Origin of the sequence: Empedobacter brevis, assembly GCF_965118635.1 — a bacterium.
Taxonomy (GTDB): Bacteria; Bacteroidota; Bacteroidia; order Flavobacteriales; family Weeksellaceae; genus Empedobacter; species Empedobacter brevis_A.
This window is the reverse complement of record NZ_CBCPHV010000004.1, coordinates 1-115,343: the sequence shown is the minus strand read 5'-3', so window position 1 is coordinate 115,343 and position 115,343 is coordinate 1. Positions and strand designations below refer to the sequence as shown.

Sequence of the window (115,343 nt, the reverse complement as noted above, 5' to 3'; positions counted from 1 at the left end):
GCCATTGCGGCTGTCATTGCTGCAGTATGAGTATTAAAACCTAAGTCTAATTTGAAAAAAGGAACTGCCCAAGTCATCGCAAAAATGGTTGTCGGTATAAATAATAATCCTGAAACAATTCCGGTTAACCAAGAATTTGGATTGAGAAAAACAATTTTAAACGGCTGAATAAAAGAAGTTTGCTTACTTTTCTGTATCTCTTCTTTTGATGATTTTGGAGTAATCAATAACATTGCTACTGCTGGGATTATACATAAAACACCAGCCATTATCCAGAATGTTTTATATCCAAAACCATTTTCTAATAAAGGTGCAACTACAAATTGCCCTGCTGCTCCACCAAGCATTCCTATACATTGAGAAAAACCAATGGCTGTTGCTAAAGATTTTGATGAAAATCCCTTTGTTGCTAAATATACACAGCCCGGAAAAGCAAATGCACTTCCTGCTCCTTGTAGTAACCTTCCTGTTGTTCCTACAAATTGAGAAGAAATAATGAATAAAATGCATCCTATTCCTAGAATAAAACATCCTGCAAACATTGAGTATTTAGCTCCAAATTTATCCAAACATATTCCTGCTATTAACGCGAAAATTGAATATGAATAGTAATATGTTCCAATAAGTGAGACTAAATTTTCTGTTGTAATGTTATAATTCAGAGCTAAGTCTGTAATCATTAAAGAAGGTGCAGAACGGGTTGCGTAATCAATAAAATAAAAGATTAAACCTAATATCCATGCAATAATGAAAAATTTTTTACTTGATTCTGAGACGGATGATGATTGGCTCATTATAAATCTTTTAAATGTTTGTAGTTAGATTTAATTGTATCCATTACCTCATCCATTTTACCTCCTAACATTAATTTTGCCATAGATTTTGTCATTCCAATCATTTGTTCAAAATCTACTTTTGGAGGCATAGCTAAAGCATTAGGATTCGTAAAAACATTTAATAAATATGGTCCATTATGTGCAAAAGCTCTTCCAATTGCATCTGGTAAATCATCCGGATTTTTAACTGATTCACTTTCTATTCCCATTGCTTTACCAATTAATGTAAAATCAGGATTTTCCATATCTGTTTCATTATCTGGTAAACCAGAAACTTCCATTTCTAATTTTACCATTCCTAAGGTTCTATTATTAAAAACAATCAGTTTAATTGGTAAGTTATATTGTTTGATTGTTGCTAAATCTCCCAACAACATCGAAATTCCACCATCACCACACATAGCAATAACTTGTCTGTCTGGATATGCCATTTGTGCACCAATAGCTTGAGGCATTGCATTTGCCATAGAACCATGATTGAAAGAGCCTAACATTTTACGCTCTCCTGTTCCTGTTATGTATCGAGCTCCCCAAACACAACACATTCCAGTATCAACAGTAAAAACAGCATCTCTAGTTGCAAGTTCATCTAACAAATAAGCGACATATTCTGGTTGAATAGAATTTTCTTTGCCTTTTTCATGAACAAATGTCATTTTGCTCTCAAGAACTTTCTGATACATTTCTAATTGGCTGTCAAGAAAATCTCGATTTTTCTTAGGCTCTAATAGTTCTAATAATTCATTAATTGTTTCTTTTGCATTTCCAACTAATCCCAAATCAATTTTGGCTCTTCGCCCAAGTTTAGCACCATCTGTATCAATTTGAATAATTTTTTTATCTGTTGGAATAAAATCTTTATAAGGAAAATCAGTTCCAATTAAAATAATTAAATCTGCTTTATGCATTGCATGATAAGCAGAAGGTTGACCAAGTAAGCCTGTCATTCCAACTTCATTTGGATTATTTGGTTGTATGCTCATTTTTCCTTTGAAAGAATATCCAACAGGCGCATTCAGATGACGAGAAAGTTTTACAACTTCTTGGTTCGCATTTGATGCTCCAATTCCACAAAATAAAGTAATATTATCTGCTTCATTGATAATTGATGCAGCTTCTTTTAACTCAGCTTTATTTGGTGTAATAATCGGTTCATTGAAATAGAAATCTGAAGTATAATGACTTTCAACAGCCTTCATTTCTGCTATATCTCCTGGAAGACCAATAACAGCAACATCTTTCTTAGAAATTGCATGTTGTATTGCAGTTTGCACCATTCTGGCAACTTGTTCTGGTCGAGTAATAATTTGATTGAAGCAACTACAATCCTCAAAAAGTTTTATGGTATTTGTTTCTTGAAAATAATCAGTACCAAATTCTATTGTTGGAATAGTAGAAGCTATTACAACTAATGGAGTTCTAGATTTGTGTGCTTCATATACTCCGTTTATTAAATGAACATGGCCAGGACCAGAACTACCTGCGCAGCATCCTATTCCTTCTAATTCTGATTCTGCAGTTGCAGCATATGCACCAACTTCTTCATGACGAACATGAACCCAATCGATGTCATCTGATTGCTTAACAGCTATATTGAAAAAATTTAAACTATCTCCAGTTACAGCATATACACGTTTAATACTTGCTTTTTCTAATAATTCTACTATTTGATGTGCTACATTTTTTCCCATAATAAGGTATTTTTTGATTGTTGAAACAAGTTATGAAATTACAAGGGCAAGACAATCTAAACAAGTGTTAAATATTTGGTTAATAGAAGTTAATAAATCAAAAAAAAGCCTGTTGAAAACAGGCTTAAAATTAACACATGAGGACAAAATTTACTCTACTAAATCTTATACTCTTTGTATTTAACAATATCTATGCCAAAAACAGATTTGACATAAAAAATAATTATTTATTTTACAGCTTTTATTTTACCATTCATTGTCGCAAAATGTCCAGGGAAAGAACATAAGAAATCATAAGTCCCTTCTTCTAATGTAAATTTGATTTGATCATTTTCTTTACCACCTAACAATTTTGTGTGTGCAATAATTTCTGATTGTAATTCTGTCGGAATATAATCTGTTGCTTTTGCAGAAGCAGCTTTGTTTGCAAAATCAGCTGCATCAGAACCTGGTTTTAATAAAATGAAATTGTGTCCCATTGCTTCTTTCGACATTTCACCAGTATTCATTAAAATTAAAGTAACTTCTTCTCCAGCTTTTACTGTAAATTCAGTTTTATCATAACGCATATCATCACTTGCTTTCAATACAATATGATTGTTTGTTGCAGGTGTTACTGTAGAAGTTTCAGAATCTTCTTGTGTTGCAGTGCTATAATCAATTTCTGTTTGAGTAGATTCCTCTTTTTTAGAACCGCCACAGCTCATCATCAAGATTGCTGCAAAACTCATCAAAGTTATTTTTTTTATCATTCTAATTTTAGTTTGATATAAAAATAATGAAATTCAGTTACTTAAAAAAGTTTACTCATTATAAATAGAAGTGATTTTAAACAGATAAATAACTAAGGAATATCTAAGTATTTGTGAGTTTGTAAAGAATAACGCCATTTCGGATTTTCTTTTACATATTCCACAATTAATGGAAGATTTTTTTCTCGTTTGCTCCATTCAGTTTGTAAGAAAAGAGTACAATCCTTTCCAACTCGAGCAGCTTGTTCTTCAGCAAACTGAAAATCGTGATTGTTAAATACAATACATTTCAATTCGTTTGCAGCTTCGCAAACTTCATCTAATGGAAGCATTAATTTTTTTGGAGAAAGGCAAACCCAATCTATTTCTCCACTTAAAGGATAAGCTCCTGAAGTTTCGATATGAATTCGAGCTCCTTTTTCGTGTAATTTCTTTGTCAAATAAGTTAAATCCCACATCAAAGGTTCTCCTCCTGTTATAATAATAGTTTTAGCTTGAGAAGTTGCTAAATCAACTAATTCATCAACATTAGTTAAGGGATGCTTTTCAGCATCCCAACTATCTTTTACATCGCACCAATGACAACCAACATCACAACCTCCTAATCGAATGAAATAAGAAGCCACACCTGTATACATTCCTTCACCTTGAATTGTGTAGAAATGTTCCATTACAGGTAATAATTTCCCTTCTTGTATCAATTGTTGTTCTTCTGTAGTTGTTGATGCAATCTGTATCATAATTTTATTTTTTGTTGTTGTAAGCCAACAATGTGTTTTTTAATAACATCGCACGTGTCATTGGTCCTACTCCTCCAGGAACAGGTGTTATCCACGATGCTTTTTCTTTTACGTTATCAAAATCTACATCACCAGCTAATCTAAATCCTCGAGGGCTGTTTTCGTCGTCAACGCGTGTAATTCCTACGTCAATAATAACCGCTCCATCTTTTACCATATCAGCTTTCAAGAAGCCAGGAACACCTAAAGCAGTGATCACAATATCAGCTTCTTTTGTAAATTGTTCTAAATTTTGAGTTTTTGAGTGTGTTAAAGTAACTGTGCTATTTCCAGGATTTCCATTTTTACTCATCAAAATACTCATTGGGCGACCAACGATACGAGAACGACCAATTATAACCGTATTTTTACCAACTGTATCGATGTTATAACGTTCCAACATTTCCATAATTCCGTAAGGTGTTGCTGGTAAAAATGTTTCCATTTCTAAAGCCATTTTCCCGAAATTCATCGGATGAAAACCATCTACATCTTTTTTAGGATCAATTGCATTGATTACAGCTTCTTGATCGATGTGTTTTGGTAAAGGTAACTGAACGATAAATCCATCCAATGTATCATCATTGTTCCATTTTTCGATTTCAGCAATTAAATCTTCTTGAGAAATAGTATCAGGTAAGCGTAATTCTGATGATTCAAAACCTACAAAATGACAATCTTTAATTTTATTGTCAACATAGGTTTGTGAAGCACCATTACTTCCTACTAAAATTGCACCCAAATGTGGTACACGAACTCCTTGGTCCTTGTAATTCTGTACCAGCTCCTTGATCTCTTGTTTGATCTCTTTTGCCAGTTTAATACCGTCTAAAATTTGCATTGTTTTGTTGTGTTTGTGCAAAGATAAGGACAAATTGGAAAATAAATCATCAATTAAGATTCATGATTTAAAAATGATGAAATTGTTTGTTTCTATTCTTGTCCAAATCGATTCAAATAATTTTCATGACCAGCTTCGGGAAATGTTTTAAGAATTTTAATCAAAAGTATAAAAAAAGCTAACACAATAATCAACTTATTGGTTAGCTTTCTGAATATTTTAAATGTAGTTTTTTATAACAAATTAGCCATTTTTTCTTCTACAATTTTTCGTTCTTTCGCAATCAAATTATCTTCTTCTGTAGGAAATTGAAAAATTCCAGAATTGATATTTTCTATACGTTTCAAGACTTCGTAAGAAGCTTTCGCTTTTTCAATATCTTCTCGATTTAGATAAATACGAATTGCTTTCATGAATGTCAAAATATTTTTCTTTTTCAATTCATCTGCTAACAAAAACTGATCGCGTTCTTGATCGGCTTCCAATAAAGTTGATAAATTATTATCATCTATTTTGTAATACGATTTTAGCATTTCTCCAAAATAATAAAGAAATTCAGTATCATCTTTATTATCAATAAATTCAAGATTTAAAAGTTTACTTAGAATTTTAGCCAATTCTTCTATGTATTTTGTGATAAAATCTTTTCTAATCATCTTAATCTAATTTCTTTGATAATTTTTCGATTGTTTTTGATGCACTTTTTCCTTCATATAAAATCTTATGAACAGCATCGATAATTGGAGCTTTTAGCTGAAATTCTTCATTTATAATAGAAACTCCTTTTGTTGCATAATAACCTTCTGCAACCATATTCATTTCTAAAATAGCCGATTTTACAGTATAGCCTTTTCCAATCATATTCCCGAACATACGATTTCGTGAGAAAAATGAATATCCTGTAACAAGCAAATCGCCTAAATAAGCAGAATCATTAATTCTACGTTTCATCGGATTTACGGTTTTTAAAACATGATTCATTTCTCGAATAGCATTACTCATTAAAACAGCTTGAAAATTATCTCCATAACCCAAACCGTGAGCAATTCCTGCTGCAATAGCGTAAATGTTTTTTAAAACTGCACCAAATTCAGTTCCGTAAATATCGTTTGAAAGTTTTGTTTTGATAAAATTACATGCTAAACAATCTGCAACAATTTGAGCAATGTTTTGGTCTTGTGCAGCAATTGTTAAATAAGAAAGACGTTCCAAGGCAACTTCTTCTGCGTGACAAGGTCCACTTACAATTCCTAATTGTTCTTCTTTTACATTAAATTTATCGAATAAATATTGTCCGACTAATTGATAATGATCTGGAATAATTCCTTTGATTGATGTAACAATAAATTTATCTGTTAATGGAACAGTTAATTTGCTCAAACAGTCGGCAACGTAAATAGAAGGCACCACCAAGAAAATAATATCAGAATTGGATACAACTTCATTTATATCAGTTGAAATATTAAGTTTTTCTGATTTAAATTCAACATCAGTTAAATAATTTGGATTGTGTTTATTGCGTTCCAAATATCCTTTTACGTATTCATCTTTTACCCACCAGTTGAAAGTTTCAAGATTTTTATTCAGCATTTTTGCAATCGCAGTTGCCCAGCTTCCGTTCCCTATTAATCCAACTTTACGATTAGATAACTCTATCATAATATATGTATTGAATAACAAAGTTAACTAATTTGTAGCTTAGGTATTTTGAATTTTAGGAAAAGAAACTCAATTTTGTAAAAATTTTAACGACTTTGTATAAAAAGCTTTTTAGTGAGACCATTATCTATGGTATTGGCTCTATTTTGCCGAGAGTGATTATTTTAGCATTGAATTTTTTTATTATCAAGCAAGTTGATAATTCAGATTTTGCAATGTTTTCTCAATTATATTCTGCGGTTTCTTTTCTGAATATTATTTTAACATTCGGTTTCGAAACAGCCTTTTTCCGTTATGCAACCGAAGAAGGAATGTATCAAAAAGTGTTGAATACAGCTTTTTGGTTTATGGTAATGAGTTCAACCACAATGCTTGTTTTGGTTTTTCTTTTTTTACAGCCATTGGCAGATTTTGCAAATTACAGCAACAATCCTGAATATTTGATGTGGTTTGCTTGGATTGCTTTTTTTGATGCAATTTGTGTAATTCCATTTGCAGTTCTAAGATTTAAAGAACGCCCGATTTTATATTCTGGAATTAAAGTTATTCAAAATGTTTTTCAAGCTGTTTTAACAATTTACTTGTTGTATTATGTTTCTAAAGATTTTATGCTAGATCTAGGTTTCGATAATACAATTTCATATCCATTTATTGCAAATTTATTGGCAAGTATTTTAGGGTTTATATTATTAATAGGTGTTTTACGTCATATTCAATTCAAATTTGACCGACCACTTTTCAAGCAAATGTTCTTGTACGGTTATCCTATTATGATTGCTGGTTTAGGTTATATTTTGAATGAAAATTTTGATAAATTAGTTCAACGTCAATTAATAGATCCTGCAGCAGCTGGTTCTTATGGAGCTTGTTATAAATTGGCAACCTTAATGACGCTTTTCGTAACAGCGTATCGCATGGGAATTGAACCATTTTTCTTTAAAGTTGCTAAAAAAGGTGATGCAAAACAAACTTATGCTAATATTTTATTCTTTTTTAGTATCATTTGTAACATTGTTATTCTTGCAATTTTAGCCAATATCGAATGGATTAAGAAAATATTTGTTCCAAATTCTACTTATTGGAATGCTTTGGATATTGTACCAATTATTTTAATTGCGAATTTGTTTTTCGGAATTTATTATAATCTTTCAACATGGTACAAAGTAACTGATAGAACAAGCATAGGAACAGTAATTTCGTTAATAGGAGGCGCAATTACGGTTATTTTGAATGTGTTTTTATTACCAAAATATGGCTTTATGGTTTCTGCATGGACAACTTTATTGGCTTATGGTGTAATGATGGTGATTTCGTACATTTGGGGACAGAAAGTTTATCCGATCCCATATAAGGTCAATAAAATTTTACTTTACATGGGAATTGCAATCGCTTTGGCTTGGACAAATTACTTTGTTCTTGGTTCTAATTTGATTATTGGTAATCTAATTCTAATCATTTACATTGCGTTTATTGCATTTGCAGAAAAAAATACGCTCAAAAAACTAAGAAAATAAAGATGAAAGTAAAAGTTATCAACATTTCGAAACATCCTTTACCAGAATATAAAACAGCTTTATCAGCTGGGATGGATTTAACAGCAAACATTGATCAACCAATCGAATTAAAACCTTTAGAAAGAAGATTAATTCCAACAGGTTTAAGTATCGAATTGCCTGCAGGTTATGAAGCACAAGTTCGTCCTCGTAGTGGAATGGCATTAAAACATGGTTTAACTTGTTTAAATTCTCCTGGAACAATTGATGCAGATTATCGTGGAGAAATCGGAGTTATTCTAGCAAATGTTTCAAATGAATCTGTTACGATTAATGATGGTGAACGTATTGCTCAATTAGTCGTTGCAAAGCATGAAACTGTAGAGTGGGAAGAAGCTAAAGATTTAAATGAAACCGAGCGCGGAGCTGGAGGTTTCGGAAGCACAGGAAAACAATAAAATATTTCTTAATTTTTTAAAATTAGAAATCTAATCAATCATAATCTAACCAAGATTTTTTTATAAAATGAAAATTATTATCCCAATGGCTGGACGTGGTTCACGTTTACGCCCTCATACCTTAACAACACCAAAACCTTTAATTCCAATTGCAGGAAAACCAATTGTACATCGTTTGGTAGAAGATATTGCAAAAGTTTGTTCAGAAAAAATAGATGAAATAGCTTTTGTAATTGGTGATTTCGGAGCAGAAGTTGAAGCTGATTTAATTGCAATTGCAGAGAAATTAGGAGCAAAAGGAACAATTTCTCACCAATTAGAACCACTTGGAACTGCACATTCTATTTGGATGGCAAAAGAAGCTTTGGATGGACCAACAGTTGTTGCATATGCAGATACATTGTTTCGTGCAGATTTCAAATTAGATATGGAATCAGATGGCGTTGTTTGGGTAAAACAAGTCGAAAATCCTTCAGCTTTTGGAGTGGTGAAATTAGATGATCAAAACGTGATTACAGATTTCGTTGAAAAACCAAAAGATTTTGTTTCAGATTTAGCCATTATCGGAATTTACTTTTTCCGAGATGGACAAAAGCTATATAAAGAAATTGAATATTTATTAGAAAATGATATTCAAAAAGGAGGTGAATATCAATTAACAGATGCATTAGAAAATATGCGTGCTGCAGGAGATAAATTCACACTTGGAAAAGTTGACGAATGGATGGATTGTGGTAATAAAGCCGTTACTGTTGATACCAATACACGCGTTTTGAATTTAGATAAAGAAGATTTCAAAACAATTCCATCTTCTTCAAAAATCGATAATTCATTAATCATTGAACCATGTTTTATTGGTGAAAATGTTGTGATTAAAAATTCGAAAATAGGACCTTTTGTTTCATTAGGAAATGGAACGGTTGTTGAAAACTCTAATATCGATAACAGTTTGATTCAAGAAAATTCAAGAATTTGTAATGCAAACCTTACAGATACAATGATAGGAAACAATGCCAAATATTTTGGTGTTTCGAGAAGTATCAGTTTAGGTGATTATTCAGAATTGGATTTTAAATCTCACGAAGCATAAAAAATATGATCAAGAAATTAACGTATATCTTTTGTTTAGGAATTATTACAACAGCTTGTAATACTCAAAAAGTAGCAAAAGTAGATAAAGATAATACAGAAGTTGTTTCGGCTTCTTCAAAAATTATTCAGCAAACATTATCTAAAAAATCATCTTTTAAAGATTTGACGATTAAAGCAAAAGTCAGTGCAAATTTAGAAGAGATTTCTGGTGATGCGAATGCAACAATTGCTGTGAAAAATGGACAAAAGATATGGGTTAATGCAACAAAATTTGGTTTTACAGGAGCGCGAGCTTTAATCACTCCAGATGGTTTTGCAGCTTTCGAAAAATTAGGCGGAACATATTACGAAGGCGACTTTTCCATTGCAAATAAATTATTAAAAGTAGATTTTATCGATTATCAAAAATTACAAAATTTGATATTAGGAAAAGTTTTCGTTGATCTAAATCCGACTGATTATACAGCAAGTTTTGCCAACAATCAATACACAATTACATACAATAAAAATCAAGCAATTGCAGCTTCACCTAAAGAAGGCGAATATATACAAACATACATTTTCGATAATGGTTTTCGATTGAAAGAAGCTCATTTAAAAGATCCAAAACGAAAAATGGAAGTTGACTTGGTTTACAACAATTGGGTAAAAGCTGGAGCAGAGGAATTTCCAAAAAATGTTAAAATTATTATAAAAGAGAAAAAAACGCGTCAAATAGATTTGGAATATAATAGTTTTACGTTTCAGGAAATGAACACACCGTTCTCAATTCCAGATGGGTATAAGAAAAAAGAAATAAAATAATGAAGTTTGTTTTATCAACTGTACTTTTAACGTTGTCATTATCAGTATTTGCACAGGTTCCATACAATAAAGCGAACTTACAAAAACAAAATGCTCAACTTAAAAAAGAGATTATAAACTTAAATAAACAACTCGAGGTTAATAAACAAAATTCGAAGTTAAATGTTGATTATGTACAGAATTTATCAAAAAAAATTCAAGTACAAACAAAATTAGTAAACAACTTATCGAAAGAAAAACGTTTTATCGAGGATGAAATTTATTTAACTCAATTAGAGATTAATAAACTTTCTCGCGAGTTGGTTGAACTGAAAAAAGACTACAAACAGGTTCTCGTTCGTGCATACAAGAACAAATCTGTTGAAAATAAATTACTATTTGTGCTTTCTTCTAAAAGTTTGGGAGAAGCATATCGTCGTATAAAATATTTAGAAAAATATTCAGCTTTCCAATTAGGACAAGCAAATGAAATTATTGGGAAACAAACTGATATTCAGACGAAAAAAGCACAAAAAGAAAAAGCAAAAGACGAAAAAGCAAAAGTACTTTCTCAACAAACTTTGTTTAGTCAAAATCTTGAAAAAGAACGTTTAACAAAAGAAAAAGCGGTCGAAGAATTTCGTAAAAATGAAGGAGTTATTGCTGCTGAAATCAATGCGAAAGAAGCGCAACAACGCCAAATTGATGCACAAATTAAAGCAATTATTGAAGAAGAAATTCGTCAAGCGAAGATTCGTGCAGAAAAAGATTTAAAAGACTGGAACGAAGCAAAACGAGGTAACTCTATTGCATCTTATAATGAATATTTGCGTGATAATCCAAAAGGTGATTATGCAAAATCTGCTCGTACAGCAATTTTAAGAATTGAGAATGATGCCAAAGCATGGAATATCGCACGTTCTGCGCATACAAAACAAGCGTATCAATCTTATCTTAATCATCATCCAGCAGGAAGTTTCGTTTCTACAGCAAAAACCGAGATTGCTAAATTTGAACAATTAGAACGTGAAGCAGAGGCAGAACGTCAACGTATTATTGCTCAACGTAAAGCAGAAGAGGAAGCTCGTCTAAAAGCACAAAAAGAAGAAGATGCGCGTAAAATCGCTGCCGCAAAAGCAGAAGCAGAGCGTAAAGCAAAAATAGAAGCCGAACAAAAAGTTGTAACAAAAGTTCCAGAAAAAGAACGTGTAGTGAAAGTAGATGCTGTGAAACCTTCGCAAACTTTTGCTGAGCGCCCAGATTCTGAAGGAATTTCTGGTGAGTTTTCATCAAACAAAGGTCGTTTACCTTGGCCAGTGGACAAAGGAACAGTTGTGAGTAGATTTGGTTCTAATTCGCATCCAGTTTTATCTAACATTACAACACAAAATAGTGGTGTTGATATTTCGACATATCGTGGTGCACATGCACGTGCTGTATACGAAGGAACTGTACAAGCTGTTATGAGCGTATCTGGAAATGGTAAATCGGTATTAGTAAGACATGGTTCATATTATTCCGTTTATACAAATTTATCAAGTGTAAGTGTTTCAAAAGATGATGTTGTAAAACGTGGTCAATCTTTAGGAATAATTTATACAACTGGAGATGGTGAAACAGTAATGAATTTCCAAATTTGGAGTGGAACATCAAAACAAAATCCTGCTTCTTGGGTAGCAGGAATGTAATAAATAAATTATATATTTGCATTAAAATCAATTCAGTATGGGATTAGGAGGTAAAGAATGGATCGTAATCGTACTTGTTGTGTTATTATTATTCGGAGGAAAGAAAATTCCTGAATTAATGAGAGGATTAGGTTCGGGATTAAACGAATTTAAAAAAGCAACTAAAGACGATAATAAATCAGAAGCAACAGATACTACTTCTGAGAAGAAAGAAAATTAAAATAAATTTTTTAATTAAATAATAAAGCATTGTAGTTGCATATACAATTACAATGCTTTTATTTTATAAACAAAAACAAAACATGAAATTCACAGATAAAGCTTGGTCTATTTTTAATCAAAGTATCAATGATTATCATAAATATGATGATGTAAATCGTCAAATAGAAAATCCATATAGCGAAGAAGATTTAATCGCTCACTTATTATACAAAAAAAATTGGATTGATACAGTTCAATGGCATTTAGAGGATATTATCCGCGATCCACAAATTGATCCAGTTGAAGCATTAAGTTTAAAACGTTGGATTGATAAATCAAACCAAGAACGTACTGATATGGTAGAATATGTGGATAGTTGGTTTTTACAACAATATGCGAATGTTGAAGTAAAAGAAGATGCAACATATAATACAGAATCTCCTGCTTGGGCTGTAGATCGTTTCTCTATTTTATCGCTAAAAGTTTATCACATGAAACAAGAGGTAGAGCGTCAAGATGCAACACCAGAACATAAAGCAGCTTGTCGAGTGAAGTTGGATATTTTGAATCAACAACATCAAGATTTATCAATTGCGATTGAAGAATTGTTAGCAGATTTTGAAGCTGGTAAAAAATATATGAAAGTCTACAAACAAATGAAAATGTATAATGACGAGGATTTAAATCCTGTTCTTTATGCAAATAAAAAATAGATTACTCAATAATCATTCAATATCAAAAACTCATCTTTTCAGATGAGTTTTTTTATGAAGGAAATTTAGAATTTCGAGTTGAAATATTTTATAATAGGAAACTTATTAGTAGAGTTAAAAAATAATGTATTTTTATAACTACTGTAAAATTTAACATATGAAGAAAAATTATTTCAAACCTTTAATTTTAGGGTTAGGTTTATTTTCATTTTCGGTTTTTGGACAACATGAAAAACCTAAATATGATTATCAAGAAGCTTTCAAACCTTTTTTTTATCAAAATAATGCAACAGAAACTCGTTCTGCGAGTGGAAAACCTGGTCATAATTATTGGCAAAATCGCGCTGATTATAATCTAAATGTAAGTCTTAACGAAGAGAAAAACGAGATATCAGGCACTTCTGAAATTACATATACTAACAATAGTTTTGATGACTTAGATTTTTTATGGTTACAATTGGATCAAAACTTATTCAATAAAGAATCTCGTGGAAGTTTTTTATTACCAATATCAGGAAGTCGTTATGGTGACTCTACATCAGATTTTGAAGGAGGTTATAAAATTAAATCTGTACAAATTGATGGAAAAGATGCTAAGTATACAGTTTCAGATACTCGTATGCAGATAGATTTGATTAATCATTTAAAAGCTCGTGGAGGAAAAACAAAAATAAAAATTGAATATTCCTTTATTTCTCCAAATTATGGAGCAGATAGAATGGGAATAGAACCCACAAAAAATGGAAAAATTTATACAATAGCTCAATGGTTTCCTCGCATGGCAGTATATGATGACATTATGGGATGGAATACTTTACCATATTTAGGCCCTGGAGAATTTTATTTAGAGTATGGTGATATCACTGCAAATATTACAGTTCCATCAACACATTATGTTGTCGGTTCAGGTGAATTATTGAACGAAAATGAAGTCTACTCGAAAGAAGAAGTGAACCGTTGGAACAAGGCAAAAACGAGTGAAAAAACGGTTATTATTCGTTCTGCTGATGAGGTAAACAAAGCGACAAAAGTTGCAAAAGGAACAAAAACATGGAAGCTTAAAATTCAAAACGCACGTGATTTTGCTTGGGCATCTTCTTCAGCATTTATAATAGACGCTGCTAAAATTAACCTTACTAGTGGTAAAAAATCTCTTGCAATTTCCGCTTATCCAGTTGAAAGCGATGGAAAAGATGCATGGGCTAGGTCTACAGAATATACAAAAGCTTCTATTGAGCATTACTCAAAACAATGGTTAGAGTATCCTTATCCTGCCGCCACAAATGTAGCTGGTAATGAAGGCGGAATGGAATATCCTGGTATTGTTTTCTGCCATATGAATACAAAAGGAGAAAGTCTTTGGGGCGTAACAGATCATGAATTTGGACATATTTGGTTTCCAATGATTGTTGGTTCTAATGAACGTGTTCATGGTTGGATGGACGAAGGATTCAATACATTTATCAATAGCATTTCAACAAAAAATTTCAACAACGGAGAATATTACAAAAAACAATCGTTGCAAAAGATGGGTAATTTTTTCTTTAGTGAAAATTTAGAACCAGTGACGACACAACCAGACAATATGCGTGAAAGAAATATTGGAACATTACTATATTATAAACCAGGAGCAGGATTGAAAATATTACGAGAAACAATTCTTGGCGAAGAAAAGTTTGATAAAGCATTACGTCAATATATAAAGTATTGGGCTTATAAACATCCAACACCAGAAGATTTTTTCCGTACGATGGAAAATGTTTCGGGAGAAGAATTATCGTGGTTTTGGAGGGGCTGGTTCCTAAATAAATGGACGATTGACCAAGGAATTAACAGCGCAAAATATGTCGACGGTGATTATAAAAAAGGATTGATTTTAAAAGTTGAAAATTTTGGTCAATTACCAATGTCAACAACTGTTCAAGTAAATTTTAAAGATGGAACTTCTCAAGAAGTTAAATTACCAATTGAAGTTTGGAAACGTAATACAGAATGGACATTTAAAATTCCATCTACAAAAGAAGTCTCAACAATAAAGCTTGATCCAAATGGAACTTTACCCGATATAGATATTAAAAATAATACGTTCAATATGGCTGACGAAAAGCAAATTGAAAAGATTGACCCAAAAGAATTTGAAGGTACATTCACTAATAAACAAATCAATTCTGATTTTGTTTTAAAAGTAGAAAAAGATAAGTTAAATTTATTTTTTAATAATTTAAATTTTGATTTGGATTTCCTTGGTGAAGGAAAATTTATAAATGAAGAAGCAGGAATCGAACTAATTTTTTCTAAAGATAAGAAGACATTTACAATCGAAGAATCAAACCAAAAATTTGAATTTACGAAGAAATAAATTATAAAAAATCCGCTCATTGAGCGGATTTTTTATTGTGTTAAAATATGAAAAGCTTCTTCCAAATTTTTATATTGTCCTTTAAATTCTTCGATTGATTGATCTGCTATTATTTTCCCTTTATTCAAAAGAATTACACGCGAACAAAGCGCTTCTACTTCTTGCATAATATGCGTAGAAAGAATCACCGTTTTCTCTTTTCCTATTTCGCGAATAACTTCTCTAATTTCAATAATTTGATTCGGATCTAAACCATTTGTTGGCTCATCTAAAATCAAAATTTCTGGACTAGAAATAATTGCTTGTGCCAATCCAACACGCTGTTTATATCCTTTTGATAATTGATGAATTTTCTTATGTTTTTCTGGCGATAAACCAACTTTTTCAATTACTTCCTCAATTTTAGATTTCGATACATTTCTAATATTTGTTACAAATTCTAAATATTCTTTCACATACATATCCATATACAATGGATTGTTTTCTTGCAAAAAACCAATCAATTTTTTCGATTCAATTGGTTGAGAAGCTACATTGAAACCATTCACAGAAATTTCTCCAGAATCTGCATTAATTGCATTAGTAATGCTTTTCATCAAAGTCGATTTTCCTGCTCCATTTGGCCCAAGTAAACCTACAACTTCACCATTATTTATTGAAAAAGAAACTCTGTCCAAAGCCACTTGATCACCGTATTTTTTTACTAAATCTGTAATGATTATTCCCATTTGATGAAAAATTTTCGATAAAATTAGCAAAAAAGATTTGGAAAACTGAAAATTTATCTTTTAGATTTGTAGAACAATTAGAAAAACGAAATGGCAACATTCAATTATTTTAACGCATTCTTTTTTTACTTTTTTGGGTATTATCCAGGAGAGCAGGGACTGCGTTGTCAAAATTGATTGTTAACATTCATAATAAGATAATATAAAGTCCCGCAATTTGTGGGACTTTTTTTGTGGATAAAAATGAAAGAAAGAGTTGCAATACAAGGTTACATTGGTTCATATCATCACGAAGCAGCCAATAATTATTTAGGAAATGACATCGAAATTGTAGAATGCGACACATTCAAAAGTTTAGCAAAATTGCTTGCAAAAGGAAAAGTTGATAAAGCAATTATGGCAATAGAAAATACAATTGCTGGAGCTATTTTACCAAATTATGCGTTGTTAACGAAATACAATTTGAAAGTTGTTGGAGAAATTTATGTTTCCATTCAACATCAATTAATGGTGAAAAAAGGACAAACCTTAGATGACATAAAAGAAGTTCGCTCGCACCAAATGGCCTTATTGCAATGCGATAAATTTCTTGAAAAATATCCTAATTGGCGAATTGTAAATGATATTGATACAGCATTAACAGCCAAAGATATCGTAGATCAAGATTTGGATAATGTTGCAGCAATTGCGTCTAGAAAAGCGGCAGAAGTTTATGGATTAGATATTCTCGCTTCAAACATTCAGACTTTTCAGGACAATTTTACTCGTTTTTTTGTATTACAACGCGAACATAATGATTACGAAGATTTCAATAAAGTTTCTATGCGTTTTTCTGTTCCACACAAATCTGGTGCTTTGGTTGATGTTTTGAATCAAATTGCAGAATGCGGAATTAATATGGATAAAATACAATCTGTTCCGATTATTGAAAAACCTTGGGAATATTCTTTTCACATCGATATTACATTCGAGCAGAAAGAACAATATTATGAATTACTTGGGAAAATTGCACGAAAATTAACTGATTTAGAAATATTAGGCGAATATAAACTGGGAAAAAAATGATAGTAGAAGCCCAACGATTACAAAGCGTTCAAGAATACTATTTCTCTAAAAAATTACAAGAAATAGCAAATATGAAAACGGATATTCCAATTATTTCATTAGGAATTGGAAGTCCAGATTTACAACCTCATCACGAAGTTATTGAGGAATTAATCAAAAACTCGCAAAGCGGAATCAATGGCTATCAAAGTTATCGTGGAATTCCAGAAATGCGCGATGCAATGGCAACTTTTTACAAAAATAAGTTTGATGTAAATGTAAATCTTTCAACCGAAATTTTACCTTTAATGGGTTCTAAAGAAGGAATTATGCACATTTCGATGGCTTTTTTAAATGAAGGAGACAAAGTTTTAATTCCAAATCCTGGTTATCCAACTTATTCATCAGTAACAGAATTAGTTCAAGCAGAACCTTTATTCTATGATTTAAAAGATGAAAACAATTGGCTTCCAGATTTTGAACAATTAGAAAAATTAGCCGAACAAAAACCGAAAATTATGTGGCTAAATTATCCACATATGCCAACAGGAGCAAAAGCTCCGAAAGAAGTTCTTAGAAAATTAGTGAAATTTGCAACTCGCCATAATATTTTGATTGTTAATGACAATCCATATAGTTTTATTTTGAATGATAATCCAACAAGTATATTAGCAATAGAAGGAGCAAAAGAAGTTTGTGTAGAACTGAATTCTTTGAGCAAAACATTTAATATAGCAGGTTGGAGAGTAGGAATGGTAATTGGAAAAGAACGTTTTATCAATTCAATTCTAAAAGTCAAATCAAATATGGATTCAGGAATGAATTTTGCGATACAAAAAGCCGCAACAAAAGCCCTTTTAGTTGACGAATCTTGGTACAATAAATTAACAAAAGTATACGAAGAACGTAGAAAAATAATTTGGGAAATAGCCGATTTGCTAAATGTAAAATATAATCCAAATGCAGCAGGAATGTTTATTTGGGCTAAACTTCCAGAAGGAAAAGATGATAAAGAATTTATTGATGATATTTTATACAACAAAAAAGTATTTATCACACCTGGAAGTATTTTTGGAAGTAATGGTGAAGGATTTATTCGTTTTTCACTTTGCGCACCAATCGAGAAGTTAATTGAAGTAAAGGAAAGATTATCAGCATGAAAACAATTTCAGTAATCGGTTTAGGATTAATCGGAGGTTCTTTTGCTTTAGCCTTAAAAAAAGTTGGTGTAGCCGAAAAAATAATTGGTGTTGATCAAAATACTGAACATTGTACAGAAGCTCTTGAATTAGGAATTGTAGATGAAATCGCTCCTTTGAATGAAGCACTTTCTCAATCAGATTTAGTTGTGATTTCGGTTCCAATTAATGCCATTCAAAAAATTTTACCAGAGATTTTAGATCAAATTAATGAAAAGACAATTGTTATGGATATGGGATCAACAAAAGGAGGCATTTGTAAAAAGGTTCTGAATCATCCCAAAAGAAAACAATTTGTTGCAACGCACCCAATTGCGGGAACTGAAAATTCTGGTCCGAAAGCAGCTTTTCCAGAATTATTCTTGAACAAAGTTGCCATTTTATGCGATGTAGAAGAAAGCGAAAAAGAAGCTGTAAAAAAAGTAAGAAAAATATATCAATCACTTTGGATGAATGTAAAAACCATGACTTCTGAAGCACACGATGCTCATATTGCTTACGTTTCTCACCTTTCACATATTACATCGTTTGCTTTGGGACAAACTGTTTTAGAAGAAGAAAAAAACGAAGATGCAATTTTTGATATGGCTGGTTCTGGTTTCGAATCTACCGTTCGTTTAGCAAAAAGTTCACCTGATATGTGGACACCAATTTTGATTCAAAATCAAGAAAATTTACTCAATGCAATTGATGCTTATCAAACTCAAATTTCTAAAATCAGAAAAATGATTGAAGAAAAAGATGTCGAAAATATTCATCAATACTTAAAAAACACAAACGACATACGTCGAATATTAAATAAATAAGAAATAATTACTATAAAGGAAAAATATTAAACCTTAAATTTGTAAACATTATGGAAAATAATAACTGGATTAAAGAATACGATAAACCAATGATCATCGCTGGACCATGTAGTGCAGAAAGTGAAAAACAAATGATGACAATTGCCGAAGATTTGGACAAAGATTATGTACAAGTATTTCGCGCAGGAATTTGGAAACCTCGTACAAAACCAAACTGTTTTGAAGGAGTTGGTGCAATTGGATTAAACTGGTTGAAAAAAGTAAAAGACGAGTTCGGAATGAAAATTGCCACTGAAATTGCAAATGCAAATCATGCAAAATTAGCATTAGAATATGATGTTGATGTGCTATGGATTGGAGCTCGTTCTACAGTAAACCCTTTTACAGTACAAGAAATCGCAGAAGCTCTTCGCGATACAGATAAAACTGTTTTGGTTAAAAACCCTGTAAATCCAGATTTAGATTTATGGATTGGTGCTCTGGAACGTTTAGAAGGTCAAGGAATCAAAAATTTAGGTGCTATTCACCGTGGTTTCTCAACTTACAAGAAAACAAAATACCGTAATAATCCACAATGGCAAATCGCTTTAGATTTCAAAAATAAATTACCAAATATTCCAATTATTTGTGATCCTTCACATATTTGTGGGAACAGAACAGGTTTATTTGATGTTGCACAACAAGCATTCAACTTCGAGTACAATGGTTTAATGATTGAAACGCACAACAATCCTGATGAAGCTTGGTCTGATGCTTCTCAACAAATAACACCAGCTCGTTTATTGGAAATTTTGAAAGATTTAGAAATTCGTCAATCAGATGATCCAGATTCAATTTACAAAACGGGAATCGAAAATTTACGTCATCAAATTGATGAATTAGATAATTCTATCTTAGATACAATTGCACAACGTATGAAAGTTGCTAATTCTATCGGAGAATTGAAAAAAGAACATAATGTAGCAGTTTTTCAACCAGATCGTTGGAAACAAATAAAAGATAATTCTGTAAAAGCAGGACTTTCTTTAGGATTATCTGAAGATTTTGTTGACAAATTATTGCAAGCAATTCACCAAGAATCTGTTGCACAACAAAACCAAATTATGGTAAAAAAAGAAGAAAAAATTTAAAAAATATTGAAAGGAATTGTCATAAAATCTACTGGTAGTTGGTACCATCTTCTTACGGAAGATGGCACTATTTATCAGGCAAGAATCAGAGGGAAATTTAGAATAGCTAATATCAAACACACCAATCCAATCGCTGTTGGAGATGAGGTAGATTTTGAGATTGACAAAGATGATATTGCCGTTATTACAAACATACATGATCGCAAAAATTACATCATCCGAAAATCTGTTAATCTATCCAAGAAAACGCATATTATTGCATCTAACATTGATGTTGCTTTTCTGGTTGTAACGCTATCGAATCCCAAAACTTCATTTGGTTTTATTGACCGTTTTTTAATAACTGCCGAAGCCTATCATATTCCTGTTATTATTCTATTCAACAAAATGGATTCGTATACAGAAAGTGAAATGGCTGAGTTAGATATTTATAAATCAATTTACAATTCTATTGGCTACGAAAGTATTGATATATCTGCAGAAACAGGCTTGAATTTAGATTTGGTAAAAGATAAAATGAAAGATAAAGTAAGTTTAGTTTCAGGGCATTCTGGAGTTGGAAAATCTACTTTATTGAATAAATTAAATCCTGATCTTAACTTAAAAACACACGAAGTTTCTGATTTTAATAGCAAAGGACAACATACAACAACTTTTGCTCAGATGTACAAATGGCCATTTGGAGGTTTCATTATCGATACTCCAGGAATTAAAGAATTTGGTTTAGTACATATCGATAAGTCTGAACTACAAGGGTATTTTCCTGAAATTTTAGACTTAAAACACAATTGTAAATTCGATAATTGCATTCATGTCAACGAGCCAAAATGTGCTGTGCGAGATGCAGTAGAAAATGGAGAAATAGCAATTTCTCGATACGAGAATTATCTCACATTTTTAGAAGAAGATATTTATACAGAAAAATAATAAAAAAGCCATTTCTTAAGAAATGGCTTTTTTATTTTCTCAAATTACGGTTTCACGTAAAAATAATCAAATTCCTCATTCTATCTTTGTTAAAACTAAACAAATGAGCAACTTATCTGTACAAATTGCATTGGATTTTGTGGAATGTACAAAAGAACAAAAGGAAAAATTTTTAGAATATCTAAAAAGTTTGAATTGGAAAACTTCTAATCCAAATAAATTGTGGGTTGCCGAATTTAAGAAGACTAATAGTCAAGAAGATAAATTAAAAAAAGTTGAACAAGAAATAATTAATGCTAGAGAAATTTCTAAGCTTTATGAAATAGATTATATGATAATTACAGATGATGAAATTTATTTTAATCAGCTAAATTAAATGTATAGCAATTACTTACCTAACTTAAATTGCAACAAGCGTTACAAAACATTATAATGATGGATTGTAACGTTTTTTATTTGTTAACTTTTTCTTAAATTTAAATCGATTTTAGACTACTAAAACCTATAATTATGCGAGTGATTTTACAACGTGTTCAACACGCTTCTGTAATGATGGGCGGAAATATAACAGGAAAAATTAAAAATGGAATTTTATCCTTAGTTGGTTTTGAACCCGATGATACCAAAGAAGATTTTGAATGGATTTCAAAAAAAATAATTCAACTCCGAATTTTTAATGATGAAAATGGCGTTATGAATTTAGATATTCAACAAACAGAAGGAGATATTTTAGTTGTTTCACAATTCACATTGCATGCTTCGACAAAAAAAGGAAATCGTCCTTCTTATATAAAAGCCTCAAAACCAGATTTAGCAAAAGAACAATATCAATCTTTTTTAAATATTTTAGAAACAAATTTTAAACCTGTACAAAAAGGAATCTTTGGTGCAGATATGAAAGTCGAATTATTGAATGATGGACCAGTTACAATTATCATTGATTCGAAAAATAAAGAATAACCTAATTAATCCTAAATGAAACAAATTCTACTTTTTACATTTTTTATAATCTATTCACATTCTTTTGCTCAAAATTATGCAGTAGATCAAATTCCAACTGATCTTATAAAAGATGCATACGCTGTTGTTCGGAAAAATGACGAAAAAATTGAATTATTAAAAATTGATGAACTAAAATATATCGAAGATGTTGTTGTAACTGTTTTAAGCAAAGCTGGAGACGATTATGTCGGAGCACAAGCGAATTATGATCCCAATACAAAAATTGACTTATTCGAAGCAACTTTATATGATGCGAATGGAAAGGAAATTAGAAAATTCAAAACCAAAGATTTTAGTGATCAAAGCTATGTTACTGGCGGACAAATGTACACAGATGACAGAGTAAAATATTTAAATTACACACCAACAAGTTATCCTTATACAATACATTATAAAATTGTTACAACCAACAAAAACACACTTTGGATTCCTCGTTGGTCGCCTATACGAGCAGCAAATTTATCAATCGAAAAATCATCGTATCAGTTTGTCAACAAAACATCTTCCATCATCCGATTAAAAGAAGATAATTTTAAGGATTATAACATTTCAAAAACAGGTGATAATAATAATTTGAGTTATTCATTAAGCAACATTTCAGCATTTAATGAAGAAGATCAAATGGTTGGAAGCCAAAAGATATTTCCTCGAGCAATTTTAGCATCAAATGAAATTAATATTGATGGTGTTAAAGGGAACTTTGACAATTGGAACGATTACGGAAAATGGACTTTTGATAATTTAATTCGTACAAAATTAGATTTTAATCCTGCTCAAAAATTAGTATTTCAAAACATGGTAAAAGATGCAAAATCAGACGAAGAAAAAGTTCAGATTTTGTACAAACATTTGCAAAATAAAGTTAGATATATTGGTGTACAATTGGGAATTGGAGGACTTTCTCCTTTTCCAAATTCTTATGTAGAAACGAAAAGTTACGGCGATTGTAAAGCGCTTTCCAATTATATGATTGGAATGTTAGATGCTGTAAATATCAAATCGTATCATACCATATTATTTGCCGGAAATCCTATAGATATTGATGAACAAATGATGTATCAACAAGGAAATCACATGATTGTTTATGTTCCGCTAAATGGAAAAGATATTTGGCTGGAAGCAACAAGCCAAACAGCTCCTTATAATTATTTAGGTGATTTTGCAGGAAATAGAAAAGTATTAATTATTGATGAAAAAGGTGGAAAAATTATTCCTTCTCAACAATTTAAAACAGAAGATAATCAGTTAATCATCAATGGAAATGCAACACTTTTAGCAAACGGAACATTCAATTTTAATTTTACAGAAACTTCAAAAGGATTGATTTATGAGAACTTTGCAAAATTTAATCAATTAAGCGAAAAAGATCTTGATCTTCGTCTCAAAAATCGTTTTTCATCCTTACAAGGAATATCATTCAAAAAGAAAGAATTTAATAACGATTGGAAAAATGCAATTTTCACTTCAAATTTTGATTTTTCAGCTCCAAACTATGCTAAAATTCAAGGAAATAATATCATTCTAAATATTATTCCTATTAATAGAGAAGAAACTTCTGTCAAAAAAATGAAAGATAGAAAGTTTGATTTCAATATCGAAACAGGATATGTAGATGAAGTTTTTTATACTTTAATTCTTCCTTCTGGATTTCAATTACCACAAAAATTTGATCCAATTACCATAAAATCTATTTTTGGAGAATATCTGTTAGAGATTAATCCTAAGGAAAATAATTCATTCGAAATAAAACGTATTTACAAACAATTTCCAGGAACTTTTTCGAAAGAAAAATACAATGAATATGTAGAATTTCGAAGACAAATCGCAGGCTATGATAACACAAAACTACTTTTAGAAAAACTATAACACACTACTATGAAAACACTATTTACAATTGTTGCTACTATTGCAACCGTTTCAAGTTTTGCGCAAGATGTGAAATTTGGAAAAATATCAAAACAAGATTTTGAGAAAACGAAAAGTACAATTCAAGCTGATGCTCCTGCCGAAGTTTTATATGCTGATGGAAATTATAAAGTTAGTTTTAATACGAATCAAGGAGGAGTTGAACAAACAAAGAAAGTATTTTATAGAATTATTGTTTTTGATAAAGATAAAACACCAGATGATGTTTTGAAAGTTGAAATTCCTTTACGCAAAAATTCAGGATCTGATCAAGAGAAATTACTTTCATTAAAAGCAGTTACATATAACCTAGAAAATGGAAAAATTGTTGAACAAAAAGTAGAGAAAAAAGATATTTTCTTAGATAAAGTTCATCGCTTTATGGATAAACAAACGTTTACATTTCCAAATGTAAAAAATGGTTCAATCTTAGAATATACATACGAAGTTATTTCTCCATTTTATGGAAATACAGATATATGGTATTTTCAACAATCGATTCCTGTAGTTGCGAGTAATTTTACAATGCAAAATCAAGAATATTTTAATTATCAACAAGATTTACGAGGTGGATTTGCTCCTAAAATCTCTAAAAACTCTAAAGAAGACAATTATACAATTCACAATAGAAGAGAAAGTGATATCTACGGAAGGACAACTCAAAATTCTAGTATTGATAATGCTAAATTAAAAATCAACACACAAACTTATTCATTAGCAAATTTGCCTTCTTATTCTCGCGAAGCTTATGTGCTTAATCCTAGAAATATGTTAGCAAGTATTCAGTTTGAGTTAGCATCATTTCATGCTCCAGGAAGAGCTTCAGAAAATTTTTCTACAACTTGGGAACGGATTGGTAAAGATTTGATGGATCATGAAGAATTTGGTCGACAATTAAACGGAAATAATTTTTTAGACGAAACCGTAAATGCAACAATAACAGGCAAAGCAACAAATATTGAGAAAGCGAAAGCTATTTTCGATTATGTAAAAAATAATATGACTTGGAATGATTATTTAGGTCAATATACAGATAAAGGAATTCGAAAAGCTTTTAACGAAAAATCTGGAAATTCTGCTGATATAAACCTTATGTTAACAGCAATGTTACGCAAAGCAGGATTTGATGCAAACCCAATTGTTCTGAGCACATTACAAAATGGTTTAATCAATTATGCTTTTCCTTCTCGTAGCAAATTAAATTATGTAATTGTTGGAGCTACAATTGATAATGATTTTTACTTAATGGATGCAACTGATAAAAATTCTCAAATTAATTTATTACCAATTCGAGCAATCAATGATCGTGGATTTATGGTAAATGATAAAGGAATAAAAGAAATTCAGTTACGCAATTCTGTTATGACTAACGAAAAAGTAACTATTACAGCAGATTTAAAAGCAGATGGAAGTTTGAAAGGTTTATTTTCTGATGTTCGTGACAATTATTTTTACATGTTCGATAAAAATGAAATTGCGAATGATCCAAAAGCTTTTGAAAAGGAATTTGTAGAAGATTATAATTTTGAAATTTCTGAATTCAAAACACAAGATAACAAAGAAAATATGATTCGTCATCAATTCAAGTTCGATGATGTAAAAGTAGATGTTGCTGGAAATAAAATATTATTTAATCCATTTTTGTTTATTGCAAATACAAAACATAATCTGAATTTGGATCAACGTAATTATAATATCGAATTTGGTGCGCCAACTACCAATACAAATACAGTAAAAATTAAAATTCCAGAAGGCTACAAGGTTGAAACTTTACCAACAGAAAAACAATTCACAATGCAAGACCAAACAGGTGGATATGCTTATAAAGTAATCGAAAAAGATGGTTATATTGTCGCACAAGCTCAAAAAGTAATTCCATATAGTATTTTACCTGCTCAATATTATAAACCTTTGAAAGAGTTTTTAACAAATATCATTCAAGCAGAAAGTCAGCAAGTAATTTTAGTAAAACAATAAAAAAATATTCTAATATCGAATAAAGCCAACACCAATCTCGTGTTGGCTTTTTATTTTTGTACCTTTATATTCTTAAAAATTATTAGATAAAATGAGTCTTAAACAAGCACAATTAGACGTTGATAATTGGATCAAAGAACACGGCGTTCGTTATTTTAACGAATTAACAAATATGGCACAACTAACAGAAGAAGTTGGAGAAGTTGCACGTATAATTGCTCGTCGTTATGGAGAACAATCTGAAAAAGAATCAGATAAAAACAAAGATTTAGGAGAAGAATTAGCCGATGTTATTTTTGTAGCACTTTGCTTAGCAAACCAAACTGGTGTTGATTTGGAATCTGCTTTCTATAAAAAATTAGATTATAAAACAAAACGCGATCACGATCGTCATCAAAACAATGATAAATTAAAATAAACATGATTGAAATTTCAGCACTACAATCTCCAATAAACAATCAATTAGCCATAACAGGATCTAAAAGCGAAAGCAATCGCTTGTTGTTATTAAATCAATTATTTGAGAATGTTTTGACATTAGAAAATGTTTCAAATTCAGAAGATTCTCAATTAATGCAAAAAGCATTAGCAAACAAAACCGATTTAGTCGATATACATCATGCCGGAACTGCAATGCGATTTTTGACAGCTTATTTTTCTATTCAAGACGGAAAAAAGGTTACATTAACAGGTTCTGATAGAATGAAACAGCGTCCGATAAAAATTTTGGTTGATGCGTTGAATGAATTGGGTGCAGAAATTTCTTATCAAGAAAATGAAGGTTATCCACCTTTAAATATTGTCGGAAAGAAATTAACGAAAGATTCAATTACGATTTCGTCTAATATAAGTTCGCAATATATTACCGCTTTATGTTTGATTGGAACAAAATTAGAAAATGGTTTAACAATCAATTTAGACGGAAAAATCATTTCTGTTCCTTATATTCAAATGACAATTCAATTGCTGAATAAAGTTGGAATTGAAGCTAAGTTTGAAGGAAATACAATCAAAATTCCTTTTACAGAAAATATCAAAACTCAAACTTTACAAGTAGAATCAGATTGGAGTTCTGCTTCGTATTATTATAGTTTAATTGCTTTGTCTAAGAATTCTGAAATTAAAATTTCCACTTATTTCCAAGATTCTTTACAAGGAGATTCGGCTTTGCAACATATTTATGCAGAAAACTTTGGTGTAATTTCAAGTTTTGAAAATGGTATTTTATCATTGAAAAATGATGAAAATTTCACGCCAAAATCTATGATCGAATTAAATTTAATTAATACGCCAGACATTGCTCAAACAATCGCCGCTACTTGTGTTGGGCTAAAAGCGAAATGTAATTTAACAGGTTTAGAAACGCTTAAAATTAAAGAAACTGATCGCTTGGTTGCGCTTAAAAATGAATTGGAAAAATTCGGAGCAATTATAACCATTACAAACTATTCTTTAGCAATTGAAGGTTATAATAGTTTTGAAGAAACACCAACTTTAACAACTTATAATGACCATAGAATGGCAATGTGTATGGCTCCTTTGGCTCAAATTTATACCATTAGAATTGAGAATGAAATGGTTGTTGAAAAATCATATCCAACATTTTGGGAAGATTGGAAACAATTAGGTTTTCAGATTAAATCTATATAAAATAGAACAAAAAAATCCGCTCATTGAGCGGATTTTTTTGTTTTATAAATGATTCTTTATTCAAAATTCTGCATGTTTACCAAATTAGCATAAACACCTTTTTTCTCGATAAGCGAATGATGATTTCCTTCTTCAATAATTTTACCTGCTTCCATCACAACAATTTTATCAGCATTCTGAATCGTCGATAAACGATGCGCAATAACCAAAGAAGTTCTATTTTGCATCATATTATTTAAGGCAACTTGTACCAATTTTTCTGATTTTGTATCCAATGCCGAAGTCGCTTCGTCCAATACCATAATTGGTGGATTTTTGTAAACTGCACGCGCAATACTCAATCGTTGTTTTTGTCCTCCAGAAAGTTTACTTCCGCCTTCTCCTACCGATTCTTGATACTTATCTGGCATTTTTATAATAAATTCTTCAGCATTTGCAATTTGTGCAGCATGTTCTACTTTCTGCAAGTTTGGAGATTTATCTCCTAAAGATATATTATTAAAAATAGTATCATTAAACAAAATTGAATCTTGCGTTACCAAACCAAATAATAAACGATAATCATGTAATTTTATATGTTTAATATCAATTCCATCAATTAAAATTTGACCAGATTTTACATCCCAAAAACGAGTAACTAAATTAGCCAAAGTCGATTTCCCAGAACCAGATTGTCCAACTAAAGCAACCGTTTCTCCTTTGTTTATCGTTAAATTAAAATCCTTAATCACATCATGTTTTCCGTAAGCAAAAGTTACATTTCTGAATTCAATTTTATTTTCAAAAGCCTCAATTCCTTTTGCATCTGGAATATCTTTTATCGAAACATCTGCATCCAAAACCTCAAAAATTCTTTTTGCAGAAACTTCTCCTTTTTGTACATCTGATAAAGCTTTAGAAAAACGTTTGATCGGGTCTAATAAAGTATAAAAAGTTGCAATATAAAAGATAAATTGCGATCCTGTTAATCCATTTCCTTCCAATGATAATTTTCCTCCAAAAAATACGATTAATCCAATTGTAACTGCTCCTAAGAATTCACTTGTTGGAGAAGCCAAAGCTCGTTTTTTCATTACTTTTTGAAGATATTTTCGGTAACGATTAATTGATTCATCAAAACGTCCTTTTACTTGATCTTCAGCATTAAAAATTTTGATAATCTTAAGCGATGATAACGTTTCATCTACATAAGTAATAATATTAGATAATTCGTCTTGCGCATGAGCAGCAGCTTTTTTCAGGCTTTTTCCAATCAACGAAATAATTGTTCCCATAATTGGAAAAACTAAAATTGCGAAAATCGTTAATTGATAACTTACAGTAAATAATACGACAACAAAAACGATAATCATAATTGGTGAACGAACGATTTCAACAATTGAATTTAAAATATTCGATTCTACTTCATTTACATCACTCGAAATACGATTTATCATATCTCCTTTTCGTTTTTCTGTGAAATAAGCCACTGGCAAATCGATAATTTTATTGTGTATATCTACTCGCAAATCGCGTGTAACACCAGAACGCAAGTCAACCAGACAAGTTTCGGAAAGAAAACTGAAAATGTTTCGAAATAAAAACGCAACAATAAATATCAAACAAGAAATTGCTAATACATAAACTGGACCTTCCACTTGAGAAAGTTCATTCATGTAATAAGCAGAATAATCTGAAAAAAAATGTTTCAAATCGCCCAAGTTTCCTGAGTAAATAGGTTTTTCAATAACTTCATTTGTTTCTTCTCCAAACAAAACACTCAAAATTGGCATCATAAAAGCCAATGCAATAACATTGAAAAGTGCGTAAAGTAAATTGAAAATAATCGCTGTAATAAACGATTTTCTATATGGTTTTGCGTATGAAAACGCTCTTTTAGTTAAACTCATTGATTTATTTTAGAAATAATCAAAACATCGTTTTGAAGCTACAAATTTAAGCAAAAAAAATAATGACTATTCTGTTAGAAATAGTCATTATAGAGTAAATTTTGTGGGTTTGATTACTCAGAGTAACCTTTTTTTCGTTTTTTATTTAACTCGTTGCCAAGTTTGTGTTCTTCCTACAAGAGAAATCCCGATAAAACCTCTTACGTCTAATTTATCATTTCCGTTAAGAGACATTTTTGCTTTGTATTCTTTTCCGCTGTTAGGATCTAGGATTTTACCTCCATTCCATTCTTTTCCGTTTTTCTTCATTCCAGAAAGAACTTGCATTCCTAATATTGGTTTATTTTTTAATGCTCCTGAACAATCTGTACATTTTGCATCTTCTTTTCCTTTCGTTAGAATTTTGGTTACTTTACCATAAAGCTTTCCATCTTTCTCGAAAATTTCTACGTAAGACTTCGGTTGTTTTGTCTCATCATCAATTGTTTTCCAAGTTCCAATCGGTGATTGAGCATACATTAAAGATGTCAACATAAAGAATAATCCGAATAAAATTGATTTTTTCATATTTTTATCCTTTAAAATTTATTTCACTAAAATAACTCTTTTTTAGTGTAAATAAAACACTAAGGTTTATTTTTTGTGAAAATAATTACTTTTTAAACAAAAAATAGATTTATTCCATTGATTATCAAATGTTTATTTTTTAAATTAATTTTAAATAAATTGTTTTAACCTTTATTCATAAAAGTCAAATGTAATCTTATATTATTCTTGAATGAAGGTTAAAAAGAAGTTAATTTTCATCATTTATTGCATTTTTTCCTACAATTTCTTCTTTAAGATAAAAAAAACATATAAATTTATCTACTATTTAGATAGAGTTTATAGAATAATAAAAAAAATGAATCAACTAACAAGATATAGTTTACCTTTTAGAAAACAAGAATTAGAACAATTGATAGAGAATATCATTTATGATGAGATTTTTCAACAACCAAATTCTTCATATAAGAGAGAGGAACTACTGAATCAATTCAATTCTATCTTATTAAAAATATTACCTGAAGATAAATCGAATCAAATTAGTCTTCACTTTTTTGATCAATTTTCAAAACTTAGACAAGAATTAGAAGAATTGATTTTTGTATTCTATGCAAATGATCCAGCTTCTAAATCAGAAATTGAAATTATTTTAGCATATCCCGGATTTTTTGCAATCGCAATCTATCGTTTGGCAAATATCCTTTATAAATTAAAAACACCTATTCTACCCCGCTTTTTTACTGAATATGCACATTCCAAAACTGGTATTGATATTCATCCCGGAGCTTCGATTGGCAAAAATTTTTATATCGATCATGGAACTGGAATTGTCATTGGAGAAACAACATGTATTGGCGATAATGTAAAAATCTATCAAGGTGTAACATTAGGTGCGTTTTATGTTTCGAAGAATTTAGCAGATAAAAAACGTCATCCAACGATAGAAGATAATGTTACAATCTATGCTGGAGCAACAATTTTAGGAGGATCTACAATTATTGGAAAAAACTCTGTAATCGGTGGAAATGTTTGGATTACAGAAAGTATTGAAGAAAATTCTATCGTTTATCAAGAACAACAACCACAGATAAAAAAGCAAAAAAAAGAACAACATATTAATTATATCATCTAAAACCTTAGATCAATGATTTACAATAACGTATTAGAAACCATAGGAAATACACCAATTATTAAACTAACAAAACTATTTCCTCATCATAATGTTTACATTAAAATAGAAAAACAAAATCCCGGCGGATCAATCAAAGATAGAATCGCTTTAGCAATGATAGAAGATGCAGAAAAAGCTGGAATTCTAAAACCTGGAGGCACGATTATAGAACCAACTTCTGGAAACACTGGAATTGGATTGTCTTTAGTAGCTGCTGTAAAAGGATACAAAATCATCATTACAATGCCAGAATCTATGTCAATCGAAAGACGTAAAATAATGGAAGCTTATGGTGCTGAATTTGTTTTGACTCCGAAGGAATTAGGAATGAAAGGTGCAATCGAAAAAGCAAAAGAATTAGCCGAAACAATAGAAGGAGCTTGGGTTCCTCAACAATTTGAAAATAATTCGAATCCAACTGTACATTATAATACCACAGCAAAAGAAATTCTTGCAGATTTCCCTGAAGGAGTAGATTATTTAATTACAGGAGTTGGAACTGGAGGGCATCTTTCTGGAATTGGAAAAGCATTGAAAGAAGTTAATCCATCAACAAAAGTAATTGCTGTAGAACCAATAGATTCTCCCGTTATATCTGGAGGAAATCCTGGTCCGCATGCAATTCAAGGAATTGGAGCTGGATTCATTCCAACCAATTTAGATACATCAATTGTAGATTCTTCAATCCAAATTACGAAAGATGAAGCCTTTGATTTTGCAAAAAAAATAGCCCACGAAGAAGGACTATTTGTAGGAATTTCAACTGGAGCTTCTCTTGCAGCAATTGAAAAACAATTAAATAACATAGATAAAGAAGCAAAAATATTGACACTCAACTACGATACTGGCGAACGCTATTTATCTGTAGAAGGGTTATTCTAATTTATTATTAAATTTTTAAACAAAAAGAGATATTGTCAAAATGTCTCTTTTTTTTATTTAATTGAGTCAAAAAGTCAGCTTTTAAAGTTTTAATTCTAGTTTGGACTTTTTTTTGATGAATATAGAAAAACAAAACCAATATAAAAAAACTAAAAGACAATGGATTTTAATCAATTTACAATAAAAGGTCGCGAAGCGATTCAATCAGCGCAACAAATTGCTGTTGAGCATAAAAACCAAGCAATAGAACCAGCTCATATTTTAGGAGGAATGATTGATGTTGATGAAAACGTTTTATCATTAATCTTAGAAAAGCAGGGTGTAAAAATGGATATGTTGAAACCTGAATTAGATTTAGAAATCAATAAATATCCAAGAATAGAAGGTCAACAAGGAAATCATCTTTCCAATTCATCTAACCAAATTTTGCAAACAGCACAAGAAATTGCAAAAGAGATGAATGATGATTTCATCACCTTAGAACATTTATTATTAGGAATAATCAAGAATGTATCGCCAGTAAGTCAGTTATTAAAAAATAGAGGTGTAACATTCGACAATACAAAAAAATTAGTAACAGAATTGAGAAACGGAGAAAGAGTAACTTCTGAAAATGCAGAAGGAACATATAATTCATTAAATAAATATGCTAAAAACTTAACAGATTTAGCAAAAGAAGGAAAATTAGATCCTGTAATTGGACGTGACGAAGAAATTCGTCGTGTTTTACAAATCTTATCACGTCGTACAAAAAATAACCCAATCTTAATTGGTGAGCCAGGTGTTGGTAAAACTGCAATAGCAGAAGGATTAGCACATCGTATCATCAGTGGAGATGTTCCTGAAAATCTTTTGGATAAACAAATCTTTTCATTGGATATGGGAGCGTTAGTTGCTGGAGCAAAATACAAAGGTGAATTCGAAGAACGTTTGAAAGCAGTTGTAAAAGAAGTAACAGCTTCTAATGGAGAAATTATTTTATTCATCGATGAGATTCATACACTTGTTGGTGCTGGCGGTGGCGGAGAAGGCGCTATGGATGCAGCAAATATCCTAAAACCAGCTTTAGCTCGTGGAGAATTACGTTCAATTGGTGCAACAACTTTAAATGAATATCAAAAATATTTTGAAAAAGACAAAGCATTAGAACGTCGTTTTCAGAAAGTAATGGTAGAAGAACCAGACGAAGAATCTGCAATTTCTATCTTACGTGGGATCAAAGATAAATATGAACAACATCATAAAATAGGAATTAAAGACGAAGCGATTATTGCAGCTGTAAAATTATCAACACGTTATATCACAGATCGTTTTTTACCAGATAAAGCCATCGATTTGATGGATGAAGCTGCTTCTAAATTGAGAATGGAGATGAACTCTAAACCAGAAGAGTTAGATAAATTAGATCGTAAAATCATTCAATTAGAAATCGAAATTGAAGCAATTAAACGTGAAGATGACGAGAAAAAATTGAATCTTCTAAAAGAAGAATTATCTAATCTTCAAGATGAAAGAAATCAATTGAATTCGAAATGGGAAGCAGAAAGAAATCGTGCTGATGAAGTTCAAGATTTTAGAAAAAATATCGAAAATATTAAATTCGAAATTGAACGAGCTAAACGTGATTATGATTATGCAAAAGCCTCAAAATTAGAATTTGAAGATTTAGTTATTGCAAAAAATAATTTAGAAGAAGCAGAACAAAAACTTGAAGAAAATAAACAAAATAAATTAGTAAAAGAATTTGTTGATGCTGATGATATTGCAGAAGTTGTATCAAAATGGACTGGAGTTCCAGCTCAGAAAATGATGCAATCTGATCGTGAAAAATTATTGAATTTAGAAAACGAATTACACAAACGTGTATTAGGTCAAGAAGAAGCTATTACAGCTGTTTCTGATGCTATTCGTCGTTCACGAGCTGGTCTTAGCGATGAAGGAAAACCAATCGGATCTTTCTTATTCTTAGGATCAACTGGTGTTGGTAAAACAGAATTAGCAAAAGCATTAGCCGAATTCTTATTCGATGATGAAAATGCAATGACGCGTATCGATATGTCTGAATATCAAGAGCGCCATGCCGTTTCTCGTTTGGTTGGGGCACCTCCGGGTTACGTTGGTTACGATGAAGGTGGACAATTAACAGAAGCTGTTCGTCGTCGTCCTTATTCAGTTATTTTATTGGACGAAATTGAGAAAGCGCATCCAGATGTTTTCAATATTTTGTTACAAGTTTTAGATGATGGTCGTTTAACAGATAACAAAGGTCGTGTGGTAAACTTCAAAAATACAATTATCATCATGACATCGAATTTTGGTTCGCATACAATTTTAGAGAAATTCTCGAATATTGATGAAGGTAATGTAGCAGAAGTTTATAATGAAACAAAAGATGTGGTTTTTGAAGAATTGAAACAAAACTTTAGACCAGAATTTTTGAATCGTATTGATGAAATTATCTTGTTCCGCCCATTAAGCGAAAATCAAATTTCTGGAATTGTAAATATCTATTTAAACGGAGTAGCGAAAAAATTAGCTCAACGCGATATCACATTAGATATTACACCAGAAGCAATTGATTATTTGGCTCGAAAAGGTTACGATCCTCAATTTGGAGCACGACCATTGAAAAGAGTTATTCAACAAGATGTTTTAAATGAACTTTCTAAAGAGATTTTGAAAGGAACAATAAATGATAATGATGCTGTTTTAATCGATTATTTCGAAGAAAAACCAGGAGATAATAAATTAGTTTTTAGAACTAATCAGTAAATAGATTACGAATTTTTATTCATGTGTGAAAAATCCGCTCAAAGAGCGGATTTTTTTATTTTGACTTTTAACTAAAAGATATTTTTAATCTTTTTTATGTATAAAATCATCATTTTTAGATTACTATTTAAAATAAATTTGCCTAAATTTTAATAAATATGTTTAAGAATTTATTTTCCATTGCTTTTGCAATTATCGGAATATTTATACATGCACAAGTAGGTATAGGAACAGATAAGCCAAATACTTCATCTATTTTAGATGTTAAATCTTCTACAGCTGGAATTCTTATACCAAGAATAGCTTTAACAAATACAACCACTTTTCAACTTAATGGATCAAAAACAATTGCTGAACAATTTTTAGCAAATTCCATGTTAGTTTACAATACATCTAACCAAAATGATTTAACTGAAGGATATTATTATTGGAAACAAATTAATAATACGACTAATGGAAAGTGGGTTAAATTAACTAATAGCCAAGACAATGTTGTTTCAGCTAGAAATGGGTTAAAAATTGATTCTAATCAAAATGTTGTATTAGGTGGAATATTAACAAATCCCACTTCAATAGAAACAACTGCAACAGAAACACTTGCAATAAAAGGTTTGCAAACAGGAAATAATATAACAGACAAAATCGTTACAACAGATGCAAATGGAGTATTAAAAGCTGTAAACTCCACACTACCAAAAATATTCTACATGCCATCGATAACCTTAGATGTTTCCGCTTTAGGAACAGGAAAAAAAGTTGATTTATATACAGCGTACTTAAATCAATTCGGAACACCAAAAGTAAAAAGCCAAAATGCTCCTTCTTCAATACCAACTTATACAAAAGATCAACTATACTATTATGTAACCTATTTTGATACTAATGTATTTTCAGTCACATCAATTGATGAAAATGGTATAATGACTTATGATGTTAAAGGATCAGCAACAAGCTCATCTTACATGAATATTGTATTTGTTGTTAAATAAATTTACCAATGAAGAAATATTTTATCATTTACTTTTTCTTTTTATTAGGAAATATCCTTTTTGGACAATTTATTATAAAAGAAAGTTTCAAATCAAATAAAGTTTCAAGTAATATTATTCTTGGAGGCGTAGCCACATTAACTGCAGGAAAATCAGATCCTGATGGAGATGGCTGGTTAAGACTAACTCCGGATTCTATGAGTCAAAAAGGTTATGCTTTCATAAATGAAGACTTTCCTTCTGCTTTAGGTATAATAGCTGAGTTTGAGTTTAAAGCATGGCGTTCATCTCAAAACACTTCTTATACTGGAGGCGATGGATTTTCAGTCTTCTTATTTGATGGTTCTATATCGCCTACTAATTTTCGGCTTGGAGGATATGGTGGTTCGCTAGGATATACAAGAAATACAGCAACTACTCCTCCAGTTCCAAATGGTTTATACGGAGGTTATATTGGAATTGGGTTTGATTCATTCGGAAATTTCGGGAATGCTAAAGAAGGTAAAAATGGTTTAATTTCAAAATCAAGTGATCCAATTCCCAAAGATCCAAATGTAGGTGATGGGACAATTCCAAATACAATTGTATTAAGAGGAGCAACAAACGAGGAAACAGCTACTTCATCTAATCTTATTCTAGATTATGCAAAACTTGGAGATAGGAGCGTTAATGCAGCTACAATGCGGCTAATTGGTGAACTGGATTATGATGTATTAACACCTACTCGTCCAACAGATAATCAATTTTTTAGAAAAGTAAAAATTGTAATTCTTCCTATTACAAAACCAAATAATTCTATGAGCTATCAAATTAAAATTTACATGTCTAATACCTTAAATTCTGATTATAGTTCAATACCTTTAATTGATTATACAACTACACAACCTATTCCTTCAAAGTTAAAAATTGGTTTTGCAGCTTCTACAGGAGGTGGATATAATAATCATGAAATTCGAAATTTACAAATCACATCAATAGGAAATCTAAGTGTTTTTAATTCTGTAGATACACCTTTAGTTTGTAATGAAAAACAAATACAAGATGTTATTTTCAGAGTTGATGTCAACAACATTAATGGCGCTAAGTTAAATTCTATTCAAGTTGATAGTAATTTTTTAGATAAAATAGGAGGTTCTTTAATCGATACAAACTTTTTTTCAATTACAGACATTACTTATTCAAATAACATTACCAATCCTCAAATTCAAAATCATGGTAATCATTTTAATGGAACTATAGGTTTACCTGCTGATAGCTCTGGAAGTATTTATATAAAAGGAACTATTAAAAAACCAAATACTCAAGTTGTAAATACTGTTAATGTTTCATCTAATGAAATTTTAGATCCAGATGAAAGTAATAATACATCGACAGATATTGTAAAAAGATATCAATGCGAAATTGTTACAAATCCAATGTTATACATTAAAACTAAATAAAATTAAAAAGGCTATTTTACAAAAAGTAAAATAGCCTTTTTTTTATTTCTTCTTTTTATAAAGCGGAACCGTACTACAAGCTTCACCAAACATCAACGAACTTACAATTGGTTGTAAACGCTCAATCAACTGAATGTAGGCTGATTCTGGAACAGGTTTATGTGAACAACCTTTTACGATTATTTTACCATCAATATATTCATCATAAGGCAAATGATCTACAATTTCGGTATACAAAATCGTATCCAAATCTTGTAAACTTCCATGTACAATTCGTTTAGCAATCGGAGACAAATACGTCGCAACCAATAAATATGCCCAAGAAGGAACAATTGCATCTGCTGTACAAGTTAAAGCAATGTATTTATCTTGATATTGAGACCAATCATGATTTTTAAGATTCTCTCTAAAATCCTTTTCTTTAAGAATCAATTCTTCGTATAGCCAATCCTTTAAATCAAAAACAACACGATCTCCATCTGGATAAAAATCCTGTAAATCTATTGTTACTAAGCCACTTTTGGCAACTTTATTTATAATTTCGTCTGACATTTTTCTTTGTTTCAAAAAGTAAATTTACGCAATAAAAAACATTGAAATCTACTCCACTTATAGATTTCTCCTATCTTTGTAAGAAGAAAAATTATTTCCATTGAAATACTATATCATTGCAGGTGAAGCTTCGGGCGATTTGCACGCATCGAACTTAATGAAAGAATTAAAATTAAAAGATCCTCAAGCAGAATTCAGATTTTGGGGAGGAGATTTGATGCAAGCACAAGGAGGAACTTTGGTCAAACATTACAGAGATTTGGCATTTATGGGTTTTGCCGAAGTTGTAATGAATTTAAGAACTATTTTAGGAAATATTTCTGTTGCTAAAAAAGATATCGAAGCTTATCAACCAGATGCTGTTATTTTGGTTGATTATCCTGGATTTAATTTAAGAATTGCCGAATTCGTAAAAAGTCTTGGGATTAAGGTTTATTATTATATTTCACCACAAATTTGGGCTTGGAAAACTGGTCGAGTTCACAAAATCAAAAAAGTAGTTGATAAAATGTTTGTCATTCTTCCGTTCGAAGAAGAATTTTATAAACGTTACGATTACAAAGTAGAATTTGTCGGAAATCCTTTGTTAGATTCTTTGAATAATCTTCCACCAATTGATGAACAACAATTTAGAAAAGAGCATAATCTAGACGAAAGACCTATTATTGCAATACTTCCAGGAAGTAGAACACAAGAAATAAAAGTAAAATTACCTTTGATGCTTTCTGTTGAAAAAGATTTTCCAGCTTATCAATTTGTTGTTGCTGGAGCTCCATCTCAACCAATCGAAAATTATAAAAAAATTGGAGGAAACAACCTAAAAATTGTTGAGAACAAAACTTATGATTTATTGCGTATTTCGCATGCTGCTCTAGTTACATCTGGAACTGCAACTTTGGAAACTGCTTTGTTGAAAGTTCCTGAAGTTGTTTGCTATAAAGGAAATGCTATTTCTTATGAAATTGGAAAACGTGTTGTAAAAAATATTCGCTTTATTTCATTAGTTAATCTAATTATGGACGAAGAAGTTGTAAAAGAATTAATTCAATACGATTTAACTTACGAAAATATTAAGCATGAATTAGATTTAATTTTAAATTCTCCAAAACGTGAAAAGATCATGAAAAGTTATGATGAATTATATCAGAAACTTGGCGGAATCGGTGCTTCGGAAAGAACAGCAACTCTTATTGTTGAAGATTTAAAAAAATAAATTAAAAAAAGAGAAAAGTTACACGCAACCTTTTTGGTTTTTGTCATCTTATAAATATATATCATTCAGATCTGATTTTTATATTTCAGATTGTAAGGATGTAAAAGTTTACAACCTTTTCTAACAATTTAATCCTCTTGATTTCAAGAGGATTTTTTATTTTTACACTGATAAAATTAAATTCTTACGCAACCTTTCTTAAAATCTATATCTTACTTTTATAACAATTAAAAACTTACACAATGAAATTAATGAAAAGATTAAGCATGTTTGCTTTGGTAGGAATTTTAGGTTTATCAACATTTAGTTGTTTAAACAATGATGATTCAGCTTTTACAAATTATGGTTTATTACCTACTACTTCAATCTATGTTCACGAGGATTCTATTCAGCCAGTAGGAAAAATTACAAATATTCATGTAACTTATGGAAAAACAAATTCTTGTCAACAATTTATTCAATTTAGTTCTTTAGGAGAAGATACACAATTTAAACATCATATTGGTGTTTATGCGAGTTTAACAAATGATAATTCTTGTAAACAAGAAATTTCTTTTGAAACAAAAACGTTAAAATTCGCACCTAAAACTGCAGGAAAATATACCTTAAAATTTTGGACAAGTTATCAACCGAATACTAATGAACCAATTTATGATTCTATCGTTCTAAATATTAAAGATAAATAATACCAAATAAATTTGAATAACGACTCTCTTGAATATTTAATCAAGCAATGTCAAGAACAAAACAGAAAAGCTCAAGAAGAAATCTACATTGAGTTTTCTTCTGTTTTATTCTCGATCTGTCTTCGCTATGCTGAAAGCTACGAAGATGCACAAGATATTTTTCAAGAGGGCTTTATTCACATCTTTAATAAAATTAATCAATTCAAATTTGAAGGTTCTTTCGAAGGTTGGATGAAACGAATAATGGTAAATCTGAATTTAGAGAAACTAAAAAAGAAGAGAAACTTACCGTTCGAAAACGTCGAAAATATAATTATCACACAAGAAGATGATGACGAAATTGAAGAAAATTTTGATTATCAACAATTATTAAAAGCCATTCATAAACTTTCACCACAATACAGGCAAGTTTTTAACCTCTACGTTTTTGAAGAATATTCACATCAAGAAATTGCAACAATGTTGAACATTTCTGTAGGAACTTCAAAATCAAACTTATCAAGAGCACGAAATTTATTAAAAGAAAGACTTAATCAATTAAAAACTGTCACAGTAAATGAACAAATTTGATCAACATATTAAAGATAAACTCTCGCAACCACATCTTCCTCCAACGGATTCTTGGAAAAACATTCAAGAAAAATTAGATGAAAAAGAGAAAAAGAAAAGAATCATTCCTTTATTCTATTGGCTTACATCAACTGCGGCTTGTTTAGTGGCTGGAATATCTATTTATTATTTTAATCAAAAAGATTCAGTTAATGTTAATCATTTTCAAAAAAATGAAATCGTAAAAAAGAAATCAACAGCCAATGAATCAATCAAAAAAGAATGGAATAAAATCGAAAAAACAAATGAAGAATCTTCTGATAAAAAGATGGATTATTCTTTAGAAAATTCAATTCAAGTTAATCCAAAAACAGCAGAAAATTCAAGTTCATATTTTGAAAAAACAAATGAAGAATCAACTTTATTTTCAAACATTATTATTAACAAAAAAGAAGAATTAACTGAAATAAATTCAAATCAAAAAGAAAATTTTAATCAAAATAATCATTCCTTCAACCAAAAAAATGAGGGAACTAATAAAAAATTAAATTCTAATTTATTAGAAGAAAAACCTTTAGAATTAGTAATCGAAGAAGAAAAAAAGGAAAACAATAAATCTGAAAAAGTTGAAGTCAAACAAAAATCTCCAATTTTAGTTGTTTCTTCCTATATAAATCCGACTAAAATGTTGAATTCTAAATCGATTTTGGCAGATGAATTCAATGATCTTAATGTCAAAAATAATTTAACTGTTGCTTATGGAGCAAAGGTTTCTGTGCGTGTAAATGATAAGATAAATCTTCGTTCTGGTATTTCAAAAGTCGAGTTAGAACAAAATACAACAAACATTAACACAGGCATTAATACTGGTTATTATGCGCTACCCGCGAGCACTCCAAAAACATCTAGTAACATTACATATTATAGCAATATAAGAGTTCTTTCTAGTGAAACAAATCACAATGCAATGCTTACAATTTTCGATTCTCAGGCAAACAAAATGGAACAAAAAGTACATTATATTGAAATTCCGGTAGAAGTCGAGTATAAATTAGCAAGTTTTGATAAATTTAATCTTCTCGCAACTGCTGGAGGAAGTTACTATATGGTAACTAAAAACGCAATTACATTAACAGATGTTAACACTCGAAATCAGTATACGCTGGGTAAAGCGAATAATTTAAATAATATGAGTTATAGTGCGAATGCGGGTGTTAAATTGGAATATAATTTATCGAATAAATCCAGCCTTAATCTTGAGCCAAACTATAGATACATGCTAAACCCATTAAAAAATGTTGAGGCTAAAAATCCTTCTTTATTAGGTTTAAACTTAGGTTTTTCAATTAAGTTTTAACAAAAAAAAGACGAAGTTATTCTTCGCCTTTGTTATTGTTTAATTTGATTGCTATTGTATTGTTATCCGCACTCATTTCAACTTTAGCTTCTTCAAAAGTTGGTTCGCGCAAAATAGGATCCAAGTTTTTAGAAAAACCATAAGGCTCCTTTCGAACACCTAAAAAACTTTTGTCAAGCTTTTTATTGTTGTTCATATCCAAATAAACTTTCACGGCATAGAAAGTAGGTTCTATATCTTTAAAAACCGTTTCATATTTATCTATATCTGCAATAGGAACATACAATTTTTTGAATGCATTTTGCCCTTTTGTATAGTTTTCTACATTTCTATAAAATTCAATAGCTAAATTCCCTTTCATTTTCTTAAGGTTTGTTATTGATAATTTTACATCAATCTGAGCCATTGCCATTTGTGTAAAAAACAACAAACTTAATATAAGAATTTTCTTCATCTTTAATTTTTTTTTAATTAATTCGTTTACAAATAATTAAAACCAACTATTTGTGAATAAAATTATAAATTATTAGGATGAAAAAGTATCTTTTTTTGACCCTAACAATATGTTTCTCAATTGGAATAATTTTATCCGAATTATTAATTTCTGCTACAAATTTACGAATTATATTTTTTTTACTAATTATTCTACTTTTTATCTCTTTGTTAAAAAATAATAATCGTCAAAATATCATTACTTTTCTAGCGATTTCTACAATTTTAGGCTATTATATTCATCAAAATTATAATCAAAAAACAAAAAATGATATAGAATCTGTTTCAAAGATGCATTTAGTAAAAGTTCTGTATATTTCTAATTCTTCCGAAAAATACACCAATTATGTTGTAAAAGATATTGAAACCAATGAACAGATTTTGCTTCACATAAAACCTCAACAACAAACTTTGTATCCGAATGACGAAATCATAATTTTCGGAGAAAAAAGAGAAATTCAAAAAGCATTAAATCCATATCAATTTGATTATAAACGTTACTTAAGTAGAAAAAATATTTATTCTCAAATATTTACAAATGAAATTATTTCATTTCGAAAAGAAGGAAATGGATTTCGGAATTGGGTTGCAAAATCAAAAGTAAAAATTAGAGAAAAACTAACAGAACAAGGTTATTCGCTAGAAAGTAGAGCAATTATTTCTTCGATGCTTTTGGGCGATAGAACTGAGCTTTCGCAAGAACTAAATCAAAGTTATGTAGCAACAGGAGTTGTGCATATTTTGTCAATTTCGGGTTTACATGTTATGATGATTTACATGATATTGCAATTTGTTTTACAACCTTTATTAAAACTAAAACATGGAACAAAAATTAGAATAATTATTAGTTTAATTTCGATTTGGATTTTTGCATTTTATGTCGAATTACAACCGCCAGTTTTTCGTTCAGCATTGATGATTTCGATTTATTATATCAGCGAATTACTCAATCGACCAAAAAATATTTTCCACACACTTTCACTCTCAGCTTTTATTATTTTGGTATTTCAACCGAATTATTTGTTTGATGTTGGTTTTCAGTTAAGTTTTTCGGCTGTGTTTTTCATTGTTTGGTTGAATCCTATTTTCGATTATTATTGGAAAGTAAAGAATAGCTTTTTAAAGAAAATAAAAGTTATGATTGCAACAAGTTTATCTGCACAAATAGGAACTTTACCAGTTTCTGTTTTGTATTTTAATCAATTTTCGGGTTTATTTTTATTTGGAAATTTAGTTTTAATTCCAGCTTCTTTCTTCATGATTTGTGGCGGAATCATTAGTATTTTTCTGATTATTTTTGATCTTAATATTCCAATCTACACTTGGCTTTTCAATCATTTTATTTATTATTCGAATCAATATATTTATTGGTTGGCAAGTTTTAAGTTTATTGCAAAAGATGTTTACATCAGCTTATTTACTGCAATATTGATTGGGATTATTTTATACTTTTTGAAACCTTTATTTCTCAAAAAATCTAAACTTGCATTATTTGTTTGTATCCTTTGTTTGTTTCTGATTCAAATAGATCGATTTTATCAAGTTTATCAACTCAACAATTCGAATGAATTAATTGTTTTCAATCAATATAAAAATAGTATTATTGGAATTCGAAATCAGCGAAATTTAACCATTCTAAGCGAAAATCCTTTAGATGAAAAAACATATAATTTCACGATTAAACCTTATAAAATTCATGAACGAATAAAAGATGTTTATTTTCATTCTTATGATTCTAACTTTAAGCATCAACATTTTATCAAACATCAAAATTCAATCGAAACAAAAACATTTCAACTTTTGTTGAATGAAGAAAAACACTCTTCTTTTCTTCCTACTTATGTCTTAATTCATCAATCGAACATTTATCCTTTTGAAAATAATAGCAAATTAAAAAGGGTAATTGCTGATGCTAGCAACTACCCTTCTATTCTTACAGAACTCGAAGAAAAATCGGATTCTATTTTATGGAAAACCTCTCAACAAGGTTATTTCTCAATTAAATTTTGATATCATTTATAAAATCAAGAGAATTACGGTATCCCAAAACAATTTTGTTGATTTCTCCTTTACCATCCATCAAAACAGTAGCAGGATAACTCAATTGTCCGTTTGTAAAGGCGTAAGCCAAGTAATTCGCTTTAGCAGGCGCAATGTATGTGTATTGTATACCCATAAATTTTACCATATCCTTTGTCTCAGCATCAAATTTTATCGCAATGTAATTTTTGTTTATATAATCTGCGACTTGATTATCTGTAAAAGTTTCTTTATCTAAACGCTTACAGAATCCACACCAAGTTGTATAAAAATTAATTAATACAGGTTTTTCTGGATGTGCTTTTATTTCTTTTGTTGCTTCATCTAATGACAACCATTTAATTTCTTGACCGAAAAGAAATGATGATAAAATTAGGGCAGCGATTGCTAAGCTTGATTTCATAATTTTCAATCTTTATTATTTAACTCCATGCATCAATTTCTTCATTATTGGATTTAATGCAATAACAATTAAACCAGCTACAATTGGTACAATTGTAAAGATTAAGAAGAAAGTTGACAATGAATATTCTTTTGTAATATTTTCGATTTGACCTCCTAAAATGGCTGCCAATTTATTTCCAATTGCAATAGCAAGGTACCACATTCCGAACATAAATGCAATCATACGCGCTGGAACTAATTTCGAAACATACGAAAGTCCAACTGGTGATAAGCAAAGTTCTCCTAATGTATGGAACAAGTAAGCTAAAACTAACCAAATGATAGAAACACGAACACCTTCCGAGATTCCATAAGAACCGAAAGCTAAGAATCCGAATCCGATTGCCATAATGATTAATCCTAAACCATATTTTACAGAAGCAGATGGATTGTACTTAGAATCCCAAACACGAGAAACTAAAGAAGCTAATGCAATGATAAAGAAAGAGTTTAATGTAGAGAACCACGAAACTGTGATTTCTACTTGAGAATCTTTTATCTCTGCAACTTTAGCAGGTACAATTTCAGATGGTTTGTTTTGATTTTTATATTCTTCATCCAATTTCACTAAATTCTCAGAAGAAACTAATACAAATTTATCTCCTTCTTTGTGAATATTGATGTCAGATCCTTTTGATAAAGCATCTTGAGAAGCTAAGTTTATTGTTTCTGTTACAATTTTATCTGTAGAGTTTGCAACATAAGAAGCTGTAACTGGTGTTTTAACAAAAACAGGTTGACCTTCGTCATTCATGATTTGTTTACCAGCATCATCTAATTTAGCAGTTTCAATCGCTTGATAAGAAACATCATAAGAATGAGAAGTCCAGTTATAATTCAACATCCAGATTGCAGAAGCCCAAATTCCTAAGAAAGTAATGGCTAAAACAATATTAGATGCAGCGGCTTTTTTGAATGTTTGTTTTGCTAATAAAATCAATACATAAGAGATGAACAACAATGGAACAACTGTTAATAATGTATTGAAAACATTAAATGCCATTGCAGCACCTCCAACCAAGTTACGTTCTGTATTATCACGTGCAAAAATTACTAACGATGTAGCTCCTTGCTCGAAAGACATCCAAAAGAAGATTACGAAGAATGCAAAGATAATTACGGCAATCATACGATCACGAACCACTTTTGTGTAATTAGCCAAACGACGAATTACAACAAAGAAGAACAAGAATAATGCAACTAAAATAACAACATTTTGTCCTGATAAACCAGCAATAGAAAAATTAAATAAGTTAATTCCACCAATTGCATTTAACGGATCATTGAATGCATATCCTAATCCTAAAAGTGTCATAATAACGATTAAGATTTGATCTAGAACTGTAAAAGGATTTGGTTTTTCTCCTGGTTCATATTTTGGTGTATCATCATCTGCAGTAATTTGATTTCCTGTCTTTGATGGTACTTCTCCAATATGTCCAAATAATGGTTTTGCTAACCAGAATTGTAATGTTCCTAATAACATGAAGATACCAGCTAATCCGAATCCCCAATGCCATCCTACTTTTTCAGCTAAGAATCCACATAACATCATTCCGAAGAATGCACCAGCGTTAACTCCCATATAGAAAATTGTATAAGCACCATCCTTTTTCTCAGGGAAGTCTTTATACATTTCTGATAAAATAGATGTCATATTAGGTTTGAAGAATCCTGTTCCTATAACCAAGCACGCTAAACCTAAATATAAGAAAATAGGTGTATCAAAAGCCATAAAAGCATGACCAAGCGTCATAATAATTGCACCAATTACAACTGCCCAGCGATAGCCTATATATTTGTCAGCAATAATACCTCCAAAGATTGGTGTAATGTAGAGTAGCATTGCGTATGTTCCATATAAAGCTGTTGCTTTTTCTATAGACCATTCCCAACCTGGATTTAAACCAATAACTGCAGCTGTTAAAAACTGAATTAATAAAACGCGCATTCCGTAAAACGAGAATCGCTCCCACATTTCCGTAAAGAAAAGCACGAACAATCCTGACGGATGCCCTAATACTTTTGAATCAAAGAAATTTTCCGATTTTGAACTCATGTTTGTTTGTTAAATTATATATCTTAAAAAGTTATTTTACCTCTTGCATTAATTTACGTATCAATGGAGAAATTAGGATTAAAATTACACCTGCTATAACAGCATATAAAGCGATTTCTTTATAACCTTCTGCATAAGCAAAAAGACGATCTAAGTTTGTTCCATTTTCGTTTGTAGATTTTGACATTCCTGCACCTATTATTCCTGCAACATATTGTCCGTATGCAGATGCTAAAAACCACATTCCCATCATCATTCCTTGTAAATTATGAGTTGATAATTTTGTCATAATTGATAATCCAATTGGTGACAAACATAATTCTCCGAAAGTAATAACTAACAATGCCAATGTAAAGAAATTTAATGAAGTGATTCCTTCTGCATTCGCAAAGAATTTTGTTGCAAATAAAACGTAATATCCTAATCCTAAAAGAATAAATCCTAATCCAAACTTAACAACTGTGTTAGGCTCTATTTTTCTCTTTGCTAACCAGATCCATAATAAACCTAATAATGGTGCAATTAATATAATAAAGAATGCTCCTCCTGAATTATTAACTCCATTTGGATCTAAGTTTAAACCTAATAAATTAGAATCAAGGTTTTTTGCGGCATAAATACTTAACGATCCTCCTGCTTGTTCGTAAATTCCCCAGAATAAGATAGAAAAAATAATAAATATAAGTGCTGCATATAATTTTTTACGCTCTTGTGCAGTTACTTTTGTCATTTCGTAAAATAAATATAACAAAGTAAGTGGACCTACAGTGTACATAAAATAGTCAGTATAATCTGTATTTTTTACCATTGCCATAATTAATGGAATTGATAAAATTGTACATACATAAACAGCTATTTCTTTCCATAAAGGAATTCTTTCTGTTTCTCCAGATGGTAATATTTTACGAGGTTGTAAACCAATTGGTCCTAAATGTCTTTTCGTAAAAAAGAAATTAATCAAACTGATTAACATTACAAATGCGGCCAAACCAAAGGCTACATTCCAACGATGTGCAACATCTATAAAATCTGTAAATAAATGTCCTTTACCAACTGCGATACAAATGTATCCACCAAGAAAAGCACCTAAATTAATCCCTGCATAAAAAAGAGAGAAACCTGCATCTGTTCTTTCGTCCCCTTTTTTGTACAATTCTCCAACCATTGTAGAAATATTTGGTTTGAAAAAACCTGTTCCTACAACTGTAAAAGACATTCCTAAGAAAAATAATGAATGTGGATCTGTTGCTAATAAGATACTTCCTAAAATCATTAATGATCCTCCCCAAAATAAAGATTTCCTAAATCCTAAAATCTTGTCAGCAAATAAACCTCCTACAAATGTAAAGGCATAAACAAATGCTTGTATAGCAGCATATTGCAAATTTGACTGGGCTTCTTCAAAATTCAATTGATCAATCATGAAGAATACTAACATTCCTCGCATTCCGTAGAAGCAAAATCTCTCCCACATTTCAGAAAAGAAAAGGCTCCATATTTGTTTTGGATATTTGCCTTTAAAATTCTGAATCTCCTCTAAAGTTAATTCTTTACTCATACTTTCTTTAACTAAGTGCTAATATATCTTTTTGATTTTCTTAGCAATCAACGAAAATAAAAAAAACCTCTGACAATGCAGAGGTTTTTTTTATTTAATATAAGGTTTTTATCAATTTCTAATATGAATTATTTCATTTATTGGCGTATTCTAATAAATCAAGCTTTTTTCTTACAAATTCTTCTTTATAAAGTTTGTCATTTTACGATAAAGCTGAATACGTGTATTCCCACCATATATTCCGTGATCTTTATCTGTATAAATAGCCATATCAAAATCTTTGTTTGCTTGTACCAAAGCTTCAGACAATTCGTATGTATTTTGTGGATGTACATTATCATCAGCAGAACCCGAAATTAATAAGAAATTACCTTTCAATTCATTTGCATAATTAATTGGTGAATTATCATCATAACCTGCTGCATTTTCTTCTGGAGTTCGCATAAAACGTTCTGTATAAACAGAATCATAATAACGCCAATTGGTTACTGGAGCAACTGCTATTGCAGCTTTGAAAACATCATTTCCTTTGAATAAAACATTCGAAGCCATGAAACCTCCGTAAGACCAACCCCAAATTCCGATACGAGATTTATCAACATAAGGTAATTTTCCAATCTCTTTGGCTGCAGCAATTTGATCTTCTACTTCATATTTACCCAATTGCAAATAAGTTTGTTTCTTAAAGGCTTCTCCCTTATATCCTGTTCCACGTCCATCAACACAAAAAACAATATAACCTTCTTGCGCCAACATCATGTGCCAATAATCATTCGAATTAAAATAAGCATTGTTCACATTCTGAGAACCAGGACCAGAATATTGATACATCAAAACAGGATATTTTTTAGTTGGATCAAAATCTTTTGGTTTTATAACATATGCATTCAACTCGTTTCCTTCGGCTGTTTTCAATACAAATAATTCTTTGGTTCCGATATTATCTGTATTCAATTTATTTTTCAAAGAAGCGTTTTCTACAATCACACCCAAATCTTTACCAGATTTAGATTCTACTAAACTGATTGTTTTTGGCGTTGTGATAGATGAAAAAGTATTGATGAAGTAAGTAAAATTCTTGCTGAACGCTGCCGAATTTGTACCATTATTTTTTGTCAACATGGTCGTCTTTTTACCATCTAAACTTACAGATGAAATTTGTCTTTCTGTCGAAATACGTTTTCCATTGTTCGAATTAGATTGATAATAAAGCGTTTTATTTACAGGATTATAACCATAATAATTCGTAATCTCCCAATCTCCTTTCGTTACTTGATTTATTAACTTTCCGTTGTCTGCATAATGGTAAATATGATTATTTCCATCGCGTTCAGAAGTCCATAGAAACGAATTATCTGCTAAAAATTCTAATGTCAAATTATCTGTTTCAATCCAAGCTTTGTTTGTTTCTGTAAACAACTTACTCACTTTTTTTGAATTGATATCGTAAAAAGATACATCGACATTATTCTGATGACGATTAGATGTAACAACTGCTAATAAATTTGCTTTGTTTGAGAACTTAATTTTTGTGATGTAATAATTCTGAACTCCACTTAAATCAACATTTGTTGTCGAATTATTTTTCGTGTCAAAAACATGTAAGGTTACAATAGAATTGTCTTGACCTGCTTTTGGATATTTGTATCTTAATTCTTTTGGATAAAGATTATTATGATAAATCGGAATATTAATCTCTTTCACTTTCGATTCGTCAAAACGAACATAAGCCAAAGAAGTTCCGTCTGCATTCCAATCAAAGTTTCTTACAAAACCAAACTCTTCTTCGTAAACCCAATCGTTAATCCCGTTGATGATATTATTCTTTTTACCATCAGTTGTAACTTGCGTTACTTTATTCGATTTTAAATCTTGAATATATAAATTGTTTTCATAAGCAAAAGCTACTTTAGAAGCATCTGGAGAAAACAAAGGTTCTTGAATTCCTTTTCCATCAAACAATAATACTTTCGATTTTGTTTGTGTATCATAAACCTCAAACTTTGCGGTAAAAGAATGACGATATATTTGATCAGAATTTGTTTGTAATAAAACATAACGCTCATCCGAACTAAATTCGTAACCTTCAAACATTCCAGGAACAATAACAATATCAGAAGATTGTCCTTTTTTCAATGTCGATTCATACGAACGTTTTACTAATCCGTCTTTCGTCAGAATTGTATAATTTTCTCCATCATTCAATGAATTTACACCATACAACGAATTTTCACGGTATTTACCGCCATATATCCCTTCAATAGTTATTTGTTGTGCATAAGAATAAGCGCCCATTGCTAGGACAGCTAAACTTAGAATAAATTTTTTCATATAAATTTCTAATCATGTGAGTTCAAACAATCAAATATAAACAATTCTATTTGCCGAAATAATACATTTGTTTGAATAATCTATTATAAATATCTCAACAAAAAGAAATAATATTTATATTTCTTTTTATAACCATTCAGAAATATTATAAATGACTCATTTTTTAAAAAAAGTTTATAAGTATATAAATAAATTTAAATCATTGTAATATAATGATTTATTAAATACAAATGATGTTTTTTTATTTTATGTCCTCTTTTGTCCACTTCTGTCCTTTAATATTTTTATCAATAATAGTTTTAAGTAAGTATTAAAACCTTAATAACCCTCTGTTTATAATGGATTCAATCAATCTAGAAAAATACTTCATTTTACTCTTGTTCGACCATCGTTCGACCTTTGTTCGAGAACTCTTCGACAAACCTTTGGAAAAGTGGAGCTTTTCTCGAATAATAGTCGAATAAAACACGAATAATCCTACTGTTAACTAATGTAAAATAACAATAGAAAAGGTGATAATATGATAAATAATCTAAATATTTATTATAATTAACAAAAATGATTTACCTACTAAATCGTTAAAAATTAATCAAAAAATAGAAGAAATACAGCATAACATACAAAACGTTTGTACTTTTGTATTAAATAAATTAGCCAAAATGAAGCATCAAGCAGTAGAAGGTTTTTCGAAATTATCAAAAGAAGGAAAAATTGAATGGGTTGTAAATGAATATTTGAATGGAGACGAATCTGCAATCAAAATATTGAAACAATATTGGAATGATGATGTAGATTTACAAAAACTGCACGACGAATTTTCAGAAAACACTGTTTCTAATTTCTATATGCCGTTTGGTTTAGCACCAAACTTCTTAATCAACAACGAATTATACGCTATTCCAATGGCAGTTGAAGAATCATCTGTTGTTGCAGCAGCTTCTAAAGCAGCTAAGTTTTGGCAAACACGAGGTGGTTTCAAAACAACTATTTTATCTACAATAAAATTAGGTCATGTGCATTTTATGTACGAAGGTGACAAAGAAAAATTGCAACATGCATTTGAAACAACCATTAAAAATCAATTAATCGAAACTACAAATGATATCACAAAAAATATGCGCGCGCGCGGTGGTGGTATTTTAGAGTTGGAGTTGATTGATAAAACAACTGATTTAGATAATTACTATCAAATAAAAGCTTCTTTCGAAACAATGGATTCAATGGGAGCGAACTTCATTAATTCTTGTTTAGAACAATTTGCAAGAACATTAAGAAACGAAATCGAAGAAGATTCTACCTTCACACAAGAAGAAAAAGATTCAGTTCAAATTGTGATGTGTATTCTATCGAATTATACACCAGATTGTATTGTTCGTGCAGAAGTTTCTTGTCCAATAGAACAATTAGCAGAAGGAAATGTAACAGCTGAAGAATTTGTTGAGAAGTTTTCTCGTGCAGTTCGCATTGCAGAAATAGAACCTTATCGTGCTACAACGCACAACAAAGGAATTATGAATGGAATTGATGCTGTTGTCATTGCTACTGGAAACGATTTCCGTGCTGTAGAAGCTTGTGCACACACATATGCTGCAAAAGATGGACAATATTCTTCGTTAACTCATTGCGAAGTAAAAGACGGAATTTTCCGCTTTTGGTTAGATTTACCAACTTCACTTGGAACAATTGGAGGATTAACAGCGTTGCATCCATTAGTAAAATTAGCTTTAGGAATTCTTGGAAAACCAAACGCAAAAGAATTAATGGGATTTGTTGCAGTTGCAGGATTAGCACAAAACTTTGGTGCATTACGTTCTTTGGTAACAACAGGAATTCAGAAAGGACATATGAAAATGCATTTGATGAATATCCTAAACCAATTGGAAGCAACAGAAGAAGAAAAGAAATATTTCGTTAATTATTTCAAAGATAAAACGGTTTCTCATCATAATGTTATCGAAGAATTTTGCAGATTGCGTGGTGTAAAAAACATCGAAGATATTCAAAAAGATAAATAACCTAACAAATGCGAATTTGGTCTGTTCATCCGAAATATCTCGATGCAAAAGGAATTGTAGCACTTTGGCGCGAAACTCTTTTGGCTAAAAATGTTTTGGAAGGCAAAACAAAAGGTTATAAAAATCATCCGCAATTAATTCGGTTCAAAGCTGTAGAAAAACCAGTAGAAGCAATTAATCAATATTTGGCAGAAGTTTGGGACGAAGCCACTAGAAGAGGTTATAATTTTGATCGAAATAAAATTGATTTTGATTTTCAACAAATTAAAATCGATGTTACAACAGGTCAAATACATTATGAATTCAACCATTTATTAAAGAAGTTAGAACAAAGAGATCCAGAACGATTCAAACAATTTGAACATCTCAAAATGATTGATTGCGCTGATATTTTTGATGTAAAAGAAGGAGATATAGAAAAATGGGAGATCATTTCTTAAAAGAATATTTTGCGAAAGCGAAAGAAAAACAAAAAGAACACAAAAAGTTTTTAGAGAAGTTAAAGAAAAAGCCACCTAAAAACTTGGATCAAAAAATGGAAGAAATTCACGAAGATGTTTTTAATCGTGTTGATTGTCTTTCTTGCGCGAATTGTTGCAAAACAACTGGTCCACTTTTTACACAAAAAGATATAGAACGTTTGGCACATGTTTTTCGTTTGAAACCAAGCCAATTTATTGATAAATATTTACGAATCGATGAAGACAATGATTATGTTTTACAACAATTGCCTTGTCCGTTTCTGGATAATGAAAATTATTGTTTAGTATATGAAGATCGCCCAAAAGCTTGTCGAGAATATCCGCATACAGATCGCAAGAAATTTTATCAAATCAATCATTTAACGCTAAAAAATACATTAATTTGTCCTGCAACTTATGAAGTTGTCGAACAAATGCAGAAAGAAATAAAAGTATAAATGGAAACACCTCTAAAAATAATCGCATTTATTATGTTGATATTTCCGACAATTTATCAAGGAATTGCTGGATTTAGAACCAAAGATGCTGCTGTTGTAAAAAAAATTGCTTGGCGCGCTGTTTTAATGCAAATTATGGGAACGCTTTTGGCTTATTTTATCTTCATAAAAATTGGTCAAGATAAGCAAGTTGCCATTTATGTTGGCTTTATGTTTTTTACATCGCTTGCAATTTTAGTGCTGATTCAAAACATTTTGATTTACTTAAAAAATAATAATAATAATTAAAAACGTCGCTCTGTGAGCGACGTTTTTAATTTATAATTGAGCTTCTATCATTCTAATTTTATCTGAATCTGAATTGGATTTTAGAACATATAAATAATCGTTTTCAAAATCGAATGTGAAAATTTTATGATTTTCATTTTCTATAATTTGCAGCAAATTCGTCAAATCAGCAAACGTATTATTATCATTTAGTTTGAATTTAATCCCAGATTTTTCAACATTATTTTTTTGCATTTTCTGGATTAATTCAGCATAACAAACTGCATCAGCTTTATTATAATTCACCTTTATAATTGTTGAATCATATTTATAGATTGGATTTTTCCAATAATTATAAACTCGATAAAGTGAACTATCTTCTTGTTGATCTAATTTTTGAGGAGTAACGAATACAAAACTTTTTGAAGAAAATTTATTCCTTTCGTTAATAATTTTTGCAAGGCAAAATATAGACAACACAATTAATATTGTCCATCTTATCACAACATCAGCTTTTATTGATTTTTCGATACTCATTAAGCTAATAAATTAACGTACTGTTCAGCTTTTTCTGTTAATTTCATTTTTATCTCATCATAATTCGAATCAAAAAAACTACGTAATCTGAATTTTGATTTTTTAGTTTGAATCGTTAAAATCTGACTTCGTTTGATACGTAAAATATCTTCTTCTTCGTACAAATAATAAATCGCACGATATGGAATTTCGTCTTTTTTGAAAATCGTTCTGATTTCGAAGGTTTCTTCTTTGAGTGTAAACAATGTTAGATTAAACGTTAAATCATATAAAATAGACATTGAAACTAGCAATGAAAGGATAAAAATACCAATTCGTAAAAAAGGTTCTTCTATGTAAAAACTTCCTCCAAACCAAAATGTTTTAACAAACATAAAGTTGATTATCATTAAAATTAAGAAAATGATAATTGGAATAATTGTTTGCCAACTAAGTTTTGATTTTACCATTGGATTGTGTTTCTACTAATTTACATTTTTTTGAGTTTTGATTTCAATTTTTTTTACAAATAAAAAAACCTCAGAAAATCTGAGGCTTCTTATATTAAAATGTTATGTTATAAAACTATGTTTATGCTGTTTAATTATATTCCAAGATTTATGCCAAATTGAATCATTTTGCGATTATCGAATGTATTACTTTTAAAATAATCATTAAAATCTTTTCTGATAAATACATTTATCAATCCCAAACCAACTGTTACTTCGGCTCCGTAGATAAAATTATTCACATTATAATTTCCTCGTTCTTTGTTGCGAACGCCAGAACCTTTGTAGATGTTATTCGACGACAAAAGAGTTCCTCCATACAAATAGGTTGCGATGTAATATCTTCCTTGCGGACGATAGGCAAAATCTTCGGCAATATTTCTCACTTTAGAAAAATTATATTTGAATCCGACAGGAACCATAAAATAGGCTGAACGTAATTTTGATTTATCTAATGATTTATCACTTTTTACTAATCCAACATTTCCGTTTTCATCGCGGTTAAAACGCATATCATCATCAATACGATATGTTCGCCATGAAAGTAATCCTCCTGCCAAGAAGTTAAAAGGACTTGTTAAGGATAATTGTCTTTCATAGATTAAACCAACTGTAAGATTGCTTGAGAATTTTTCGTGTTTATTTAATTCTGAATCTTTTTTTCCTGTGAATGTCATGTATCCAAAAGATCCATAACCATTTAGTTGATTGGCAATTCGATAACGTTTTGTAACATCTTGTTTCGTTTTTGGAGTTACAGGATCTTCGCCATTCATAATAGAAAATGCAACTTGTTGTTTGATAATATCATCTAAATTGAAATTCACTTCTTGAATGCGATCATTTATCGTTCCTGAATATACACTTGCAATAGCTTCTTTCTTCGCTGTAGCTTCGGAAATACTTAGTTTACCTTCTGCCAATTCTTTATCTATATCTGCAACTTTCTTTTCCATTGCAGATTTTTCTTCTTGAACTATTTGACGAATAACCAAAGTAAATTCATTGATACGATCTTTTACGATTGGACTTATTTTTTCATCATTTTTATCATTCAAATCAAATGTAAATTTCTGAGCATATAGAGATGTAGCCGAAAGGCATAATAATCCTGCTACGATAAGTTTTTTTATCATAATCTTGTTAATTTAGGCATATTAATGTTTATTTGAAACCGATAGAAACCACGCGCGATTGATTAGATTCTTTTAGATTTTCTTTATTTTCTATAGAATACAATAACATATTTGGATCTACATAATTCTTTTTCTTTTTGTTCACTTTTACAGAATCTAATGATGTTGTATTTGCAGCAATAGTTTTCTTTGATTGAACATTTAATTTTAGATCTTCTTTCTTTTCTGAAGTTGATTCTTTCTTATTAGGAAAAGCCATTTCTACTTGTTGAGATTCATCGTTTATTGCGACTTGAACTTTACCATGCTGAATCGGTTTTTTTTCTTCTTGTTGAACTTCAATTTCTTTTTTAGAAGAATCTATCTTTTCATTATTTGCAAACATCGATTCTGGAGAATGAACTGTATTAGAATCTAATTGAGTTTGTTGAGGATTATTTTGCTTTTGATTATTTACAAATTCTTTTGATTGCTCATCTTTCGATTGATTTGTGAATAAATAAATTGATGTAGAAATCGTAAAAAATGCAACAACCGCAGCAGATAACCACCATTTGAAGTTTGATTTCTGTGGTAAAGGTGCAACATCCATTCGAGCTTGAATTCGATCCCAAGCATCATGAGAAGGATTTAGTTCTCGATTTTCTAAATCGGTTTTTATATAATTTGATATTTTATCGTTGTTTTTCATTTGTCATTTTCTTTTTACTTAGAACAATTTCTCTCAGTTTTACCTTTGCACGAAACAATTGTGTTTTGCTTGTAGACACCGAAATATTCAACATTTCAGCAATTTCTTGGTGAGAAAAATCTTCGAGTATATGAAGATTAAAAACCAATCTATAAGGCTCTGAAAGTTGATCTAATACCTCTTGTACATTAAAGTTTAACCATGTTTCTTCTATTTCATCATCTGCATCATCATAGTTTGCAACTCTTACATCATCAACATAAATAAGTGTTTTATTTGCTCGCAAAAAAGTCAAACATTCATTAATCATTATTCGGCGCATCCAACCTTCGAAGCTTCCTTTATTTTGAAATTTCTCGATATGATTAAAAACTTTACAAAAGCCATTAATCATACAATCTTCTGCATAATGCATATCTTCTATGTAGCTTCTACAAACGCTCAACATCTTTTTAGAGCTTTGCTCGTAGAGTTCTTTTTGCGCCAAAGCATCGTTCTTTTTTAGTCTTTCGACCAGAACTTGCTCTTTACTTTTTCGATTTAGTACAAATAATTTCACGTGTGTTAATTGGTTTCTCTCTTAATAGACTCAAGGTTTATAAAAAGGTTACAGAAAATTAAACATTTTTTTCAAAATGATTTATAATAGAATGAAAAAAGCTCGTTAATAACGAGCTTTATATTGTTTTAAATTGATTAACTAAATTTATTTTACGAACGAATCTTTATTCAATTCATATAATATTTTAAGACCTTTTATGGTGTGTAAACGATCATCAATATCAATTTTATTTGTCAATGATTTGTAAACTCCGCCAACTCCTCCGGTAGAAATTACATAACATTGTTCTCCTTCTTCTGTATTGATGCGATCAATCATTCCTTCTACCATACTCAAAAAGCCATAAACCATTCCTGATTGCATACAAGATTCTGTATCTAATCCTAAAACTGTTTTAGGAGCTTTTAATTCTATTGTTGGTAACTGAGCTGTTTCTCCCACCAAAGAATTTAAGGCTGTGATAATTCCAGGAGCAATTACAACTCCGCCCACAGTTCCTTGTTCGTCAAGTCCTAAAAAAGTAAGTGCAGTTCCAAAATCAATAACAATTTTTTTGCCTGGATAATTTTGATAATGAGCAGCTACAGCATTGGCATATAAATCGGTTCCCATTTGGTTTGACTTATGTTTAATTGCCGATGGTGTATTACGATCCACAACCATTGGTTTGAATTTGTGAATTTTTTGTAAAGCAATTTTAACGCTCGCTGTGAGTGGCGGCACAACTGAACCAATTACAATATCGGTGATATCATCTTTCTCAATCCCAAAAGGCTCATAGATGTTAGAGAATTTTGCATAAAACTCGTATTCGGTACGATAAGGTTTTGTGTTGATTGTCCAAGTAATAATCTCCGTTTCGCTTTTGAAAACTGCGAAACGAAGATTAGTATTTCCTATATTTACTGCTAATAACATTATTTTGTAAATACGTTATTTTTATCATTTACATCTGCCAAACGTTTTGTTGGATCGATTGTAACTTGTTTAATTTCTTTAGAAACTTTAACATCATATGTTGGTTTCGTCCAGAACCAATCTTCTAAAATCGTTCTTTTCGCTCCTTGATATTCTAATAAATTTTCTGCTGGTTTTTCTCCACGCATTTCACGTAAAGGAATATAAAATAACTCTTTCGAACCATCTGTATATTCTACCAATAAATCAATTGGCATTGCAAAATCTGATTTATTTGCAATTGTAATTGTATTTCCGTTTACTGCTTCTATAGCATAATCTATTTTTCGTGTTGTATTGATAAATAAATTGAAATACCATTTAAGATTAATTCCAGAAACTTCTTCGGCAACACGTTTGAAATCATTTCCTGAAGGATGTTTAAATTTCCATTGTTTATAGAATTCTAAAAATGTTTTGTTCAAATTATCATTCCCAATAATATATCCCAATTGAATTGCTAAAACTTGTCCTTTGTAGTAAGCTTCCAAAGAATAAGCATAGTTTGTATTGTAATAATCGGCCAATAAACTTGCTGGTTCTTCTTTTCCTGAAAGTGCTAATGCAATATAACCTTTGTAAGCATCTGGATTTGGATTAGATGGCATTACTTTTAATTTTTCTACAACATTTAGATGCGCCATTTGCTCTACATATGATGTAAAACCTTCGTCGAACCATTCGTTATACGTTTCATTGATTCCGAATAATTGTTGGTACCAAGAATGTGCTGCTTCGTGAAAAATAGTACCGATTAAGCTGTTTAAATTGCTACCTCCAGCAATTAAAGTTGCTGTTCCGTATTCCATTCCACCATCACCTCCTTGAATAATCGAATATGTTTTCCAAGGATATTCGCCAAAATGTTCAGAATTATAATCAAAGAAACCTAAAGCATAAGGCATTGCTTGTCTCCAAGCAGAAGATTTATCATTCTCTTGATAAACTAAATAAACATCTACACCATGTTTTGATTTTGCATGTTCTACGACAAATTCTTTATCTGCAGCCCAAACGAAATCGTGAATATTTTCTGCTTTGAAATTCCAAGCTACTTTTCCATTTTTTGCTTTGATTGTAGGATTCTTTACATAACCTTTTACATTATTTGGATTTTGTAATTCTCCTGAAGCTCCAACAACATAATCTTTATCAATATTAATTGTCACATCAAAATTACCAAAAGGAGCAAAAAATTCACGTCCAACATATTCATCTAAATGCCAACCTTCTGTATCGAATTCAGCCATTTTTGGATACCATTGTGCCATAGAAAATTCTACACCATCTTTAGAATTTCGTCCAGAACGACGAATTTGTTCAGGAACTTGTGCATTCCAAACCATATCGAAAGTAGAAGTTTGTCCTTCTGCAATTGGTTTTGCTAATGTAACTTCTAAAATTGTTCCGTCTACTTTATAAGAAACAGCTTTACCGTCTTGTTTAAGAGAAATTATTTTTTGATAACCAATTTGATCTGGTTTCAATTCAGAAATACGACTTACAAATTTTGGATTTTCTTTTGTTCCAATATTCGTTGCCATTCTTTTATCAGGATCTGGAATGTTTTGTAAACGATTGTCCATCATACTTCCTGGTTGAAAAGCATTAAAATATAAATGGAAATAAACTTTGTTCAAGTTTTGACCTGAATTGTTCGTATATTTTAATTGCATTTTTCCATCATATTGATACGATTTTTCTTTCATATCAACATCAATTTTATAATCTACCTTTTGTTGCCAATAACCTTTGCGCTGAGCAAATGCAAATTGAACCAAACAAATGCAAATTAATAGAGTAAATTTTCTCATTTCTAACTAATCATTAAACTTTAATTTCAAAAATACGAAAAAGCTTGGAACAAGTCAGTTTTGTTTCAAGCTTTTGAAAATTTTAAAAATTTAAAATTTCATATCTTTAATTCATCAATAGAAAAGTATAGAAAATGAAATTCATTCAATTCGTTTATGCATCTATTTTATTTGTTTTTATTTCTTGTAGCGCACAGGAAAATAATAAAAACATATTAAGCTATAACATTGACTTAGAAATATTAAATAATACATTACATATTTCAACAATCATTCAAGCACAAAAATCTTTTGAAAACAATCTTGCTTTCAAACTTGATAAAAGTTTAATGATAAAAGAAAGTCAATATTACTCAATAGATCGTACTAATCCTGAATTCAACATATTAAAAATTAAGAATAGTAAAAACAATAAAATTTTTAAGATAGATTATTATAAAAATTTTGATATAAAAGAAGATGATATAAAAGGTATACATTTTATAGATAATCAATTGATTCCAATAAAAATGACAGATTATTTTGAATCTTTAAATTATAAAATAAAAATTAGGAATAAAAGTAATTTATACTATTATACAAATGGTTTGGAATGTAAACAATGTACTTCAGATAAACTTTCTTTTGTTATTTCAAAAGAAAAATTTACTTCGTATAAAAACCAAAAGATTAAAATAATTTATCAAAATCAGAATGACAAAAAAATTGACTACATATACAATACTTCTAACGATATATTGAAATATTATAATCATATATTCAAAAATGACAAGATTGATGATTTAACTATCTATATAAATGATTATTATAATTATTCATTTTTTTCATCCAAAAATTTTATAAGCATTCAAAACATTGATAATGAAAAAGGAAATTTATATTTATTATGTCATGAAATTGCTCATAAATGGTTTTCAAAATCAAAAAATATCAATTCTAATCCTAATGCTTTTTTAAATGAAGGTTTTGCCGAATATTTATCATATATGTATTATAGATATAAATATGGAAATACTGAATTTGAAAATCTTATCAAAAGAAAACAACAAGAAATTAATAGTTTAGGTATTTCAAATAAGGAAATATCAGCGATTAATAAAAAAATGGATGACAAAATAAGAGAAAAATTACTGTATGTTAAAGGAGCTTTAATTTGTTATGAAATAGAAAAAAATCTGGGCGAAGATGAATTTATTATTTTCTTAAATAAAATGAATGATTTTGAAATATCAAACCTAGAAGAGTTTCTCACTTTAATAAAAGATGATTATGGAATATCTCTCTACGATAATATAAAACACATTTTATAAATCTCAATTTTTATGGTAAATAAAAAAGCTCGTGTCAATTAATTAACACGAGCTTTTTAAATAATAAATAATAAAAAACTATAGAATAATCATTCTACAATTACCACATTGGCGTTTGTAAAAATGATGATAATATTCCTGGAAAAATTCCCATTACAATTAAGATTAACATTCCGATAATTAAAAGGAAATTTGTTAATCCATCTTGTGTTTTTAATTTGTTTTTACCTTTTTTGAAATACATGTAGTTGATAACTTTGAAGTAATAATACATACTCAAAACTGCCATAACCAATCCTATTACAATCAAAAATAAATTTTTATCGTTTGTTCCTCCAATGCTCAACGCCATAAATTTCGCGAAGAATCCTCCTGTTAATGGAATACCTGCTAATGAAATCAAGGAAATTGTCATTGCTGCAGCCAAAACTGGATTTGCTTTTCCTAAACCAATAAAACTTTCGAATTTTGGATTTTTGAATTGATCTATTGTATAGAAAATAATGAAATTCGCAACCGAATAAGCAATCGTATAGAACATTAATGCTTCTTTGGAAGCTGAATTAATATTAAACAATACAAATAGCATAAAACCTGCTTGTGCAATTGATGAATAAGCCATCAAACGTTTTACAGATTTTTGAGAAACGGCTCCGAAGTTTCCGATAAATAACGTCAAAATAATAATTGATGCGAATAATAAACGGTAATATTCGGCATATTCTACATTTGTTGGGAATGATTTTAGAACTAAAATAAATCCTAAAAATGATCCACCTTTTATAATTGTTGACATAAATGATGTAAACACCGTTGGTGTTCCATCGTAAACGTCTGGTGTCCATGCATGAAAAGGTGCGGCAGAAACTTTGAAACAAAATGCGAAGATGACTAAACTCCATCCTGCGTAATAAATTGTTTCGAAATCTTTGTTATAGTTTACCAATTGATCTACCATAAAAGTTCCTGTTGCGCCATATAAAAATGTTACACCCAACATCAAAATTCCTGTTGAGAAAGCTCCCATCAAGAAATATTTTACAGATGCTTCTGTACTTTTAAGACTCTCTTTGTTTGTTCCTGCAATAATGTACATTGGAATTGACATTAATTCTATTCCTAAGAACATAATTACCAAGTTGTGGAATTGTGCTAAAACAGCGATTCCTGTAAAAGAGAAGAAAATTAAAGCGTAATATTCTGCTACATGTTTTCCTACTTTGCCAAACGAATCTTTGTTCAACAATAAGTAAAAAATTGCTAATGCTGCTAATGCGATAAAGAACGAAACACCGTAAAGCGATTGTCCTATCATGTTATCGAATTTTCCTGCAAACATTGAACAACCTTTCAATTCAAAAATTCCTCCTATAATCATTCCGAAAAACAGAACAACAGAAAGTATATTTAAGGCACGATTATTTTTGATGTAGAATCCACTAAACATCAAAATAATACCTGAAAGTGCTGATAAAATAATCGTATTCATATCTATTTATTCAAAAATGATTTAATGTGCTAATAAGTTAAAAATTGGTGTTGGATAAACTCCTAAAATAATCACAATGATTGCAATTACTGATAAAACTGCTATTGGTCCAAAACCTCCTTTTTGCGCATCTTTTTGTTTGATGTTTTTCACTTCTCCAAATAATAATGCACTTGATAATCTTAATGTATAAACGGCAGATAAAATAACACCTAAACAAGCTACAACACATAAAACTGGATTGTGTGTAAATAATGCTGAAAGCATCATAAATTCTCCGATGAATGAACTTGTTAATGGTAATGCTACATTTGCTAAACCGAATAGCATGAATAAGATCGATAAAGTTGGATCAACTTTGGCTAAACCTCCAATTGATTTGATATCTGTTAAATGATATTTTCTTTCCATAATATCAACACATAACCATAATCCTAATACGACTAAACCATGTGAAAACATTTGGAAATATGCTCCTGTTACTCCATTTGCTAATTCTGAAAATAATGAAACAAAGATTAATGCTAAGTGAGCAATCGAGCTATAAGCAATAATTTTCTTTACATTTTTTGTACTTAAAGCAATTAAGGAAGCATAAACTAATCCGAAAATTGCGATGTAAGTAAAGTATTTGAACAATTCTGAAATTGTTGGAAACATTCCTAAATACCAAGTAACTACAGCGAATAATCCCATTTTTGCCATTAATGCTGAAAGTACAACTGTTAATGGAGTTGGAGATGTTTTGTAAATTGTTGGTTGCCAAGTATGAAATGGAAAGATTGGAATTTTAATCACAAAAGCGATTAAGAATAACAATGCCAACGCTGTATTTGTTGAATAATTAGGTCCTGTAACTTGTACAATATCTGTTAATAAAAACGATGTTGGTTGTAAGAAAAATCCGATGTAAATAATTCCTCCTAACATAAACATCGATCCTAAAATCGTGTACAAGAAGAATGTCATATTTGCACGAATTTTGTCTTTTCCAATTCCGAATAATCCAATTAAGAAATAAACAGGAATAAGAACAATTTCCCAGAAGAAATAGAATAAAATTAAGTCTTCTGCTAGGAAAACTCCGTTCAATCCTGCTAAAGTGATTAACAATAATCCGTAGAATGTATTGTTATATTTTTGTTTTGTTGTTGATAAATAAACAAAAAGAGCTAAGTAAGTAAGGTTGGTTAATAAAATCATTAATCCTCCCAAACCTTGAACATTTAAAGCGAAATAAGTTTTAACGCTGTTGAAATTGAACCATTGTGTTTGATACGTTAACTCATTATTTCCACCTTTGCAAGTGATAAAGAAGTATAACGCCAACAATGCTCCACCAACGAATGCTCCTAACCATCTTTGTGGTTTTTGATCTTTCATTAATAGCATAAAAATTCCTACTATTAATGGTAAAATGATAAATAAAGATAAAAGCATTACTAACTTATTTTGAAATTAAATACCCCATAAAAAAGATTGCTATACCTGCTACGATTCCTACAACCATTAGCATAATATAGAATCCTACATTTCCGTTTTGTAGTTGACGTACATTTTTTGATGCACGACCAGAAACAGTTCCAACTCCTGAAACAAAAGCTGCAATTCCTGCTTTCTCTACATATTTTTTCAAGACATCTCCTAATTCGAACAATGGTTTTACAATTGCATTGTCATATAATTCGTCGATGTACCATTTGTTTTCAAAGAATTTTGCAATTCCAGTAGCTTCTTCATCTACATGATTTGTGTATTTCTTAATTGCATAATAAATTGCTCCAAGCACACAAATTAATAAAGCTCCCATCATCATCCATTCTGTTGCATGAGAAACATGATGATCTTCACCGATAGAAACAACTCCACTTAATAAAGTTTGAAGTTTATGTCCGTCTTGCATAAACAATGCTGGAATTCCAATATAACCTGCAATAATAGAAAGAACTGCTAAAATAATTAATGGAATTGTCATTGCTGCTGGACTTTCGTGAGGATGAGCATCTTTATCTCTTAAATCTCCTAAGAAAGTCATTGCATATAAACGGAACATATAGAATGCTGTCATCACAGAAACAATAAATCCTATTCCGTATACGATTGGATTAGAAACAAACATTCCTAATAACATTTCGTCTTTCGAGAAGAATCCTGATAAACCTGGAATACCAGCAATAGCTAAACATCCTATCAAGAAAGTGATATGTGTAATTTTCATGTATTTACCCAAACCTCCCATTTTGCGCATATCTTGTTCGTGGTGCATTCCGTGAATTACAGAACCAGCTCCTAAGAATAATAATGCTTTGAAGAACGCGTGCGTAATTACATGGAAAACTGCTGCAATATAAGCTCCAGATCCAATTGCCGCGAACATTAATCCTAATTGAGAAACAGTAGAATAAGCCAATACTTTTTTGATATCATTTTGGCGCATTGCAATAGTTGCTGTAACAAATGCTGTTGCAATTCCTACGTACTGAATTATTTCTAATGTAATTGGCGCTGCCGAAAATAATTCGTTGCAACGTGTAATCATAAAAATACCTGCCGTTACCATTGTTGCTGCGTGGATAAGCGCTGAAACTGGTGTTGGTCCTGCCATTGCATCTGGTAACCATGTAAACAATGGTAATTGAGCCGATTTACCTGTTGCTGCTAAGAATAACAATAATGTAATTCCTGTTAAAACAAAACCTGTAAATGCAGAAGGATCAATTGCTAATTGATGAAATACTTTTACATATTCTAATGTTCCAAATTCCTTGAATATCCAAAACATCGCTAATAAGAATCCAACGTCACCAATACGGTTCATGATGAAAGCTTTCTTTGCTGCTTTGATATATTCTGGATTTGTAAACCAGAATCCAATTAATAAGAATGAACATAATCCAACTCCTTCCCATCCAATAAACATCATTACAAAGTTGTTTCCCATAACAAGAATCAACATAAAGAAGATGAATAGATTTAAGTAAGAAAAGAATTTTGCAAATCCTTTGTCTTCGCTCATGTAAGCTGAACTGTACACGTGAATTAGAAATCCAACTCCTGTAATAATTAACAAGAACAAACTCGTTAATGCATCAATCTGAAATGCAAACGGAACTTGTAAAGTTGGAATATTGATAATATCAAATGCTTTAAAAATTAATGGTTGCGCATCTGTTCCTGATGGAACTGTCATAAAAACCATTATTGATAAAATGAAACTTGCTAAAACTGCTCCACTTCCTATGAAAGTAACTAAGCTTTTAGAAAGTACATTTCGTCCTAAACCGTTAATTAAAAATCCGATGAATGGAATCAAAGGAATTAACCATATATACTGCTCCATTCTTAACCTTTTAAACGATTTAACACATTAATATCTACCGAGTATACTTTGCGGAACAATAAGATTATCACTGATAATCCTACAGCAACCTCAGCAGCAGCTACAACCATAATAAAGAATACTAAAAGTTGTGCATCTGTTCCTTTTTCTAATGCTGGATTTGCATGATAGTGCATTTTTGAGAACGCTACTAACAACAAATTCACAGAATTTAACATCAATTCTATACACATAAAAATGACAATCGCATTGCGACGTAGCATAACACCTGCCATTCCTATCCCGAATAGGATTAATGATAAAGTAATATAATAACTGATTGGTAACATCTTTTACTTTTTATATTTAATCCAATAATTCTTCGTCTTTTTTCGATAACATCACTGCTCCAATCATTGCAGAAATAAACAAAATACTGCTCAACTCAAATGGTAAAACATATTCTGAATATAACAATGATCCTAAATTGTGAATCAATCCTAAATCTCCTGTTCCCATTTCTATAGCTGTGTTTGCAGCAGCTTGATTTTGTGAGAAGATACCAATTGTTAAAGCAACAAATAGCAAGGAAATTAAACTCGCTGCTAATACTTTTGCTGGTCGACCAAAGGATTTCTTTTCACTATTCAGATTCATTAACATCACCACAAATAAGAACAATACCATAATTGCTCCGGCATAGACAATTACATTTACAATTGCTAAAAATTGTGCATTTAACAAAACATAATGTCCACTGATGCAGAAGAAGGTTACGATTAAATATAAGATGGAATGAACAGGATTTTTACTGAACACCATTAATAGCGCACTTAACACCGTTAAGCTCGACAACACATAAAATAAAATTAGAGGTAATTCCATTAATTTGCAGCTTTTTTCGGGATTAATAAATCTTCTTTCGAATAGATGAAATTCTTACGTTGGAAACTTGCTGGTGGAACTGTTTGCGATAAATAAACAGCATCTTTTGGGCAAGCTTCTTCGCAGAATCCACAGAAAATACAACGCAACATATTAATTTCATATTTCGCTGCATATTTTTCTTCGCGATAAAGTTTTTCTTCACCTGGAAGTCTTTCTGCTGCTTCCATTGTGATTGCTTCTGCTGGACAAGCCAAGGCACAAAGTCCACAAGCTGTACAATTTTCACGATCTTCTTCGTCTCTATTCAAAACATGTAGTCCTCTAAATACCGGACTAAATGGTCTTTGTTTTTCTGGATAACTAATTGTTGCTTTCTTCGAAAAGAAGTGCTTCAATGTAATCATCAACCCTTTTGCGATAGAAATCAAATAGATACTTTCCCAAAAAGTAAGGGGTTTACGTTCTACTTGTTTTACTCTATTTGTAATTGGTTTCATACTTTTAATGATTTTGATGATTCTACTTATTTAATAATAAAATCACTAAGCCTGTAATTAACATATTAATTAATGCTAAAGGCAATAATTTTTTCCAACCTAAATTCATTAATTGGTCATATCTGAAACGAGGAATTGTCCAACGTACCCACATATAGAAGAAGATGAAGAAACAAGCTTTTCCAAATAATGAAAGGAAATTAAGAATTGCCGTTCCATTTACTCCGATAGAGTTTACTAATGTTGCATCATCTACAAATGGAATATCGTATCCGCCAAAATATAAGGTAGAAATTACCACAGAACTGATAAACATATTAATATATTCTGCGAATAAGAAGAATCCCATCTTCATAGAAGAATATTCAGAGTGATATCCTCCTACCAACTCGTTCTCTGCTTCTGGTAAATCGAAAGGTGTACGATTTGTTTCTGCAAAAGAACATACCAAGAAAATAATAAATCCTAATGGTTGTAATAAGATAAACCATGCATGCTCTTGTTGATAATGTACAATATCGCTCAATTTTAAAGAACCTGTCATCATCAAAATTGTGATTAACACGATTCCCATTGGCAATTCGTACGAAATTATCTGAGAAGCTGCACGTAAACCTCCCATTAATGAATATTTGTTGTTTGACGCCCAAGCACCAATCATAATTCCATAAACACCCAAACTTAATACACCTAAAATGTATAAAAATCCGATGTTAACATCTGCAATTTGTGGGACAACTACTCGATCTCCAATCTCGAAAGCTGTCGACCAAGGAATAACTGCGCCTGTCATACAAGCTACAATCATGGCCAAAGATGGACCTAAGATGAATAGAAATTTATTCGAATCTTTTGGTGTAATTTCCTCTTTCGAGAATAATTTTAAACCATCGGCAAGAGGTTGTAATAAACCAAATACACCTGCGCGGTTTGGTCCTATACGATCTTGTAAAAATGCTGCAACTTTACGCTCAGCCCAAGTAGAATACATGGCAACAACTAATGCAAAACCAATCATTACGCCTACTAAAGCTAACTTTTCTAATGCATCAGCAATAAATTCTTCTGTCATTTTGTTAATTTTATTTACGAATGATTAATCTTTAAAATCTTTACTTGTTGCTGGTCCATCGATTTTAGATAAATCACGATTTGGTTCATTTACTTGAGAAACCGAATGAATATCTAATAAAATTTTTGGTTCGCGTTTGATAACTTTTGGAAGTGTTTCTTTTGGCTCCACTTTATTCTCAAAGTAATGACCTTGACGAACAACAGAAGCTTTAGAAATTTCAGATGGTTTTTCTAATGTCCAATCGTTGATATCTTTTTTATCAAAACGACATGTATTACAAATCCAATCTTTTACTTCGTTAAATTCATCTTTACGTGCTGTAACACGGAAAACTTCGTTTCCACGGAACCAAACTTGCGCTTTACCAGAACAAGTTGGACAATCGCGATGTGCATCAACTGGTTTTAAGAACCAAACACGATTTTTGAAACGAAATGTTTTATCTGTTAATGCTCCTACTGGACAAACATCAATAATATTTCCGATGAATTCGTTATCTAAACTTTTGTTGATATGTGTTGAAATTTCAGCATGATCTCCACGATTCATCACGCCATGTTCACGACAACCTGTTATTTGATCCGCTGTTTTTACACAACGATAACATAAAATGCATCGGTTCATGTTCAACTGAATGTTTGGACCTAAATCTTCTTTTGGGAATGTACGACGATCAAATTCGTAACGCGTTGCTTCTGCTCCGTGTTCGTAACTTAAATCTTGTAATTTACATTCTCCTGCCTGATCACAAACTGGACAATCTAAAGGATGATTGATTAATAATAATTCAACAATTCCTTTACGCGCTTCAACTACACGATCAGATGTTTTATTGCCTACAACCATTCCATCCATTACCGTTGTACGGCAAGACGGAACTAATTTTGGCATTGGACGAGGATCTGCTTCACTACCTTTTGATACTTCTACCAAACACGTTCTACAGTTTCCTCCTGTATTTTCTAATTTACCGTAGTAACACATCGCTGGAGGTGCTACTTCTTTACCAATCATACGAGCGGCTTGAAGGATCGTTGTTCCCGCAGGTACTTCAATCGTTTCGTTGTCGATGGTAACTTTAAATAATGGTGTTTCTTCTGCCATCTTCGTATTAATTTGCGGTTTCTTTAATTTCGATAGGATCAGCGTAATGTGCTAAACCAAAATTACGCGTCAAACATTCTTCTGGATTATTAATATGCCATTCGAACTCATCACGGAAATGACGAATTGCTGCTGCAACTGGCCAAGCCGCTGCATCTCCTAATGGACAAATTGTATTTCCTTCGATTTTTCGTTGAACATCCCATAACAATTCGATATCAGACATTTTTCCTTTTCCTTCATCGATTCGTTTCAAGATTTTTTCCATCCATCCAGTTCCTTCACGACAAGGAGAACATTGTCCACAAGATTCATGTCGATAGAAACGAGCCAATGTATAGGTATGATAAACTACATCTTGATCTTCATCTAGGACAATAAATCCTCCTGAACCCATCATAGTTCCTGTTTGGAAACCTCCTTCCGATAAACTTTCATAATTCATGTATCGAGGTTTACCTTCAGCCGTTTTCAATAATAAATTTGCAGGAACAATTGGAACAGAACTTCCTCCTGGAATACATGCTTTAAGACGTTTTCCATTTGCAATTCCTCCACAATATTCATCTGAATAAATAAATTCTTCGACTGTAATTGTCATATCAATTTCATAAACGCCTGGTTTATTAATATTCCCACAAGCTGAAATTAATTTTGTTCCTGTTGAACGACCAACTCCAATTTTAGAATATGCTTCTCCTCCAATTTCAATAATTGGAACGATTGCAGCAATTGTTTCTACATTGTTCACTACGGTTGGTCTTCCCCATAAACCTTTTACAGCTGGAAAAGGCGGTTTTAAACGAGGGTTTCCACGTTTACCTTCTAACGATTCTAACAAAGCTGTTTCTTCTCCACAGATGTAAGCTCCTCCTCCTCGTTGAACATAGATTTCTAAATCGAATCCTGTTCCTTGAATGTTTTTACCTAACCATCCTGCTGCTTTTGCTTCGTCGATTGCTTCATCTAAAATTTCTGCAACCCAAGCATATTCTCCACGTATATAGATAAATGAAGTATTTGATCCTAAACAATAAGATGAGATAAGGATTCCCTCTATTAATATATGAGGAATATATTCCATCAAGAAACGATCTTTGAATGTTCCTGGTTCAGATTCGTCCGCATTAACAACTAAATGTCTTGGAATTCCTTCTGGTTTTGCCAAAAAGCTCCATTTCATTCCTGTTGGAAATCCTGCTCCTCCACGACCTCTTAATCCAGAAGTTTTTACTTCTTCTAAGATTTCGTCTGTTGTCATTTTCAATGCTTTTTCAGCATTTGCATAACCTCCGTTTTCGCGGTAAGCTTGATAATGACGAATGCCTGGAACATCAATATTTTTTAACAGTAATTTTTGTCCCATTATGCTAATTTTTTCAATTCCTCGATTAATTCGTCTACTTTTTCGATCGTTAAATGCTCTCGATAAGTTTTTCCTAATTGCATCATTGGGGCATAGCCACATGCTCCTAAACATTCGGCTGGTTTTAAAGTAAATAAACCATCTGCCGAAGTTCCTCCAGCTTCAATATTTAATTTTGTTTTGATATGCTCGATAATTTTGTCTGAACCTCTTAACATACAAGGTCCTGTTTGACAAACTTCTAACACAAATTTCCCTACAGGATTTAGATTAAACATTGAATAGAATGAAGCTACTTCGTAAACTTCTACTGGTAAAATATTTAATACTTCTGCAACATAATCTAAATGAGGTGTGTCTAACCAACCACCAAATTCAGCTTGTGCCACATGAAGTAAAGGAATCAATGCACTTTGTTTTTTATCCTCTGGATAACGTGCAATGATTTTATCTACTTTTTGTTGTGTTTCTTCTGAAAATTGAATTGCCATTTTTAATAAATTTTATTAAGCATCTAATTCTCCAGCGATTAAATTCAAACTACTCATTGTAATAATGGCATCTGAAATCATTGATCCTTCGATCAATTCTGGATAAGCTTGATAATAAATGAAACAAGGTCTACGGAAATGTAAACGATATGGCGAACGTCCACCATCTGAAACGAAATAATAACCCAATTCACCATTTGCAGCTTCTATTGAATTATAAATTTCTCCTTTTGGCATATCTAGCTCTCCCATAATAATTTTGAAGTGATAGATTAACGCTTCCATTTTTGTGTAAACATCTTTTTTTAGTGGTAAATAGAAGTCTGGAGCATCGGCATGATATTGCGTTGCTTCTTCTCCTTCTAAAGCATCAATTTTTGCAATTGCTTGCTTGATGATACTTAAACTTTGCCACATTTCTTGACCGCGAACTAAAAATCTATCGTAACAATCTCCTGTTGTACCAACTGGAATATCGAATTCGAATTCTTCGTAACGTGAATATGGTTTTGCGACACGAACATCATAATCTACACCTGCAGCGCGTAAATTTGGCCCTGTGAAACCATAGTTTAATGCTCTTTCAGCAGAAATTCCTCCTACACCTTGTGTACGATCCATGAAGATTCTGTTACGTAAAAATAAGTTTTCGAATTCTGTTAAAACATCTGGAAACTCTTTTACGAAACGGTGAATTTTAGCCCAAGCTGTTTCAGAAAAATCACGTTCGAAACCACCAATACGACCAATATTTGTCGTTAAACGAGATCCGCAAATTTCTTCGTAAATTTCGTAAATCAACTCACGGTATTTCATCATATAAAGGAATCCTGTAAATGCTCCTGTATCAACACCCATAATCGAATTACAAACGATATGATCTGCTACACGTGCTAATTCCATGATGATGACACGCAAATAAGAAACTCTTTTTGGAACTTCAATTCCAACAAATTTTTCTACTGTCATGTGCCAACCTAAGTTATTTAACGGAGCCGAACAATAATTTAAGCGATCTGTCAAAGGTGTGATTTGATACAAAGGTTTGCGTTCTGCAATTTTTTCAAAAGCACGATGTATATACCCAACTGTAGGAACAGCAGATTTGATGATTTCACCATCAATCTCTAAAATATTTTGAAATACCCCATGTGTTGCAGGATGTGTTGGTCCTAAATTTAAGGTAATTGTGCTTTTTTCTAACGAACCATCTGGAAGATCAAGATGTTTTAATTTTTTAGTTTTCTCTTTTCCCATGGTTAATTTACTTTTACATTAAAACCTCCATAATTAAAATCTCCTCCTCGTCCAAACATATCATCGTCTTTGTCTTTACGTGTTTGATCCTCTAACGGGAATTCTTTTCGTAAAGGGAAATAATCCATTTCTGGAACATTCATCACACGAATTAGATTTGGATGTCCGACGAAATCAACTCCAAAGAAATCATACGCTTCACGTTCTAACCAGTTTGCTGTTTCGAATAACTTTGTTGCAGTAAAAATTGAAGGTTTTTCGATTGATAAAGGAAATTTCAAACGAACTTCAACATTCTCGTACATATTATAAACCAAATAGGTTACAACTAATTCTTCTCCAACATTATTAGGATAATGAATAGCTGTTAAATCTTTTAAAAATTTAAACGCTAATTGCTCTTCATCATATAAATATTGTAGAATCTTTAGATTAAAATCTTTGTTTGCATAAATCGTTAATACACCAAAGTTTTCTTCGTATCCGTATATATTTTCTTGAAACTTCTGAACCAAACGGTCTTTTATAAATGAATTGTCCATTATTTCAACTTATTTAATTCCATAACTTGCTAAAAGTTGCTGATATTCTTCACTACTTCTACGACGTACACTTTCTGACTCTACCAATTCTTGAATACGCATTACACCATCGATAATTGCTTCTGGACGAGGCGGACAACCTGGTACATATACATCTACAGGAATTACTTCGTCAATTCCTTGTAATACTGAATATGTATCAAAAATACCACCTGAGCTTGCACAAGCTCCAACTGCCATTACCCAACGAGGTTCTGCCATTTGAATATAAACTTGTTTTAGAACTGGAGCCATTTTTTTAGAAATTGTACCCATTACCATTAACAAATCGCACTGACGTGGCGTAAAAGCTAAACGTTCAGATCCAAAACGTGCCAAATCGTATGTCGATCCCATTGTCGCCATAAATTCGATTCCGCAACAGCTTGTCGCAAACGGTAAAGGCCAAATTGAGTTTTTACGTGCTAATCCAACAACTTTTGATAATTGCATTGCCATAAAACCCTCACCTTCAAAACCACCTGGAGATTCAACAATCTTCACATTGGTATTGTGTGTTACTGGTCTTTTATTATGAATCATTATACTATTATTTTAGAAATTAAATGCTCTATTTCTCCCAATTTAGAGCTCCTTTTTTGCGTACATATAAGTACATAACAAAGAATAAACCAACGAATGTTACAACTGCTGCAAATCCTTCCCAACCTAATTCTTTAAAATTCGCTGCATAAGGATAAAAGAAAATAACTTCTACATCAAACAATACGAACAAAATGGCTACAAGGAAATACTTAATTGCGAAAGGTTGTCTTGCATTTCCTACTTTTTCAATTCCAGACTCAAAATTTTCTAATTTTTCATCTGTTTTTCTCGATGGCCCAAGCAAATGAGTCGCAACGATAGTACCTGCTACAAATGCAAAAGCAACTAGAAAAAGAATGAGAATAGGAATATAACTTGATGCTGTTTCCATAACTACTTTACTATATTTTCCAACAAAATTTTATCGTTAAAAATAATAATAAAATATTAGAATGCTCATTTTTAAATTCTATCTCAGCGAGTTAGATAACAATTATGATAAAATGAAGCTATTTTATCAAATCAAGAATATTTGTGTTAAAATAAAAAAAGAAGAATTAACAATTTAGTCAATTCTTCTTTCTTATTTTATTATATTACTAATTTTTAGTTAAAATATCTAAAGAGTTAATAATTTATTAAGGTTTTGCAAGGCTTCATGTACTGTTTTCACACCTTCGAATCTTAACAACAATGTAGGATATTCTTCTCCTTTTTTGGGTGATTTTTCCTTAAAACTGATGTTTTTAGGGTTATTTTGTACATAATTTAAAATTAATCTAAATTCATCAGATTGGTAAAATTCACTTTGTGGCTTATTGATAAAGTAAGCTAAAAGCACTCCATTTTTCATGACCAAACGTTCAAAACCTAATTTTTTACTAATCCATTTCAATTGAATTGATTGTAATAAATTTTCAGCTTCCACTGGTAATTTACCAAATCGATCAATCAAATTATTTGTAAATGTTTGCAAGTCGGTTTCGGTTTCTATATCGGCCAATTCTTTATATAACAACAAACGTTCTTCTGAACTTTCAATATATTCATCTGGGAACATAATTTGCAAATCAGAATCAATCTGTACATCTGAAACATAGGATTTAACTTCATCTGATTTTTGATCTTCGAATAAATCTTTGAAATCTGTTTCTTTTAATTCTTCAATGGCTTCATTCAAGATTTTTTGATAAGTTTCGAATCCAATATCCATCATAAACCCTGTTTGTTCTGCTCCTAAAAGATTTCCAGCTCCACGAATCTCTAAATCTTTCATCGCAATATTAAATCCTGAACCCAAATCAGAAAATTGCTCAATCGCTTGCAAACGCTTGCGCGCTTCATCTGTTAAAACAGACAACGGAGGCGCAACTAAATAACAAAAAGCTTTACGATTGCTTCGCCCTACTCGTCCACGCATTTGGTGTAAATCTGCCAATCCGAAATTTTGTGCATCATTAATCAAAATTGTATTTGCATTTGGAACATCTAAACCAGATTCAATGATTGTTGTTGATACAAAAACATCGTAACGTCCATCAATAAAATCGAGTAAAACAGCTTCTAACTCTTTTCCATCCATCTGTCCATGACCAATTGCAACACGAGCATCTGGAACCAAACGCTGAACCATTCCTGCAATATCTTTTAATGATTGTACACGATTATGAATAATGTAAACTTGTCCTCCTCGTTGCATTTCATACATAATCGCATCTCGAAAAACTTCTTCATTAAAACCAACCAATTGCGTATCGACAGGTTGACGATTAGGCGGAGGCGTTTTGATAACAGATAAATCTCTGGCAGCCATCAACGAGAATTGAAGTGTACGAGGAATTGGAGTGGCTGTTAATGTTAATGTATCTATATTTTCGCGAAGTGTTTTTAATTTATCTTTTACTCCAACACCAAATTTATGCTCTTCGTCTACAATTAATAATCCTAAATCTTTGTATTCTATTTTTGGATTAACCAATTGATGCGTTCCAATTACAATATCTACTTGACCAGATTTTAAACCATCTAAAACAGCTTTTTTCTTTGCTCCAGTCACAAAACGATTAAGATAAGCTACTTTTACAGGTAAATCTTTCAAACGTTCAGAAAAAGTCTTGAAATGCTGAAAAGCCAAAATTGTTGTCGGAACCAAAACGGCAACTTGTTTACCATCGACAGCAGCTTTCATTGCTGCACGAATTGCAACTTCCGTTTTTCCAAAACCAACATCACCACAAACCAAACGATCCATTGGTCGTTCCGATTCCATATCTGCTTTTACATCTTGGGTTGCTTTGTATTGATCTGGCGTATCTTCATAAATAAAAGATGCTTCCAATTCATTTTGCAAATATGTATCAGGTGAATAGGCAAAACCTTTTCTAGCTCTACGTTTTGCATATAATTTAATCAAATCGAAAGCAATTTCTTTTACTTTTGCTTTCGTTTTATTCTTTAAATTTTTCCAAGCTGGCGAACCTAATTTCGAAATTTTTGGTTCTTGACCATCTTTTCCTCTAAATTTTGCAATTTTATGTAACGAATGAATATTAACATACAGAATATCATTGTTTTGATAAATCAATTTTATCGATTCTTGTGTTACTCCATTATTATTCAAACGTACTAAACCAGCAAATTTTCCAATTCCATAATCAATATGCGTTACAAAATCTCCCACTTGTAGCGAATTGATTTCTTTTAACGTAATTGCTTCTTTCTTTGAAAACGAATTTCGAAGATTGAATTTATGATAACGTCCAAAAATTTGGTGATCTGTATAGCATGTCAATTTTATTTCATCATCAATAAAACCTTGATAAATGGAACCTAAAACAGGAATATAAGAAACTTCTTTTCCGATATCTTCAAAGATTTCTTCGAAACGTTTTATTTGATTTTCATTCGAACAAATCAATGCATTTTTATAACCATTTGTTTTGTGTTCATTCAAATCATCAATTAATAATTCAAATTGTTTATTAAAACTTGGTTGAGGTTTGAATGGAGATTCTATTTCTTCAACTGTTTCAAAATAAGATTTCATCGAACATTCTATCAATCCAAATGATGAAATTTGTTGAAGAAATCCGTTTTCATTCAGAAATAGTTGATTTGGTTCTGCTTGTTTTATTTCTCCTTTTAATTCAGAAAAAGCATTTTCTGCTTGTTCAAAATTTCTAGCAATTTGTTTGGCTAAAACTGAAAAATTTTTGGCAATAATTAAACTATCCTTTGGAATATATTCTAAAAAGCTTTCACGATTTTCGTTAATCGATTTACTTTCGAGATTGGGAATAATCGTAATTTCTTTTGTTGTTGCAATCGACAATTGATTTTCTATATCAAATGTTCTTATTGTTTCTACCTCATCACCAAACAAGGAAATACGATAAGGATGCTCGTTCGAGAATGAAAAAACATCAATAATTCCTCCACGAATAGAGAATTCGCCTGGCTCAGAAACAAAATCAACTCGATGAAAATTATAAGATGATAAAACTTCTGTCAGAAAATCAATTCCTAAATCATTTCCAACTTTTACTTTTAATGTATTCGTTGTCAATGCTTTTTTAGTTACTACTTTTTCTGATAATGCTTCTGCATAAGTTACAATAATTTTTGGACGTTTTGAATGCGAAAGCACATTCAAAACTTCTGTTCTAATTACAACATTTGCATTGTTTACTTCCTCTATTTCATAAGGACGTTTATAAGACGATGGAAAAAATAGAATCTGCTCTTTATCAAATAATGTTTCTAAATCATTCAACACATAAGCAGCTTCTTCCTTATCATCAAAAATTAGAATCGTAGGACGAGCAACACGATCATACAAATGACCAGTTACAATACTTAATCCTGAACCCAAAAATCCTTTGATATTGACTTTATGTCGTGAATTATTTTTAAAATCTACAATAAGCTTCTGTACGAAATCTGATGAATCGTATAAGCTAAAAATATTTTGAATAGTTTTCTGTTCCAAAGTTTTACAAATATAAAATTTTACAAACTTATTTTTAAGCAATCTTCAAAAAAAGTAATGTTAAAATGCGAATATGCGATTAATAAAAATTTTTTAAGAACTTTCTAAAAAAAGTTTAGCTAAGTTAAAAAAATTAGTTCTAGCTTTGATTTATCAAAAAGAGAAAAATGAAATTAGTTCACAACATTATCAACTTAATTATTTTAGTCATTCTTATTCCAAGGAGTGGTAATTAGTTGTGTACGTACAAAATAACAATTAAAGCCACTTCTTAATGAAGTGGCTTTTTTTATGGATAAAAATTAATTAAACAATATTATGCAAAACAATTTCTTCATTATTATCATCATTATTTTAGTCTTAGTCTTACGATTAGGAAAGGTGATTTTATGACGAATTTTTTGAACAATTTTTTATAAGCCACCTTTATTAAAGGTGGCTTTTTTTATGTTTTTAATACAAAAAAATATCAATAAACAAGAATGAAAAACAACAACGATACACTAAAAAAACACAGCCGAACCGTAACGCAAGATGATACTTTACCCGCTTCGCAAGCTATGTTGCATGGAATTGGTCTTACTAATGCAGATCTAAATAAACCATTAATCGGAATTGCAAGTATGGGATATGATGGAAATACATGCAATATGCACCTTAATCAATTTGCGCAATTGGTTCAAGATGGAATGAAAGCCGAAAATCTAATCGGTTTAAAATTTAATACAATCGGAATTAGTGATGGAATTACCAACGGAACTTCTGGAATGCGATATTCTTTAGTGAGTAGAGAAATTATTGCAGATTCTATCGAATCTGTTTGTGCAGCACACTTTTATGACGGAGTTATCACAATCCCTGGATGTGACAAAAATATGCCTGGATCTATTATGGCAATGGGACGTTTGAATCGACCTTCAATTATGATTTATGGCGGAACAATAGCTCCGGGACATTATAAAGAAGAGGAATTAAACATCGTTTCGGCATTTGAAGCATTAGGAAAAAAATTAAACGGAAATCTTGATGACAAAGATTTTTGTGGAATTATTCAGAATGCTTGTCCTGGGCCTGGCGCTTGTGGAGGAATGTACACTGCGAATACAATGGCAGCAGCAATTGAAGCTATGGGAATGAGTTTACCTTATTCATCATCTTATCCTGCACTTAGTCAAGAAAAGAAAAATGAATGTTTAACTGCTGCTCATTATCTAAGAATTTTATTAGAAAAAGATATTAAACCAAGTGATATCATTACGAAGAGTTCTTTAGAGAATGCAATTAAAACAATTGTTGTTTTGGGCGGAAGCACAAACGCTGTTTTACACATGTTAGCAATAGCTGCAACTATGAATATTGAATTATCATTAGATGATATACAAGCAATCAACAATAGAACTCCTGTCCTTGCAGACTTGAAACCAAGTGGAAAATATTTGATGGAACATTTGAGCAAAGTTGGTGGAATTCCTGCTGTTTTAAAATATCTATTGCAAGAAGGATTAATAGAAGGAAATTGCTTAACTGTTACAGGAAAAACATTAGCCGAAAATTTAGCAATGATTCCTGATTTAGATTTTTCGAAACAAAATATTATTCGTCCATTATCTCATCCAATAAAAGAAACAGGGCACTTACAAATGCTTTACGGAAATCTTGCTCCAGAAGGATCTGTATCAAAAATATCTGGAAAAGAAGGATTTTATTTTAAAGGTAAAGCGCAAGTTTTTAATAGTGAAGTTGATGTTTTAAAAGCTATAGAAGATTTACAAATAAAAGCTGGAAGCATTATCGTCATCCGAAATGAAGGTCCAAAAGGAGGTCCAGGAATGCCAGAAATGTTAAAACCAACATCTGCTATTATCGGAGCTGGTTTAGGGGACAAAGTTGCTTTAATAACAGACGGGCGATTTAGTGGAGGAACACATGGATTTGTCGTCGGACATATTACACCAGAAGCTTTTGAAGGAGGTCCAATTGCATTAGTAGAAAATGATGACCTCATCGAAATTGATATCAACAAAAACGAATTAAATCTTTTAGTTGATGAAAAGATATTAGAAAATCGAAAAAATAATTGGAAACAACCCTCATTAAAAGTAAAAAATGGAGTCTTATACAAATACGCAAAACAAGTCGGAAATGCTTCAAAAGGATGTCTTACCGACCAATAAAATAACTAAAACATCAGGATCACAAGCAATTATTAATGCTTTATTATGCGAAGGAGTTACAACAGTTTTTGGTTATCCTGGTGGTGCAATTATGCCTATATACGATGCTTTGTATGATTATAAAGATCAATTAGAGCATATTTTAGTTCGTCATGAACAAGGTGCTATTCATGCCGCTCAAGGTTATGCAAGAACATCTGGTAAAGTGGGTGTTGCATTTGCTACAAGTGGTCCAGGCGCGACTAATTTAGTAACCGGAATTGCAGATGCTATGATTGATAGCAATCCTATTGTATGTATTACAGGGCAAGTTTACGCTTCACTTTTAGGAACTGATGCTTTTCAAGAAACAGACGTAATCAATATTACCAATCCTATTACTAAATGGAATTACCAAATTACAGATGCAGAAGAGATAAATGATGTTTTAGCAAAAGCATTTCATATTGCATCTTCTGGAAGACCAGGACCAGTATTGATTGATATTACAAAAAATGCTCAAATACAACTCATTGAAAGTAAAAAATATAAAAAATGTACTCACGTTCGTAGCTATAAACCAGAACCAGAGATAAGAACTGAATATATTAAGTCCGCTGCTGAAATCATTAATCAAGCAAAGAAACCATTTGCAATTATTGGCCAAGGAATACTGCTTGGAAAAGCTGAACAAGAATTAAAAGATTTCTTAGAAAAATCTGGAATTCCAGTAGCAACAACTTTAATGGGATTAAGCTCTTTAGATACAGATCATCCACAATATGTTGGTTTATTGGGAATGCACGGTAATTATGCTCCTAATGTCAAAACAAATGATTGTGATGTATTAATTGCTATAGGAATGAGGTTTGACGACCGAGTAACTGGTCGCTTAGATAAATATGCAAAACAAGCTAAAGTCATTCATCTTGATATTGATCCAGCAGAAATTGGTAAAAATGTAAAAGTTACAGTTCCTGTTTGGGGAGATTGCAAAAAAACTCTTCCATTATTAACAAATTTGATTAATCAGAATAATCATTCCGAATGGTTAAAAGAATTTAGAAATCTCGAAAAAGAAGAGCAAACAGAAGTTATTGATAAAGAATTCTATCCAACATCTAATGCGATGTCAATGGCTGAGGTGATTAAAACATTAAATGAGTTAACAAACGGAGAAGCAGTAATTGTTACAGACGTTGGGCAACATCAAATGTCAGCTTGTCGTTATGCAAAATTCAAAGATTCTAAGCTTTTGGTTACATCAGGCGGATTAGGAACAATGGGATTTGGATTACCAGCTGCAATTGGTGCATGGTATGGTGCTCCCAAAAAAGATATCGTTATGGTTTGTGGAGATGGAGGTTTCCAAATGACTTTGCAAGAAATGGGAACTATTATGCAATTCGGAGCAAAAGTAAAAATATTAATTCTAAACAACAGCTTCCTAGGAATGGTTCGTCAATGGCAGGAACTATTCAACGATAAACGTTATTCTTTCGTAGACATTACTAGTCCAAATTTTGTTGCTCTTGCAGAAGCATATCAAATAAAAGCTCAAAAAATTGATGCGAGAAATGAATTAAAAAATGCATTAAAAGAAATGTTAGCTCATGATGGCTCTTATCTTTTAGAAGTAGTTGTAGGCAAAGAAAACAATGTTTTTCCAATGGTAGAACAAGGCACAAGCGTTTCTGAAATTAGATTAAAATAAATTATTATGGACTCAAAACAAGAATATACAATTACATTATATACAGAAAATTCTATTGGAATTTTGGGAAGAGTTGCAGGAATTTTTACTCGAAGAAAAATTAATATTGAAAGTCTAAGCACTTCTCCATCAGAAATAGAAAATGTTCATCGATTCACAATTGTTATTGAAGAATCCGAAGAAGTCGTTCGAAAACTTTGCATGCAAATCGAAAAACAAATAGATGTTCTAAAAGCTTATTACAACAATAATGACGAACTAATTTGGCAAGAGCAAGCTTTATACAAAGTTCCAACCAATATTATTGCAGAAAAAGCATATGTAGAACGTTTACTGCGTCAATATGGTGCAAATACAGTCGTAATTCGCAATGATTACACCGTTTTTGAAACAGCTGGTCATCGTGAAGAAATTGACAATCTTACGCATGAACTTACAAAATATGGTTTGATAGAATTTGTTAGAGGAGCTAGAATAGCCATTATAAAAGCAAGCGCTGGTTTTCATGAAAAGCTATTACAATTCGAAAAAAACGAACCAGCCAAAGAAGTCATCGAAAATGAATTCCTAAACGAAGGAAAATCAGTTTTCACAATGTAATTTCAAATAATCCAATTAATAATCGAAGAAAAAAAAGACAAAATGACTAATTACTTTAATACATTATCATTAAGAGATCAATTAGATCAACTAGGGCAAGCAGAATTCCTAAATAATACAGAATTTACAAATGGTACAAACGCATTAAAAGATAAAAAAATTGTGATTATAGGTTGTGGAGCACAAGGATTAAATCAAGGATTAAATTTACGTGATAGTGGTTTAGATGTTTCTTATGCGCTACGTAAAGAAGCTATTGAACAACAAAGAGATTCTTGGAAAAATGCAACAAGTAATAATTTTAAAGTAGGCACTTTCGAAGAATTAATTCCAAACGCTGATATAGTTGCAAATTTAACACCAGATAAACAACATACGCAAGTAATCAATACCATACAACCTCTTATAAAAGAAGGTGCTACACTTTTATATTCTCATGGATTTAATATCGTAGAAGAAGGCGTACAAATTCGCAAAGATATCACGGTGATAATGGTTGCTCCAAAATGCCCTGGTTCAGAAGTTCGCGCAGAATATTTAAGAGGTTTTGGTGTTCCAACATTAATTGCTGTTCACCCAGAAAATGATCCTGAAGGAAAAGGACTAGAACAAGCAAAAGCATATTGTGTAGGAACTGGAGGACATAAAGCCGGAGTTTTAAAATCTTCATTTGTAGCAGAAGTAAAATCTGATTTAATGGGAGAACAAACCATTCTATGTGGACTCTTACAAACTGGTTCTATTCTTTCTTTTGAAAAAATGATCGAAAATGGAATTGATGCTGGCTATGCTTCAAAATTAGTTCAATATGGTGTGGAAGTAATTACTGAAGCCTTAAAACATGGAGGAGTTAGTGGAATGATGGATAGATTAAGTAATCCTGCAAAGATTAAAGCCTTTGAATTATCAGAAGAATTAAAAAACAATATGCGTCCATTATTCCAAAAACATCAAGATGATATTATTTCTGGTGAATTTAGCAAAACAATGATGGAAGATTGGGCAAATAATGATAAAAACTTATTAAAATGGCGAGCAGAAACTGGAGATACAGCTTTTGAAAAAACACCAGCAGGTGATGTAAATATAACAGAACAAGAATACTTTGATCATTATACATTAATGGTTGCTTTTATTCGTTCTGGAGTTGAATTAGCTTTCGAAACAATGGTAGAAGCAGGAATTAAACCCGAATCTGCCTACTACGAATCATTACACGAAACTCCACTAATTGCAAATACAATTGCTCGTAAAAAATTATTCGAAATGAATCGTGTAATTTCTGACACAGCAGAATATGGTTGTTATCTTTTTGATCAAGCTTGTAAACCTTTATTAAAAGATTTCATGACAAAAATAAACGTAGACGTTGTGGGAAAAAATTATAACGAAGGAAAAGACAACGCTGTTGACAATGCAACATTGGTACATATAAACGACGTTTTACGTAATCATCCTGTCGAAATCGTAGGAAAAAAACTTCGTAAAGCTATGACTGCTATGAAAACCATAAAAACTACATAGTCAAACAAAAAGTAGAATTAACAAAACTTATAAATAGTGAATTATGGCAAACGGGCTTAAAAGTGAAAAAACTGAAGCCTTAGGCGTTTCGCTTGACGAAGTAAACTTAGCACAAATGAATTTGAAAGGAGTTGCCAAAAATACTCCTTTTGATTTCAACGAAAATTTAAGTCGTCAATTTGAAGCAAATGTCTATCTAAAACGAGAAGATTTACAAGTCGTCCGCTCATATAAATTACGTGGAGCTTATAATAAAATCGTCCAGTTATCACAACAAGAAAAAAACAATGGTGTAATCTGTGCAAGTGCAGGAAATCACGCACAAGGTGTGGCATATTCTTGCCAACAATTAAACATAAAAGGTAAAATTGTAATGCCAACCACAACACCTCAACAAAAAATAAAACAAGTAAAATGGTTTGGTAAAAATCAAATCGAAATTATTTTACATGGCGATACATTCGATGATGCTTCAACTTATGCACATCAATTATCTCAAGAAGAAAATATAACATTCATTCATCCTTTTGATGACGAAAAAGTAATTGCTGGACAAGGAACCGTTGCTTTAGAAATTCTAAATCAATGCAATAATCCTATCGATTACATTTTTGTTCCAATTGGTGGCGGAGGATTAGCATCTGGAGTAATTTCTGTTTTCAAAACACTTAGTCCAAATACAAAAATTATTGGTGTTGAACCCAACGGCGCAGCAAGTATGACAGAAGCTATAAAACAAAAAAAATCGGTTACATTAGCTTCAATCGATCCTTTTGTAGATGGTGCAGCTGTAAAAAAAGCAGGTGAAAAAACCTATAAAATCTGTTCAGAAGGATTAGAAACAACTTGTTCAGTTCCAGAAGGAAAGGTTTGTTCGAGTATTTTACGTTTGTATAATGAAGATGCAATTGTTGTAGAACCAGCGGGCGCTTTAAGCGTTTCGGCTTTAGATTTTTTCAAAGAAGAAATAAAAGGAAAAAATGTAGTTTGTATACTTAGCGGCAGTAACAATGACATTACGCGAATGGAAGAAATAAAAGAAAGAAGTTTGCAATACGAAGGTTTAAAACATTATTTCATTATCAATTTTCCTCAACGAGCTGGCGCTTTAAAAGAATTAGTGAACGAAATTTTAGGTAAAAATGATGATATAACATATTTTCAATATACACAGAAAAACAACAAAGAAACTGGACCAGCAATTGTTGGAATCGAGCTGGATAAAAAAGAAGATTTAGATGGCTTGATTTTTAGATTAGAAAATCATCATTTTAATTATCAATATCTAAATACAGATAACACTCTTTTTTCACTAATGATTGGATAATTTTATTAATGTTAATCGATTATTCAAAAAAAGCAAAACTTCTAAATAACAATAGAAGCTTTGCTTTTTTATTGATTCTTATTAATTAATGAAACTTTAAATTTAGAATAAAATTTTCTCAATTATTCAACAACCAATTTTTTAAATCATCGAAATCATTTTTCATCATTACTTTATTCGATTGTCTTAATTTCAATTCTTCTACTTCTTTCGGATAAACTATTTTGTATTGTATTTCATTCGGGAAAACTTCAGGAAATTTACACGGATGCGCAGTCGATAAAAACACCACTAATTCATTTTCATCTTCCTTTTTCTCTTGATATTCCTTCGCTGCCAACCACGCAATCGACGTATGCGGACAAGCAATATAATTGTATTCTATATTTATTTCTACAATTGCATTTGTCGTTTCTACATCAGAATAAGATTTCGAAATCATTTTTGATTTTAATTTTTCTACATCTTGTTCAAAAAACTCCATCACACGAACCCAATTACTTGGATTTCCAACATCCATTGCATTTGATAAAGTTTGCACAGAAGGTTTCGGTTGATAATTTTCGGTTTCTAAAAATACAGGAACAGTATCATTCTCGTTTGTAGCTGCTACAAATTGTTGCACATCCAAACCTAATTTTGAAGCCAAAATACCTGCCGTAATATTTCCAAAATTTCCACTTGGAACAACAAAAGAAACTTTTTCAAAACCTTTTCTTTTTGCTTGAGCAAACGCTTCAAAATAATAGAATGATTGTGGAATTAGTCGAGCAATATTAATTGAATTAGCTGAGGTTAGATTGAGATTATTCATCAAATCTTTATCTAAAAAAGCTTGCTTAACCAATGCTTGACAATCATCAAAAGTTCCATCAATTTCTATTGCACGAATATTTTTTCCATTTGCTGTTAATTGTAATTCTTGTATCGGCGAAACTTTTCCTTTTGGATATAATATCGTTACTCGCGTTCCTTCTACTCCGAGAAATCCAAGTGCTACAGCTCCTCCTGTATCGCCAGAAGTTGCAACCAAAACATCTAACAATTGATTGTCTTTTTTGGAATAATGTGCCATTATACGACTCATAAACCTTGCTCCAAAATCTTTGAATGCAAAAGAAGGTCCGTGAAACAATTCTAAAACAGCTAAATCATCTTCTAAAAACACCAAAGGTGCAGGAAAATTGACTACTTCATCAATCAAATTATTTATCGTTTCTTCAGAAAAATCATCTTTTAACAAATGATTCGTTACTTTTTTAGCAATCTCTTGAAATGAATAATCCGCTATCGAATTCATCCAATTTTCATCTAACTTTTCCAATGACAAAGGCATATATAATCCTTTATCTTCTGGTAAAGATTGAAAAACAGCGCGCTTAAAATCAACTTTATTTTTATGATTATTTGTACTATATAATTCCATTGTTATTGTTTTATGTAAGGTCCTTGTTGATTAATTTTAGAGACAAATGATAGATGTTCTATTTTTTTTAGTTTCAAAAAATCATGCAATTTTTGTTCGATATTTTCAGCATCCAATTTACTTTTAGAAAGCGCCATAACAGTTGGTCCAGAACCAGATATTCCGAATGTTAAAGCATTATTTTCGAGTGAAATACTTTTCATTTCATTAAAATACGGAATCAACAAAGAACGGCTTGGCTCAATAATATCATCTTGCATCGAACGACCAATCTCTTCGTAATCATTCTCGTAAAGTGCAGCAACCAAACTTGCAATATTTCCCCATTGTTTAATTGCTTTACTCAATTGTACTTTGTCTTTAATTAATTTTCGCGCATCCTTTGTTGGCACTTCTACTTTTGAATAAATCAGCGTAACATATAAATTGTCTGGAACAGGCAAAGAACGCACTAAAAGTGGTTCGTAAGAAGGAATTAATGTTATTCCTCCAAATAACGATGGCGCTACATTATCTGCATGAGCTGCGCCACAAGCCAAACGTTCTCCTTCCATACAATAAGGTAAAAGTTCGTTTTTGGAAAGTGGTTTTCCTAACAATTCGTTTAATGCAAAAAGTCCGGCAACTGTACTAGCAGCACTTGATCCTAAACCGCTTCCAATTGGCATTTTTTTGTGTAATTCTATTGATAAACCAAAAGATTCTTGTAAACCTAAATCACAAAATAATTTCCATGCCGAATGAGAAACTGTATTTTTCATTGCATCCAAAGGTAATTTTCCTTCATCTCCTGTAATTGTTAGAATTTCTATTCCTAATTTTTCTGTTTTTTTCATGATAACTTCATCACCAGGATAATCTACCGCAAAGCCCAAAATATCATATCCGCAAATCATATTCGCTACTGTTGCAGGAGCAAAAACATGTACTTTTTCTAAAAATTTAGCTTGATCAAGCTTATATTTATTTTCGATTATTTGATTCATCTTTTATCGTATTGAACTTATATTAACTAAATCTGCAAAAACACCAGCCGCAGTAACTTCTGCTCCAGCTCCAGGACCTTTCACAACCAAAGGACGTTCTTTGTATCGTGCTGTTGTAAACGAAATAATATTATCGCTTCCTGACAATGCATAAAACGGATGTTGATCATCAACTAATTCTAACGAAATTGATATTTTTCCATCTTCTAAAATCCCAATGTAACGAATCACTTTCTGCTCAGCTTCAGCTTGATGTTTTATCTTTTCGAAGTAATCATTTTCATTGGCTAATTCTTTGTAAAAATCTTCTACAGTTTTGACTTCTAAACAAGATTTTGGTAAAATAGAATCTATTTTTACATCTGCAGCTTCAATTTCAAAACCATTATCACGAGCAAGAATCAACATTTTTCGCATAAAATCTATTCCACTCAAATCATCGCGAGGATCTGGTTCTGTATACCCCAATTCTTGTGCTTTTTTCACCACTTCGGCAAATGTATTTTCACCTTTAAAATGATTGAAGATATATGAAATTGTTCCTGATAAAATCGCTTCAATTTTTAGAATTTGATCTCCGCTCATTCGCAAATCTTTCAAAACACTAATAATTGGCAAACCGGCTCCAACATTTGTTTCATAAAGAAAATCTATTCCATATTTTCGAGCAGTTTCTTTCAAATCTTTATAATCTTGATAAGAAGAAGAATTCGCTATTTTATTACATGTTACAACAGAAATATTACTTTCGAAAATCTGCTTATAATAATTCGGTAAATCAGAACTGGCTGTATTATCAACAAAAACGCAATTTGGCAAATTGTACTGTTTCATTTTTCGGATAAATTCATTCAAATCAGCTTGTATAAAAGAATGTTCTAATTCATTTTTCCAATTCGATAAATTGATTCCATTTTCATCAAACATCATTTTTTTAGAATTTGATAATCCGACTAATTTTATCTCGATATCATTATTTTTTGCTAAAAATTCTTTCTGCTTTTCTAGTTGATTTAAAAATGTAGAACCAATATTTCCTACTCCAACATTGAAAACATGAATTGTTTTTTTCAAATGATTAAAAAATGCATCATGCACAGCATTTAGCGCTTTTGATAAATCTTTTTCGCTAATCACAACCGAAATATTATATTCTGACGAACCTTGTGCAATTGCTCTTACATTTATTCCGTTTCGTCCTAACGCATAAAACAACTTCCCCGAAACACCAACTGTTCTTTTCATGTTTTCTCCAACAATTGCAATAATCCCAAGATTTTCTTCAACTTCGATTGGTTCCAACCATTTTGCTGCAATTTCTAAACAAAATTCATCTTCAATTAATTGTTTCGCTTTTTCAACTTCATTATGATGAATCGCAAGCGTAATACTATGTTCTGACGAAGATTGTGTAATCAAAACAATGTTGATATGATGCTGTGCTAAAAGTGAAAAAAGTTTTCCGCTAAAACCTAATTTCCCAACTAAACCACTTCCTTTTATATTGACTAATGCAATTTCTTTGATCGACGAAATTCCTTTGATTGGAAAATCTGTTGGTTGCGAATCAAACTGTATTTTAGTTCCTTCGAAATCTGGCTGAAATGTATTTTTAATTAAAATTGGAATTCTAAGTTTAAATGCTGGAGCCATTGTTGGCGGATAAATAACTTTTGCACCGAAATATGACAATTCCATCGCTTCTGTATATGATAAGTTTTCTATAGAAAAAGCTTTGTTTACAAAACGAGGATCTGCAGTCATCATTCCATTTACATCTGTCCAAATTTCTATTTGTTCTGCATGCAGAGCTGCACCAATCAATGCTGCTGTATAATCAGAACCACCTCTTCCCAAAGTTGTCACTCGTCCATTTTCATTCCCCGCAATAAAACCTGTTACAACCAATAATTTGTCAGAATTATCCTTTGCCAATTGTTGAATATTCTGAAAAGATTTTTCTTCGATAACATTCGCTTGACCAAAATTATGATCCGTTACAATATAATCAGATGCATTAATTGCTAATGAATTTTCACCATTTTCTTGCATCACTTTAGCGATTAACAAAGCGCTGCATCTTTCTCCAAAACTCAATATCAAATCTTTTGCTTGAGGACTTAATTCTTTCAGAATCTCAACGCCTTCTAACAATGCTTCCAATTCATTCATCAATAATTTTAATTTTGTTAAAATCGGATTTTGATTCGGGACATCGATTAAAGCTTTTACGATTTCGAAATGTTTGTCTTGAAAAAGTTTTAAATCATTTTCATCAAAATTTCCTGAAGAAGCTTCTTCGGACATTTTTGTCAATAAATTGGTTAAACCAGAAACAGCAGACACAACCAAAATAATTGAGTTATTTTGTTGCCTTTCTTTTTTAACAATTTCTACTACCGCGCGGATACTTTCTATTGATCCTACTGATGTTCCTCCGAATTTTAAAACTTTCATAATTTGAATTTTGATCATAAAAAAAAGCATCTTCCTATTGAGAAGATGCTTTTGCATTATTTTTTAAAAAATTAAATACATAACAAGGCTCCTCTAAGTGTAAACACTAGAAGTTGTCGTTGTTAAAATAATTGTATTTAATCCGTTTTGTTTCATATTGATACTAATATACAAACTTTTTTAATAAATCATTAAATATTTATTCTTTTTTATATTTATTTTACTGAATCATTTTTGACAGCTAAAGAATCCGATACTGGATTTATATCATTTGAATAACCAACAACAATTCCATCTAACTTATCTACTCTTCTTACTTTAAAAGTTTCTATTCCTTCAGCTCCTTTAAAAGAGACTTTATAAACAGCTTCATAAACTGTTTTGTCTCCATCTTCAAGTGGTGTCATTTTCTCGAAATTATAAACATCTACAGGACCGTATTTTTTTATCGGAGCATTTAGTTCATCAACTGATACTCCTTCTACTTTTGCAAACAAAGAATCAGGCTTATCTGCTCTATATTTGTAAACATCTAAAATAGCTTCCTTTACTTTATAATCTGGTAAATCTGATTTTTTATTACAAGCCGTTAAAGCTAAAAGACCACCAACGATTAGTAATGCACTTGTTTTCATAATTCTTATTTTTTTGTGTTAATTGACTGTAACTAATTTAATAAGAAAAAAAATAATAAACAATTATTTTTTTTATAATCAATGAGATAGAAAATAAAAAAAGTCAATTCTTAACAGAATCAACTTTTAAATATTTTTATAATTGTAAGATGTTTTTACACTTCAAAATTTACATAAAAACCTTCGTGTCCACGAACATTGAAAACTGTATTATCTTCAAAAATTAAATACTGACCTTTTATTCCTTTTAAAATGCCTTCAATTTCAGGTGTTTTTTTCAGGTTTAAGGATTTTACTTTTTCAGGATAAGATAAAACTGGATATTCTAATTTGTAAACTTCTGGTTCATCAACCAAAAATTGTTGAAATTCTTCATTCACCTGATTTCTAATTTCGTGATATTTTTCAAACAAATTAACTTCAGGAACATCATTTTTCAACATTCTTTGCCAATTCGTTTTATCTGCAATTACATTCTTAAGTGAAACCTCTATCATTCCAGCTTCATAACGATTATCAGTTCGTGCAATAATAATGGCTTCCGAAGCTCCTTGATCTATCCAACGTGTTGGGACTTGCGTTAAACGCGTTACACCAACTTTTATTCCCGACGAATTTGCTAAATATACAATATGCGGTTGCAATTCAAATTTCATTTCGAATTCTAAATCACGTTGTCCTATTCCTAAATGAGCAGTGGAAAGTTCTGGATTGATAATACTTGGATTAGCTTCTGGAACAGTAAAAAAACAACTTTTACAATATCCCATTTGATAAATTTCTTTATCCTCATGACAGTTTAAACATTCGTAATGATCAAAGCTAATTTTGATTTTTTTTCCTAACAATTGATTCATCACGATAAAATCATTCTTGAAATTCCAATAATACGTGATTGGCGTTCCATTTTCAGTTGTCATTTTACGAATTTGTCCTTCAAACTGCATATTGCTAAAAAAGTTTAATTAATTTTGTGTAAATCTACAAAACTTTTAACGGATGGGAATAGTCAATAAGATTATGGAAATTATGATGCGTAGCCGAATGAATGTCATTGAGGAAAGCATCAAAAATCCAGTTGGTACACAAGAACGTGTGTTGTTTGAGAATATCAAAAAAGCCAAATCGACTATTTACGGAAAAGAATTTCATTTTGACGAAATTAAAACAATTCAGAAATTTCAAGCGCAAGTTCCTGCTGTACATTACGAAGATTTCCAGCCTTATATTGAATTAGCTCGAAAAGGTGAAAAAGATGTTACTTGGCATGGAAAAATAAAGTGGTTTGCAAAATCTTCTGGAACGACAAATGCAAAAAGTAAATTTATTCCAATTAGCAACGAATCCTTAGAAGATTGCCACTATGCTGCTGGAAAAACAATGTTTGCATTGTATTTGAATGCTTATCCAGAAACAGATATTTTCTTACATAAAAATCTAAGAATTGGTGGAAGTAGTGAACTTTATCAAAAATATGATACGCGTTTTGGAGACTTGTCTGCAATTTTGATTGATAATTTACCTTTTTATGCTGAAATGAAGAACATTCCGAATCGTGAGATTTCCTTGATGTCTGATTGGAATGTCAAAATGAATGCAATTATCAATGCGACTAAAAATGAAGATGTTGGTTCATTAACAGGCGTTCCTTCTTGGATGTTAGTTGTTTTGAACAAATTATTAGCCGAAACTGGAAAAAACTATTTGGATGAATTATGGCCAAATCTCGAAGTATTTTTTCATGGTGGTATAAGCTTCAAACCTTATGCAGAAAACTACAATTTAATTACGAAGAAAAATTTAAATTATTTCGAATTATATAATGCTTCCGAAGGTTTCTTTGGAATTCAGGATCAATTACACAGCAAAGATTTATTGTTATTATTAGATAATGGAATCTTTTACGAATTTATCCCGATGGAAGAATTTGGTTCAGAAAATCAACGCTATTTAACAATTGGAGAAGTTGAAGTTGATAAAAATTACGCAATGGTTATTACAACAAATGGAGGTTTGTGGCGCTATATTATTGGTGATACAGTCCGTTTTACTTCTACAAATCCACATCGAATTGTTGTTTCTGGACGAACAAAACATTATATCAATGCCTTTGGTGAAGAATTGATGGTTGAAAATGCCGAAGAAGCTTTGAAAAGAGCTTGTCAACAAACAAATTCTATTGTTTCTGAATATAGTGCTGGACCTGTTTTTATGCAAGGAAAAGAAAAAGGGACGCACGAATGGATTATTGAATTTGATAAAGAACCTGAAAATTTCGAACAATTTATTGATTGTTTAGACAAAGGTTTACAAGAAGTTAATTCGGATTACGAAGCAAAACGTTACAATAACATGACGCTCAATCGTCCAATTGTACACAAAGCTCGTACAAAATTATTCATGGAATGGATGGCTTCTCGTGGAAAATTAGGCGGACAAAACAAAGTTCCTCGTTTATCCAATACAAGAGAATTTATAGAACCTTTAATAGAGTTGAATCAAAAATAAAATTAAAGAAAGAGAATTGTAAGGTTCTCTTTTTTAATTTAAAATAAATAGGATAATTAGCTCGAAACAAGTAAATTTACTAGAAGAGAAAAAATACCTATTTCATGCAAAGTATAAATTCATCAGAACTTAAGTTTCACCAAATAGTTGAAAACAAGTTCCAAATCTATAATAGCCTTTTTATGAACCTGCCTTACGAAAAGATGCAAAACATCGGATCATTAATTCCGTTTTTGTATGATGAAAGCAGAAAAGGTTTACCTGAAGGAAAATCACCAAACGAAATTATTCACAATTTTTTTGAGAAATATACAGATTTAGAAACCGAACAAGAACAAATCGATTTGATGTTTCGCATGATACAATATATCGAGCGACAAGTAGTCTTGTTTGATAGTATAGAAGATGCTGCATTTCCATCGTTACATTCTGAAAATGAAAAAGGAAGTTTGGAAAGTATTTACCACATTGCGCAGGCACAAGGTAAAATGGAACAAGTGAAAGATAGAATCGAAAATTTTGTAACACGAGTTGTTTTTACAGCGCATCCAACTCAGTTTTATCCAACAAATGTTCAACAAATTATCCAAGATTTGCGCGATGCAATTCAGCAAGATTCGGTTAGTAAAATTGATTTATTATTGCAACAATTAGGAAAAACGCCTTTTATCAACGAAGAAAAACCAACACCTTACGACGAAGCTGTTTCTATTATATATTACTTACGAAATGTCTATTATCAAGCAATTGGTCGATTATATAAAGAAATCAATCAATTATTTTTTACAGAAAACGAACCATTGCATTCTCCTGTTATTCAATTAGGATTTTGGCCAGGTGGAGATCGCGATGGAAATCCTTTCGTTACAGCAGAAATAACATGGAAAGTAGCAAGTTTGTTACGAACAAGTATTCTAAAAAATTATTATAATCATCTAAAAATCGTACAAAGAAGATTAACTTTCAAACATATTACAGAGCCTTTGAAAGCGTTAAGTAATTTGATTTATGAAAATATGTTCAATGAAAATGGAACGATTACAATTGATGAAATAAAAACGCGTTTACAAGACATTCGTACAATTTTAATTGAGCAACATAATGGGATTTTTATTGATGTTTTAGACGATTTTATTACTCGCGTTAATATTTTCGGATTGCATTTTGCGTCTTTAGATATTCGTCAAGATTCGCGTATTCATCAAAAAGTGATCAACCAAATTGTTGAAAAATATACTGGAATTAACTTAAAAGATTTAAGCGAAGAAGAGCAAATCAAATTGTTAACAAATCCTTCTTTCACTGCAAAACCTGAAGATTTTGAAGATGAAATTGTAATTGATACAATTAAAAATGTTTATCAACTCAAAACTATTCAGCAACGCAACGGCGAATTAGGTGTTAATCGTTACATTATTTCTAATTCTGAAACCATTTTTGATGTTCTAAATGTTTATGCATTATTCAAATTTTGTGGTTATCAAGATGAAGAAATTAAGTTTGATATTATGCCACTTTTCGAAACTATTCGCGGTTTAGATGGTGCAGAAGCAACGATGAATAAATTGTATAATTTACCAATTTACGCACAACATTTAGCGCGTAGAAAACAACGACAATCTATTATGTTAGGTTTTTCGGATGGAACAAAAGATGGTGGATATATCAAAGCAAATTGGGAAATTTACCGCACAAAAGAAATACTTTCGAATGTTTCGGATAAAAATCAAATTGAAGTAATCTTCTTTGATGGTCGTGGTGGACCACCAGCTCGCGGAGGAGGAAAAACACACGAATTTTATGCTTCTCAGGGAAAAACAATTGCAAATCATGAAATACAAATCACGATTCAAGGGCAAACAATTACATCAAATTATGGAACATTGCCACAAGCAAAATATAATTTTGAACAATTGTATACAGCGGGAATTATTTCTGATATTTTCGCAACAAGTACAAGTCAAATTTCACCTGAAGAACGAATTCTGATTGATAAATTAGCTAAAATAAGTTACGAGAAATACGAAGAATTAAAAGCTCATCCATCTTTCCTTGCTTATTTAGAAAATATGAGTACGCTGAATTATTATGGTAAAACCAATATCGGAAGTCGACCAAGCAAACGAGGAAATGATAAAAAATTAGAGTTTGATGATTTACGCGCTATTCCATTTGTTGGATCTTGGAGCCAATTGAAACAAAATATTCCGGGATATTTCGGTGTTGGAACTGCAATTAATGAGCTGAAAAAACAAGGACATTTGGAAGATGTAAAAGACTTGTTCAAAAACTCAAGTTTCTTCAAAACATTAATTCAAAATAGTATGATGTCGATGGAAAAAACATATTTCCCATTAACTTCTTATATGAAAGATGATCCTGAATATGGAGAATTTTGGAATATTTTATACGATGAATTCAATTTATCAAAAGCTTTGTGTTTAGAAATTTCTGGCTACACAGAATTAATGCAAGATGAACCTCTGAACAGAGCTTCAGTACAAATGCGTGAAAATATTGTTTTGCCTTTATTAACAATTCAACAATTTGCATTGAATAAAATTCATCACGAAAGTGAGTTTAAAGCTATTTATGAACAAATTGTTATGCGATCGTTATTCGGTAATATTAATGCAAGTCGAAATTCAGCTTAATTTTCAGAATATCTTAATACCTTCGCAACGATGGAAAAGATTATTTTAGGAATAGATCCAGGTACAATGGTTATGGGATTTGGCTTAATCGAAGTAAAAAATAATAAAATAAAATTGATTACTTTAGATGAGTTGTTATTGCATAAACTTCCGAATCAACAAACAAAGTTGAAAAAGATTTTTGAAAAAACATTAGCCATTATCGATCAATATCATCCAGATGAATTAGCCATCGAAGCACAATTCTTTGGTGTCAATGTTCAGTCGATGTTAAAACTTGGTCGAGCACAAGGCGTTTGTATTGCTGCTTGTTTACATCGAGATATGCCTGTTGTAGAATACGCGCCTAAGAAAGTGAAAATGGCTATTACAGGAAATGGAAATGCATCAAAAGAACAAGTTGCCGGAATGTTACAACATTTGCTTGGTTTAAAAGAAATCCCAAAACGGTTGGATGCCACAGATGGACTTGCTGTTGCGGTTTGTCATTATCTAAATTCAAATAATAAAACAGGAAGTTCTAGTTCTTATTCCAGCTGGGATGCTTTTGTAAAAAATAATCCGAATCGAACAAAATAAATATATTTGTAATAGAATTAGCAACCTAATTCTTATAAAAATAAAAATTTCAAATGAAAAAATATTTAATCGCCGCATCAGTCTGTGCAACAGTTTTCTCTTCGTTATTATTCTCTTGTAAAGATTCTTCTGGAAAAAACAATACAGCTATCACTGAAATTGTATCTAAAATAGAACAAAACAAATATAAAATCGGAGATAAAATAGATATTCCACTAACTAATTTAGATGGAATAACGAAAGTTGTGGTTTCGGTAGATGGACAAGAAGTTCCAGCTGATTTTACAATTGACGGAAAAACTATTGGACTAGGAAATCATACTGTTAATTTAAGATTCTTCAAAGGTGAAGAAGAAACAAATTCGCGCGATTTTACATTTGTAGTTTATGCCAATGAGCCAGCTGCACAATGGAATTATGAAATCGTTGGTACTTATCCACATAATCCTGATTATTTTACACAAGGATTCTATTTCAAAAATGGAAATATTTTTGAAGGAACTGGACTTCGCGAAGGAAAAACACGTTTGATAGAATATAAATTAGGCGCAACAGAACCTACAAAATTATATCAAATAAAAGATGATGTTTTCGGTGAAGGAATTACAGAATTGAATGGATTTATTTATCAATTAACATGGCAAGATCGTGTCATTTATAAATATGATTTAAACTTCAATCAAGTTCAGAAATTTGATATGCCTGCACAAATCATCGAAGGATGGGGAATTACAACAATTGGAAAAGAATTAGCTGTAACAGAAGGTTCTCAACGTATTCATTTCTTCGACGAAAATTTTAATTACCTAAGAACTATACAGGCTTTTGACAACACACAACCATATAGTTATTTAAATGAAATTGATTATCACGATGGTTTAATCTATGCAAATGTTTATCTAAAATCTGGACATGCAGATAACAGTAATATCGTTGTAATTGATCCACAAACTGGAGCTGTGAAAGCTGAATTTAATTTTGCTGAATTGAAAGGAAAACAAGGAAATCCTCAAGCACAAGAATTGAACGGAATCGCTTTCAAAGACAACGGAAACATGTTAGTTACAGGAAAACTTTGGGATAAAATTTTCGAAGTAAAAATTAAGAAATAAAAAAAACAAAAAGCTCGACCTGCAAAATCGAGCTTTTCTTTTCAAAAATCATCTAAAAAATTATAAGTAAAAATTTTAGTTATGAGAGATTTATAACCAAAATTGATCTTTCCAATCTGTATTTTTCAAAAGCTTATTAAATTGTTCTTTAACAACTTTTAATTTTTTCTGTGTTGCATTTTTTTCAAATTCTGGAAACATTTGTTTTTCTTCGAATCTGATATGCAAATCCAATTCTTCTTCGATATAAATCAAACTTTTCATTGGATTTTTCACATCTATTTTGAACAAACGTCTCAAGCGTCTATGCTCCTTCAATGCTCTTTTCACTAAATAGTGATCTTCATCTAAAAATGAAAATAAATAATTTTCTTCAATCTCAAATTTTTTGAATAACACTTCTTCTCCATACCAATTTACATAATCAACAATTCGTTTTATATCCACACCATTGTCTATTCCTGTGCGAATATTCCAACAAAAAAACAACGTTTTATGATGTCTTGCACAAGCTTCATTTAGAGTTACAGCTACATTAAAACTCACAGGAGAAATAGTTGCTTTAGGAAGTTCCATTAGTAGATTCATTGTTATAATTTTTTAATTCGGATAATCGGATATTTTTATCTTATTATTATATAAATTTTTTTAATGTTTAAGAAATGCAATTCCTTTCTCTAGATCATCAATCAAATTGAACATAGATGTTTTTTCTAACATTTCTCGTAAATCATTACGAATTTCGAAAACACGGCTATGTAGAGCGCAAGGTCTATTCGCATCACATTTTACCAAACCTAAGATACAACTGTGATAAAGACCATCTCCATCAATCGCTTTGATAATATTCACCAATTTTATATCTTGTAAATGTTCGGCATCCATTTGGAAACCTCCCATTTTTCCTTTTACGGATGAAATTACATTTGCTTTAACTAATTGTTGAAGTATTTTAGCTGTATAAGCTTCTGGAGAATTAATAGAATTTGCAATTTGTTTTAGATTAACTCTATTTCCTTCAACAGATTCCTGTGCAATAAATACACAAGCCTTAATACCATATTCACACGCTTTAGAAAACATTAATTTCTTTTATTCATTATAAATTACTTGACAAATATATAACATTATTTTTAAATCGGACATATTTATCTTATTAAATTTTTAAAATAAAAAAACCACTCAAAATTGAGTGGTTTATTATCTGAAAAGAAAAAATCTTATTCTTCGTCTTCGTCTTGATCAGCATCCTTAACAGCGTTACGAGAAGTACGAATAGCTACTACTACTGCGTTATCTGGATGAACGAATGTATATTTATCATTTTTCAATGTTTCTACATACATTTTGTGACCAATTCTCATTGGAGTAATATCGATAACAATTTCATCTGGTAAGTTTGCTGGAAGAGCACGAACTTTTAATTTACGCATGTTGAAACGTAAAACACCACCAGCTACTAAACCACGAGCACGACCTACTAAACGAACTGGAACTTCCATAGTTACTAATTTATCATCGCTTAATTGGTAAAAATCTACGTGTAAGATTTTATCAGTTACTGGGTGAAATTGAATATCTTGTAAAATTGCTTTAATTTTAGCTCCATCAGCTAACTCGATTTCTGCTGTATGAGCATCTGGAGTATAAACTAATGATTTGAATGCTTTTTCATCAGCTGAAAAGTGGATAGGCTCTCCAGAACCGTAAACCACACAAGGTACTTGTTCAGCATTACGTAGGTTACGTGTAGCCACTTTACCTAAGTCTTCTCTTTTTACACCTTGAATTGTAATTGACTTCATAATAATATGTATATAATAAAAATAATTTAATTTTAAGCTAAATCATTAGATAACAAAACGTTGACTAATTGATTTATTACTATGTACTAAATGCATAACATCTGCAAAAAGCGGAGCGCAAGATAATACTTTTATTTTAGATATGGAATTATTTTTTAATGGAATACTGTCAGTTATAGCAATTTCCGTTAATAAAGAGTTTTCAAGACGCTCATAAGCTGGTCCAGATAATACTCCATGAGTTGCAATTGCACGAACAGATTTCGCTCCTTTTTCCATTATTAATTCAGCAGCCTTAGCAAGCGTACCTGCCGTATCAATCATATCATCTACTAAAATAACATTTTTACCTTCAACATCACCAATTAACATCATGCTATCAACTTGGTTTGCTACTTTACGCTCTTTATGACAAATAACAATATCCGCATTTAGATATTTAGCATATGTATTTGCACGTTTAGCACCTCCCATATCTGGAGAAGCAATACAAATATTATCTAAACCTAAACTATTAATGTATTCCACAAAAATAGTTGAAGCAAATAAATGATCTACAGGAATTTCAAAGAACCCTTGAATTTGATCCGCATGTAAATCCATTGTCATTACACGTGTTGCACCAGCAGTCATTAACATTTTAGCAACTAATTTTGCTCCAATTGGTACACGTGGTGCATCCTTACGGTCTTGACGAGCAAAACCAAAATAAGGAATAACTACTGTAATACTTTTAGCAGATGCGCGTTTTGCAGCATCACACATTAAAAGTAATTCCATTAAATTGTCTGTTGGTTGCATTGTAGAACCAATTAAAAAAACACGAGCTCCGCGAATTGGTTGTTCAAAAGCAGGCACAAATTCGCCGTCGCTAAACTCTACAATTTTAGATTTACCAAGTTCTTGACCATATTGCTCTGCAATTTTTTCTGCTAATTCTAATGATCCTCTTGTTGAAAAAAGAAATGCTGATTGTTCCATTGTTTGTTTTGGGAAATATTTGTGCAAAAATAATTTAAATGATTTGAAAATGATGCAAGAAAACAAAAAATAAATTTCGGCATAGTTATTGAACCAAAATATAATAGCAAGTAAATACAACAACGGTTTTATGACTTTCGTTAGTTATAGCTTTTTTTAACAATCATTATTGATTAGTTTTTAATATTTTATATAAATTTGTAATTAAATATTTCCTCATGAAAAAGATTTCATACCTATTAAGTGTTATTGGATTAGGGGTTTTTGCACAAGCGCAAGAAGTTTCTGAGACATTTAACAACGATTACAACAAATGGTCTATAGAGGCCAATGGAGGTGCTGTAAAAGCACGTAAAACTTTCACACCTGGTTATTATTCTGAAACACCTAGTTTCTACCATGCTGATTTTGGTGTTCGTTATATGTTTAATCCAAAGTTTGGTTTAAAATTAGACGGAGCTTACGATCGTTTAAAAGAAGGTGAAAATGTAGAACGTTTTCGTTCTAACTATTATCGTGTAGACTTACAAGGGGTTGCTAACTTAGGACGAATCATGAACTTTGAAACATGGACAAATAGAATTGGATTATTAGGTCATGGTGGAGCAGGTTATTCTTGGATGAATAATCAAGCTACTAAAGGAGTTGATGGTAAAGTTTTTGATGGTAACGATAATATGGTTAACGTTATGGTTGGATTAACTCCACAGTTAAGATTAACAGATCGTGTTGTTTTGACAGGAGATTTATCATATGTAAGAAACATTCGTCAAAATGTGACTTTTGATGGTAATTCAAAAACTTCAGGTTCTGGATTTGGTGGTGAACTATGGAACGCAACTTTAGGTTTAACATTTTACTTAGGTAAAAATGAAAAACATGCAGATTGGGTTTATGAACCAACTCGTTCAGATTTAGAAGATCGCATTTCTAATATAGAACTAATGTTAAAAGATTCTGATGGTGATGGTGTTGCTGATTATTTAGATCAAGAACCAAATTCAGCTCCAGGAGCAGTAGTTGATACTAAAGGTGTTACTATTGACCACAATGGTAATGGTATTCCTGATAATATTGAAGAATACATCAAACAAAATGCTAGTGGAAATACAACAATTGTTAATGATGCTGATTTCTTAGAGCAAATGATTAATTCTGGAATTATCAATGTATATTTTGATTACAATTCTGACAAACCTTACCAACAATCAGTTGGAGGTATTAAATTTGTATCTGAATTCTTAAAAGCAAAACCAAATGCCCAAATTGAAATTTTAGGTTATGCTGATCCAGTTGGAGGAGATGCTTTCAACAAAAACTTATCTCGTAGAAGAGCAGAAAATGTTAAAGCAATATTAGTTAATCAAGGAGCAAACGCTTCTCAATTAACAACTATTGGTGAAGGTGAAGATAAAGAGTTCAAAAACTCTCAAGTTTCTTCTCATCAATTAGCAAGAAGAGTTGTTTTCAGAGTAAAATAATTATTTCTAAAATATAATTATAATCAGGGATAGAATTTTCCATTTTTTTGGTTTCTATTCCTGATTTTTTTTTACCTTTACAACTACTTAAATTACTACAATATTGAACCCTTTTAACCAACACTTTAATACTCCAAGATGGGTAGTATTAGTGATTGATATACTTATTGTCTTTATAAGTTATATCATAAGTAATTTTATTTTAAACAGTTTTCTGAATACATTTAGTGTAGAGAAACTTGTCTATAAATTACCTTTTATAAGTTTTATTTATACAATATGTTTTTTATATTTTAAAACATACAAAGGAATTGTAAGAAAAACAGGTATGAAAGATGCAGAGAATGTATTTGTTTCTAATACAACTGCTTTTCTAATACTTTTTTTTATTACTTTTATCTACAGACAATTTATAGAGGTAAATCCTTCACAAAGTCATATTAGTTCATATGTCTTTAGAATGTCTTATTCAGTAATTTTTGTCCATTTATTTATTTCAACAGTAATAATGGTTATTGCAAGACTATATTACAAATGGATTTATGATTATTTTTTCTCGAAAAATAAAGTTTCACAAAGGGTTCTAATCTATGGAGCCGGAGATTCAGGCTTAATCACAAGAGATATCTTACAAAACGATACACAATACAATAACAAGGTTATAGGTTTTATTGATGATAATCAAGCCAAAACTGGTACTTTTATAGATGGTCTTAAAATTTATTCTATCAATGATATTGATGATAAGTTTATCGAAAAAAATGATATTTCAGAAATCATTATTTCTATTCAGAACATTAAAACAAATCAATTATTAAATCTTTCTAAATCATTAGAAGATTTAAATGTTAATATAAAAATAATTCCACCAATTTCAAATTGGATTGATGGAACATATAAGCCTAATCAAATCAAACAATTAAAAATTGAAGATTTATTAGGAAGAGAATCTATAAACTTGAAAAATCCAATAATAAATGAAAATATTAGAGGAAAAAGAGTTTTAGTTACAGGCGCTGCTGGTTCTATAGGAAGTGAAATTTCTAAACAAATTTCCATGATGGATTTTGATCAATTAATCTTAATTGATCAAGCCGAATCTGCTCTTTATGATGTTCAACAATCCTTAAAAAATGAGTTATCTGAGAATAAACAAAAAAGAATTGAATATATAGTTTCTAGCGTGAAAGACAGAAAAAGAATGTCAAGTCTTTTTAGTAAATATCATCCACAAATTATTTTTCACGCAGCAGCTTATAAACATGTTCCATTAATGGAAAAGTTTCCATACGAAGCTATCAATACAAATATTTATGGAACTAAAACAATTGCCGATTTAGCAAATGAGTTTAATTCTGAAAAATTTGTTATGGTTTCTACTGACAAAGCAGTAAATCCAACAAACGTTATGGGTGCAACAAAAAGAGTAGCTGAAATTTATGTTAACTGTATCAATGAATTCTCAAAAACAAACTATATTGTTACTCGTTTTGGAAATGTCTTAGGTTCAAACGGATCAGTAATTCCTCTTTTCAAAAGACAATTAGAGAATGGAGGTCCTCTTACTGTTACACATCCAGATATAACTCGTTTCTTCATGACCATTCCTGAAGCTTGTCAATTGGTTCTTGAAGCTGCTATTATGGGAAAAGGTGGAGAAATTTTCGTATTCGATATGGGAGAATCAATGAAAATTATTGATCTTGCAAAAAGGATGATTAGATTAAGTGGCTATAAATATCCTGAAGAAATTGATATAAAAATTGTAGGTTTACGTCCAGGTGAAAAAATTTATGAAGAATTATTAGCCAATGATGAAAATACGGTTAAAACACATCATGAAAAAATAATGATAGCCAAAGTAAATACCAACAAATGTCATGAGAATAAAAAATTAATTGAAGAATTATGTTTATTGTCTTCAACTATTGAAAAACACGAACAAGTTATGGACTTAGTCGCTAAAATGAAAGAGATTGTACCTGAATTTATTTCTCAAAATTCAGAATTTGAAAAACTTGATAATATAATTTATGAAAAATAGAATTTTCCAATTTTTATTTATTATTTCTATGATCACAATTACATCGTGTGGATCTAGAAAAGAGATTGTTTATTTTCAAAACCAACAAGAATTAACTACAAGTTTTGAACAGTATATACCTAAAATACAACCTACAGATCAATTAGCAATTGTGATTTCTGCTGCTGATGTTGCTGCTGCTGCACCATTTAATCAATTAAGTACGATTCAAACAACAGCTAATACTAATAGTCTTTCTCCATTTAGCCCAACTTATACAGTTGACGAAAATGGAAATATTAGTTTACCTATGATTGGTACTATAAAATTAGCTGGACTAACAAGAAGTCAAGCTATTGAAACAATAAAAGCAAAAGTAAGTAAATATGTAGTGAATCCTGGAGTAAACGTAAATTTTGTAAACTTCAGAATTAGCGTATTGGGAGAAGTTTCTCGCCCAGGTAGTTTTATCGTTCCTACAGAAAGAATAACACTTTTAGATGCATTGGGAATGGCTGGAGATTTAACTATAAAAGGGAAGAGAAAAAATGTTACTGTAATCAGAGAAAGTAATGGTGTAAAAGAACGATATAGTGTTGATTTAACTTCAGAATCAGCGTTAAATTCTCCTGTATATTATTTAGCCCAAAATGATGTTGTTTATGTAGAACCTAATTCTGCTCAAATTTCTGCATCCAATTTTACACCAAATTATACATTATGGATTTCAATGGCTGGTGTAATAATTTCTGTAATCTCTGTTTTAACAAGATAAAATGAATCAAATAAATAATTCTAAAAAAACTACTTCATTCGAAGATGAAGATGAAAATATTAATCTAAGACAAATTCTAGAGCAATATTTATTTTATTGGAAATGGTTTGTACTAGGCTTAATCATCGCTATAATTGGTGCATTATTCTATTTAAAATATACCCAAAAACAATATCAAGTTTCTGCTAAAATTTTATTAAATGAAAAAGAATCTGCTGCTGGAGAATTAGCAGGATTAGCTGATGCTGCAACTGTTTTTGGTACCAGTACTAATGCTGAAGTTGGGGATCAGATTGAAGTTTTAAAATCAAGAAGACTCATTTCTAAAGTTGTAGAACAAAATAATCTTAACATAAGTTACTATAGTGTAGGGCGAATAGCTGAAATAGAAACAACTGCTAGCAATTCTCCAATTAAAATTCTATTTCTTAATGAGGCAGATAAACTTAATGATGACTTATCAGAAGAACTAAATGTTAAAATAGAATCTTCAACAAAGTTTAGCTTAACTAATGAAAAGACAAAAGAAACAAAAACTTATTCTTTCGGTCAAAAAATCCAAGCTCCGTTTGGAGATATTGTCATTAGTCCAAACAAAAATATATCAAAAAGTATTGACTCAGAGTACTTAATTAAATTAAATTCTTTGAATAATACTGTTAATTATTATCAATTAAAAATTCAGATTGAACCAAATAGTGATAAAAACTCTAAAATTGTTAACTTCAATTTAGTAGGTAGCGTTCCTGAGATTTCAAAGCTATTTATCGATGAATTAATTAAACAATATAATTTAGATCTTGTAACAGATAATAATAAATTAACACAAGCAACTTCTAAGTTTATTGATTCTCGATTGTCTATTGTTACAGGAGATCTTCAAGGAGTAGATAAAGATTTAGAAAGATATAAACAAAGTAACAATATTACAGATGTTGCTTCAGAAGCAAATATTTTCCTGCAAAATGCATCTGATAATGAGAAGAAATTGTTAGATTCATCTACACAACTCCAGTTAGTAGATTACATGAACTCTGCTTTAAATTCAAGTAAAACAGATTTATTACCAACTAATATTGGTTTGCAAGATCAAACTATTGCTTCACAAATTGCTTCTTATAATCAATTAGTTTTAACAAAAGAAGATATGTTGAAATCTGTAACGAGTGAGCATCCAAATGTTGTGAAACTTCAAGAGCAGATTAGTGATATTAAAAGAAACTTAAAAAATAGTTTACGTTTGTATAGAACTAATACACAAACTACTTTAAGTTCAATTCAGACGAAACAAAATCAAATAAAAACTAGAATTCAAAAAGTACCAGGTCAAGAACGCGGATTTAGAGATATATCAAGACAACAACAAATTGTTGAAGCTTTGTATTTATTTTTACTACAGAAACGTGAAGAAAATGAAATTAAGGCTGCAGCAACACCAGAAAATATAAAAGTTATTGATTATGCTTATGATTCTAAAATTCCTGTATCACCTAAAAAGAGTATTGTTTTATTAGGAGCTTTGATCTTAGGACTAATTGTACCATTTGCTTTTATATACATTTACAAACTATTAAATAATAATGTAAATTCTAAAGAAGATGTTGAAGAAGCTGTTGGAGCTCCAATAGCTGGACAGATTCCTAAGAGTGACATATCTATTATTGAGCATAATGATAGTTCAAGTGTCGCAGAAGCATTCAGAATTTTGAGAACAAATATGAATTTCCTTCTTAAAAATTCTACTGATCCTCAATCAATCTATGTAACTTCCACAACAAGTGGAGAAGGAAAAACTTTTATTTCTACAAACCTTGCCCAAATCTTAACAATGTCTGGTAAATCAGTATTATTAATTGGTGCTGATATTAGAAGCCCTAAAGTATTAGATTATTTAGGTATAACAGATCAATATAGAAATAAATATGGTGTTACAGAATATTTGATTTCAAAAGATGTAAACATTAACGATATAATAATCAAAAATCCAGCGAATTACAAATTTGATGTTATTTATTCTGGTCAAGTTGCACCAAATCCATCAGAATTATTGATGAATGGTCGATTTGAAGATATCATTAACTATGGTAAAGAAAATTATGATTATGTATTAGTCGATACAGCTCCTGTTAGTCTAGTTACAGATACATTATTAATATCTAATTCTGCTGATATCACAATGTATGTTGTTCGTGCTAATTATTTAGATAAACGTATGTTAGCTATTCCAAGGGATTTATATCATGATGATCGCCTTAATAATATGTCTATGGTTGTAAATGACGTTGACTTTACAAAAGGATATGGATACGGTTATGGATACGGTTATGGATACGGAGAAAACCATAATAAAGGAAAATCTTTCTTCAGTAAACTATTCAGAAGAAAATAGAATAAAAAAAAACCATTTCTAATTTAGAAATGGTTTTTTTTATTTATTAAGATTATTGTCTCTGCCTTACTGCCTCATATACACAAATAGCAGCTGCATTACTTACATTCAAAGAATCTACAAGACCTAACATCGGAATCTTAATTAATGAATCAGCATGATCTGCCCAAAAGTCCGAAAGCCCTGTTGCTTCTGTTCCTAAAATAATTGCAGAAGATTTAGTAAAATCAGTTTCATACAAACTTTTCGTTTCTTCTCTTAAAAAAGTTGAAACGACTTGAATATGATTAAATTTCAAAAAATCTAAAACATCTTCTTTACTTGCAGATGCAATTTTATTTGTAAACAAAGTTCCAACCGAGGAACGAATAACATTTGGATTAAAAAAATCAACCGTTTCGTCACAGACAATCACTGCATCAACTTTTGCACCATCTCCAGTTCTCAAAACAGCTCCAAGATTTCCAGGCTTTTCTACCGCTTCCAAAACAATAACCAATGCATTTTCTGGCAATTTTAAATCGACCAAAGTAGCAGATTTTGTTTTATAAACACCGATAATTCCGCCTGTAGATTTTCTATAAGCTAACTTTTCGAAAACTTGTTTTGTTATTGTAAAAACTTTTGCTCCGTTAAAATCTAGCGTTTTATTATAAATATCTTCACAAATATAAACTTCAATAGCTTCGTAGCCACCTTTTATAGCGAGTTCATTTTCTTGTGTTCCTTCGACTATAAATAAACCTTGGTTTTTACGTTCTCTTGATTTTTCTTGCAACTTTAGCAAGTTTTTAATTCTTGGATTCTGAAGACTTTCTATTAACATCTTGCAAAATTAATTGAAATTCTTCGAAATATCGTTCGAATTATTCCATAGTTGCTAATTTTTTACTGACAACTTTTATCAACTTATATTTTAATGTTGAAGCGTCTGCAGGTGCATTTTCAATTTTAGATTTTGAAACGACAATTTTATATTCATATCCAGGTTCATGATTAAAACCATCTATATGATTATAAAATAATTGCCAATCAGAAGAATCATCATTTTTTATTAGCATACATTGCATTTTAGCTGCTCCTGCTGAACATTCTCTTGTTTCTGGTGCAATTGTTAAGACTTCTTCATTTTCATTTACAACTTTACTCGATGTACAAGATGTTAAAAATCCTAATCCTAAGATTGTTGATAAAATTATTTTTTTCATAGTATTCATTTTTTATATAAAATCAAATACTGTGCTAAAATGAAATTTCTTTTAAAATTTCTTTTTATATAAAATTTAACTTGATTATAAATAACATAGCCCGTTATATTTTTTGTAACTTTGCACCTCAAAAATCAGAATTTTCGTATGACCAAAGATGGAAAAATGGAGTTGATGGCTCCTGCTGGGAATTTCGAATCGTTACAAGCGGCTTTAGACAATGGAGCTGATTCTGTATATTTCGGAGTTGAGCAGTTGAATATGCGTGCGAGAGCATCAATAAACTTTACAATGGACGATTTACCAGAAATCGTGAAACGTTGTGAAGAAAAAGGTGTGCGTTCTTACCTTACTTTAAATACAATTATATACGATCACGATTTATCTTTAATCAAGAACTTATTGGATAGAGCAAAACAAGCTAATATAACTGCTGTTATTGCAATGGATCAATCGGTTATTGCTTATGCAAGACAAATTGGGATTGAGATTCATATTTCAACTCAAATTAACGTGACAAATATCGAAACAGTAAAATTCTATGCAATGTTTGCTGATACAATGGTATTATCTCGTGAATTGAGTTTGAAACAAGTGAAAAAAATCTGTGAACAGATTATCAAAGATGATGTACGCGGACCAAGTGGAAATTTAGTAGAAATTGAAATCTTTGGTCATGGAGCTTTGTGTATGGCTGTTTCAGGTAAATGTTACTTGAGCTTACATTCACACAATTCTTCTGCAAATCGTGGAGCTTGCAAACAAAACTGTCGTAAAAAATATACCGTAATTGATCAAGAATCTGGTTTCGAAATCGAATTGGATAACGAATACATGATGTCGCCAAAAGATCTTTGTACAATGGAATTTTTAGATGAAGTTGTTGATGCTGGTGTAAAAGTATTAAAAATTGAAGGTCGCGGACGTGCTCCAGAGTATGTTGCAACTGTAATTCGTGCTTATAGAGAAGCGATTGATTCTATTGCTGATGGATCATATTCGAAAGAGAAAGTTGATTATTGGATGGGATTATTGCAAACTGTTTATAATCGTGGTTTTTGGTCTGGTTATTATTTAGGTCAAAAATTAGGTGAATGGTCTGCTGTTCCAGGTTCTATGGCAACTCAGAAAAAAGTTTACATCGGAAAAGGTGTTCATTTCTTTCCAAAACCAAGTATTGGTCAATTTGTAATTGATGCTTATGATTTGAAAGTTGGAGATTTAATCTTAGTAACTGGACCAACAACTGGAGCCAAAGAAATGGTGGTAACAGAAATGATGGTTGAAGATGTAAAATCTGATACAGCTAAAAAAGGTGATTCGATTACAATTCCGATGGAATTTAGAATTCGTCCTTCTGATAAATTATACAAATTAGTAAAAGTAGAAGAGCCAGGAACTCAACAAAACAGTGTTTCAGAAGGCGCTTATTCTCATTAAAAAATAGTTATTCATGGTCATTATTACGTTACAACGCGATAAATGCATCGGATGCAACTATTGTTATGAGTTAGCACCGGAACGATTTAGAATGTCAAAAAAAGATGGTAAATCTGTTTTATTGAAAGCAATTGATAAAAAAGGCTTTCATACATTAAAAGATCCAGATCATACTATTGCAGAAAATTGTGAACGTGCTGCTAAAGCTTGCCCTGTAAACATTATTACAGTTAAAGAAATTTAAGCTAAAACATTAGCTATATAAAAAGTCCATCAAAATTTTGATGGACTTTTATTTTATCAATAAAAACTAATTTAGTTTTCCTTCTTTTTCTAATCTTTCTAATGCTTTTTCATGCGCAGATTTTACATCATTCTTGATCTTCTTATCTTGTGTAGATTTTCTAATTTTCTCTGCATGATAAGCCAAATCATCCAATGTCATTTTATAACTCACATAAAATCCTCTATTGTATCGAGAATAAGAAGCTAATCCCCAATCAGAAATTAATTTATTTTTGATTTTCTTCGTTTGATATTCATTAAGATATCGTTGCAATTTTGGAGCTAATTCTTCTTTTGAAATTGATTTTGCAGAACCATTCATTCTACTAAACCAGTATTTATTATCTAATTTTATATAAGATTTTGCACCCAAAATACTTTTGAAAGCAAGATCTCCGAGTAATAAAACTTTCTCAAATTCTGATTTTTCGTTCGTCATGTAATCCCAATACATTTCAGAACTCATTCCTACCATTGGACTTTTATCTATTGTTGCTTCATACAAATCTTTTCCATTTTGATAAGCAGCGGCAACATTTTTAAATTCTATTCCAAAATCATCACAAGCTTTCTGATATCCTGTAAAAGAACCCGAATATTTTTCGAAATTATCAATAAAAACCCTGTAAATACAATAATGTGAAATGTCAATCAAAACTTTTTTAGAATCATCTAAAAAACCATTTATCAACTGTATCGGAAAGTTATAATATTCATACGAACTCATAATTGTTTGATTGTCTTAAATGTGGTGTTAATTCTCGACTAAGATAAGGTAGTTTTTATTATTCTTAAAATGATAAGTATCAAAAAACTTTAAAATTTAATTTATTAGATGTTGAATACTTGAAACTTCAATTCCTAATTTCTTCCTAAATCTTCTTTGTCCTTTGCATCAAAATAAAAAACAAATGAAGTTTCTCTTGACAATATTGACAACAATTTTTATTACAATAACAACTGTTGCACAGACAAAAAATGATTCAATTATCAATTCAAAACCTCAACAAAAAATACTAAAACCTAAAATTGAACATGCAGAACCTTTGTATACAGATTTGATGCGAGATCTAGGCGCAAGAAAAGGAGAAGCTGAAATAAATGTAGGATTCGGAATTACTTCGAGAAAATCATACAATGAATACAAAGGATTTGTTGAATATGAATGGGCTGTTGCTGATAGATTGGGAATGGAAGTAGAAGTTCCTTTTTTGTTTAATCATAAAAATTCTGATCATGATGGTTCTATTTATGTTCCGAATAATAAAATTGAAGGTTTAAAATTCGCAACACAATATACTTTTTTGGTGAATGAAAAACGAAAAACATCTTTAGCTGTTGCATATATTCACGAATTTGAATTCAATACGTTTAAAGAATTAGGAAATCGAGGAAGTTTTTTTACAGGAATGAAAATGAATCCAGTTTTTATTGGAGCAAAAAATTTTAAGAATTTCAATACTTTATTATACACAGGTCCTGTTTTTGAACATCATTATAAAAATCGAAAATTGGATATTGGAGCAACTATAAATGCAAGTATCATGTATGTTTTACCAAATTCAAAAAACTTTATCGGACTTGAAAATAATATGGATATCGACCAAGAGGGATTTCATTATACTTTAAGACCACAAGTTCGTTTGGCAATTCAACATAACTTAATGATTGGTTTGGTTACTGGAATTCCGATTAAAGAACATAACGGAACCAACCTAGATGTGATGACAAGAATTATCTGGGAACCATAATTTATTACAAATAAAAACTCCTTTAAACTAAAATTTAAAGGAGTTTTGTGGAGCTGGCGGGATTCGAACCTACGCCAAAAATCCTTTATTTCAGAGGGATTGAAAATCTGTTTTATCAAATGGTCTCGATTTGGTCTCGATATATTTTTAAAGAACTCTTATATTCTTTTACAAAGATACAATGTATATGATTGAAAATAAAAAACCTAACTAATATTTAGTTAGGTTTGCAATTATACTTAAACTTATTCATTATCTCTATAGATAAATATTTTAGATTCAAAAATATCTGTGTTATGAATAGTGGTTTTTATTTTATTTAATTCGTTAATTATTCTATCCATTGCTAACTGTAAGTTTTTTTCATTATAAGTTAAATTTGAATATCCATAATATATATTTATCAATTTCTTTTTTGATTTTCTTTTTCATAAACAACGCAAAATCATATAATATATTTAAACTAAAAAATCAAGTTTTTATCCCCAAATACTCCCCCAACTCTTCCCAAGTAATCACCTGATGAGGTTGTTTGTTGTAATGTGCTTTAATTTGGTTATAGATACGAAGTGATTGCCTATAACTTTTACCTGTAATGATTTGAATGTCCTTTGGGTAAATGCAAATCCGTTGTAACTTTTTCTGCTGCATAATTATTCAATTTCATACACTATCTATGCTTTATCTATACCGTTTATGTGCTTCATCTATAGGTCATTTGATGACAAAAGATGATTAAAAAGTCATTTGGTATTTGCTGATTTTTATAAAGTTACTCTTTTTTCTACACTTGTATTGTCTACCGGTAGGATTGAAAATGTAGAACGATTAAAATGTAAAAAAATGGCAAGACAAAAAGGTATTATTAAGCTGTTGGGTACTGTTGGTGACATTACCTTTTATAAAGCAAAAGAAGGTTTCTTAGCACGCGAAAAAGGTGGTGTGGATAAGAGCCGAATTATGAATGATCCGAACTTTCAACGTACGCGTGAAAATGGTGAGGAGTTTGGACGAGCAGGTGCATCTGGGAAGATGCTGCGAACTGCGTTTCGAGCAGTGTTGTTAAACTCTGCTGATTCGAGAATGGTTGGTCGATTAACTCGTGATATGGTTAAGGTAATTCAGGCTGATATGGTAAGCGAACGTGGGAAACGTAATGTGATTAATGGTGATTTAGCACTTTTAAAAGGTTTTGATTTCAATATTAATGGGAAATTATCAACAACGATTTATGCTCCTTATACGACTACATTAGATCGTGCAGAAGGTGATGTGCTTGTAGATATTCCGGCATTCGTTCCGGTTAACATGATTAATGCGCCTTCGGGAACCACTCATTTTAAAATTGAAGCTGCAGCAGCAGATGTCAACTTCAATGATGGTTCGTTTAATGTTTCGAATTCAGATACTGGAATTTTACCTTATGATGCGGTTGAAACTACTGCGATAAGTTTGGCGACTACTTTACCTGCGAACAGTACAGAACCCATCTTTTTGGTTTTGGGTGTCGAATTCTATCAAGAAATTAACGGTGAAAAGTATGTACTTAAAAATGGTGTATACAATGCGTTGCAATTGATAGAGGTGAATAAGGCGTAATGAAATTAGAACTGATACGCTCATATTTCCCTAATGGTACAAATGGTATTCTTCAAAATTCAAAGGGATTCATTTGTTATACGATCGAGTTGCCGTGGTTAAACAATGAAGTGAGAAAATCGTGTATTCCGGAGGGGAAATATGTTTTAGTAAAGCGATACAGTCAGAAATTTGGAAGGCATATTTTGTTGAAAGATGTTCCGAATAGGACTTTTATTTTGATGCATCCTGCGAATAATGCCAAAAAAGAATTATTGGGTTGTATTGCTCCGGTTACCTCTTTAGGTGGTGCTGGAATTGGATGGGAAAGCAGAAAAGCTTTTAATAAAGTGAAGGATTTGGTTTATCAAGCGATTGATAAAGGAGAGACTGTTACTCTTGAAATAAAATCTGCTTCACTTTAATTTGTATGTTCATTTTTATTCATGACTTTTTAATTGTTTTCAAATGAATTCATATGCCCTTCGGGGAAGTCTTGACACAAAAACATTTGAGATTAAGAGGAGAAGCTCCAGTGGAGCTTAGGTATTTTAAGTTTTATTATCACTTTTTTCTTGATAAAAGAATTATCAAAAATTAAGACTGCTTTACTTTAATCTTTATGTTCATTTTTATTCATGACTTTTTAATTGTTTTCAAATGAATTCATATGCCCTTCGGGGAAGTCTTGACACAAAAACGAACCATAAAAGTCAAGGCTTTAAATCGTTTACACTAAAAATCATTTTCACTTCGGAAATGAATTAAATCGCTCCCTATAGTCGGTAATTCATTCTTATCCATCATGAAAATGATTTTCTTCACGCGAACGGTTTAGATGTCATTTCAAAAAATTGTGTAATTAAAAACGGATGATTTAACGGATGAAAATAGTAGATCGATTACAGTCCCCAACGCCTAAATTGTTTCAATGGCTCCGAAATATAGGTTTGGTTTTAGCTGCAGTTGGTGGAGTGCTTTTTGCCCCTCCTACCGAATTACCCGAATGGTTAAATAATCTTGGTGGATATTTGACTGTTGCTGGAGGTGTATTGGGTGCAGTTAGTCAATTGACCGTTGTAGATGGTGTGAATAAAGATGATACAGGATAGTCAAATGAAAATGGGGGTTCTCTGTGGTACTACGTTTAGTATCATCGGGAATATAGGTTTAAGTGATTTGTTACAGACTGCCATTCTCGCTGGAGTTGGTGCGATTGTGAGTTTCGTGGTTTCGTACTTTCTTAAAAAATTAGATAAGTAAAATTATAGGTTCTTCATAATGGGGAACCTATTTTCTTGAAAAGAAAAAAAGAGAAAAAAAAGAAAGCTCATTAATCGAGAATGGGTGTTTTTAAGGCAAGGTTTTTTTGAAAAATACTACCTGAATGGGTGGAGATTTTGCAAAAAACCCGCAGGGCTTGACCTTGAAGCAAAACAACCATTTACTTCCTTTGCGACCTTTTTATTTTTCTTGAATATTATTTTAATAACGAAATCGCACTGGGGCAATATGCGCAGGTGAATAAAAGCAAACCTTAATCGAAATAAGGTGGCGAGGATATGTAGTGGAACATCCGACAGGATGTTTGGCTACACCGAGCCAATTTGTGTGGGCAAAGGAGCTATCAAGCAGCACAAAAGTGAGGGGTTACGAATACAAAGTATGGAGTACCGAACGATGTGATGCGACTAGCGAAGTAGCGCAATACACAAATGTACCTTAACTAAACTCTTTTGCTTTTATGAACCTGCAACCTATATCTTGGGTGGCGGGGGTGCGTGGCATTTCTTATCGCAAAACGAGCATTTTTATGTGGAACGAAAAGCCGTTTAAAAACAGGCTTGACTGAAAGGAAAGCTTGTTTTTAGGCTTGGTTTGCGTAGTTGGGATTATTTTTTAGATTTGAGATTTTAGATTTGAGATTTTAGAGTGGATAAACTGGATGAGATGCTAAATCGAGTTTAGTATGA

Annotated in this window: 103 protein-coding genes (1 of these 103 running past the window's edge); 53 read left to right on the top strand and 50 right to left on the bottom strand. The window is 31.0% G+C overall.

All coding sequences use genetic code 11. The features are described 5' to 3' along the window. From ACMHJW_RS06905 to ACMHJW_RS06875, 7 genes are all read right to left on the bottom strand, one after another. On the bottom strand, nucleotides 1-794 hold the 5' portion of the coding sequence (locus ACMHJW_RS06905) for an MFS transporter (protein ID WP_413532681.1). The gene continues 445 nt to the left of window position 1, outside the view; 794 of the gene's 1,239 nt are visible here — the first part of the coding sequence; it begins with the start codon at nucleotides 792-794; its stop codon lies off the left edge, out of view. Continuing rightward, nucleotides 794-2,527 carry a thiamine pyrophosphate-dependent enzyme gene (locus ACMHJW_RS06900; RefSeq protein ID WP_413532680.1) on the bottom strand — a complete coding sequence of 578 codons (1,734 nt, stop codon included), beginning with the start codon at nucleotides 2,525-2,527 and terminating at the stop codon, nucleotides 794-796. Before ACMHJW_RS06900 ends, ACMHJW_RS06905 begins: the two co-directional genes overlap by 1 nt. Nucleotides 2,528-2,754: 227 nt before the next feature. Next, the gene (locus tag ACMHJW_RS06895) at nucleotides 2,755-3,279 is read right to left on the bottom strand and encodes a plastocyanin/azurin family copper-binding protein (protein WP_413532679.1); all 525 of its coding nucleotides are present in this window, start codon (nucleotides 3,277-3,279) and stop codon (nucleotides 2,755-2,757) included. A gap of 92 nt (nucleotides 3,280-3,371) precedes the next feature. Further along, complete coding sequence (locus ACMHJW_RS06890) at nucleotides 3,372-4,019, bottom strand: 7-carboxy-7-deazaguanine synthase QueE (RefSeq protein ID WP_413532678.1); 648 nt, start codon at nucleotides 4,017-4,019, stop codon at nucleotides 3,372-3,374. A gap of 4 nt (nucleotides 4,020-4,023) precedes the next feature. Then, the gene (locus ACMHJW_RS06885; RefSeq protein ID WP_413532677.1) at nucleotides 4,024-4,899 is read right to left on the bottom strand and encodes a bifunctional 5,10-methylenetetrahydrofolate dehydrogenase/5,10-methenyltetrahydrofolate cyclohydrolase; all 876 of its coding nucleotides are present in this window, start codon (nucleotides 4,897-4,899) and stop codon (nucleotides 4,024-4,026) included. Between the two features lie 233 nt (nucleotides 4,900-5,132). After that, complete coding sequence (locus ACMHJW_RS06880) at nucleotides 5,133-5,555, bottom strand: hypothetical protein (protein ID WP_413532676.1); 423 nt, start codon at nucleotides 5,553-5,555, stop codon at nucleotides 5,133-5,135. A gap of 1 nt (nucleotide 5,556) precedes the next feature. Beyond that, nucleotides 5,557-6,558, bottom strand: coding sequence for an NAD(P)H-dependent glycerol-3-phosphate dehydrogenase (locus tag ACMHJW_RS06875; protein ID WP_413532675.1), 1,002 nt, complete (start codon nucleotides 6,556-6,558; stop codon nucleotides 5,557-5,559). Between the two features lie 95 nt (nucleotides 6,559-6,653). Here ACMHJW_RS06875 and ACMHJW_RS06870 point away from each other — a divergent pair, with 95 nt between their 5' ends. The 8 genes from ACMHJW_RS06870 to ACMHJW_RS06835 all read left to right on the top strand — a co-directional run bounded on the left by ACMHJW_RS06870 (nucleotide 6,654) and on the right by ACMHJW_RS06835 (nucleotide 15,345). Next, nucleotides 6,654-8,072, top strand: coding sequence for a lipopolysaccharide biosynthesis protein (locus tag ACMHJW_RS06870; protein ID WP_413532674.1), 1,419 nt, complete (start codon nucleotides 6,654-6,656; stop codon nucleotides 8,070-8,072). Nucleotides 8,073-8,074: 2 nt separating this feature from the next. Continuing rightward, on the top strand, nucleotides 8,075-8,509 hold the full coding sequence (gene dut, locus ACMHJW_RS06865) for a dUTP diphosphatase (RefSeq protein ID WP_413532673.1): 435 nt from the start codon (nucleotides 8,075-8,077) through the stop codon (nucleotides 8,507-8,509). Between the two features lie 67 nt (nucleotides 8,510-8,576). Beyond that, entirely contained in the window at nucleotides 8,577-9,599 is a 1,023-nt protein-coding gene (locus ACMHJW_RS06860; RefSeq protein ID WP_413532672.1) for a sugar phosphate nucleotidyltransferase, read from the top strand. Between the two features lie 5 nt (nucleotides 9,600-9,604). Further along, nucleotides 9,605-10,405: a DUF4292 domain-containing protein gene (locus ACMHJW_RS06855; protein ID WP_413532671.1), complete on the top strand. Its 801-nt coding sequence runs from the start codon at nucleotides 9,605-9,607 to the stop codon at nucleotides 10,403-10,405. Further along, a complete protein-coding gene (locus ACMHJW_RS06850; protein WP_413532670.1) occupies nucleotides 10,405-12,072 on the top strand; it encodes a peptidoglycan DD-metalloendopeptidase family protein in 1,668 nt (555 codons plus the stop codon). The genes ACMHJW_RS06855 and ACMHJW_RS06850 overlap by 1 nt, the downstream gene beginning before the upstream one ends. 37 nt (nucleotides 12,073-12,109) lie before the next feature. Beyond that, nucleotides 12,110-12,292 (top strand): twin-arginine translocase TatA/TatE family subunit, encoded by a 183-nt coding sequence (gene tatA / locus ACMHJW_RS06845; protein ID WP_135835668.1) that lies wholly within the window; start codon nucleotides 12,110-12,112, stop codon nucleotides 12,290-12,292. Between the two features lie 82 nt (nucleotides 12,293-12,374). Beyond that, nucleotides 12,375-12,986: a DUF4254 domain-containing protein gene (locus tag ACMHJW_RS06840; protein WP_413532669.1), complete on the top strand. Its 612-nt coding sequence runs from the start codon at nucleotides 12,375-12,377 to the stop codon at nucleotides 12,984-12,986. A gap of 157 nt (nucleotides 12,987-13,143) precedes the next feature. Beyond that, a complete protein-coding gene (locus ACMHJW_RS06835; RefSeq protein WP_413532668.1) occupies nucleotides 13,144-15,345 on the top strand; it encodes a M1 family metallopeptidase in 2,202 nt (733 codons plus the stop codon). 32 nt (nucleotides 15,346-15,377) lie between these two features. On the opposite strand, the gene ACMHJW_RS06830 is transcribed toward ACMHJW_RS06835, so the two are convergent. Next, nucleotides 15,378-16,073 (bottom strand): ABC transporter ATP-binding protein, encoded by a 696-nt coding sequence (locus ACMHJW_RS06830; RefSeq protein ID WP_413532667.1) that lies wholly within the window; start codon nucleotides 16,071-16,073, stop codon nucleotides 15,378-15,380. A 243-nt stretch (nucleotides 16,074-16,316) separates the two neighbouring features. Here ACMHJW_RS06830 and ACMHJW_RS06825 point away from each other — a divergent pair, with 243 nt between their 5' ends. From ACMHJW_RS06825 to ACMHJW_RS06775, 11 genes are all read left to right on the top strand, one after another. Beyond that, nucleotides 16,317-17,138, top strand: coding sequence for a prephenate dehydratase (locus ACMHJW_RS06825; protein ID WP_413532666.1), 822 nt, complete (start codon nucleotides 16,317-16,319; stop codon nucleotides 17,136-17,138). Continuing rightward, complete coding sequence (locus ACMHJW_RS06820; protein ID WP_413532665.1) at nucleotides 17,135-18,277, top strand: pyridoxal phosphate-dependent aminotransferase; 1,143 nt, start codon at nucleotides 17,135-17,137, stop codon at nucleotides 18,275-18,277. The genes ACMHJW_RS06825 and ACMHJW_RS06820 overlap by 4 nt, the downstream gene beginning before the upstream one ends. Further along, complete coding sequence (locus ACMHJW_RS06815; protein WP_413532664.1) at nucleotides 18,274-19,122, top strand: prephenate dehydrogenase; 849 nt, start codon at nucleotides 18,274-18,276, stop codon at nucleotides 19,120-19,122. The genes ACMHJW_RS06820 and ACMHJW_RS06815 overlap by 4 nt, the downstream gene beginning before the upstream one ends. Nucleotides 19,123-19,172: 50 nt before the next feature. After that, the gene (locus ACMHJW_RS06810) at nucleotides 19,173-20,252 is read left to right on the top strand and encodes a chorismate mutase (RefSeq protein ID WP_413532663.1); all 1,080 of its coding nucleotides are present in this window, start codon (nucleotides 19,173-19,175) and stop codon (nucleotides 20,250-20,252) included. A 6-nt stretch (nucleotides 20,253-20,258) separates the two neighbouring features. Further along, nucleotides 20,259-21,179 carry a ribosome small subunit-dependent GTPase A gene (rsgA, locus tag ACMHJW_RS06805; protein ID WP_413532662.1) on the top strand — a complete coding sequence of 307 codons (921 nt, stop codon included), beginning with the start codon at nucleotides 20,259-20,261 and terminating at the stop codon, nucleotides 21,177-21,179. A 22-nt stretch (nucleotides 21,180-21,201) separates the two neighbouring features. After that, nucleotides 21,202-21,555 (top strand): hypothetical protein, encoded by a 354-nt coding sequence (locus ACMHJW_RS06800; protein WP_413532661.1) that lies wholly within the window; start codon nucleotides 21,202-21,204, stop codon nucleotides 21,553-21,555. 134 nt (nucleotides 21,556-21,689) lie between these two features. Continuing rightward, nucleotides 21,690-22,139: a D-aminoacyl-tRNA deacylase gene (gene dtd / locus ACMHJW_RS06795; protein ID WP_413532660.1), complete on the top strand. Its 450-nt coding sequence runs from the start codon at nucleotides 21,690-21,692 to the stop codon at nucleotides 22,137-22,139. Between the two features lie 15 nt (nucleotides 22,140-22,154). After that, nucleotides 22,155-24,047, top strand: coding sequence for a DUF3857 domain-containing protein (locus ACMHJW_RS06790; RefSeq protein ID WP_413532659.1), 1,893 nt, complete (start codon nucleotides 22,155-22,157; stop codon nucleotides 24,045-24,047). Nucleotides 24,048-24,056: 9 nt separating this feature from the next. Next, the gene (locus ACMHJW_RS06785) at nucleotides 24,057-26,063 is read left to right on the top strand and encodes a transglutaminase domain-containing protein (protein WP_413532658.1); all 2,007 of its coding nucleotides are present in this window, start codon (nucleotides 24,057-24,059) and stop codon (nucleotides 26,061-26,063) included. Between the two features lie 91 nt (nucleotides 26,064-26,154). Continuing rightward, complete coding sequence (locus ACMHJW_RS06780) at nucleotides 26,155-26,481, top strand: nucleotide pyrophosphohydrolase (protein WP_135834709.1); 327 nt, start codon at nucleotides 26,155-26,157, stop codon at nucleotides 26,479-26,481. 2 nt (nucleotides 26,482-26,483) lie between these two features. Beyond that, entirely contained in the window at nucleotides 26,484-27,713 is a 1,230-nt protein-coding gene (locus ACMHJW_RS06775) for a 3-phosphoshikimate 1-carboxyvinyltransferase (RefSeq protein ID WP_413532657.1), read from the top strand. 56 nt (nucleotides 27,714-27,769) lie between these two features. On the opposite strand, the gene ACMHJW_RS06770 is transcribed toward ACMHJW_RS06775, so the two are convergent. Beyond that, the gene (locus ACMHJW_RS06770) at nucleotides 27,770-29,602 is read right to left on the bottom strand and encodes an ABC transporter ATP-binding protein (RefSeq protein ID WP_413532656.1); all 1,833 of its coding nucleotides are present in this window, start codon (nucleotides 29,600-29,602) and stop codon (nucleotides 27,770-27,772) included. Between the two features lie 141 nt (nucleotides 29,603-29,743). Beyond that, entirely contained in the window at nucleotides 29,744-30,169 is a 426-nt protein-coding gene (locus ACMHJW_RS06765; RefSeq protein ID WP_413532655.1) for a DUF2147 domain-containing protein, read from the bottom strand. Nucleotides 30,170-30,506: 337 nt separating this feature from the next. On the opposite strand from ACMHJW_RS06765, the gene epsC reads away from it, so the two are divergent. The 5 genes from epsC (at nucleotide 30,507) to ACMHJW_RS06740 (ending at nucleotide 37,401) form a co-directional block, all read left to right on the top strand. Next, nucleotides 30,507-31,280, top strand: coding sequence for a serine O-acetyltransferase EpsC (gene epsC, locus ACMHJW_RS06760; RefSeq protein ID WP_413532654.1), 774 nt, complete (start codon nucleotides 30,507-30,509; stop codon nucleotides 31,278-31,280). A gap of 12 nt (nucleotides 31,281-31,292) precedes the next feature. Further along, the gene (gene cysK, locus ACMHJW_RS06755) at nucleotides 31,293-32,201 is read left to right on the top strand and encodes a cysteine synthase A (protein ID WP_413532653.1); all 909 of its coding nucleotides are present in this window, start codon (nucleotides 31,293-31,295) and stop codon (nucleotides 32,199-32,201) included. 159 nt (nucleotides 32,202-32,360) lie between these two features. Continuing rightward, the gene (gene clpB, locus ACMHJW_RS06750; protein ID WP_413532652.1) at nucleotides 32,361-34,973 is read left to right on the top strand and encodes an ATP-dependent chaperone ClpB; all 2,613 of its coding nucleotides are present in this window, start codon (nucleotides 32,361-32,363) and stop codon (nucleotides 34,971-34,973) included. Between the two features lie 158 nt (nucleotides 34,974-35,131). Next, a complete protein-coding gene (locus ACMHJW_RS06745) occupies nucleotides 35,132-35,962 on the top strand; it encodes a hypothetical protein (protein ID WP_413532651.1) in 831 nt (276 codons plus the stop codon). Nucleotides 35,963-35,970: 8 nt separating this feature from the next. Next, nucleotides 35,971-37,401: a lectin-like domain-containing protein gene (locus tag ACMHJW_RS06740; protein WP_413532650.1), complete on the top strand. Its 1,431-nt coding sequence runs from the start codon at nucleotides 35,971-35,973 to the stop codon at nucleotides 37,399-37,401. A 42-nt stretch (nucleotides 37,402-37,443) separates the two neighbouring features. Here ACMHJW_RS06740 and ACMHJW_RS06735 read toward each other — a convergent pair whose 3' ends face one another. After that, nucleotides 37,444-37,953 (bottom strand): DUF2480 family protein, encoded by a 510-nt coding sequence (locus ACMHJW_RS06735; RefSeq protein WP_413532649.1) that lies wholly within the window; start codon nucleotides 37,951-37,953, stop codon nucleotides 37,444-37,446. A gap of 100 nt (nucleotides 37,954-38,053) precedes the next feature. On the opposite strand from ACMHJW_RS06735, the gene lpxB reads away from it, so the two are divergent. From lpxB to ACMHJW_RS06715, 4 genes are all read left to right on the top strand, one after another. Continuing rightward, a complete protein-coding gene (gene lpxB, locus ACMHJW_RS06730; RefSeq protein WP_413532648.1) occupies nucleotides 38,054-39,166 on the top strand; it encodes a lipid-A-disaccharide synthase in 1,113 nt (370 codons plus the stop codon). A gap of 251 nt (nucleotides 39,167-39,417) precedes the next feature. Then, entirely contained in the window at nucleotides 39,418-39,852 is a 435-nt protein-coding gene (locus ACMHJW_RS06725) for a hypothetical protein (protein WP_413532647.1), read from the top strand. Between the two features lie 12 nt (nucleotides 39,853-39,864). Beyond that, nucleotides 39,865-40,422, top strand: coding sequence for an RNA polymerase sigma factor (locus ACMHJW_RS06720; protein ID WP_413532646.1), 558 nt, complete (start codon nucleotides 39,865-39,867; stop codon nucleotides 40,420-40,422). Beyond that, complete coding sequence (locus ACMHJW_RS06715) at nucleotides 40,409-41,758, top strand: outer membrane beta-barrel protein (RefSeq protein WP_413532645.1); 1,350 nt, start codon at nucleotides 40,409-40,411, stop codon at nucleotides 41,756-41,758. The genes ACMHJW_RS06720 and ACMHJW_RS06715 overlap by 14 nt, the downstream gene beginning before the upstream one ends. Before the next feature lie 16 nt (nucleotides 41,759-41,774). On the opposite strand, the gene ACMHJW_RS06710 is transcribed toward ACMHJW_RS06715, so the two are convergent. After that, entirely contained in the window at nucleotides 41,775-42,212 is a 438-nt protein-coding gene (locus tag ACMHJW_RS06710) for a DUF2141 domain-containing protein (protein WP_413532644.1), read from the bottom strand. A 77-nt stretch (nucleotides 42,213-42,289) separates the two neighbouring features. On the opposite strand from ACMHJW_RS06710, the gene ACMHJW_RS06705 reads away from it, so the two are divergent. Beyond that, on the top strand, nucleotides 42,290-44,260 hold the full coding sequence (locus ACMHJW_RS06705) for a ComEC/Rec2 family competence protein (protein WP_413532643.1): 1,971 nt from the start codon (nucleotides 42,290-42,292) through the stop codon (nucleotides 44,258-44,260). Here the strand turns inward: ACMHJW_RS06705 and ACMHJW_RS06700 are convergent. The 4 genes from ACMHJW_RS06700 to ACMHJW_RS06685 all read right to left on the bottom strand — a co-directional run bounded on the left by ACMHJW_RS06700 (nucleotide 44,250) and on the right by ACMHJW_RS06685 (nucleotide 50,682). Further along, nucleotides 44,250-44,693 (bottom strand): thioredoxin family protein, encoded by a 444-nt coding sequence (locus ACMHJW_RS06700; RefSeq protein ID WP_413532642.1) that lies wholly within the window; start codon nucleotides 44,691-44,693, stop codon nucleotides 44,250-44,252. The genes ACMHJW_RS06705 and ACMHJW_RS06700 overlap by 11 nt on opposite strands. A gap of 15 nt (nucleotides 44,694-44,708) precedes the next feature. Next, on the bottom strand, nucleotides 44,709-46,793 hold the full coding sequence (locus tag ACMHJW_RS06695; RefSeq protein WP_413532641.1) for a peptide MFS transporter: 2,085 nt from the start codon (nucleotides 46,791-46,793) through the stop codon (nucleotides 44,709-44,711). Between the two features lie 31 nt (nucleotides 46,794-46,824). Continuing rightward, the gene (locus ACMHJW_RS06690; protein ID WP_413532640.1) at nucleotides 46,825-48,351 is read right to left on the bottom strand and encodes a peptide MFS transporter; all 1,527 of its coding nucleotides are present in this window, start codon (nucleotides 48,349-48,351) and stop codon (nucleotides 46,825-46,827) included. Nucleotides 48,352-48,522: 171 nt separating this feature from the next. Beyond that, nucleotides 48,523-50,682, bottom strand: a complete 2,160-nt coding sequence (locus tag ACMHJW_RS06685) for a S9 family peptidase (RefSeq protein ID WP_413532639.1) — start codon at nucleotides 50,680-50,682, stop codon at nucleotides 48,523-48,525. A gap of 659 nt (nucleotides 50,683-51,341) precedes the next feature. Between ACMHJW_RS06685 and ACMHJW_RS06680 the strand changes: the two genes are divergently transcribed. From ACMHJW_RS06680 to ACMHJW_RS06665, 4 genes are read left to right on the top strand one after another with little or no spacing between them, the layout of a single operon-like run. Next, complete coding sequence (locus ACMHJW_RS06680; protein WP_413532638.1) at nucleotides 51,342-52,697, top strand: hydroxymethylglutaryl-CoA reductase, degradative; 1,356 nt, start codon at nucleotides 51,342-51,344, stop codon at nucleotides 52,695-52,697. A gap of 8 nt (nucleotides 52,698-52,705) precedes the next feature. After that, nucleotides 52,706-53,137, top strand: a complete 432-nt coding sequence (locus ACMHJW_RS06675) for a pyrimidine dimer DNA glycosylase/endonuclease V (protein WP_413532637.1) — start codon at nucleotides 52,706-52,708, stop codon at nucleotides 53,135-53,137. Continuing rightward, nucleotides 53,119-53,616, top strand: coding sequence for a YkgJ family cysteine cluster protein (locus tag ACMHJW_RS06670; protein WP_413532636.1), 498 nt, complete (start codon nucleotides 53,119-53,121; stop codon nucleotides 53,614-53,616). The genes ACMHJW_RS06675 and ACMHJW_RS06670 overlap by 19 nt, the downstream gene beginning before the upstream one ends. Beyond that, nucleotides 53,617-53,904: a hypothetical protein gene (locus tag ACMHJW_RS06665; protein ID WP_413532635.1), complete on the top strand. Its 288-nt coding sequence runs from the start codon at nucleotides 53,617-53,619 to the stop codon at nucleotides 53,902-53,904. It abuts the gene before it with no gap. Nucleotides 53,905-53,934: 30 nt separating this feature from the next. Here ACMHJW_RS06665 and ACMHJW_RS06660 read toward each other — a convergent pair whose 3' ends face one another. From ACMHJW_RS06660 to ACMHJW_RS06630, 7 genes are all read right to left on the bottom strand, one after another. After that, nucleotides 53,935-54,420 carry a hypothetical protein gene (locus tag ACMHJW_RS06660; RefSeq protein WP_413532634.1) on the bottom strand — a complete coding sequence of 162 codons (486 nt, stop codon included), beginning with the start codon at nucleotides 54,418-54,420 and terminating at the stop codon, nucleotides 53,935-53,937. Next, a complete protein-coding gene (locus ACMHJW_RS06655; protein WP_413532633.1) occupies nucleotides 54,420-54,869 on the bottom strand; it encodes a hypothetical protein in 450 nt (149 codons plus the stop codon). Before ACMHJW_RS06655 ends, ACMHJW_RS06660 begins: the two co-directional genes overlap by 1 nt. A 134-nt stretch (nucleotides 54,870-55,003) precedes the next feature. Then, nucleotides 55,004-56,044, bottom strand: a complete 1,041-nt coding sequence (locus ACMHJW_RS06650) for a PorT family protein (protein WP_413532632.1) — start codon at nucleotides 56,042-56,044, stop codon at nucleotides 55,004-55,006. Between the two features lie 28 nt (nucleotides 56,045-56,072). After that, entirely contained in the window at nucleotides 56,073-56,735 is a 663-nt protein-coding gene (locus ACMHJW_RS06645; RefSeq protein ID WP_413532631.1) for a hypothetical protein, read from the bottom strand. After that, a complete protein-coding gene (locus tag ACMHJW_RS06640) occupies nucleotides 56,719-57,294 on the bottom strand; it encodes an RNA polymerase sigma factor (RefSeq protein WP_413532630.1) in 576 nt (191 codons plus the stop codon). The genes ACMHJW_RS06645 and ACMHJW_RS06640 overlap by 17 nt, the downstream gene beginning before the upstream one ends. Nucleotides 57,295-57,441: 147 nt before the next feature. Further along, nucleotides 57,442-58,215 (bottom strand): type III pantothenate kinase, encoded by a 774-nt coding sequence (locus ACMHJW_RS06635; RefSeq protein WP_413532629.1) that lies wholly within the window; start codon nucleotides 58,213-58,215, stop codon nucleotides 57,442-57,444. Continuing rightward, nucleotides 58,215-60,068, bottom strand: coding sequence for a M1 family metallopeptidase (locus ACMHJW_RS06630; RefSeq protein WP_413532628.1), 1,854 nt, complete (start codon nucleotides 60,066-60,068; stop codon nucleotides 58,215-58,217). Before ACMHJW_RS06630 ends, ACMHJW_RS06635 begins: the two co-directional genes overlap by 1 nt. A gap of 134 nt (nucleotides 60,069-60,202) precedes the next feature. On the opposite strand from ACMHJW_RS06630, the gene ACMHJW_RS06625 reads away from it, so the two are divergent. Further along, nucleotides 60,203-61,378 carry a M1 family aminopeptidase gene (locus ACMHJW_RS06625; RefSeq protein WP_413532627.1) on the top strand — a complete coding sequence of 392 codons (1,176 nt, stop codon included), beginning with the start codon at nucleotides 60,203-60,205 and terminating at the stop codon, nucleotides 61,376-61,378. Nucleotides 61,379-61,478: 100 nt separating this feature from the next. Here ACMHJW_RS06625 and ACMHJW_RS06620 read toward each other — a convergent pair whose 3' ends face one another. The 15 genes from ACMHJW_RS06620 to mfd form a co-directional block, all read right to left on the bottom strand. After that, on the bottom strand, nucleotides 61,479-62,867 hold the full coding sequence (locus ACMHJW_RS06620) for an NADH-quinone oxidoreductase subunit N (protein WP_413532626.1): 1,389 nt from the start codon (nucleotides 62,865-62,867) through the stop codon (nucleotides 61,479-61,481). Nucleotides 62,868-62,888: 21 nt separating this feature from the next. Next, nucleotides 62,889-64,307, bottom strand: coding sequence for a complex I subunit 4 family protein (locus tag ACMHJW_RS06615; protein ID WP_413532625.1), 1,419 nt, complete (start codon nucleotides 64,305-64,307; stop codon nucleotides 62,889-62,891). A gap of 7 nt (nucleotides 64,308-64,314) precedes the next feature. Then, on the bottom strand, nucleotides 64,315-66,207 hold the full coding sequence (gene nuoL / locus ACMHJW_RS06610) for an NADH-quinone oxidoreductase subunit L (RefSeq protein ID WP_413532624.1): 1,893 nt from the start codon (nucleotides 66,205-66,207) through the stop codon (nucleotides 64,315-64,317). 2 nt (nucleotides 66,208-66,209) lie between these two features. Next, on the bottom strand, nucleotides 66,210-66,536 hold the full coding sequence (gene nuoK / locus ACMHJW_RS06605) for an NADH-quinone oxidoreductase subunit NuoK (protein WP_219034517.1): 327 nt from the start codon (nucleotides 66,534-66,536) through the stop codon (nucleotides 66,210-66,212). Between the two features lie 16 nt (nucleotides 66,537-66,552). After that, the gene (locus tag ACMHJW_RS06600) at nucleotides 66,553-67,071 is read right to left on the bottom strand and encodes an NADH-quinone oxidoreductase subunit J (RefSeq protein WP_413532623.1); all 519 of its coding nucleotides are present in this window, start codon (nucleotides 67,069-67,071) and stop codon (nucleotides 66,553-66,555) included. Further along, nucleotides 67,071-67,571, bottom strand: coding sequence for an NADH-quinone oxidoreductase subunit NuoI (gene nuoI, locus ACMHJW_RS06595; RefSeq protein ID WP_413532622.1), 501 nt, complete (start codon nucleotides 67,569-67,571; stop codon nucleotides 67,071-67,073). Before nuoI ends, ACMHJW_RS06600 begins: the two co-directional genes overlap by 1 nt. A 22-nt stretch (nucleotides 67,572-67,593) precedes the next feature. Continuing rightward, nucleotides 67,594-68,643 (bottom strand): NADH-quinone oxidoreductase subunit NuoH, encoded by a 1,050-nt coding sequence (nuoH, locus tag ACMHJW_RS06590; RefSeq protein ID WP_413532621.1) that lies wholly within the window; start codon nucleotides 68,641-68,643, stop codon nucleotides 67,594-67,596. A gap of 24 nt (nucleotides 68,644-68,667) precedes the next feature. Beyond that, the gene (locus tag ACMHJW_RS06585) at nucleotides 68,668-69,750 is read right to left on the bottom strand and encodes a 2Fe-2S iron-sulfur cluster-binding protein (RefSeq protein WP_413532620.1); all 1,083 of its coding nucleotides are present in this window, start codon (nucleotides 69,748-69,750) and stop codon (nucleotides 68,668-68,670) included. A 7-nt stretch (nucleotides 69,751-69,757) separates the two neighbouring features. Then, nucleotides 69,758-71,116, bottom strand: a complete 1,359-nt coding sequence (gene nuoF / locus ACMHJW_RS06580; protein ID WP_413532619.1) for an NADH-quinone oxidoreductase subunit NuoF — start codon at nucleotides 71,114-71,116, stop codon at nucleotides 69,758-69,760. Then, a complete protein-coding gene (nuoE, locus tag ACMHJW_RS06575) occupies nucleotides 71,116-71,607 on the bottom strand; it encodes an NADH-quinone oxidoreductase subunit NuoE (RefSeq protein ID WP_413532618.1) in 492 nt (163 codons plus the stop codon). The genes nuoF and nuoE overlap by 1 nt, the downstream gene beginning before the upstream one ends. A 15-nt stretch (nucleotides 71,608-71,622) precedes the next feature. Beyond that, nucleotides 71,623-72,864, bottom strand: coding sequence for an NADH-quinone oxidoreductase subunit D (locus tag ACMHJW_RS06570; RefSeq protein ID WP_413532617.1), 1,242 nt, complete (start codon nucleotides 72,862-72,864; stop codon nucleotides 71,623-71,625). 2 nt (nucleotides 72,865-72,866) lie between these two features. After that, complete coding sequence (locus ACMHJW_RS06565; RefSeq protein ID WP_413532616.1) at nucleotides 72,867-73,406, bottom strand: NADH-quinone oxidoreductase subunit C; 540 nt, start codon at nucleotides 73,404-73,406, stop codon at nucleotides 72,867-72,869. 9 nt (nucleotides 73,407-73,415) lie between these two features. Further along, on the bottom strand, nucleotides 73,416-73,988 hold the full coding sequence (locus tag ACMHJW_RS06560) for an NADH-quinone oxidoreductase subunit B (RefSeq protein ID WP_413532615.1): 573 nt from the start codon (nucleotides 73,986-73,988) through the stop codon (nucleotides 73,416-73,418). 28 nt (nucleotides 73,989-74,016) lie between these two features. Next, nucleotides 74,017-74,382: an NADH-quinone oxidoreductase subunit A gene (locus tag ACMHJW_RS06555; protein WP_413532614.1), complete on the bottom strand. Its 366-nt coding sequence runs from the start codon at nucleotides 74,380-74,382 to the stop codon at nucleotides 74,017-74,019. 228 nt (nucleotides 74,383-74,610) lie between these two features. Continuing rightward, nucleotides 74,611-77,979: a transcription-repair coupling factor gene (gene mfd / locus ACMHJW_RS06550; RefSeq protein WP_413532613.1), complete on the bottom strand. Its 3,369-nt coding sequence runs from the start codon at nucleotides 77,977-77,979 to the stop codon at nucleotides 74,611-74,613. 482 nt (nucleotides 77,980-78,461) lie between these two features. On the opposite strand from mfd, the gene ilvD reads away from it, so the two are divergent. From ilvD to ilvA, 5 genes are read left to right on the top strand one after another with little or no spacing between them, the layout of a single operon-like run. Beyond that, nucleotides 78,462-80,153, top strand: a complete 1,692-nt coding sequence (ilvD, locus tag ACMHJW_RS06545; RefSeq protein WP_413532612.1) for a dihydroxy-acid dehydratase — start codon at nucleotides 78,462-78,464, stop codon at nucleotides 80,151-80,153. Next, nucleotides 80,086-81,846, top strand: coding sequence for a biosynthetic-type acetolactate synthase large subunit (gene ilvB / locus ACMHJW_RS06540; protein WP_413532611.1), 1,761 nt, complete (start codon nucleotides 80,086-80,088; stop codon nucleotides 81,844-81,846). The genes ilvD and ilvB overlap by 68 nt, the downstream gene beginning before the upstream one ends. 6 nt (nucleotides 81,847-81,852) lie before the next feature. Continuing rightward, complete coding sequence (ilvN, locus tag ACMHJW_RS06535) at nucleotides 81,853-82,446, top strand: acetolactate synthase small subunit (RefSeq protein ID WP_413532610.1); 594 nt, start codon at nucleotides 81,853-81,855, stop codon at nucleotides 82,444-82,446. A 42-nt stretch (nucleotides 82,447-82,488) separates the two neighbouring features. Continuing rightward, nucleotides 82,489-83,970 (top strand): ketol-acid reductoisomerase, encoded by a 1,482-nt coding sequence (gene ilvC / locus ACMHJW_RS06530; RefSeq protein ID WP_413532609.1) that lies wholly within the window; start codon nucleotides 82,489-82,491, stop codon nucleotides 83,968-83,970. A 43-nt stretch (nucleotides 83,971-84,013) separates the two neighbouring features. Further along, nucleotides 84,014-85,297, top strand: coding sequence for a threonine ammonia-lyase IlvA (gene ilvA, locus ACMHJW_RS06525; protein ID WP_413532608.1), 1,284 nt, complete (start codon nucleotides 84,014-84,016; stop codon nucleotides 85,295-85,297). A gap of 118 nt (nucleotides 85,298-85,415) precedes the next feature. On the opposite strand, the gene thrC is transcribed toward ilvA, so the two are convergent. The 5 genes from thrC to ACMHJW_RS06500 form a co-directional block, all read right to left on the bottom strand. Then, a complete protein-coding gene (gene thrC / locus ACMHJW_RS06520; RefSeq protein ID WP_413532607.1) occupies nucleotides 85,416-86,723 on the bottom strand; it encodes a threonine synthase in 1,308 nt (435 codons plus the stop codon). Between the two features lie 2 nt (nucleotides 86,724-86,725). Continuing rightward, a complete protein-coding gene (locus tag ACMHJW_RS06515; RefSeq protein ID WP_413532606.1) occupies nucleotides 86,726-87,709 on the bottom strand; it encodes a homoserine kinase in 984 nt (327 codons plus the stop codon). 3 nt (nucleotides 87,710-87,712) lie between these two features. Next, a complete protein-coding gene (gene thrA, locus ACMHJW_RS06510) occupies nucleotides 87,713-90,166 on the bottom strand; it encodes a bifunctional aspartate kinase/homoserine dehydrogenase I (protein WP_413532605.1) in 2,454 nt (817 codons plus the stop codon). Nucleotides 90,167-90,381: 215 nt separating this feature from the next. Continuing rightward, complete coding sequence (locus tag ACMHJW_RS06505; RefSeq protein ID WP_413532604.1) at nucleotides 90,382-90,801, bottom strand: hypothetical protein; 420 nt, start codon at nucleotides 90,799-90,801, stop codon at nucleotides 90,382-90,384. A 155-nt stretch (nucleotides 90,802-90,956) separates the two neighbouring features. Beyond that, entirely contained in the window at nucleotides 90,957-91,748 is a 792-nt protein-coding gene (locus ACMHJW_RS06500; protein WP_413532603.1) for a DUF2797 domain-containing protein, read from the bottom strand. 52 nt (nucleotides 91,749-91,800) lie between these two features. On the opposite strand from ACMHJW_RS06500, the gene ACMHJW_RS06495 reads away from it, so the two are divergent. The 4 genes from ACMHJW_RS06495 to ACMHJW_RS06480 all read left to right on the top strand — a co-directional run bounded on the left by ACMHJW_RS06495 (nucleotide 91,801) and on the right by ACMHJW_RS06480 (nucleotide 97,654). Then, entirely contained in the window at nucleotides 91,801-93,309 is a 1,509-nt protein-coding gene (locus ACMHJW_RS06495; RefSeq protein WP_413532602.1) for a GH3 auxin-responsive promoter family protein, read from the top strand. 104 nt (nucleotides 93,310-93,413) lie between these two features. After that, nucleotides 93,414-95,963, top strand: a complete 2,550-nt coding sequence (locus tag ACMHJW_RS06490; RefSeq protein ID WP_413532601.1) for a phosphoenolpyruvate carboxylase — start codon at nucleotides 93,414-93,416, stop codon at nucleotides 95,961-95,963. 30 nt (nucleotides 95,964-95,993) lie between these two features. Beyond that, nucleotides 95,994-96,542, top strand: coding sequence for a crossover junction endodeoxyribonuclease RuvC (ruvC, locus tag ACMHJW_RS06485; protein ID WP_413532600.1), 549 nt, complete (start codon nucleotides 95,994-95,996; stop codon nucleotides 96,540-96,542). A 53-nt stretch (nucleotides 96,543-96,595) separates the two neighbouring features. Beyond that, a complete protein-coding gene (locus tag ACMHJW_RS06480; protein ID WP_413532599.1) occupies nucleotides 96,596-97,654 on the top strand; it encodes a glutaminyl-peptide cyclotransferase in 1,059 nt (352 codons plus the stop codon). Nucleotides 97,655-97,744: 90 nt separating this feature from the next. Here ACMHJW_RS06480 and ACMHJW_RS06475 read toward each other — a convergent pair whose 3' ends face one another. From ACMHJW_RS06475 to ACMHJW_RS06460, 4 genes are all read right to left on the bottom strand, one after another. Further along, the gene (locus ACMHJW_RS06475; protein ID WP_413532598.1) at nucleotides 97,745-98,242 is read right to left on the bottom strand and encodes a hemerythrin domain-containing protein; all 498 of its coding nucleotides are present in this window, start codon (nucleotides 98,240-98,242) and stop codon (nucleotides 97,745-97,747) included. A gap of 60 nt (nucleotides 98,243-98,302) precedes the next feature. Then, nucleotides 98,303-98,737, bottom strand: coding sequence for an RrF2 family transcriptional regulator (locus tag ACMHJW_RS06470; protein ID WP_413532597.1), 435 nt, complete (start codon nucleotides 98,735-98,737; stop codon nucleotides 98,303-98,305). Between the two features lie 137 nt (nucleotides 98,738-98,874). Then, the gene (locus ACMHJW_RS06465) at nucleotides 98,875-99,459 is read right to left on the bottom strand and encodes a 50S ribosomal protein L25/general stress protein Ctc (protein WP_413532596.1); all 585 of its coding nucleotides are present in this window, start codon (nucleotides 99,457-99,459) and stop codon (nucleotides 98,875-98,877) included. A gap of 45 nt (nucleotides 99,460-99,504) precedes the next feature. Further along, complete coding sequence (locus ACMHJW_RS06460; RefSeq protein ID WP_413532595.1) at nucleotides 99,505-100,440, bottom strand: ribose-phosphate pyrophosphokinase; 936 nt, start codon at nucleotides 100,438-100,440, stop codon at nucleotides 99,505-99,507. A 218-nt stretch (nucleotides 100,441-100,658) separates the two neighbouring features. Here ACMHJW_RS06460 and ACMHJW_RS06455 point away from each other — a divergent pair, with 218 nt between their 5' ends. The 4 genes from ACMHJW_RS06455 (at nucleotide 100,659) to ACMHJW_RS06440 (ending at nucleotide 107,108) form a co-directional block, all read left to right on the top strand. After that, complete coding sequence (locus ACMHJW_RS06455) at nucleotides 100,659-101,921, top strand: OmpA family protein (protein ID WP_413532594.1); 1,263 nt, start codon at nucleotides 100,659-100,661, stop codon at nucleotides 101,919-101,921. Between the two features lie 328 nt (nucleotides 101,922-102,249). Next, nucleotides 102,250-103,965 (top strand): polysaccharide biosynthesis protein, encoded by a 1,716-nt coding sequence (locus tag ACMHJW_RS06450; protein WP_413532593.1) that lies wholly within the window; start codon nucleotides 102,250-102,252, stop codon nucleotides 103,963-103,965. Beyond that, nucleotides 103,955-104,719, top strand: a complete 765-nt coding sequence (locus tag ACMHJW_RS06445) for a polysaccharide biosynthesis/export family protein (protein WP_413532592.1) — start codon at nucleotides 103,955-103,957, stop codon at nucleotides 104,717-104,719. Before ACMHJW_RS06450 ends, ACMHJW_RS06445 begins: the two co-directional genes overlap by 11 nt. Before the next feature lies 1 nt (nucleotide 104,720). Beyond that, complete coding sequence (locus tag ACMHJW_RS06440; protein WP_413532591.1) at nucleotides 104,721-107,108, top strand: GumC family protein; 2,388 nt, start codon at nucleotides 104,721-104,723, stop codon at nucleotides 107,106-107,108. 52 nt (nucleotides 107,109-107,160) lie between these two features. Here ACMHJW_RS06440 and ACMHJW_RS06435 read toward each other — a convergent pair whose 3' ends face one another. Next, a complete protein-coding gene (locus tag ACMHJW_RS06435; protein WP_413532590.1) occupies nucleotides 107,161-107,934 on the bottom strand; it encodes a TrmH family RNA methyltransferase in 774 nt (257 codons plus the stop codon). A gap of 40 nt (nucleotides 107,935-107,974) precedes the next feature. After that, nucleotides 107,975-108,316, bottom strand: coding sequence for a DUF4377 domain-containing protein (locus ACMHJW_RS06430; protein ID WP_413532589.1), 342 nt, complete (start codon nucleotides 108,314-108,316; stop codon nucleotides 107,975-107,977). A gap of 147 nt (nucleotides 108,317-108,463) precedes the next feature. On the opposite strand from ACMHJW_RS06430, the gene ACMHJW_RS06425 reads away from it, so the two are divergent. Together ACMHJW_RS06425 and ACMHJW_RS06420 are read left to right on the top strand one after the other, a co-directional pair. Further along, complete coding sequence (locus ACMHJW_RS06425; RefSeq protein WP_413532588.1) at nucleotides 108,464-109,756, top strand: peptidase U32 family protein; 1,293 nt, start codon at nucleotides 108,464-108,466, stop codon at nucleotides 109,754-109,756. Nucleotides 109,757-109,769: 13 nt separating this feature from the next. Next, nucleotides 109,770-110,000, top strand: a complete 231-nt coding sequence (locus ACMHJW_RS06420) for a ferredoxin (RefSeq protein ID WP_019976800.1) — start codon at nucleotides 109,770-109,772, stop codon at nucleotides 109,998-110,000. 66 nt (nucleotides 110,001-110,066) lie between these two features. On the opposite strand, the gene ACMHJW_RS06415 is transcribed toward ACMHJW_RS06420, so the two are convergent. Further along, nucleotides 110,067-110,768 carry a hypothetical protein gene (locus ACMHJW_RS06415; protein ID WP_413532587.1) on the bottom strand — a complete coding sequence of 234 codons (702 nt, stop codon included), beginning with the start codon at nucleotides 110,766-110,768 and terminating at the stop codon, nucleotides 110,067-110,069. Nucleotides 110,769-110,952: 184 nt separating this feature from the next. Between ACMHJW_RS06415 and ACMHJW_RS06410 the strand changes: the two genes are divergently transcribed. The 4 genes from ACMHJW_RS06410 to ACMHJW_RS06395 all read left to right on the top strand — a co-directional run bounded on the left by ACMHJW_RS06410 (nucleotide 110,953) and on the right by ACMHJW_RS06395 (nucleotide 114,482). After that, entirely contained in the window at nucleotides 110,953-111,792 is an 840-nt protein-coding gene (locus tag ACMHJW_RS06410) for an HAEPLYID family protein (protein ID WP_413532586.1), read from the top strand. A gap of 843 nt (nucleotides 111,793-112,635) precedes the next feature. Continuing rightward, nucleotides 112,636-113,391 carry a hypothetical protein gene (locus tag ACMHJW_RS06405; RefSeq protein WP_413532869.1) on the top strand — a complete coding sequence of 252 codons (756 nt, stop codon included), beginning with the start codon at nucleotides 112,636-112,638 and terminating at the stop codon, nucleotides 113,389-113,391. Then, nucleotides 113,391-113,795, top strand: coding sequence for a DUF5675 family protein (locus ACMHJW_RS06400; protein ID WP_038336251.1), 405 nt, complete (start codon nucleotides 113,391-113,393; stop codon nucleotides 113,793-113,795). Before ACMHJW_RS06405 ends, ACMHJW_RS06400 begins: the two co-directional genes overlap by 1 nt. Nucleotides 113,796-114,254: 459 nt before the next feature. Continuing rightward, the gene (locus ACMHJW_RS06395) at nucleotides 114,255-114,482 is read left to right on the top strand and encodes a hypothetical protein (RefSeq protein WP_038336297.1); all 228 of its coding nucleotides are present in this window, start codon (nucleotides 114,255-114,257) and stop codon (nucleotides 114,480-114,482) included. Nucleotides 114,483-115,343: the final 861 nt, after the last annotated feature.

Bases quoted from the DNA above. Each gene is read 5' to 3' on its own strand.
- ACMHJW_RS06560 (WP_413532615.1), bottom strand. From the start codon at position 73,988: ATGATTCATAATAAAAGACCAGTAACACACAATACCAATGTGAAGATT.
- ACMHJW_RS06450 (WP_413532593.1), top strand. From the start codon at position 102,250: ATGAAAGATGCAGAGAATGTATTTGTTTCTAATACAACTGCTTTTCTA.
- cysK (WP_413532653.1), top strand. From the start codon at position 31,293: ATGATTTACAATAACGTATTAGAAACCATAGGAAATACACCAATTATT.
- ACMHJW_RS06785 (WP_413532658.1), top strand. From the start codon at position 24,057: ATGAAAACACTATTTACAATTGTTGCTACTATTGCAACCGTTTCAAGT.
- ACMHJW_RS06435 (WP_413532590.1), bottom strand. From the start codon at position 107,934: ATGTTAATAGAAAGTCTTCAGAATCCAAGAATTAAAAACTTGCTAAAG.
- ilvN (WP_413532610.1), top strand. From the start codon at position 81,853: ATGGACTCAAAACAAGAATATACAATTACATTATATACAGAAAATTCT.
- ACMHJW_RS06745 (WP_413532651.1), top strand. From the start codon at position 35,132: ATGTTTAAGAATTTATTTTCCATTGCTTTTGCAATTATCGGAATATTT.
- ACMHJW_RS06900 (WP_413532680.1), bottom strand. From the start codon at position 2,527: ATGGGAAAAAATGTAGCACATCAAATAGTAGAATTATTAGAAAAAGCA.
- ACMHJW_RS06765 (WP_413532655.1), bottom strand. From the start codon at position 30,169: ATGAAAAAATCAATTTTATTCGGATTATTCTTTATGTTGACATCTTTA.
- ACMHJW_RS06840 (WP_413532669.1), top strand. From the start codon at position 12,375: ATGAAATTCACAGATAAAGCTTGGTCTATTTTTAATCAAAGTATCAAT.
- thrC (WP_413532607.1), bottom strand. From the start codon at position 86,723: ATGGAATTATATAGTACAAATAATCATAAAAATAAAGTTGATTTTAAG.
- nuoH (WP_413532621.1), bottom strand. From the start codon at position 68,643: ATGACAGAAGAATTTATTGCTGATGCATTAGAAAAGTTAGCTTTAGTA.
- ACMHJW_RS06815 (WP_413532664.1), top strand. From the start codon at position 18,274: ATGAAAACAATTTCAGTAATCGGTTTAGGATTAATCGGAGGTTCTTTT.
- ACMHJW_RS06880 (WP_413532676.1), bottom strand. From the start codon at position 5,555: ATGATTAGAAAAGATTTTATCACAAAATACATAGAAGAATTGGCTAAA.
- ACMHJW_RS06830 (WP_413532667.1), bottom strand. From the start codon at position 16,073: ATGGGAATAATCATTACAGATTTAGTAAAAAAATACGGTGATCAAGTG.
- ACMHJW_RS06490 (WP_413532601.1), top strand. From the start codon at position 93,414: ATGCAAAGTATAAATTCATCAGAACTTAAGTTTCACCAAATAGTTGAA.
- ACMHJW_RS06430 (WP_413532589.1), bottom strand. From the start codon at position 108,316: ATGAAAAAAATAATTTTATCAACAATCTTAGGATTAGGATTTTTAACA.
- ACMHJW_RS06515 (WP_413532606.1), bottom strand. From the start codon at position 87,709: ATGAATCAAATAATCGAAAATAAATATAAGCTTGATCAAGCTAAATTT.
- ACMHJW_RS06620 (WP_413532626.1), bottom strand. From the start codon at position 62,867: ATGAATACGATTATTTTATCAGCACTTTCAGGTATTATTTTGATGTTT.
- ACMHJW_RS06685 (WP_413532639.1), bottom strand. From the start codon at position 50,682: ATGAAAAAATTTATTCTAAGTTTAGCTGTCCTAGCAATGGGCGCTTAT.
- ACMHJW_RS06500 (WP_413532603.1), bottom strand. From the start codon at position 91,748: ATGCAGTTTGAAGGACAAATTCGTAAAATGACAACTGAAAATGGAACG.
- ACMHJW_RS06415 (WP_413532587.1), bottom strand. From the start codon at position 110,768: ATGAGTTCGTATGAATATTATAACTTTCCGATACAGTTGATAAATGGT.
- ACMHJW_RS06630 (WP_413532628.1), bottom strand. From the start codon at position 60,068: ATGAGAAAATTTACTCTATTAATTTGCATTTGTTTGGTTCAATTTGCA.
- ACMHJW_RS06470 (WP_413532597.1), bottom strand. From the start codon at position 98,737: ATGTTTTCTAAAGCGTGTGAATATGGTATTAAGGCTTGTGTATTTATT.
- ACMHJW_RS06680 (WP_413532638.1), top strand. From the start codon at position 51,342: ATGAAGCATCAAGCAGTAGAAGGTTTTTCGAAATTATCAAAAGAAGGA.
- ACMHJW_RS06735 (WP_413532649.1), bottom strand. From the start codon at position 37,953: ATGTCAGACGAAATTATAAATAAAGTTGCCAAAAGTGGCTTAGTAACA.
- ruvC (WP_413532600.1), top strand. From the start codon at position 95,994: ATGGAAAAGATTATTTTAGGAATAGATCCAGGTACAATGGTTATGGGA.
- nuoI (WP_413532622.1), bottom strand. From the start codon at position 67,571: ATGAAACCAATTACAAATAGAGTAAAACAAGTAGAACGTAAACCCCTT.
- ilvD (WP_413532612.1), top strand. From the start codon at position 78,462: ATGAAAAACAACAACGATACACTAAAAAAACACAGCCGAACCGTAACG.
- ACMHJW_RS06695 (WP_413532641.1), bottom strand. From the start codon at position 46,793: ATGAGTTCAAAATCGGAAAATTTCTTTGATTCAAAAGTATTAGGGCAT.
- ACMHJW_RS06660 (WP_413532634.1), bottom strand. From the start codon at position 54,420: ATGAGTATCGAAAAATCAATAAAAGCTGATGTTGTGATAAGATGGACA.
- ACMHJW_RS06555 (WP_413532614.1), bottom strand. From the start codon at position 74,382: ATGGAAACAGCATCAAGTTATATTCCTATTCTCATTCTTTTTCTAGTT.
- ACMHJW_RS06600 (WP_413532623.1), bottom strand. From the start codon at position 67,071: ATGGAATTACCTCTAATTTTATTTTATGTGTTGTCGAGCTTAACGGTG.
- ilvA (WP_413532608.1), top strand. From the start codon at position 84,014: ATGGCAAACGGGCTTAAAAGTGAAAAAACTGAAGCCTTAGGCGTTTCG.
- ACMHJW_RS06855 (WP_413532671.1), top strand. From the start codon at position 9,605: ATGATCAAGAAATTAACGTATATCTTTTGTTTAGGAATTATTACAACA.
- thrA (WP_413532605.1), bottom strand. From the start codon at position 90,166: ATGAAAGTTTTAAAATTCGGAGGAACATCAGTAGGATCAATAGAAAGT.
- nuoK (WP_219034517.1), bottom strand. From the start codon at position 66,536: ATGTTACCAATCAGTTATTATATTACTTTATCATTAATCCTATTCGGG.
- ACMHJW_RS06445 (WP_413532592.1), top strand. From the start codon at position 103,955: ATGAAAAATAGAATTTTCCAATTTTTATTTATTATTTCTATGATCACA.
- ACMHJW_RS06440 (WP_413532591.1), top strand. From the start codon at position 104,721: ATGAATCAAATAAATAATTCTAAAAAAACTACTTCATTCGAAGATGAA.
- ACMHJW_RS06400 (WP_038336251.1), top strand. From the start codon at position 113,391: ATGAAATTAGAACTGATACGCTCATATTTCCCTAATGGTACAAATGGT.
- ACMHJW_RS06465 (WP_413532596.1), bottom strand. From the start codon at position 99,459: ATGAAGTCAATTACAATTCAAGGTGTAAAAAGAGAAGACTTAGGTAAA.
- ACMHJW_RS06850 (WP_413532670.1), top strand. From the start codon at position 10,405: ATGAAGTTTGTTTTATCAACTGTACTTTTAACGTTGTCATTATCAGTA.
- clpB (WP_413532652.1), top strand. From the start codon at position 32,361: ATGGATTTTAATCAATTTACAATAAAAGGTCGCGAAGCGATTCAATCA.
- ACMHJW_RS06860 (WP_413532672.1), top strand. From the start codon at position 8,577: ATGAAAATTATTATCCCAATGGCTGGACGTGGTTCACGTTTACGCCCT.
- ACMHJW_RS06690 (WP_413532640.1), bottom strand. From the start codon at position 48,351: ATGAGTAAAGAATTAACTTTAGAGGAGATTCAGAATTTTAAAGGCAAA.
- ACMHJW_RS06425 (WP_413532588.1), top strand. From the start codon at position 108,464: ATGACCAAAGATGGAAAAATGGAGTTGATGGCTCCTGCTGGGAATTTC.
- ACMHJW_RS06395 (WP_038336297.1), top strand. From the start codon at position 114,255: ATGAAAATAGTAGATCGATTACAGTCCCCAACGCCTAAATTGTTTCAA.
- ACMHJW_RS06495 (WP_413532602.1), top strand. From the start codon at position 91,801: ATGGGAATAGTCAATAAGATTATGGAAATTATGATGCGTAGCCGAATG.
- ACMHJW_RS06770 (WP_413532656.1), bottom strand. From the start codon at position 29,602: ATGAGTTTAACTAAAAGAGCGTTTTCATACGCAAAACCATATAGAAAA.
- ACMHJW_RS06405 (WP_413532869.1), top strand. From the start codon at position 112,636: ATGGCAAGACAAAAAGGTATTATTAAGCTGTTGGGTACTGTTGGTGAC.
- ACMHJW_RS06625 (WP_413532627.1), top strand. From the start codon at position 60,203: ATGAAATTCATTCAATTCGTTTATGCATCTATTTTATTTGTTTTTATT.
- ACMHJW_RS06505 (WP_413532604.1), bottom strand. From the start codon at position 90,801: ATGAAAACAAGTGCATTACTAATCGTTGGTGGTCTTTTAGCTTTAACG.
- ACMHJW_RS06455 (WP_413532594.1), top strand. From the start codon at position 100,659: ATGAAAAAGATTTCATACCTATTAAGTGTTATTGGATTAGGGGTTTTT.
- ACMHJW_RS06895 (WP_413532679.1), bottom strand. From the start codon at position 3,279: ATGATAAAAAAAATAACTTTGATGAGTTTTGCAGCAATCTTGATGATG.
- ACMHJW_RS06665 (WP_413532635.1), top strand. From the start codon at position 53,617: ATGGAAACACCTCTAAAAATAATCGCATTTATTATGTTGATATTTCCG.
- ACMHJW_RS06725 (WP_413532647.1), top strand. From the start codon at position 39,418: ATGAAAAGATTAAGCATGTTTGCTTTGGTAGGAATTTTAGGTTTATCA.
- nuoE (WP_413532618.1), bottom strand. From the start codon at position 71,607: ATGGCAATTCAATTTTCAGAAGAAACACAACAAAAAGTAGATAAAATC.
- ACMHJW_RS06780 (WP_135834709.1), top strand. From the start codon at position 26,155: ATGAGTCTTAAACAAGCACAATTAGACGTTGATAATTGGATCAAAGAA.
- epsC (WP_413532654.1), top strand. From the start codon at position 30,507: ATGAATCAACTAACAAGATATAGTTTACCTTTTAGAAAACAAGAATTA.
- nuoL (WP_413532624.1), bottom strand. From the start codon at position 66,207: ATGGAGCAGTATATATGGTTAATTCCTTTGATTCCATTCATCGGATTT.
- ACMHJW_RS06705 (WP_413532643.1), top strand. From the start codon at position 42,290: ATGAAAAAGTATCTTTTTTTGACCCTAACAATATGTTTCTCAATTGGA.
- ACMHJW_RS06810 (WP_413532663.1), top strand. From the start codon at position 19,173: ATGGAAAATAATAACTGGATTAAAGAATACGATAAACCAATGATCATC.
- ACMHJW_RS06585 (WP_413532620.1), bottom strand. From the start codon at position 69,750: ATGGCAGAAGAAACACCATTATTTAAAGTTACCATCGACAACGAAACG.
- ACMHJW_RS06885 (WP_413532677.1), bottom strand. From the start codon at position 4,899: ATGCAAATTTTAGACGGTATTAAACTGGCAAAAGAGATCAAACAAGAG.
- ACMHJW_RS06715 (WP_413532645.1), top strand. From the start codon at position 40,409: ATGAACAAATTTGATCAACATATTAAAGATAAACTCTCGCAACCACAT.
- ACMHJW_RS06475 (WP_413532598.1), bottom strand. From the start codon at position 98,242: ATGAATCTACTAATGGAACTTCCTAAAGCAACTATTTCTCCTGTGAGT.
- dut (WP_413532673.1), top strand. From the start codon at position 8,075: ATGAAAGTAAAAGTTATCAACATTTCGAAACATCCTTTACCAGAATAT.
- ACMHJW_RS06650 (WP_413532632.1), bottom strand. From the start codon at position 56,044: ATGATAAAAAAACTTATCGTAGCAGGATTATTATGCCTTTCGGCTACA.
- ACMHJW_RS06875 (WP_413532675.1), bottom strand. From the start codon at position 6,558: ATGATAGAGTTATCTAATCGTAAAGTTGGATTAATAGGGAACGGAAGC.
- ACMHJW_RS06710 (WP_413532644.1), bottom strand. From the start codon at position 42,212: ATGAAGAAAATTCTTATATTAAGTTTGTTGTTTTTTACACAAATGGCA.
- nuoF (WP_413532619.1), bottom strand. From the start codon at position 71,116: ATGGGACAAAAATTACTGTTAAAAAATATTGATGTTCCAGGCATTCGT.
- ACMHJW_RS06890 (WP_413532678.1), bottom strand. From the start codon at position 4,019: ATGATACAGATTGCATCAACAACTACAGAAGAACAACAATTGATACAA.
- ACMHJW_RS06480 (WP_413532599.1), top strand. From the start codon at position 96,596: ATGAAAAAATATTTAATCGCCGCATCAGTCTGTGCAACAGTTTTCTCT.
- ACMHJW_RS06420 (WP_019976800.1), top strand. From the start codon at position 109,770: ATGGTCATTATTACGTTACAACGCGATAAATGCATCGGATGCAACTAT.
- ACMHJW_RS06775 (WP_413532657.1), top strand. From the start codon at position 26,484: ATGATTGAAATTTCAGCACTACAATCTCCAATAAACAATCAATTAGCC.
- ACMHJW_RS06460 (WP_413532595.1), bottom strand. From the start codon at position 100,440: ATGGAACAATCAGCATTTCTTTTTTCAACAAGAGGATCATTAGAATTA.
- ACMHJW_RS06410 (WP_413532586.1), top strand. From the start codon at position 110,953: ATGAAGTTTCTCTTGACAATATTGACAACAATTTTTATTACAATAACA.
- ACMHJW_RS06820 (WP_413532665.1), top strand. From the start codon at position 17,135: ATGATAGTAGAAGCCCAACGATTACAAAGCGTTCAAGAATACTATTTC.
- dtd (WP_413532660.1), top strand. From the start codon at position 21,690: ATGCGAGTGATTTTACAACGTGTTCAACACGCTTCTGTAATGATGGGC.
- ACMHJW_RS06565 (WP_413532616.1), bottom strand. From the start codon at position 73,406: ATGGACAATTCATTTATAAAAGACCGTTTGGTTCAGAAGTTTCAAGAA.
- ACMHJW_RS06635 (WP_413532629.1), bottom strand. From the start codon at position 58,215: ATGTTATTAGCAGTAAATATAGGAAATACTAATCTTCGTTTCGCAGTT.
- ACMHJW_RS06700 (WP_413532642.1), bottom strand. From the start codon at position 44,693: ATGAAATCAAGCTTAGCAATCGCTGCCCTAATTTTATCATCATTTCTT.
- tatA (WP_135835668.1), top strand. From the start codon at position 12,110: ATGGGATTAGGAGGTAAAGAATGGATCGTAATCGTACTTGTTGTGTTA.
- ACMHJW_RS06825 (WP_413532666.1), top strand. From the start codon at position 16,317: ATGAAAGAAAGAGTTGCAATACAAGGTTACATTGGTTCATATCATCAC.
- ilvB (WP_413532611.1), top strand. From the start codon at position 80,086: ATGGAGTCTTATACAAATACGCAAAACAAGTCGGAAATGCTTCAAAAG.
- ACMHJW_RS06670 (WP_413532636.1), top strand. From the start codon at position 53,119: ATGGGAGATCATTTCTTAAAAGAATATTTTGCGAAAGCGAAAGAAAAA.
- ACMHJW_RS06675 (WP_413532637.1), top strand. From the start codon at position 52,706: ATGCGAATTTGGTCTGTTCATCCGAAATATCTCGATGCAAAAGGAATT.
- ACMHJW_RS06645 (WP_413532631.1), bottom strand. From the start codon at position 56,735: ATGAAAAACAACGATAAAATATCAAATTATATAAAAACCGATTTAGAA.
- ACMHJW_RS06800 (WP_413532661.1), top strand. From the start codon at position 21,202: ATGGCTTTTTTATTTTCTCAAATTACGGTTTCACGTAAAAATAATCAA.
- ilvC (WP_413532609.1), top strand. From the start codon at position 82,489: ATGACTAATTACTTTAATACATTATCATTAAGAGATCAATTAGATCAA.
- ACMHJW_RS06740 (WP_413532650.1), top strand. From the start codon at position 35,971: ATGAAGAAATATTTTATCATTTACTTTTTCTTTTTATTAGGAAATATC.
- ACMHJW_RS06615 (WP_413532625.1), bottom strand. From the start codon at position 64,307: ATGCTTTTATCTTTATTTATCATTTTACCATTAATAGTAGGAATTTTT.
- ACMHJW_RS06790 (WP_413532659.1), top strand. From the start codon at position 22,155: ATGAAACAAATTCTACTTTTTACATTTTTTATAATCTATTCACATTCT.
- ACMHJW_RS06655 (WP_413532633.1), bottom strand. From the start codon at position 54,869: ATGGTAAAATCAAAACTTAGTTGGCAAACAATTATTCCAATTATCATT.
- ACMHJW_RS06835 (WP_413532668.1), top strand. From the start codon at position 13,144: ATGAAGAAAAATTATTTCAAACCTTTAATTTTAGGGTTAGGTTTATTT.
- ACMHJW_RS06570 (WP_413532617.1), bottom strand. From the start codon at position 72,864: ATGGGAAAAGAGAAAACTAAAAAATTAAAACATCTTGATCTTCCAGAT.